The sequence below is a fragment of the Brevundimonas sp. GW822-FHT03E11 genome (assembly GCF_058801445.1).
In genome coordinates, this window is record NZ_JBXANG010000006.1 from 1 (window position 1) to 112474 (window position 112474).

106 protein-coding genes and 3 pseudogenes (1 of these 109 cut by a window edge) are annotated in these 112474 nt (G+C 68.3%); 53 read left to right on the forward strand and 56 right to left on the reverse strand.

Features of this window, described 5'->3' with window-relative positions; genetic code table 11:
* From AC1RKE_RS11045 to uvrC, 7 genes are all read left to right on the forward strand, one after another.
* The coding region (locus AC1RKE_RS11045) for a DUF262 domain-containing protein (RefSeq protein WP_492897041.1) at positions 1-991 on the forward strand (991 nt) is incomplete at its 5' end.
* A 2-nt stretch (positions 992-993) separates the two neighbouring features.
* Positions 994-1746: an MAE_28990/MAE_18760 family HEPN-like nuclease gene (locus AC1RKE_RS11050; RefSeq protein ID WP_228186000.1), complete on the forward strand. Its 753-nt coding sequence runs from the start codon at positions 994-996 to the stop codon at positions 1744-1746.
* Positions 1697-2179 carry a very short patch repair endonuclease gene (locus AC1RKE_RS11055; RefSeq protein ID WP_228186002.1) on the forward strand — a complete coding sequence of 161 codons (483 nt, stop codon included), beginning with the start codon at positions 1697-1699 and terminating at the stop codon, positions 2177-2179. The genes AC1RKE_RS11050 and AC1RKE_RS11055 overlap by 50 nt, the downstream gene beginning before the upstream one ends.
* 36 nt (positions 2180-2215) lie before the next feature.
* Positions 2216-2686 (forward strand): NUDIX domain-containing protein, encoded by a 471-nt coding sequence (locus AC1RKE_RS11060; RefSeq protein ID WP_152949675.1) that lies wholly within the window; start codon positions 2216-2218, stop codon positions 2684-2686.
* A 61-nt stretch (positions 2687-2747) separates the two neighbouring features.
* Complete coding sequence (locus AC1RKE_RS11065) at positions 2748-3611, forward strand: alpha/beta hydrolase (protein ID WP_201464153.1); 864 nt, start codon at positions 2748-2750, stop codon at positions 3609-3611.
* A gap of 31 nt (positions 3612-3642) precedes the next feature.
* Positions 3643-4089 carry a DMT family transporter gene (locus tag AC1RKE_RS11070; RefSeq protein WP_054764958.1) on the forward strand — a complete coding sequence of 149 codons (447 nt, stop codon included), beginning with the start codon at positions 3643-3645 and terminating at the stop codon, positions 4087-4089.
* A 197-nt stretch (positions 4090-4286) separates the two neighbouring features.
* A complete protein-coding gene (gene uvrC / locus AC1RKE_RS11075; RefSeq protein WP_395941889.1) occupies positions 4287-6158 on the forward strand; it encodes an excinuclease ABC subunit UvrC in 1872 nt (623 codons plus the stop codon).
* Between the two features lie 24 nt (positions 6159-6182).
* Here uvrC and AC1RKE_RS11080 read toward each other — a convergent pair whose 3' ends face one another.
* The gene (locus AC1RKE_RS11080) at positions 6183-7034 is read right to left on the reverse strand and encodes a LysR substrate-binding domain-containing protein (RefSeq protein ID WP_348684538.1); all 852 of its coding nucleotides are present in this window, start codon (positions 7032-7034) and stop codon (positions 6183-6185) included.
* A gap of 94 nt (positions 7035-7128) precedes the next feature.
* On the opposite strand from AC1RKE_RS11080, the gene AC1RKE_RS11085 reads away from it, so the two are divergent.
* The 5 genes from AC1RKE_RS11085 to pgsA all read left to right on the forward strand — a co-directional run bounded on the left by AC1RKE_RS11085 (position 7129) and on the right by pgsA (position 10203).
* Positions 7129-8103: a sodium-dependent bicarbonate transport family permease gene (locus tag AC1RKE_RS11085; RefSeq protein ID WP_287396482.1), complete on the forward strand. Its 975-nt coding sequence runs from the start codon at positions 7129-7131 to the stop codon at positions 8101-8103.
* A gap of 95 nt (positions 8104-8198) precedes the next feature.
* Positions 8199-8825: a carbonic anhydrase gene (locus tag AC1RKE_RS11090; protein ID WP_152949671.1), complete on the forward strand. Its 627-nt coding sequence runs from the start codon at positions 8199-8201 to the stop codon at positions 8823-8825.
* A 36-nt stretch (positions 8826-8861) separates the two neighbouring features.
* Entirely contained in the window at positions 8862-9107 is a 246-nt protein-coding gene (locus AC1RKE_RS11095; protein ID WP_287104467.1) for a type II toxin-antitoxin system Phd/YefM family antitoxin, read from the forward strand.
* Positions 9104-9559 carry a PIN domain-containing protein gene (locus tag AC1RKE_RS11100; RefSeq protein ID WP_287396481.1) on the forward strand — a complete coding sequence of 152 codons (456 nt, stop codon included), beginning with the start codon at positions 9104-9106 and terminating at the stop codon, positions 9557-9559. The genes AC1RKE_RS11095 and AC1RKE_RS11100 overlap by 4 nt, the downstream gene beginning before the upstream one ends.
* On the forward strand, positions 9556-10203 hold the full coding sequence (gene pgsA / locus AC1RKE_RS11105) for a CDP-diacylglycerol--glycerol-3-phosphate 3-phosphatidyltransferase (protein ID WP_054764951.1): 648 nt from the start codon (positions 9556-9558) through the stop codon (positions 10201-10203). The genes AC1RKE_RS11100 and pgsA overlap by 4 nt, the downstream gene beginning before the upstream one ends.
* Here pgsA and AC1RKE_RS11110 read toward each other — a convergent pair.
* Both AC1RKE_RS11110 and AC1RKE_RS11115 read right to left on the reverse strand, forming a co-directional pair.
* Entirely contained in the window at positions 10200-10724 is a 525-nt protein-coding gene (locus tag AC1RKE_RS11110) for a retropepsin-like aspartic protease family protein (protein ID WP_395941887.1), read from the reverse strand. The genes pgsA and AC1RKE_RS11110 overlap by 4 nt on opposite strands.
* Before the next feature lie 74 nt (positions 10725-10798).
* On the reverse strand, positions 10799-11017 hold the full coding sequence (locus AC1RKE_RS11115; RefSeq protein ID WP_321208006.1) for a DUF1289 domain-containing protein: 219 nt from the start codon (positions 11015-11017) through the stop codon (positions 10799-10801).
* A gap of 155 nt (positions 11018-11172) precedes the next feature.
* On the opposite strand from AC1RKE_RS11115, the gene AC1RKE_RS11120 reads away from it, so the two are divergent.
* Together AC1RKE_RS11120 and AC1RKE_RS11125 are read left to right on the forward strand one after the other, a co-directional pair.
* Entirely contained in the window at positions 11173-11325 is a 153-nt protein-coding gene (locus AC1RKE_RS11120) for a hypothetical protein (RefSeq protein ID WP_007390126.1), read from the forward strand.
* A 115-nt stretch (positions 11326-11440) separates the two neighbouring features.
* A complete protein-coding gene (locus tag AC1RKE_RS11125) occupies positions 11441-12238 on the forward strand; it encodes a crotonase/enoyl-CoA hydratase family protein (protein WP_348684431.1) in 798 nt (265 codons plus the stop codon).
* A gap of 9 nt (positions 12239-12247) precedes the next feature.
* Here AC1RKE_RS11125 and AC1RKE_RS11130 read toward each other — a convergent pair whose 3' ends face one another.
* The 3 genes from AC1RKE_RS11130 to AC1RKE_RS11140 are packed head-to-tail and all read right to left on the reverse strand — an operon-like array spanning position 12248 to position 15209.
* A complete protein-coding gene (locus AC1RKE_RS11130) occupies positions 12248-13261 on the reverse strand; it encodes an HlyD family secretion protein (protein ID WP_348684430.1) in 1014 nt (337 codons plus the stop codon).
* 26 nt (positions 13262-13287) lie between these two features.
* The gene (locus AC1RKE_RS11135) at positions 13288-14043 is read right to left on the reverse strand and encodes an ABC transporter ATP-binding protein (RefSeq protein ID WP_152949665.1); all 756 of its coding nucleotides are present in this window, start codon (positions 14041-14043) and stop codon (positions 13288-13290) included.
* Positions 14040-15209: an ABC transporter permease gene (locus AC1RKE_RS11140; RefSeq protein WP_348684429.1), complete on the reverse strand. Its 1170-nt coding sequence runs from the start codon at positions 15207-15209 to the stop codon at positions 14040-14042. Before AC1RKE_RS11140 ends, AC1RKE_RS11135 begins: the two co-directional genes overlap by 4 nt.
* 210 nt (positions 15210-15419) lie before the next feature.
* Between AC1RKE_RS11140 and AC1RKE_RS11145 the strand changes: the two genes are divergently transcribed.
* From AC1RKE_RS11145 to AC1RKE_RS11175, 7 genes are all read left to right on the forward strand, one after another.
* Positions 15420-17507 (forward strand): S46 family peptidase, encoded by a 2088-nt coding sequence (locus AC1RKE_RS11145; RefSeq protein WP_348684428.1) that lies wholly within the window; start codon positions 15420-15422, stop codon positions 17505-17507.
* A 184-nt stretch (positions 17508-17691) separates the two neighbouring features.
* Complete coding sequence (locus AC1RKE_RS11150; protein ID WP_395941888.1) at positions 17692-19773, forward strand: S46 family peptidase; 2082 nt, start codon at positions 17692-17694, stop codon at positions 19771-19773.
* Complete coding sequence (locus AC1RKE_RS11155) at positions 19770-20279, forward strand: GNAT family N-acetyltransferase (RefSeq protein ID WP_228186024.1); 510 nt, start codon at positions 19770-19772, stop codon at positions 20277-20279. Before AC1RKE_RS11150 ends, AC1RKE_RS11155 begins: the two co-directional genes overlap by 4 nt.
* A gap of 232 nt (positions 20280-20511) precedes the next feature.
* Complete coding sequence (locus tag AC1RKE_RS11160) at positions 20512-21087, forward strand: TetR family transcriptional regulator (RefSeq protein WP_228186025.1); 576 nt, start codon at positions 20512-20514, stop codon at positions 21085-21087.
* The gene (locus tag AC1RKE_RS11165) at positions 21087-22796 is read left to right on the forward strand and encodes an MFS transporter (RefSeq protein WP_492897055.1); all 1710 of its coding nucleotides are present in this window, start codon (positions 21087-21089) and stop codon (positions 22794-22796) included. The genes AC1RKE_RS11160 and AC1RKE_RS11165 overlap by 1 nt, the downstream gene beginning before the upstream one ends.
* Before the next feature lie 21 nt (positions 22797-22817).
* Positions 22818-23912, forward strand: a complete 1095-nt coding sequence (locus tag AC1RKE_RS11170) for an HlyD family secretion protein (protein ID WP_348684128.1) — start codon at positions 22818-22820, stop codon at positions 23910-23912.
* Between the two features lie 50 nt (positions 23913-23962).
* Positions 23963-24139: a hypothetical protein gene (locus tag AC1RKE_RS11175; RefSeq protein ID WP_182714330.1), complete on the forward strand. Its 177-nt coding sequence runs from the start codon at positions 23963-23965 to the stop codon at positions 24137-24139.
* A 34-nt stretch (positions 24140-24173) separates the two neighbouring features.
* Here AC1RKE_RS11175 and AC1RKE_RS11180 read toward each other — a convergent pair whose 3' ends face one another.
* From AC1RKE_RS11180 to AC1RKE_RS11195, 4 genes are all read right to left on the reverse strand, one after another.
* Positions 24174-24377, reverse strand: a complete 204-nt coding sequence (locus AC1RKE_RS11180; protein WP_054764938.1) for a hypothetical protein — start codon at positions 24375-24377, stop codon at positions 24174-24176.
* A 182-nt stretch (positions 24378-24559) separates the two neighbouring features.
* Positions 24560-25996: an efflux transporter outer membrane subunit gene (locus AC1RKE_RS11185; protein ID WP_152949657.1), complete on the reverse strand. Its 1437-nt coding sequence runs from the start codon at positions 25994-25996 to the stop codon at positions 24560-24562.
* Entirely contained in the window at positions 25996-29262 is a 3267-nt protein-coding gene (locus AC1RKE_RS11190; RefSeq protein WP_054764936.1) for an efflux RND transporter permease subunit, read from the reverse strand. Before AC1RKE_RS11190 ends, AC1RKE_RS11185 begins: the two co-directional genes overlap by 1 nt.
* Positions 29263-29265: 3 nt before the next feature.
* Positions 29266-30474 carry an efflux RND transporter periplasmic adaptor subunit gene (locus AC1RKE_RS11195; protein WP_348684131.1) on the reverse strand — a complete coding sequence of 403 codons (1209 nt, stop codon included), beginning with the start codon at positions 30472-30474 and terminating at the stop codon, positions 29266-29268.
* Positions 30475-30643: 169 nt separating this feature from the next.
* Between AC1RKE_RS11195 and AC1RKE_RS11200 the strand changes: the two genes are divergently transcribed.
* Entirely contained in the window at positions 30644-31213 is a 570-nt protein-coding gene (locus tag AC1RKE_RS11200) for a TetR/AcrR family transcriptional regulator (RefSeq protein ID WP_182714328.1), read from the forward strand.
* Positions 31214-31283: 70 nt separating this feature from the next.
* On the opposite strand, the gene AC1RKE_RS11205 is transcribed toward AC1RKE_RS11200, so the two are convergent.
* Entirely contained in the window at positions 31284-32558 is a 1275-nt protein-coding gene (locus AC1RKE_RS11205; protein ID WP_201464141.1) for a sugar MFS transporter, read from the reverse strand.
* 195 nt (positions 32559-32753) lie between these two features.
* Positions 32754-35555: a TonB-dependent receptor gene (locus AC1RKE_RS11210; protein WP_492897060.1), complete on the reverse strand. Its 2802-nt coding sequence runs from the start codon at positions 35553-35555 to the stop codon at positions 32754-32756.
* A gap of 285 nt (positions 35556-35840) precedes the next feature.
* Between AC1RKE_RS11210 and AC1RKE_RS11215 the strand changes: the two genes are divergently transcribed.
* Together AC1RKE_RS11215 and AC1RKE_RS11220 are read left to right on the forward strand one after the other, a co-directional pair.
* On the forward strand, positions 35841-37679 hold the full coding sequence (locus AC1RKE_RS11215) for an alpha-amylase family glycosyl hydrolase (RefSeq protein WP_492897062.1): 1839 nt from the start codon (positions 35841-35843) through the stop codon (positions 37677-37679).
* Positions 37676-39316 carry an alpha-amylase family glycosyl hydrolase gene (locus tag AC1RKE_RS11220; protein ID WP_395942164.1) on the forward strand — a complete coding sequence of 547 codons (1641 nt, stop codon included), beginning with the start codon at positions 37676-37678 and terminating at the stop codon, positions 39314-39316. The genes AC1RKE_RS11215 and AC1RKE_RS11220 overlap by 4 nt, the downstream gene beginning before the upstream one ends.
* 5 nt (positions 39317-39321) lie before the next feature.
* Here the strand turns inward: AC1RKE_RS11220 and AC1RKE_RS11225 are convergent, their stop codons facing one another.
* On the reverse strand, positions 39322-40335 hold the full coding sequence (locus tag AC1RKE_RS11225) for a LacI family DNA-binding transcriptional regulator (protein WP_182714324.1): 1014 nt from the start codon (positions 40333-40335) through the stop codon (positions 39322-39324).
* A gap of 105 nt (positions 40336-40440) precedes the next feature.
* Here AC1RKE_RS11225 and AC1RKE_RS11230 point away from each other — a divergent pair, with 105 nt between their 5' ends.
* The 4 genes from AC1RKE_RS11230 (at position 40441) to AC1RKE_RS11245 (ending at position 47501) form a co-directional block, all read left to right on the forward strand.
* Positions 40441-42501, forward strand: a complete 2061-nt coding sequence (locus AC1RKE_RS11230) for a glycoside hydrolase family 97 protein (RefSeq protein ID WP_348684673.1) — start codon at positions 40441-40443, stop codon at positions 42499-42501.
* Between the two features lie 169 nt (positions 42502-42670).
* Positions 42671-44191 carry an MFS transporter gene (locus tag AC1RKE_RS11235; RefSeq protein WP_395942278.1) on the forward strand — a complete coding sequence of 507 codons (1521 nt, stop codon included), beginning with the start codon at positions 42671-42673 and terminating at the stop codon, positions 44189-44191.
* Positions 44188-45120, forward strand: a complete 933-nt coding sequence (locus AC1RKE_RS11240; RefSeq protein ID WP_191558376.1) for an alpha/beta hydrolase — start codon at positions 44188-44190, stop codon at positions 45118-45120. The genes AC1RKE_RS11235 and AC1RKE_RS11240 overlap by 4 nt, the downstream gene beginning before the upstream one ends.
* Before the next feature lie 8 nt (positions 45121-45128).
* Positions 45129-47501 carry a glucan 1,4-alpha-glucosidase gene (locus AC1RKE_RS11245; RefSeq protein ID WP_348684356.1) on the forward strand — a complete coding sequence of 791 codons (2373 nt, stop codon included), beginning with the start codon at positions 45129-45131 and terminating at the stop codon, positions 47499-47501.
* A 57-nt stretch (positions 47502-47558) separates the two neighbouring features.
* Here the strand turns inward: AC1RKE_RS11245 and AC1RKE_RS11250 are convergent, their stop codons facing one another.
* From AC1RKE_RS11250 to AC1RKE_RS11300, 11 genes are all read right to left on the reverse strand, one after another.
* A complete protein-coding gene (locus tag AC1RKE_RS11250) occupies positions 47559-48248 on the reverse strand; it encodes a TorF family putative porin (RefSeq protein ID WP_348684355.1) in 690 nt (229 codons plus the stop codon).
* Between the two features lie 97 nt (positions 48249-48345).
* Complete coding sequence (locus AC1RKE_RS11255; protein ID WP_054764925.1) at positions 48346-49695, reverse strand: ammonium transporter; 1350 nt, start codon at positions 49693-49695, stop codon at positions 48346-48348.
* Positions 49696-49913: 218 nt separating this feature from the next.
* Positions 49914-51020, reverse strand: a complete 1107-nt coding sequence (gene leuB / locus AC1RKE_RS11260; protein WP_333896828.1) for a 3-isopropylmalate dehydrogenase — start codon at positions 51018-51020, stop codon at positions 49914-49916.
* A complete protein-coding gene (gene leuD, locus AC1RKE_RS11265; RefSeq protein ID WP_348684354.1) occupies positions 51020-51604 on the reverse strand; it encodes a 3-isopropylmalate dehydratase small subunit in 585 nt (194 codons plus the stop codon). The genes leuB and leuD overlap by 1 nt, the downstream gene beginning before the upstream one ends.
* A gap of 149 nt (positions 51605-51753) precedes the next feature.
* Positions 51754-53166: a 3-isopropylmalate dehydratase large subunit gene (leuC, locus tag AC1RKE_RS11270; RefSeq protein ID WP_348683525.1), complete on the reverse strand. Its 1413-nt coding sequence runs from the start codon at positions 53164-53166 to the stop codon at positions 51754-51756.
* On the reverse strand, positions 53159-54406 hold the full coding sequence (locus tag AC1RKE_RS11275) for a 2-isopropylmalate synthase (protein WP_348683524.1): 1248 nt from the start codon (positions 54404-54406) through the stop codon (positions 53159-53161). The genes leuC and AC1RKE_RS11275 overlap by 8 nt, the downstream gene beginning before the upstream one ends.
* Positions 54406-54657 (reverse strand): ACT domain-containing protein, encoded by a 252-nt coding sequence (locus AC1RKE_RS11280; protein WP_182714316.1) that lies wholly within the window; start codon positions 54655-54657, stop codon positions 54406-54408. Before AC1RKE_RS11280 ends, AC1RKE_RS11275 begins: the two co-directional genes overlap by 1 nt.
* Before the next feature lies 1 nt (position 54658).
* Complete coding sequence (gene ilvG, locus AC1RKE_RS11285; protein ID WP_054764919.1) at positions 54659-56371, reverse strand: acetolactate synthase 2 catalytic subunit; 1713 nt, start codon at positions 56369-56371, stop codon at positions 54659-54661.
* 18 nt (positions 56372-56389) lie between these two features.
* Positions 56390-57403, reverse strand: coding sequence for a ketol-acid reductoisomerase (gene ilvC / locus AC1RKE_RS11290; protein WP_182714315.1), 1014 nt, complete (start codon positions 57401-57403; stop codon positions 56390-56392).
* 6 nt (positions 57404-57409) lie between these two features.
* A complete protein-coding gene (gene ilvD, locus AC1RKE_RS11295; RefSeq protein ID WP_348683523.1) occupies positions 57410-59149 on the reverse strand; it encodes a dihydroxy-acid dehydratase in 1740 nt (579 codons plus the stop codon).
* Positions 59150-59239: 90 nt separating this feature from the next.
* Positions 59240-59392 carry a hypothetical protein gene (locus tag AC1RKE_RS11300; RefSeq protein ID WP_348683522.1) on the reverse strand — a complete coding sequence of 51 codons (153 nt, stop codon included), beginning with the start codon at positions 59390-59392 and terminating at the stop codon, positions 59240-59242.
* Positions 59393-59644: 252 nt separating this feature from the next.
* Here AC1RKE_RS11300 and gap point away from each other — a divergent pair, with 252 nt between their 5' ends.
* The 3 genes from gap (at position 59645) to fba (ending at position 63216) form a co-directional block, all read left to right on the forward strand.
* Positions 59645-60652 (forward strand): type I glyceraldehyde-3-phosphate dehydrogenase, encoded by a 1008-nt coding sequence (gene gap / locus AC1RKE_RS11305; protein ID WP_054764915.1) that lies wholly within the window; start codon positions 59645-59647, stop codon positions 60650-60652.
* Between the two features lie 177 nt (positions 60653-60829).
* A complete protein-coding gene (locus AC1RKE_RS11310; RefSeq protein ID WP_333896825.1) occupies positions 60830-62026 on the forward strand; it encodes a phosphoglycerate kinase in 1197 nt (398 codons plus the stop codon).
* A gap of 104 nt (positions 62027-62130) precedes the next feature.
* A complete protein-coding gene (gene fba, locus AC1RKE_RS11315; RefSeq protein ID WP_054764913.1) occupies positions 62131-63216 on the forward strand; it encodes a class II fructose-bisphosphate aldolase in 1086 nt (361 codons plus the stop codon).
* Positions 63217-63233: 17 nt separating this feature from the next.
* On the opposite strand, the gene AC1RKE_RS11320 is transcribed toward fba, so the two are convergent.
* The gene (locus AC1RKE_RS11320; protein WP_348683521.1) at positions 63234-63875 is read right to left on the reverse strand and encodes a DUF2799 domain-containing protein; all 642 of its coding nucleotides are present in this window, start codon (positions 63873-63875) and stop codon (positions 63234-63236) included.
* 101 nt (positions 63876-63976) lie between these two features.
* Between AC1RKE_RS11320 and AC1RKE_RS11325 the strand changes: the two genes are divergently transcribed.
* The 3 genes from AC1RKE_RS11325 to rpoH all read left to right on the forward strand — a co-directional run bounded on the left by AC1RKE_RS11325 (position 63977) and on the right by rpoH (position 66422).
* Positions 63977-64987 (forward strand): RluA family pseudouridine synthase, encoded by a 1011-nt coding sequence (locus AC1RKE_RS11325; protein WP_395942192.1) that lies wholly within the window; start codon positions 63977-63979, stop codon positions 64985-64987.
* A gap of 8 nt (positions 64988-64995) precedes the next feature.
* On the forward strand, positions 64996-65298 hold the full coding sequence (locus AC1RKE_RS11330) for a GNAT family N-acetyltransferase (protein WP_183216836.1): 303 nt from the start codon (positions 64996-64998) through the stop codon (positions 65296-65298).
* A 236-nt stretch (positions 65299-65534) separates the two neighbouring features.
* Positions 65535-66422 (forward strand): RNA polymerase sigma factor RpoH, encoded by an 888-nt coding sequence (gene rpoH, locus AC1RKE_RS11335; protein ID WP_082382620.1) that lies wholly within the window; start codon positions 65535-65537, stop codon positions 66420-66422.
* Between the two features lie 12 nt (positions 66423-66434).
* Here rpoH and AC1RKE_RS11340 read toward each other — a convergent pair whose 3' ends face one another.
* The 8 genes from AC1RKE_RS11340 to AC1RKE_RS11375 all read right to left on the reverse strand — a co-directional run bounded on the left by AC1RKE_RS11340 (position 66435) and on the right by AC1RKE_RS11375 (position 76634).
* Entirely contained in the window at positions 66435-67244 is an 810-nt protein-coding gene (locus AC1RKE_RS11340; RefSeq protein ID WP_054764910.1) for a response regulator, read from the reverse strand.
* A gap of 61 nt (positions 67245-67305) precedes the next feature.
* Positions 67306-68601, reverse strand: a complete 1296-nt coding sequence (locus AC1RKE_RS11345) for an adenylosuccinate synthase (RefSeq protein ID WP_348684440.1) — start codon at positions 68599-68601, stop codon at positions 67306-67308.
* Positions 68602-68734: 133 nt separating this feature from the next.
* Complete coding sequence (locus AC1RKE_RS11350) at positions 68735-69892, reverse strand: phosphoserine transaminase (RefSeq protein WP_348684439.1); 1158 nt, start codon at positions 69890-69892, stop codon at positions 68735-68737.
* A 47-nt stretch (positions 69893-69939) separates the two neighbouring features.
* Complete coding sequence (locus AC1RKE_RS11355) at positions 69940-70860, reverse strand: DnaJ C-terminal domain-containing protein (RefSeq protein WP_054764907.1); 921 nt, start codon at positions 70858-70860, stop codon at positions 69940-69942.
* Positions 70861-71039: 179 nt separating this feature from the next.
* Positions 71040-74828: a baseplate multidomain protein megatron gene (locus AC1RKE_RS11360; RefSeq protein ID WP_492897073.1), complete on the reverse strand. Its 3789-nt coding sequence runs from the start codon at positions 74826-74828 to the stop codon at positions 71040-71042.
* A complete protein-coding gene (locus AC1RKE_RS11365; RefSeq protein WP_348685437.1) occupies positions 74829-75269 on the reverse strand; it encodes an NlpC/P60 family protein in 441 nt (146 codons plus the stop codon).
* Positions 75266-75913: a phage/gene transfer agent baseplate hub protein gene (locus AC1RKE_RS11370; protein ID WP_395942328.1), complete on the reverse strand. Its 648-nt coding sequence runs from the start codon at positions 75911-75913 to the stop codon at positions 75266-75268. The genes AC1RKE_RS11365 and AC1RKE_RS11370 overlap by 4 nt, the downstream gene beginning before the upstream one ends.
* Before the next feature lie 109 nt (positions 75914-76022).
* A complete protein-coding gene (locus AC1RKE_RS11375) occupies positions 76023-76634 on the reverse strand; it encodes a phage distal tail protein, Rcc01695 family (protein WP_395942327.1) in 612 nt (203 codons plus the stop codon).
* 97 nt (positions 76635-76731) lie between these two features.
* On the opposite strand from AC1RKE_RS11375, the gene AC1RKE_RS11380 reads away from it, so the two are divergent.
* Complete coding sequence (locus AC1RKE_RS11380) at positions 76732-77436, forward strand: DUF805 domain-containing protein (protein WP_348685241.1); 705 nt, start codon at positions 76732-76734, stop codon at positions 77434-77436.
* Between the two features lie 104 nt (positions 77437-77540).
* Here the strand turns inward: AC1RKE_RS11380 and AC1RKE_RS11385 are convergent, their stop codons facing one another.
* The 8 genes from AC1RKE_RS11385 to AC1RKE_RS11420 all read right to left on the reverse strand — a co-directional run bounded on the left by AC1RKE_RS11385 (position 77541) and on the right by AC1RKE_RS11420 (position 81890).
* Positions 77541-78086, reverse strand: a complete 546-nt coding sequence (locus AC1RKE_RS11385; RefSeq protein WP_348685243.1) for a phage tail tape measure protein — start codon at positions 78084-78086, stop codon at positions 77541-77543.
* The gene (locus tag AC1RKE_RS11390; protein ID WP_224764448.1) at positions 78076-78261 is read right to left on the reverse strand and encodes a phage tail assembly chaperone; all 186 of its coding nucleotides are present in this window, start codon (positions 78259-78261) and stop codon (positions 78076-78078) included. Before AC1RKE_RS11390 ends, AC1RKE_RS11385 begins: the two co-directional genes overlap by 11 nt.
* Positions 78258-78548, reverse strand: coding sequence for a GTA-gp10 family protein (locus tag AC1RKE_RS11395; RefSeq protein WP_054764900.1), 291 nt, complete (start codon positions 78546-78548; stop codon positions 78258-78260). Before AC1RKE_RS11395 ends, AC1RKE_RS11390 begins: the two co-directional genes overlap by 4 nt.
* Before the next feature lie 471 nt (positions 78549-79019).
* On the reverse strand, positions 79020-79430 hold the full coding sequence (locus tag AC1RKE_RS11400) for a phage major tail protein, TP901-1 family (RefSeq protein WP_054764899.1): 411 nt from the start codon (positions 79428-79430) through the stop codon (positions 79020-79022).
* A gap of 114 nt (positions 79431-79544) precedes the next feature.
* The gene (locus AC1RKE_RS11405) at positions 79545-79955 is read right to left on the reverse strand and encodes a DUF3168 domain-containing protein (RefSeq protein ID WP_152949632.1); all 411 of its coding nucleotides are present in this window, start codon (positions 79953-79955) and stop codon (positions 79545-79547) included.
* Positions 79952-80248, reverse strand: coding sequence for a phage head-tail adapter protein (locus tag AC1RKE_RS11410; RefSeq protein ID WP_201464195.1), 297 nt, complete (start codon positions 80246-80248; stop codon positions 79952-79954). The genes AC1RKE_RS11405 and AC1RKE_RS11410 overlap by 4 nt, the downstream gene beginning before the upstream one ends.
* Positions 80245-80508: a head-tail connector protein gene (locus AC1RKE_RS11415; protein WP_152949631.1), complete on the reverse strand. Its 264-nt coding sequence runs from the start codon at positions 80506-80508 to the stop codon at positions 80245-80247. Before AC1RKE_RS11415 ends, AC1RKE_RS11410 begins: the two co-directional genes overlap by 4 nt.
* A gap of 143 nt (positions 80509-80651) precedes the next feature.
* The gene (locus AC1RKE_RS11420; RefSeq protein ID WP_182714580.1) at positions 80652-81890 is read right to left on the reverse strand and encodes a phage major capsid protein; all 1239 of its coding nucleotides are present in this window, start codon (positions 81888-81890) and stop codon (positions 80652-80654) included.
* 125 nt (positions 81891-82015) lie between these two features.
* Here AC1RKE_RS11420 and AC1RKE_RS11425 point away from each other — a divergent pair, with 125 nt between their 5' ends.
* Positions 82016-82393, forward strand: a complete 378-nt coding sequence (locus tag AC1RKE_RS11425) for a hypothetical protein (protein ID WP_182714581.1) — start codon at positions 82016-82018, stop codon at positions 82391-82393.
* Between the two features lie 306 nt (positions 82394-82699).
* A complete protein-coding gene (locus AC1RKE_RS11430) occupies positions 82700-83077 on the forward strand; it encodes a hypothetical protein (RefSeq protein WP_182714582.1) in 378 nt (125 codons plus the stop codon).
* 839 nt (positions 83078-83916) lie between these two features.
* Here the strand turns inward: AC1RKE_RS11430 and AC1RKE_RS11435 are convergent.
* The 3 genes from AC1RKE_RS11435 to AC1RKE_RS11445 form a co-directional block, all read right to left on the reverse strand.
* Positions 83917-84312, reverse strand: coding sequence for an HK97 family phage prohead protease (locus AC1RKE_RS11435; RefSeq protein WP_182714599.1), 396 nt, complete (start codon positions 84310-84312; stop codon positions 83917-83919).
* Positions 84313-84417: 105 nt separating this feature from the next.
* Positions 84418-84654, reverse strand: coding sequence for a hypothetical protein (locus AC1RKE_RS11440; protein WP_395942003.1), 237 nt, complete (start codon positions 84652-84654; stop codon positions 84418-84420).
* A gap of 49 nt (positions 84655-84703) precedes the next feature.
* Complete coding sequence (locus AC1RKE_RS11445) at positions 84704-85858, reverse strand: phage portal protein (RefSeq protein WP_395942007.1); 1155 nt, start codon at positions 85856-85858, stop codon at positions 84704-84706.
* A 104-nt stretch (positions 85859-85962) separates the two neighbouring features.
* Here AC1RKE_RS11445 and AC1RKE_RS11450 point away from each other — a divergent pair, with 104 nt between their 5' ends.
* The gene (locus AC1RKE_RS11450; protein ID WP_182714585.1) at positions 85963-86235 is read left to right on the forward strand and encodes a type II toxin-antitoxin system Phd/YefM family antitoxin; all 273 of its coding nucleotides are present in this window, start codon (positions 85963-85965) and stop codon (positions 86233-86235) included.
* A 106-nt stretch (positions 86236-86341) separates the two neighbouring features.
* Here the strand turns inward: AC1RKE_RS11450 and AC1RKE_RS11455 are convergent, their stop codons facing one another.
* Both AC1RKE_RS11455 and AC1RKE_RS11460 read right to left on the reverse strand, forming a co-directional pair.
* Positions 86342-87556 (reverse strand): DNA-packaging protein, encoded by a 1215-nt coding sequence (locus AC1RKE_RS11455; protein ID WP_395942004.1) that lies wholly within the window; start codon positions 87554-87556, stop codon positions 86342-86344.
* Positions 87483-87911, reverse strand: a complete 429-nt coding sequence (locus AC1RKE_RS11460) for a hypothetical protein (protein WP_348684585.1) — start codon at positions 87909-87911, stop codon at positions 87483-87485. Before AC1RKE_RS11460 ends, AC1RKE_RS11455 begins: the two co-directional genes overlap by 74 nt.
* 357 nt (positions 87912-88268) lie before the next feature.
* Here AC1RKE_RS11460 and AC1RKE_RS11465 point away from each other — a divergent pair, with 357 nt between their 5' ends.
* The 3 genes and pseudogenes from AC1RKE_RS11465 to AC1RKE_RS11475 form a co-directional block, all read left to right on the forward strand.
* A complete protein-coding gene (locus AC1RKE_RS11465; RefSeq protein ID WP_348684586.1) occupies positions 88269-88670 on the forward strand; it encodes an IS5 family transposase in 402 nt (133 codons plus the stop codon).
* Positions 88671-88787: 117 nt separating this feature from the next.
* Entirely contained in the window at positions 88788-91043 is a 2256-nt protein-coding gene (locus tag AC1RKE_RS11470; protein WP_348684587.1) for a TonB-dependent receptor, read from the forward strand.
* Positions 91044-91143: 100 nt separating this feature from the next.
* A pseudogene (locus AC1RKE_RS11475) lies at positions 91144-91326 on the forward strand (hypothetical protein); the annotation flags it as partial.
* A gap of 46 nt (positions 91327-91372) precedes the next feature.
* On the opposite strand, the gene AC1RKE_RS11480 reads toward AC1RKE_RS11475, so the two are convergent.
* From AC1RKE_RS11480 to AC1RKE_RS11495, 4 genes are all read right to left on the reverse strand, one after another.
* Positions 91373-91840, reverse strand: a complete 468-nt coding sequence (locus AC1RKE_RS11480) for a YcgN family cysteine cluster protein (RefSeq protein ID WP_182714588.1) — start codon at positions 91838-91840, stop codon at positions 91373-91375.
* 32 nt (positions 91841-91872) lie between these two features.
* Positions 91873-92919 carry a methyl-accepting chemotaxis protein gene (locus AC1RKE_RS11485; RefSeq protein ID WP_395942005.1) on the reverse strand — a complete coding sequence of 349 codons (1047 nt, stop codon included), beginning with the start codon at positions 92917-92919 and terminating at the stop codon, positions 91873-91875.
* Positions 92920-93021: 102 nt separating this feature from the next.
* On the reverse strand, positions 93022-93360 hold the full coding sequence (locus AC1RKE_RS11490) for a DMT family transporter (RefSeq protein ID WP_348685320.1): 339 nt from the start codon (positions 93358-93360) through the stop codon (positions 93022-93024).
* Positions 93357-93935, reverse strand: coding sequence for a TetR/AcrR family transcriptional regulator (locus AC1RKE_RS11495; protein ID WP_152949620.1), 579 nt, complete (start codon positions 93933-93935; stop codon positions 93357-93359). The genes AC1RKE_RS11490 and AC1RKE_RS11495 overlap by 4 nt, the downstream gene beginning before the upstream one ends.
* A gap of 150 nt (positions 93936-94085) precedes the next feature.
* On the opposite strand from AC1RKE_RS11495, the pseudogene AC1RKE_RS11500 reads away from it, so the two are divergent.
* From AC1RKE_RS11500 to AC1RKE_RS11515, 4 genes and pseudogenes are all read left to right on the forward strand, one after another.
* Positions 94086-94958, forward strand: a pseudogene (locus tag AC1RKE_RS11500) (ATP-binding cassette domain-containing protein); the annotation flags it as partial.
* A 111-nt stretch (positions 94959-95069) separates the two neighbouring features.
* Positions 95070-96005: pseudogene (locus AC1RKE_RS11505) on the forward strand (ATP-binding cassette domain-containing protein); the annotation flags it as partial.
* A 68-nt stretch (positions 96006-96073) separates the two neighbouring features.
* A complete protein-coding gene (locus AC1RKE_RS11510; RefSeq protein WP_054764883.1) occupies positions 96074-96295 on the forward strand; it encodes a hypothetical protein in 222 nt (73 codons plus the stop codon).
* On the forward strand, positions 96292-97101 hold the full coding sequence (locus tag AC1RKE_RS11515; protein WP_228186115.1) for a hypothetical protein: 810 nt from the start codon (positions 96292-96294) through the stop codon (positions 97099-97101). The genes AC1RKE_RS11510 and AC1RKE_RS11515 overlap by 4 nt, the downstream gene beginning before the upstream one ends.
* Here AC1RKE_RS11515 and AC1RKE_RS11520 read toward each other — a convergent pair.
* Entirely contained in the window at positions 97098-97280 is a 183-nt protein-coding gene (locus tag AC1RKE_RS11520; protein WP_054764881.1) for a hypothetical protein, read from the reverse strand. The two genes, AC1RKE_RS11515 and AC1RKE_RS11520, sit on opposite strands and share 4 nt — an antisense overlap.
* Positions 97281-97370: 90 nt before the next feature.
* Here AC1RKE_RS11520 and AC1RKE_RS11525 point away from each other — a divergent pair, with 90 nt between their 5' ends.
* The 7 genes from AC1RKE_RS11525 to AC1RKE_RS11555 all read left to right on the forward strand — a co-directional run bounded on the left by AC1RKE_RS11525 (position 97371) and on the right by AC1RKE_RS11555 (position 104685).
* Positions 97371-98345: an alpha/beta hydrolase gene (locus AC1RKE_RS11525; RefSeq protein ID WP_348684728.1), complete on the forward strand. Its 975-nt coding sequence runs from the start codon at positions 97371-97373 to the stop codon at positions 98343-98345.
* Between the two features lie 96 nt (positions 98346-98441).
* Positions 98442-99422, forward strand: coding sequence for a sensor histidine kinase (locus AC1RKE_RS11530; protein WP_348684727.1), 981 nt, complete (start codon positions 98442-98444; stop codon positions 99420-99422).
* Between the two features lie 630 nt (positions 99423-100052).
* Positions 100053-101096 (forward strand): ABC transporter substrate-binding protein, encoded by a 1044-nt coding sequence (locus AC1RKE_RS11535; RefSeq protein WP_287397985.1) that lies wholly within the window; start codon positions 100053-100055, stop codon positions 101094-101096.
* A complete protein-coding gene (locus AC1RKE_RS11540) occupies positions 101089-101859 on the forward strand; it encodes an ABC transporter ATP-binding protein (RefSeq protein ID WP_201464103.1) in 771 nt (256 codons plus the stop codon). Before AC1RKE_RS11535 ends, AC1RKE_RS11540 begins: the two co-directional genes overlap by 8 nt.
* Complete coding sequence (locus AC1RKE_RS11545; RefSeq protein WP_228186129.1) at positions 101856-102626, forward strand: ABC transporter permease; 771 nt, start codon at positions 101856-101858, stop codon at positions 102624-102626. Before AC1RKE_RS11540 ends, AC1RKE_RS11545 begins: the two co-directional genes overlap by 4 nt.
* 59 nt (positions 102627-102685) lie before the next feature.
* Positions 102686-103570, forward strand: coding sequence for a hypothetical protein (locus AC1RKE_RS11550; protein WP_348683539.1), 885 nt, complete (start codon positions 102686-102688; stop codon positions 103568-103570).
* Positions 103567-104685, forward strand: coding sequence for a DUF2336 domain-containing protein (locus AC1RKE_RS11555; protein WP_152949617.1), 1119 nt, complete (start codon positions 103567-103569; stop codon positions 104683-104685). The genes AC1RKE_RS11550 and AC1RKE_RS11555 overlap by 4 nt, the downstream gene beginning before the upstream one ends.
* 111 nt (positions 104686-104796) lie before the next feature.
* Here the strand turns inward: AC1RKE_RS11555 and AC1RKE_RS11560 are convergent, their stop codons facing one another.
* From AC1RKE_RS11560 to AC1RKE_RS11575, 4 genes are all read right to left on the reverse strand, one after another.
* On the reverse strand, positions 104797-105225 hold the full coding sequence (locus AC1RKE_RS11560) for a Ros/MucR family transcriptional regulator (protein ID WP_054764874.1): 429 nt from the start codon (positions 105223-105225) through the stop codon (positions 104797-104799).
* 149 nt (positions 105226-105374) lie between these two features.
* The gene (locus AC1RKE_RS11565) at positions 105375-106595 is read right to left on the reverse strand and encodes a DUF2336 domain-containing protein (RefSeq protein ID WP_152949616.1); all 1221 of its coding nucleotides are present in this window, start codon (positions 106593-106595) and stop codon (positions 105375-105377) included.
* A 47-nt stretch (positions 106596-106642) separates the two neighbouring features.
* Positions 106643-107629, reverse strand: a complete 987-nt coding sequence (gene cysK, locus AC1RKE_RS11570; protein ID WP_348683541.1) for a cysteine synthase A — start codon at positions 107627-107629, stop codon at positions 106643-106645.
* A 75-nt stretch (positions 107630-107704) separates the two neighbouring features.
* Complete coding sequence (locus AC1RKE_RS11575) at positions 107705-108517, reverse strand: LytTR family DNA-binding domain-containing protein (RefSeq protein WP_348683542.1); 813 nt, start codon at positions 108515-108517, stop codon at positions 107705-107707.
* A gap of 161 nt (positions 108518-108678) precedes the next feature.
* Here AC1RKE_RS11575 and AC1RKE_RS11580 point away from each other — a divergent pair, with 161 nt between their 5' ends.
* The gene (locus AC1RKE_RS11580; RefSeq protein ID WP_348683543.1) at positions 108679-109644 is read left to right on the forward strand and encodes an alpha/beta hydrolase family protein; all 966 of its coding nucleotides are present in this window, start codon (positions 108679-108681) and stop codon (positions 109642-109644) included.
* An 892-nt stretch (positions 109645-110536) separates the two neighbouring features.
* On the opposite strand, the gene AC1RKE_RS11585 is transcribed toward AC1RKE_RS11580, so the two are convergent.
* Positions 110537-112474, reverse strand: partial view of a HAMP domain-containing methyl-accepting chemotaxis protein gene (locus AC1RKE_RS11585; protein ID WP_348683545.1) — the 3' portion only. Its footprint extends 6 nt past the window's final position; 1938 of the gene's 1944 nt are visible here — the last part of the coding sequence; the start codon falls outside the window, past its right edge; the stop codon is at positions 110537-110539.

Below are 112474 nucleotides of genomic sequence, written 5' to 3' on the forward strand. Positions count from 1 at the left end.
TTGCAAACCCCGACAACCCCAGCTCAGATCAACCCAGGACTCTCGTTATGGCTGGATGAGAAACGGGGGTCACGTCACTGATTATCAGCGTAAATTTACTTGGCAAATTGACAGAAAGACGAAGTTTATTGAGTCAGTACACATGGGCCTTCCCATTCCATTTTTGTTTTTTTGGGAGATGGGGGACGGAAAACTTGAGATCGTTGATGGATCCCAACGCATTCGCACACTCGAAGAGTACGTCACAGGCGAGTTGAAGCTTGGAGAGCTCGAAGAGCTGCCGTCGCTCTCCGGAACACGATTCACCGATCTAAGCGAAGGCCGCCAACTCAAGATGTTGAACAGGTCAATCCGAGGGATCATTCTTAGCGAGCATGCCGACGAGCAAGCGCGTTACGATATGTTCGAGCGGATAAATACCGGCAGCAAGGTGGCTAATCCTGGCGAAGTGAGGAGAGGAGCCCTGCGTGGCCCGTTCCAAAAACTTATCGAAGATTTGGCTAGGGAAAACCTGTTCGCGGAGTTAGCTCCAGTTTCCGCAAAATCCCACAATGAGCGAGTACCTGAAGAGTTGGTTACCCGATTCTTCGGTTACGGGGATGGATTGGAAGAATATAAGGATAGCCCAGCTAGATTTATATTTGAATACACTAAGAAGATGAATCAGGCCTTTGCCATCAATCCCGGCCTGGAACAAGTCTACCGCAAGCGGTTCCATCGTATGTTGACCTTCGTCAAAGCCAACTTTCCTAACGGATTCAAGAAGGCACTCGAAGCTAAGACGACGCCGCGAGTGCGATTCGAGGCGATCGCAATTGGCACAGATTTGGCTCTTTCTGTTAAGCCTGATTTGATATCAGCGCCGGTTGACGTTTCTAGATGGATTGACGGTGAAGAATTCAAACTCAAGACCACGTCTGATGCTGCGAACGTTCGGTCTAAACTTGAGAACCGAATTGCATTCGTCCGCGATCACCTCTTGGAATCTTGATCGTGCACTCTATCGAAGAACGTTTCGCGGATCGACTCGCTGAGATCGAGGGTTACCTTGATTTTCTCGAGGGGCTGGATAATGCGATTAAATCGGGCACAATTGGAAGTTCAACGACTGATATCTTGGCGGTGTCCGTTACCCAGCAGCGGATGCTGTATTCGAGCGTTTATCTCCAGCTCTACAATCTGGTCGAAGCGACGATCACGAACTGCCTTGAGGCGGTATCGAAAGCTGCGCTTTCGTCAGCCAGTTGGATGCCCGGCGATCTAACCACGGAGCTTCGCAAAGAATGGGTCAAGTTCATGACCAAATCCAACGCCGAGACAGGTCCAGAGAAGAGATTACAACAAGCGATTGCGCTTTGCGATCATATGGTTGCCGCACTTCCCGTCCCAGGTTTTGACATTGAAAAAGGCGGCGGAGGCAATTGGGACGATCAGCAGATCAAAAAGATTGTTGATCGTCTCGGCCTTAAATTGAATTTGTCCAAAGACACGTTCGAGGGCGTCAGACGTGTTATCAAGGATGACCTGGGTGCCATGGAATTGATCGTGAGCCTGCGGAACAAGCTGGCGCATGGAAGTCTTTCTTTCGTCGAATGCGGGCAAGACGATACAGCGGCAGATTTGCGCAACCTTTCAAACCGTGTCGCAGCTTACATGCGGGAGGTGGTAGCGGCGTTCGTTGCCTATCTTTCAGCCCATGAGTATCTCCGCCCCGAAAGACGACCTGTCGTTCTTGGAAAGATCTGAACAGTTCCCTGCCGCGCGTTCTTCGTTGATGGCAAAGGTGCGCGGAAAGAACACCACGCCCGAAATAGCCGTTCGCAAAGCGGCCCATGGTTTAGGCTATAGATTTCGCCTCCATCAAAGGACCCTGCCTGGATCACCAGATCTCGTGTTTCCGGCTAGGCGAAAAGTGATTTTCGTTCATGGCTGCTTCTGGCACCGACATGATGGATGCCGCAAGACAACCACACCAAAGACACGTGCTGATTTTTGGAACTCCAAATTCCAGACCAACGTGGCGCGAGATGCTAGAGACCGAGTTGCTCTTGAAAGCGCTGGGTGGGAGGTGATGGTCGTCTGGGAGTGCGAAACCAAAGATCGAGCAAAGCTTGAAACCCTTATCAGACGCTTCTTGGGGCCGTCTGGTAGCGGACACATGAAGTGGCCTTCGCCTTAGACAATCTCGCCTTCTGCCCCCAACCATCACACCCCCATGACCTGGCGCATCCACGTCGAACCCTTCACCCGTCCCCTCTTCTTCGCCTGGTCGCGCCTCACGCGCGGCAAGACCTTGGGCGTGCGGGCCGTGGCGACGGACGCCGGGGGGCGGGTGCTGCTGGTGCGGCACACCTATCTGAAGGGCTGGTGGTTGCCGGGGGGCGGGGTGGATCGGGGCGAGACGACCCATCAGGCCGTGGCGCGCGAACTGCGTGAGGAGGCCGGGCTGATTGCGCGGTCGGCGCCGCGCCTGGTCTCGATCCATTCCAATGAACGGTTCTTTCCCGGCGATCACGTCGCCGTCTTCCTCATCGACGCCTTCGATCCGGGCGAACCGACCAGCCGCGGCGAGATCGCCGAGGTCGGCTGGTTCCACCCCGCCGCCCTGCCCGCCGACGTCAATCGGGGCTGTCGCGCGCGGCTGGCCGAAATCTTCGACGGCGCCCCGGTTTCCGACCTCTGGTGAGACGGAAACGATCCGCTGATCCGTTTCAGAACGGCCAAGCCTGTTCGGAAAGGATCCTTCTATGCCCGTCTCCCGTCGCCTGGCCCTGATGGGGCTGGCCCTCGGCGCCGTCTTGCCCAATGCTGCTCTGGCCCAAACGCGCGGAGATCGGCGGCGCCGTCGAACGGGGCCGTCCACGGCGACCCCGGCGCCGTCCCAGACCGTCGCCTTCGGCCCCGATCCGCTTCAGGCCTATGACCTCTACGCCGACCGGGGCGCAGGACCGGTCCTGATGTTCGTCCACGGCGGCGGTTGGTCGCGGGGCGAGCGGACGCGGGTCAATGAGCTGCCGGCCTATGCCCGCCGCCACGGCCTGACCCTGGCCTCGACCGGCTATCGACTGGCGCCCGCCGTCAGCGCCCGCGAGTCGGCCATGGACGTCGCCGCCGCCGTCGCCGACCTGAAACGCCGCCTGCCCGGCCGGCCGCTCTATCTGATGGGCCATTCGGCCGGGGCGCATCTGGCCGCCCTGGTCGGGATCGACCCCGACTATCTGGGCGCCGTCGGGCTGAGGCCGTCGGATCTGGCGGGGGTGATCCTGCTGGACGGCGCCGGCTATGACGCCACGGCGCCGCGCGGGGACGGCCGCATCGACCAGTGGCTGGGCCAGACCTATGACCAGGCTTTCGGCGATCAGGCCGCCGCCCTGTCGCCCACCCTGCGCGTCCGCCCCGGCGTCGCCTATCCGCCCTTTCTGATCTTCCACGTCGCCCGGCGTCAGGATTCGGCCGTCCAGAGCCGGGGCCTGGCCGAGGCCCTGACCCGCGCCGGCGGCCGGGCCGAGGTCGTTCCCGCCCCCGACGACAGCCATATGACCATCAATCGGGGCTTCGGCGCCGCCGGCGATCCGGAGGGCGAACGCGCCGCCCGCTTCATCTCGGGCTAACAAAAGGCCGGCGACGTGCTAGCCAAGGCCCATGAACCCGTCTCTGTTCGCCATCCTCGTCGTCGTTCTGGCCGGGGGCGCCACCGCCCTTCAGGCGCCGACCAACGCCAAGCTGGCGACCGCCGTCGCCTCGCCGGTCAATGCGGCCTTCATCTCCTTCGCCGTGGGCACGACGGTGCTGGGCATCCTCGCCGCCCTGATGCAGACCCGGCCCGACATGGCCGCCGCCCGCGCCCTGCCCTGGTACGCCTGGCTTGGCGGGGTCTACGGCGCCTGTTTCGTGGTGGCCGCCGCCTGGGGCGTGCCGCGCCTGGGGGTGGCCATGACCATCACCCTGATGGTCGGGGGCCAACTGCTGCTCAGCCTGATCCTGGATCATTTCGGCGCCCTGGGCGTGCCGCGCCAGCCGCTGAACCTGGGCCGGATCGCGGGGGTGGGCCTGGTTCTGGCCGGCGTCCTTCTGGTTCGCCGCTCGTAAATCCAGACCCTCTCCCGCTTGCGGGAGAGGCAGCGCGTCGATCGCGCAGCGATCCAGCGACGGAGAGGGAAGTCTTCTTCCCTGAAGTGAAACTCCCCCCATCGTCAGGCGTGTCGCTTCTCGCCACGGCCTGACACTTCCCCCGCAAGCGGGGGAAGGACATGCGCCGCCTCGCGCGAAGCCCTATATCCATCCCGATGACCGAGGAGACGCTCGATTCGACCCTGAAGGCCGCCGCCCTGATCGCCGACGAGGCGCGTCGGGCGCCCGACAAGCCGGGCGTCTATCGCATGTATGGCGAGGACGGCTCGTGCTTGTATGTCGGCAAGGCCAAGTCGCTGAAGAAGCGGATCGTCCAGTACGCCCAGGGAAGGTTCCACACCCAGCGGATCGGCCTGATGGTCTCGCTCACCCGGTCGATGGAGCTGGTGGTCACCGCCACCGAGACCGAAGCCCTGCTGCTGGAATCCAACTTCATCAAGAAGCTGAAGCCGCGCTTCAACGTCGTGTTGCGCGACGACAAGTCCTTCGCCGAACTGATGATCCGCAGCGACCACCGCGCCCCCCAGATCCGCAAGCATCGCGGCGCCCACACCACGCCGGGCCAGTATTTCGGGCCCTTCGCCTCGACCTGGGCGGTGAACCGGACCCTGAACACCCTGCAGAAGGCCTTCCTGCTGCGCTCCTGTTCGGACAGCGTCTATGAGACCCGCACCCGGCCTTGCATGCTGCACCAGATCAAGCGCTGTTCGGCGCCCTGCACCGGTCTGATTTCGCTGGAGGACTACGGCGAGCTGGTCGACGAGGCCGAGGCCTTCCTGCGCGGCAAGTCGCGGGCCGTCATCAGCCGCCTGTCGCAGGAGATGCAGGCCGCGTCCGACGCCATGGATTTCGAACAGGCCGCCCGGGTCCGCGACCGCATCCGCGCCCTGTCCGCCATCTCGATGGAGAACTCCGTCAGCGCCGACAGCGTGGCCGAGGGCGACGTCTTCGCCCTGCACACCGACGGCGGCCAGGCCTGCGTCCAGGTCTTCTTCTATCGCGCCGGCCAGAACTGGGGCGGGCGCGCCTATTTCCCGCGCGTGGACAAGACCGACACCGATCCCGAAATCCTGGCCGCCTTCCTGGGCCAGTTCTACGAGGACAAGCCGATCCCGCGCCTGATCCTGTCCAACGTCCGGCCGCACGAGCTGGAGCTGCTGGAAGAAGCCTTTTCGATGAAGGCGGACCGCAAGGTGGAGATCGCTCGGCCGATGCGGGGCGAGAAGCTGGCCCTGGTCGACCACGCCCTGACCAATGCGAAAGAGGCCCTGGGCCGTCGCCTCGCCGAAAGCTCCGCCCAGGGCAAGATCCTCGACGAGGTGTGCGAGGCCTTCGGCCTGGAGGCCCGGCCCGAGCGGATCGAGGTCTATGACAACGCCCATATCCAGGGAACCAATGCGGTGGGCGGCATGATCGTGGCCGGCCCCGAAGGCTTCCAGAAGTCCCAGTACCGCAAGTTCAACATCCGGGGCGAGGATCTGACGCCCGGCGACGACTACGGCATGATGCGCGAAGTCATGCGCCGCCGCTTCGCCCGTCTGGTCAAGGACGAAGAGGAGGGCGAGGAAGTTGTGCGCCCGGACCTGCTGCTGATTGACGGCGGCGCGGGCCAGCTGGCCGAGGTTCTGGCCGTCATGGCCGACCTGGGCCTGGACGACATCGCCGTGGTGGGGGTCGCCAAGGGACCGGATCGCGACGCGGGGATGGAGAAGTTCTTCATGCCCGGCAAAGCCCCCTTCATGCTGCCGCTGAAGTCCCCGGCCCTCTACTACCTGCAACGGCTGCGCGACGAAGCCCACCGTTTCGCAAACGGCGCCCACGCCAAGCGCCGCTCGATGGACATCAGGAAGAACCCGTTGGACGAGATCGAAGGGGTCGGCCCGGGCCGCAAGAAGGCCCTGCTCCACGCCTTCGGCTCCGCCAAGGGCGTCGGCCGCGCCTCCGTCGCCGACCTGGTCAAGGTGGACGGGGTCAGCCAGGCCCTCGCCGAACGCATCCACGCCTTTTTCCATCCGCAGGTTCGATAGCGGGGCGGTAGGCGGGCGGCAGCCTCAACGATCCGGCGTCCGCTCCAGGCTTCGAAACACCTCCTGCGCCAGCAGTTTGGCGGGACCGCCCGAACCGCGCGCGGACACAAGCGCGATCTCGCTGTCGTCAAGGGCGGGCAGGATCTTCACCACCGCCAGATCGCGCGGCGCCATGGCGGCCGGCAGAACCCCGACGCCCAGCCCCGCCCGCAGCGCCGCCATCTGACCGGCAAGACTGGGCGAGGTGAAGGACGCCCGAAATCCGATTCCCGCCGCCTCCAGCGCCTGTAGCGCGCGCTTGCGATAGATGTCCGGCGCAGGCGCGATAATGAGGGGCAGCGGCGAGGCCTCCGCGACCGAGGCATCCTGGGCCACCCAGACCAGCGGCTCGCTCCACACCTTCAGCCCCAGGTCGGCGCCCCCGGCCTCGCGCTTGACCAGGGCCAGGTCCAGCAGTCCGCGCGACAGCTGATCCAGCAGATTGGCGGTATAGTCGCATGTCACCGACAGCCGGATGCGCGGATGGCTGCGCGCGAAGGCCCCCAGTATGCCCGGCAGATGAACCGTGGCGATGTCTTCCGGCGCCCCGAACCGCACCTCGCCCTCGGGCTCGCCGTCGCTCAGCGTGGCGATGATTTCGTCGTTCAGCTTCAACAGCCGCCGCGCCTGGGGCAGCAGGGCCGCCCCCTCGGTGGTCAGCCCCACCCTGGCGCCGCCCCGGTCCAGCAGCGGCGCCCCGAGCTGCTGCTCCAGCCGCCGCATCTGCAAGCTGACGGCCGGCTGGGTCAGGCCGCGTTGCTGGGCCGCCCGGGTGAAGCTGTGGGTTTCGACCACCGTCACGAAGGTCCGCAGCAGATCGATGTCGAGACTGGTCATGCCATAACTGTTCGTTATGCCGCACATCAAGTCAATAAACTGGCGCGTCTGGGGCGGGGCGGGCAAAGGGCCCGCACTGAGTGTTGGAGCCCCCATGCCCGATATCACCGCCAGTCTCGGACTGCTGTCCTCGCCCGCCATCCTGTTCTTCTTCGTAGGCGCGGCTGCGGCCTTTGCTCGATCAGACCTGTCCATACCGGAGCAGGTCGCCAAGGCGATCTCCCTTTATCTGATGCTGTGCATCGGCTTTCGGGGAGGCGTGGAAGCGCGGGAGGCCGGGCTTCAGGGCGACTTTCTCACCGCCGGGGCTCTGGGCCTGACGCTCAGCGCCCTCATGCCGCTCCTGGCCTTCATCCTGCTGCGGTGGACGTCGCGACTGGATCGTCCGACCCTGTGCGCCCTCGCGGCGACCTATGGATCGGTGTCGGTTGTGACCTTCGCCGCCGGTCAGCAGCATCTGACCGACCTGGGTCTGGCGCCCGGCGGCTATATGGCGGCGGTGCTGGCCCTGATGGAGACGCCGGCGATCCTGACCGCCCTGGTCCTGATGCACGGCGCCGGCCGCGAGCCGTCGACCGGCCGGGGCGTCGTCCTGCGCGAAGTTCTGGTCGGAGCGGCGACGGTGATGCTGCTCGGCAGCTTCCTGGTCGGCCTCATTTCAGGCGAGGCGGGGCTGAAGAAGCTGGACCTGTTCGTCAATCCGCTGTTCCAGGGCGCCCTGTGCTTCTTCCTGCTGGACCTGGGTCTGACCGCCGCGCGTAGCCTGATGGCGGATCGGCGCAAGCTGACCTGGCCGGTGATCGGTTTCGCTCTCGGCTTCCCCGTCCTCTCGGCAGGCGTCGCCCTGGCCCTGGGACGACTGGCGGGTCTTGGACTCGGCGACGCAGCCATGCTGGCCGTCCTTGCGGGCTCGGCCTCCTACATCGCCGTGCCCGCCGCCATGCGGGTCGCGGCGCCCAAGGCCGATCCCGGCGTCTTCGTCACGGCCTCCCTGGCCGTGACCTTTCCCTTCAACCTCGTGATCGGCATCGCCCTCTATACGGCGGCCGCAGTCTGGCTGTGGGCCTAGACGCCTCACCGAAGGGGTGCGGAACCGGAGAGGCGACGGCGATTTTCCCGTTTTCACCTCTCCCCCGCCCCGAGATTGGGTCCTATACCCGCCCCATGTCCGATCCGTCCAAAGACCCTCTCCTGTCAGGCTACCGCCGCTTCCGCGCCGAACACTGGCCCGAGGCGCACGCCGAGTACGAAACCCTGGCCGAAAAGGGCCAGAAGCCGCACACCCTGATCGTCGCCTGTTCCGACAGCCGCGCCGACCCGGCCCTGATCTTCGACGCCAAGCCGGGCGAGCTGTTCGTCGTCCGCAACGTCGCCAATCTGGTTCCGCCCTATGAACCGGACGGCAAGCTGCACGGGGTTTCTGCGGCCCTGGAGTTCGGGGTCAAGGTTCTGGGCGTCAAACGCATAGTCGTCATGGGTCACGCCCACTGCGGCGGGGTCAACGCCATGATCAACGGCGCGCCGGACGTCGTCGCCGACTTCGTGGCCCCCTGGATCGCCCAAGGCACGCCGGTGGTTCAGCACGTCGCCGAAACCGTCGCGCCGAACGAACTGGAGCGCGCCGCCGAAGAGGCCGTGGTGCGTCTGTCGATCCGAAACCTGCGCACCTTTCCCTGGATCGCCGAGCGTGAAGCCAAGGGCGAACTGGAGCTCAGCGGGCTTCATTTCGGAATCGCCGACGGCGTCCTGACCGCCCTGACTGACAAGGCGAGGTTCGAGCCGTTGGGGTGAGTTGCATAAAATAGTGAAAAACACTACTTTATGCGCATGGAACGGACCATCACCGCCACCGAAGCCAACCGCGACTTCTCGCGCATCTTCCGCGAGGTGGCGTCCGGCGAATCCTATGTCGTCACCGCCCACGGCAAGCCTTTGGTGCGGATCACCCCGGCGGTCACGGACGAACAGAAGAACGATGAACGGGTCGCCCGACTTCACGCGCTCGTGGAGGATTTGACCGCACTGCCCGCTCGCGCGCCCGGACGCATCACACGCGAAGACGGCTACGCTTGAAGCTGGCGCTGGACACCAATGTCCTGGGATACGCCGCCGGCATTGGGGACGACGGCGCCAAGCGGCGACGGGCCGGCCGGCTGATCAAGACCCTCGCCGACCACAGCCTGGTCATCCCGACCCAGGTCGCGGGCGAATTTTACAATATCCTGACCCGCAAGGGCGGCCATCCGCCCAAAATCGCGCGAAAGATCGTTCTCGATTGGAGCGCAGGCGTCGGCCTGACTGCCGCCTCGGCCGCAACCATGGACGCGGCGCTCGAGGCCGCGGCCTTCTTCAATCTTCAGATCTGGGACGCCCTGATCCTGACCGTCGCCGCCGAAGCCGGCTGCGGCCTTCTGCTTTCCGAAGACATGCAGGACGGCTTCGTCTATCGAGGCGTCACCGTCGCCAATCCGTTCGCGGAGACGCTTCACCCCCTGCTCGCGTCCCTGCTGGAGATCCCGTCATGACCGCGCCCGCCCTCCGCGCCAATCCGATCCCCAACATCCTGACGGGCATCCGCCTGTTCGCCGGGGTGGTGATGTTCGCCATGCTGGCCGGCGCCGCGCCGGGGGCTCTGGACGCCTGGCTGTCGCCGGAAACCCAGCTGAAGTTCGGCCTGTGGGCCTTCTGGATCTTCGTCATCGCCGCCTCGACCGACTGGGTGGACGGCTTTTTGGCGCGGCGCTGGAACGCCACCACCCGCTGGGGCGCCATTCTGGACCCGATCGCGGACAAGGTTCTGATCACCGGGGCCATTCTGGGCGTCTTGGCGTCCGGCTCCCTGCCGGGCATCGCCCTGCCCTGCGGCCTGATCCTGTTCCGTGAGTTCGCGGTCTCGGCCCTGCGCGAGACCATGGCGGGGCGCATCGAACTGCCCGTCACCCTGGCCGCCAAATGGAAGACCACGGTCCAGATGGTGGCGCTGGCGGCCCTGCAACTGACCCTGCTGTGGGACGCCTTCGGCCTTCAGAACGAGGACGGCTCGCCCCTGTCCTGGCAGCCGGCCTTCGAATCCTTCGCCGTCTTCCTGATCTGGTTCGCCGCCGTCATCACCCTGTGGACCGGCTGGCAGTATTTCCGCGAAGCTCGGCGTCAGATGCAGGATCTTTAGGGCCTCAGCGTCAGTCCCGCAGGCGTCGCCTCGAAGGCCGACAGCCGCCCCAGATAGCTCATGCCCAACAGGGAATAGGCCAGCCCATCTTCGACCACCAGGGCCTGGACTCGCTCGACCCGCGCGCCTGCGACCGAGACCGCCGCCAGTTCGACGGGCGCGGTGCGGGCCAGGCCCGAGGCGGTCTGCACCCGCCCCGTATAGGCGTCCGGCGTCGGATCGACGCCCAGGCGCCGGGCGTCCGCTCGCGTCAGGGCCACCACGCTGGCGCCCGTGTCGATCAGAACCCGCACGGCCCGCCCCTCGATGGTCGCCTGCGCCCAGTAGTGGCCGTCCGGCCCCTTCACCACCTGGGTCGCGGTCCCGGAAGCGGACGTGTGCGCGACGGCGAGGCGTTCCGGCTGGGCCGCCGCCAGGGCGGGCTCGCCCCCGTCCAGATGACGGATCGCCAGGGCCGTCGCGAACGAGGCCGCCAGGGATGCGCCCAGCACGACGACGGACTGAAGATCGATGCGGATCATTCCTTCCCAATAGCGGTCGCCCGTTGGGATGCGGTGAAGCGACGTGGCTGACGAAGTCTTAAACGCCTGCGCCGTCAGCCCAGTTTGGCGGGGTCGATCCGGCCGCGCCGCGACGGCAGTTCCGCCATGATCCGCGTCCGCTCTTCCTCCCCCAGGGCGCGCCAGCCGGCGATCTCCTTCAGGGTTCGAAAACAGCCCAGACACAGGCCGCTTTCACCGTCGATGGCGCAGACCATGACGCACGGCGTGGCGATCGCCTTCGGCGGAAGCCGGGGCGGGCTGGGCGCGCTCAACGCGACATCTTCATAAAAATTGCTCCGGTTACTGACTTAAAAATTTGCATTTTGGACGGAGATGGCTATCTTGGTCATCGACGCGAAACGACTGATGGTGAGATCCCTAGGTACGACGCGTCTCTTTTCATCGTTCTGCGAAAGGAGACGCCAAGATGAACGATAAGGAGCGCAACCTCCAACACGCCATGATGTCCTTCGCCCTTTGGGGCGGGATGCTGGTCAACAGTCGGCACATGCCGTCTAACTCGGGACGGGCGGCCAGCCATCCGTCCAACTTCGTACCCTATACGCCCAAGAAACGCTGACGGCTTCGCGAGCCGGACGTGCAGGAGCCCCGGTCCCGACCGGGGCTTTTGCAATTCCGACCTTGCCTGACGCGACGGCGGCGGACGATGAGAGGGGGAACAAGGGAGACGACCCATGGGGCTGATTGCCGAAACCCGCCAGGGCGCGGTGCTGATCTGGACGCTGGACCGTGAGGCGCGGCTGAACGCCCTGCCCGACCTGGGCGACGGCGATGAATTCGCGGAGGCCTGCGCCCGCGCGAATGCGGACATGACGGTCAAATGCGTCGTCCTGACCGGGGCGGGGCGGGCCTTTTCGGCCGGGGGCGATCTGACCGCCATGCGCGACCGGCGGGACCTGTTCGAAGGGTCAGGCGCGGAGATCCGCACCCGCTATCGTCGCGTCGTCCACCGGATCGTCCGCAGCCTGTATGATCTGGAGATTCCGCTGGTCTCGGCGGTCAACGGCCCGGCCATGGGCCTGGGCTGCGGCATCGCCGCCACCGCCGACATCCGCATCGCCTCGGACCGGGCCAGCTTCGGTGTGCCGTTTCTGAAGCTGGGCATTATCCCCGGCGACGGGGGCGCCTGGCGGCTGCCGCGCGACGTCGGCTACGCCCGCGCCGCCGAAATGCTCTTCACCGGCCGCAGCATCGACGCCGAAACGGCCGAGCGTTGGGGCCTGGTCAACCGGGTCGTGCCGCACGAGACTCTTATGGACGAAGCCCTGACCACCGCCGGTGAAATCGCCGCCCAGCCGGCCCAGGCCCTGCGTATGGCCAAGACCCTGATGCGCCAGGGCCGCGACCAGACCTTCGAACAGATTCTGGAGCTGTCGGCCGCGATGCAGGCCCTGGCCCACCTGACCGACGACCACCAGGAAGGCGTCGCCGCCGTGCTGGAAAAACGGCCGGGCAACTTCACCGGCCGCTGATCCGACCTCTTACTTCTGACCCGCCGCGCGCATGGCTTGGTCGGGGCCGACGCCGGCGGCGACTGGACGGGCGACGCCGGCTTTTTGACCGGGCTTCATGAACTTCACCAGGACGCGCTGGCCGATCAGGAAGGGGGTGTCGTCGGCCGAGACCACGACCTCGACCACCCGTTCGTCGGTGCGGGCCGAAGGGTCTTCGGACTGCAGCTGGCGGGCGCCGAAGACGGCGGCGCGGCGCAGGACGCGGCCGACCGAAATCTTGGTGGGATCGCCTTCGGGCGTCAGCTCAACCTCCTGGCCGACGGTCACGTTGGGCAGGTCGGCCTCGACGATCTCGGCGCGAACGATGCGGTCGGTCTCGGGCTCCAGATCGAACATGGCCGTGACGTTCAGGGTCGAGGCGCCGGCGCCTGGCTGGGCGTAGCGGCGGGCGATGCGGCCGTTCATCGGGGCGCGGATCACCGTCAGCTCCTGATTATAGCGCGCCTCGTCCAGGCGGGACTGGGCGGTCTGGACGGCGGCGTTCTGGGACGACATCCGGGCCTCGGCCTGGGCGATCTGATCGCGGGCCTGGTCCAGACGCTGGGCGGCGACGAAGTTGGTCGCGGCTAGTTTCGACAGCCGCTCATATTCGCGGCGGGCCGTCGCCAGCTCCACCCGCGTCATGCCCAGCTGGGCGCGCGCCTCGGACACCGCAGCCGCCGCGCTCTGGGCCGCCAAACGGGTCTCGTCGTCTTCCTGGCGGGCCAGGATCTGGCCGGCGACCACCTTGTCGCCCTCATTGACGAAGACTTCGCGGACCACGCCGCCGCGACGGGCGGCGACCTTGATCACCCCGCCCTCGACGTCAGCCTTGCCGTTGGCGATGGCGGCGTAGGGGCTGTGGATCTTCTGGGCGGCGGCCTTTTCGACCTCGGCCTTCTTGGCCGCGCCGGCCTTGCTGAAGGCCATGAAGCCGACGACGAGGACGACGATCAGGATCAGGCCGATCCAGAGCCATTTGTTTTTGAGAAAGGCGGGCATGACGGTTCAGTCCGTTCGAAAAGAGCTTAGTGGGACGCCAGCTGGGCGTCGGGATCAGGGGTGCGGCGTTGATCGTCCAGGATCTTGCCGTCTTCGATGTGGATGACCCGGTCCGCCCAGGCTTCCAGGCGCGGGTCGTGGGTCACGCAGATCACGGCGGCGCCGTGTTCGGTCGCCGCGCGGCGCAGCAGGCGGATGACCACCTGGCCGTTCTCGCCGTCCAGGGCCGAGGTCGGCTCGTCGGCGAACAGGATCTGCGGATTCTTGGCCAGGGCGCGGGCGATGGCGACGCGCTGCTTCTCGCCGCCCGACAGGGCGCTGGGCCGCTGGTTCAAGCGATGGCCCAGGCCGACCTCTTCCAGGGCGGTGGTGGCGCGCTTCTTGGCTTCCGACGGCGACAGGCCCTGATATTTCAGCACCGTCATCACCTGTTGCAGCGCCGTCAGCGACGGAAACAGGTTGAAGCCCTGAAAGATGAAGCCGCAGTGATCCAGCCGGAACTTGTCGATCCGGCCCGAGCCGTATTTCCACAGGTCGTCGACGTCCAGAATGTCCACCCGCCCCTCTTCGGGTTTCAACAGGCCGGACAGATTGGCGATCAGGGTCGACTTGCCCGAGCCGGACGGCCCCATGACCATGGTCAGGTCGCCGTGGCGCGCGTCGAAATCGACGCCCTTCAGCACCTCGACCCAGCTGCGGCCCGTCTTGAACCGCTTGACCAGACCCTTGGCCTCGATGGCGAAGTCGCCGTGCTTGCCGTGGACTTTGGTATGAACGCTCATCGCAGCAGGTCCGCAGGCTGGCTCTTCTTCAGGACGCCCAGCGACAGGAAGCCGGACACGAGGGCGATCACCACCAGCATGGCCGAGACCATCATCACCATGGTGGGCGGGAAGGACATGGTCAGGCCCGAGCCGGCGGCCAGCAGGCTGACGGCCCAAGTCAGGACGAAGGCCGCCAGGACCCCGGCGATCCCGACCCAGAAGCTGAGTTCCAGGACGATCCGCCGCAACGACCCCATGGAGACGCCCAGGGCCCGCAACGAGGCGAACTCCTTGATGTTCGCCATGATGGCGCCGCGCAGCGTCTGCCAGGTGATGGCCACCCCGATCAAAATGCCCAGGAACAGCGAGAAGCCCAGCATGATGGCGATGAAGCTCTCCTTCATCATCGCGCCTTCATTGGCTTTCGCCAGATCCTGACGCGTCCAGGCCTTGAACTGGCCGTTGGAGATGGCGTTCAGCTGGGCCACCACGATCGGGGCGCGCGAGGGATCCTTGATCTGGACCATCAGCGGCCCGACCCGTTCGCCGGTATTGGCCTCGCCCAGCATCCGCAGGGTGTCGCGCGACATGACGACCGTGGCCTGCATCATATTGGGATAGCCCTGGGTCACGGCCGCGACCCGCACGGTCTTGCCGTTATAGGTGGCCTGGTCGCCCAGTTTGACGCCCAGCCGTCCCAGGGCGGTCTGGTCCACCGCCACCGCATAGGGCTGGCGCAGGGCCTCGACCAGATCGTCGGAATAGTCGACGGGCACCGTCACCGCGCCGGGCATGGCGTCGATGGTGGTGACGTTGACGAACTCCATCTTCTTGGCGCCGGGGGCCGCAGGCTCGGCGCCCGGCTCCTTGTCCTTGACGATGTTTTGCCAACGCCCGCCGGACCCGTCCAGGTCGGCGACGGCCAGGACTTCGGGGTGCTGATAGACCACCGGCATGATGCGCCGCGGCACGCCCGAGGGGCCGCCGTTGAACAGGGCCGTGGCCCCGGGGCTCAGGATCATGATGTCGGCGCGGGCGCGGTCGATCTGGGCCGTAAAGGCCTTGCCGATCCCCATGAACATGCCGACCTGGGCCAGCACCAGCAGGCCGGAAAAGGCGAGCGCCACAATGGCCGCCATGTAGCGGCGCCACTCGTAGAGCAAGGTTGATAATGCAAGCGACATGGTCGTCGATAAACCCCCGGTATGGGGTCTATCTGACCGGCGCGTGCCTCAGCGCCAAGTTAAATCGGGGTAAGGCTTCGCATCGGCGCGATTGCGAGGGACCGATCGCCGGGCTATCGGCGTCTGGCTCTTGGCGGCGTCGATGAAACGGCGCTAGTTACAAGATAACAGCGGATCAGCCCGGTCCCGCGCTCTGGAGGAAGTTTCCAAATGTCCCTGCCGTCCCTTCGTCTCACCGCCTCGCTGGCCGCCCTCGGCGCCGCGACCGTCGTCCTGTCCGCGCCTGCGACCCCCGCCAAGGCCGATGAGGGCATGTGGACCTTCGACAACTTCCCCATCGCCACGGTGAATGAGAAATACGGCACGAACCTCGACCAGGCCTGGCTGGATCGGGTGCGCAACGCCGCCGTGCGTCTGCAAGGCTGTTCGGCTTCGCTGGTTTCGGGCGAAGGCTTGATCCTGACCAACCACCACTGCGTCGTCAGCTGCGTTCAGGACCTGTCGGACGCCCAGAACGACTACGTCAAGAACGGCTGGATGCCCGCGACCCGCGAGGAAGAGAAGAAATGCCCCGGCCAGACGGCCGAGATCCTGACCGACATCACCGACGTCACCGACCGCGTCACCGCCGCCGGCGCCGGGCTTGAGGGCGCCGCCTTCGTGCGCGCCCGCGCGGCCGAGATCGACAAGATTCAAAAAGAAGTCTGCGGCGACGATCAGAAGCTGACCTGCCAGGTCATCAGCCTGTACCGCGGCGGTCAGTACAAGCTCTACAAGTTCCGCAAGTACGAGGATGTGCGTCTGGTCTTCGCGCCCGAGTTTCAGGCGGCCTTCTTCGGCGGCGATCCGGACAATTTCAACTTCCCGCGCTACGCCCTGGATGCGGCCTTCCTGCGCGCCTACGAGGACGGCAAGCCGGTCTCCACGCCGAACCACCTGACGTGGAACCCCAATGCGCCCAAGGAAGGCGACGTAACCTTCGTCGCCGGCAACCCCGGCTCGACCTCGCGCCTGTTGACCATGGCCCAGCTGGAGGTCCTGCGCGATCAGCAGCTGCCGATCACCCTGATCCAGACCTCGGAACTGCGCGGCCGCCTGCTGGAATATGCGACCACCAGCGAAGAGGCCAAGCGCGTCTCGGTCGATCCGATCTTCGGCCTGGAGAACAGCTTCAAGGTCTATTACGGCCAGCAGGGCGCCCTGACCGACCCGGCCTTCATGGCCAAGAAGCGCGCTGAGGAGCAGGAGCTGCGCCAGCGCGTCGCGGCCGACCCCGCCCTGGCCCAACGGATCGGCGACCCCTGGGCCGAGCTGGAGCGCGCCGCCGCCGCCCAGCGCGACCTTTACCTGCCTTATCGCCAGCTGGAATCGGGTCCGCGCTCGCAGCTGTACAGCTACGCCAAGGCCATCGTCCGCGCCGCCAAGGAGCGGGCCAAGCCTGCGGCCGAACGCCGCGCCGGCTATTCGGACGCGGACATCGCCGCCCTGGGTCGCCGCCTGGCCCAGGACGCCCCGATCTCCAGCGACATCGAGAAAATCTACATGTCGTTCTGGCTGTCCAAGACCCGCGAATATCTGACGGTGGACAATTCGAGCGTTAAGGCCCTGCTGGGCAAGGAAAGCCCCGAACAGATCGCCGAACGCACGGTCGCGGGCACCCGCCTGGCCGACCCCGCCTTCCGCGCCGAGGCCCTGGCCATGACGCCGGAACAGCTGGCCGCCTCGGGCGATCCGATGATCCAGTTCGTTCTGGCCAATGACGACGCCGCCCAGGCCGTCCGCACCCAGTGGGAAGCGGCCGTGTCCGGCCCGACCAGCCGCGCCGCCGAAAAGATCGCCCAGGCCCGGTTCGCGGTCTACGGAACCAACCTCTATCCCGACGCCACCTTCTCCCTGCGCCTCTCCTACGGCCAGGTTAAGGGCTGGACCTATCGTGGCGTGACGGTGGAGCCCTTCACCTATATCGGCGGTCTGTACGAGCGGAATACGGGCGCCGAGCCCTTCAACGCGGCCGAAGACTGGCTGGCGGCCGAGGGCAAGGTGAACAAGTCGACCGTCTATGACTTCGTCTCGACCAACGACATCATCGGCGGCAATTCGGGCTCGCCCGTGATCAACGCCAAGGGTGAAGTCATCGGCGCCGCCTTCGACGGCAACATCCACTCGCTGGGCGGCAGCTTCGGCTATGACGGCGAGTTGAACCGCACGGTCACGGTCTCGACCGCCGCCATCACCGAGGCCCTGCGCACCGTCTACAACCAGCCGCGCCTGCTGCGCGAACTGGGCGTGCGGCGGTAAAGGCCGGGTCATAAAGTCTCCTCCCCGCTTTGCGGGGAGGGGGACCGCGTAGCGGTGGAGGGGCTCTTCACCACCGCACCGGCGCCTGTCATGTATCTCAGAGCCCCTCCGTCACGGCGCGAAGTCGCGCCGCGCCACCTCCCCATCGCGGAGCGATGGGGAGGAGACTTCAAGGACCACCCCCATGCGCCTCGCCCTTCTCGCCTCCGCCGCCGTTCTCGCCGTCGCAGCCGCCTCCTCGGCCTCGGCTGAAGAAGGCATGTGGACCTTCGACAACTTCCCCGTCGCCCGCGCCAACCAGGCGCTGGGAACCGACATCGACCAGGCCTTCCTGGACCGGGTGCGGCTGTCTTCGGTCAAGTTCGGCGGCTGTTCGGCGGGCGTGGTCTCGGGCCAGGGCCTGGTGATGACCAACAATCACTGCGTCGCCACCTGCGTCGCCAATCTGTCCACGCCCCAGATCAACTACGCCGAGACCGGCTTCCTGCCAAAGTCGCGCGAGGAAGAGCTGAAATGCCCCGGCGCCACGGCCGAAATCCTGACCGACATCTCGGACGTCACCGAGCGGATGCACAAGGCCGGCGCTGGTCTTGAAGGCCAGGCCTTCACCCAGGCCCGCGACGCCGAGGCCGGACGGATCGAAAGCGAAGCCTGCGGAACCGACCCCAAGATCCGCTGCCAGGTCGTCAGCCTGTACCGGGGCGGCCAGTTCAAACTCTACACGTACCGCAAATATTCCGACGTCCGCCTGGCCTGGGCGCCTGAGGATCGGGCCGCCACATTCGGCGGCGATCTGGACAACTTCTCCTTCCCCCGTTTCGCCATCGATGCGGCCTTCATCCGCCTGTACGAGGACGGAAAGCCGGTCGAGACCCCGACCCATTTCGCCTGGAACCCCAACAAGCCGACCGAGGGCGAGGCCGTCTTCATCTCCGGCAACCCCGGCGCCACCCAGCGTCTTCTGACGATGGACCAGCTGACCACCATCCGCGACGTGGTGCTGCCGCTGGACCAGTTGATCGCGTCGGAGCTGCGCGGCCGGCTGATCCGCTATTCCGAAGAGGGCGAGGAGCAGGCCTTCATCGCCATGGACCCGATCGTGGGCCTGGAGAACACCTATAAGCGCGGGCGCGGCCGCATGGCCGCCCTGATCGATCCGGCCTTCATGGCTCGTAAAGCCGAGCAGGAAGCCGACTTCCGCGCCCGCGCCGCCGCCTCCGGCGTCGATCCCTGGTCGGCGCTCAGCGCGGTCCAGCCGGTCGCCCGCGAACTCCATCCCTCCATGGCCCTGCTGGAGGGCGGCACAGGCCTGGGCACGACCTCGGTCGCCGGGGGATCGCAACTGTTCAGCTATGCCCGCACCTTGGTGCGCGGCGCCCAGGAGCGGGCCAAGCCGTCCGACCAGCGCCTCCCCGAGTTCGCCGACAGCCGCCTGTCCGGCGTCGAATCCCGCCTGTTCGCCGAACGTCCCACCTATCCCGAGCTGGAGCAGATCCGGCTGGAATGGTGGCTGTCCAAGACCCGCGAATGGCTGACGGTCGATAACCCCTCGGTCCGCACCCTGCTGGGCAAGGAAAGCCCCGAGGGCCTGTCGGCGCGTCTGGTCGCCGGCACGACCCTGGCCGACCCGGCCGTGCGCCGCGCCCTGTGGACCGGGGGTCTGGCCGCGATCCAGGCCTCGACCGATCCGATGATCCAGTACGCCCTGGCCATCGACGCCGACGCCCGCGCCGTTCGCGACGCCTGGGAGACCCGCGTTCAGGCCCCGACCGACCGCGCCTCGGAACAGCTGGCCGCCGCCCGTTTCGCCGCCTATGGCGACGCCGTCTATCCCGACGCCACCGGCACCCTGCGCCTGACCTACGGCCAGGTCGAAGGCTCCGACGTTCCGGGCCAGAGGTTCGCCGCCTTCACCACCTTCGCCGGCCTGTGGGACCGCGCCACGGGGGCCGAGCCCTTCGCCGTCGCGCCCAAACTGCTGGCGGCCAAGGACCGGATCGACCCGAACGCGGCGATGGACATGGCCGTCTCGACCGACACCATCGGCGGCTCTTCCGGCTCGCCCGCCATCAATGCGAAGGGCGAGATCATCGGCGCCAACTTCGATTCCACCGTCCTGACCCAGCGCAACGCCTATGGCTACGACCGCGCCGTCAACCGCAGCGTCATCGTCACCACCCAGGCCGTCACCGTGGCCCTGCGCGACGTCTATGGCATGGACCATCTGGTGCGGGAGCTGGGCGTTTCCCCAGACCGGGAGCGGTGAGCGACATCGCCTTCCGCGCGGCGATCCTCGACGACGTCGCCGCGCTTCATCCCCTGATCGAGCGCGCCTATCGGGGCGAGACGGCCAAGGCCGGCTGGACGCATGAGGCGGACCTGCTGTTCGACACCCGCACCAGCGCCGAGGAACTGTCGGCCCTGATCGCCGATCCCGACCGGGTCATTCTGCTGGCCCACCGCAACGGCGCCCTGGTCGGCTGCGTCCAGGTGGCCCGCGTCGGCGACGGCCGGACCTACCTCGGCATGCTGACGGTCGAGCCCATCCTGCAAGCCTCCGGCCTGGGCCGCCGTCTCCTCGCCGCCGCCGAGAGCGAGGCCGTGACCCGCTTCGCCGCCCGCCGCATGGAGATGACCGTCATCCATCGCCGCGTCGAACTGATCGCCTGGTACGAACGGCGCGGCTACCATCCCACCGGCGAAACGCGCCCCTTTCCCATCGACCCGCCCCGGCCGGATCTGGACTTCGTGGTGCTGGAGAAGGGGCTCTAATTCCTTCCTTCTCCCATTGAGAGAAGGTGGCCCGAAGGGCCGGATGAGGGCCCGCCGGCGGGCCGGTTCGCACCCCGCGCCCTCACCCTTTGGCTGCTTCGCGGCGCCCTTCGGGTGGCGCAAGACTGATCGCTACGCTCTCAGGCGCTCAAGCCCTCTCCCGCTGGAAGAGGGATGTTCGAACATCTCCCCCTTGCAAAACGGACACCCGTGTCCATTTAAGCGCGTCACCATGTCGCGCCCCGCCCCCAAAACCCTCCGCAAGGACGTCATCCACAACCGCGCCGCCCTGCTGGACGCCGCGCGCGCGGTCTTCGCCGACCACGGCCTGGACGCCCCGCTGGACCTGATCGCGGAAAAAGCCGGGGTCGGCCGGGGCACCCTGTATCGTCATTTCGCCGACCGCACCGAACTGGCCCTGGCGGTGCTCGAGGCCGACGTCGCCGACCTGGGCCGCCGCACCGCCGAACAGGGCGAGGCGCCGGAGACCTTCTTCTGGTTCCTGGACCGGTTGGCCGAGGACATGATCCGCAACGCCGGCCTGGCGGGCCTGGTGCGGAACGTTCGGTCGCCCGACGCGCTTACGCCCCTGCGGCAAAGCTTGATGGAGGCGGGCGCCGCCCCTCTGCAACGCGCCCAGGCGGCCGGTCTGGTGCGAAAGGATCTGCGGCCGATGGACATTCGCCTGATCGCCACCCTGCTGGGCGCCGGCTTCCAGGGCGCCGATGAAGCCGAGCGTCAGGCTGTGTCCCAGCGCACCCGCGCCCTCCTCATGGACGGCCTGCGCCCCCGGGCCGAGGCCTCCTGATGGCTCGTCGCGCCGATCACAACTGGCATCTGCCGTGGGACCAGTATCTGGCGACTCTGAAACCCCACGAGCGCCCGACCCTGCCCGGCTCGCCCGCCACGCCCGACCACACGGCCTGGCTGAGGCTTCAATACGCCCTGACCGGCGTCCTGGTGGCCCTGGTCGGCAGTCTGGGCAATGCGGCCGTCACCGCCAACCTCTCCAATCTTCAGGGGTCGTTGGGGATCACCCCGAGCGAGGCGGCCTGGCTGCCGGTCGTCTTCGTCATGACCAACGCCTGTATGAACCTGATCCTGTTCAAGTTCCGCCAGCAGTATGGCCTGCGCCTCTTCACCCAGATCTGCCTGACCGCCTTCGTCGTCACCTGCGCCGCCCACCTGGCCGTCGACAACTATGAATCGACCCTGTTCGTCCGGGCCGTTGCCGGCATGGCGGCGGCGGGGCTCAGCAGCCTGGGCTTCCTCTATATGATCCAGGCCTTTCCGGCCCAGCACCGGTTGAAGGGCCTGGTGATCGGCATCGGCCTATCCAGCTTCGCCGTACCCATCGCCCGCCTGATCATGCCCAGCCTGCTGGAGCTGAACGACTGGCGCGCCTTCTACACCTTCGAACTGGGCATGGCGCTTCTGGCCTGGGCGGCGGTGCAGGTGCTGCGTCTTCCCCCGTCAGAACGACTGAAACTGTTTGAGCCGCTGGACTTCGTCACCTTCGCCCTGTTCGCGCCCGGCGTGGCCCTGCTGGCCGCCGTCCTGGGCCTAGGCAGAATCGTCTGGTGGACCGAGGCCGCCTGGATCGGCTGGGCTTTGGCGGGGGCGATCCTGCTGCTGACCGCCGCCCTGATGATCGAATACAACCGCAGAAATCCGCTGATCAATGTGCGCTGGCTGACCGGCCCCGACATCCTGCGCCTGTTCGGCGCCATCCTCTTGATCCGCATCACCCTGTCGGAACAGACCTCGGGCGCCGTGGGTTTTCTGACCGTGGTGGGTCTGGGGCCGGATCAGCTGCACGGCCTGTTCCTGGTGATCCTGTTGGCCATGATCGCCGGCACGGCGGTCGCCGCCCTGACCCTGGACATGACGCGGCTGAACCTGCCCATCGCCATCGCGCTCGGCCTGATCGCCGTCGGCGCCTTCATCGACAGCCACGCCACCGTCCTGACCCGGCCGGCCCAGCTCTATATCAGCCAGGCCCTGATCGCCTTCGCCTCGGCCCTTTTCGTCGGCCCCGCCCTGCTGATCGGCGTCGGCAAGGTGCTGCAACAGGGGACGCGCAACATCATCAGCTTCATCGTCATGTTCAGCGTGCTTCAGAACCTGGGCGGCCTGGCCGGCTCGGCCCTGATCGGCACGATCCAGGTGGTGCGCGAGAAGTTCCATTCGAACCAGCTGGCCGCCGACATCACCAGCCTGGACCCCCAGGTGGTTCTGCGCCTGCGCCAGCTGTCCGGCGCCTATGCGTCCACGATCACCGACCCCGCCCTGCTGAACGCCGAAGGCGCAGCCCTGCTGACCCGCCAGGTGACGCAGCAGGCCAATGTCCTGGCCTATAACGACGTCTTCCTGATCATTGCGGTGGTCGCCGGCCTGGGCTGCGCCTGGGTGACGGCGGTCCACCTGCGCCCCCGCCTCAAGGCGCGCCGTCAGGCGAAACGGGAGGCCCGAAACACGCCCACGCCCGACGCCGCAGCTGTCGCCGCCGCCGACTGATCTCCGAAAGCCCCCCATCCGATGACCGACACAGCCCCCGCTCCCTCCGCTCCGCCCGCCTCTGCCGCCCCTGCCGCGCCGGAACCCCGCAAGCGCGTCCTCTGGGCCGTGGTGGCGGCCATCGTCGCCGTCTTCACCGTCGGCCTGGTCCTCTACGCCTGGCGGCTGCCGCCCTTCACCGGCCATGTCCAGCGCACCGACAACGCCTATGTGCGCGGCCAGGTGACGATCATCAGCCCCCAGGTCAGCGGCTATGTGACGGCCGTGCCGGTCCAGGACTTCCAGAGGGTCCAGCAGGGCCAGCTTCTGGCCCAGGTCGACGACCGTATCTACCGCCAGAAGCTGGAACAGGCCGAGGCCGCCCTGCACTCCGCAGAGGCGGCCCTGTCCAACTCGACCCAAAGCCAGGCGTCCGCGCGCGGAACCGTGGCCCAGCAACGCGCCTCGATCGCCGCCGCCCAGGCCGCCCTGACCAAGGCCCAGGCCGATGCCGACCGCGCCCGCACCCTGAAGGCCGGCGGCTGGGTGTCGCAATCCAATGTGGACATCGCCGTCGCCGCCCTGCGCAGCGCTCAGGCCCAGCTGGCCCAGGCCCAGGCCGCCGAGGGCGTGGCCCAGACCGGCGTCACCTCGGCCGTGGTGAACCGCGACAGCCTGGCCGCCGCCGTCGAGAACGCCCGCGCCGCCGTCCGCCTGGCCCAGATCGACCTGGCCAACACCCGCATCATCGCCCCCCGCTCCGGCCGCCTGGGCGAGATCGGCGTGCGCCAGGGCCAATACGTCACCGCCGGAACCCAGCTGATGGGTCTGGTCCCCGACGTGGTCTGGGTCACGGCCAATATGAAGGAGACCCAGATGCGCGACATCCGCATCGGCCAGCCGGTCGAGATCACTGTCGACGCTCTGGGCGGTCAGAGCCTGCGCGGCCGCGTCGAACGCATCGCCCCCGCCGCCGGCAGCGAGTTCAGCGTCATCCGCCCCGACAACGCCACCGGCAACTTCACCAAGGTCGCCCAGCGCATCCCCATCCGCATCCGGCTGGATTCCGGTCAACCGGCCCTGGAGCGCCTGTCGCCCGGCATGTCGGTGGTGGCCAGGGTGGATACCGGTCGCTGACGGAACCCGCCTGCGCGCCCCGCGCTCCCTCATCAGCAAGGGAGACCATCATGGATGACATTCAGACCGAGGGCCGCAAGAAGAACGGCGCTGAGCCGTTGGGCAAGCCGGACGCCCTGACGCCAGAGGCAGACGTGAAGAAGGTGGGCGACCAAGAGCGGCGCAGCGCCGGGCCCGACGGGCCTGATGCGGCCGAAGTGGGCGACACCTTCAAGCGACAGCCCTGATCGTCCCGGCCTGATCACTCCGGTTTGATTTCTCTCATGACCGGCCGGACGACAGGCGCGCCGCCAGCAGATGCACGTCGTGCGCCCGCATCCGTTCGAAATTGCCCAGACCCAGGGCCAGGGCGCGCATCACCTCGGTCTGGCGGGTGTGTTCGGGATGCTGCGGCAAGGACGCCTCGGCCCGCGCCAGCTCCGCATCCAGCTCGGCCATCATATCGGCCAGGATTCCGTCGTTCATCTCATCCTCCGTCACGCCGCCGACCGCCGCAGTCGGTTTAAGCACGAGGAGAACAAATTAGGAACACGACACGCCGACGTCCTTGTGGACGATTGTGACTCTCGACGCACGAACGCCGGCGGCCCGAAGGACCGCCGGCGGCCTGCCTTCACTCCCCCCAAGGGACGGAGGATTTTCTCTCGTCAGCTCTCGGCCTGCCAGCCGCCGGCGAGGGCGCGGAACAGGGCGATCTGGTAGGTGGTGACCAGGGCGTCGGACTGGGCCAGGGCGGCGTCGGCGGCGGCCTGGGTGCGTTCGGCGTCCAGCACCACCAGGAAGCTGTCGGCGCCGGCGTTGAAACGCTGACGCGACAGGGTGGCGGCGCGGGCGGCCTGGTCCCGCGCCTCGGTCAGGGCAGCGCGGCGGTCCAGTTCGTTGGCGTAGTTGCTGAGCGCCGTCTCGGTCTCCTGCAGGGCCGTCAGAACCGTCTGGTCGAAGGTCGCCAGGGCGGCGTCCGAGCGGGCGCCGGCGGCCTGGATCTGGGCGCGGGCGGCGAAGACGTTGGGGAAGGACCAGCTGATCAGCGGACCGAAGCTGAAGCGATAGTTCTGGTCGTCGCCCAGTTCGCTCGACTCCAGCGCCGTCGAGCCGAAGGAGCCGCCCAGGCTGATCTGCGGATAGAGGTTGGCGGTCGCCACGTTCACGCGGGCGGCGGCGGCGGCCAGATTGGCCTCGGCCTGACGCACGTCGGGACGACGCGCCAAGAGAGCCGCGCCGTCGCCGACCGGGATCGGCCGGCTGAGTTGCGGCGGCCGGACGCAAGCCGCGGCGGCCTGGTCGGCCTCGGCCGGGGTGCGGCCGGTCAGGGTAGCCAGGCGGAACAGGGCCTCGTTCCGCGACGCCCGCAGGGTCGGCAGGGTCGCCGCCGTCTGGGCCAGGGCCGCGCGGGCGCTGGCCACGTCCAGACCGGTGCCCGCCCCGCCGTCGAGCAGGGTTTGGGTCAGGTTGGCGGTGTTGCGCTGAAGCTCCAGCGTCCGTTCGGCCACCGCGATCTGGGCGTTGGCCGAGCAGACGTCGGCATAGGCGCGGGCCGTCTCGGCCGCGACCGAGACCTGGACCGTGGCAAGAGCCGCCTCGGCCGCGCGGGCGTCGGCGCGGGCGGCGCGGATGGTGGATTCCACCCGTCCGAACAGATCGACCTCGTAGCTGGCCGCCAGACCGACGTCATAGGTGTCGATCTCGGGGGCGTCCTCGCCGGCGGGCAGGCCGGTGACGGTGGCGGCCGAGGCGCGGCTGCGCTGGGCCTGAGCGCTGGTCGTTGTGCTGGGGAAGCGGCCGACGCGGGCTTCGGACAGGGACGCTCGAACCGCGCGCAGATTGGCGAAGGCCGCCTCCAGCTCGTTGTTCTCGGCGAAGGCCTGACGGATCAGGCCGTCCAGGGTCGGATCGTCGTACAGCCGCCACCAGTCGTCGCGGGCCGGGGCCGCGGCGGTCACGGCCGGATTGGCCGCGCCGACGAAGCCGCCGGTCCCCGAGGTCGGCAGAGCCGCCTCGGGCGCCTTGGGCCCGACCGCGCAGGCGGCGAGCAGGGCGCCGGCGGCTGCGGCGGTCAGGAAGCTGAGGGTCTTGGTGCGGGTCATCAGATGTCCCCTCCCCGACCCGTGGCCGGAGCCGGCGCATTAGGATCGGTCAGGCTGGAAGTTTGATCGTAACGGACGGTCTCGGCGCCGGTGGGCGTCGGCGTCTTGCCCTGCGGCAGTTTGGACGACAGCCAGCGGGTGACGACATAGAAGACCGGGGTGAAGATCAGGCCGAAGAAGGTCACCCCCAGCATGCCGGAGAAGACCGCCGTGCCGAGCGACTGGCGCATTTCGGCGCCGGGCCCGCTCGCCAGCATCAGCGGCACGACGCCGAGGATGAAGGCGAAGGAGGTCATCAGGATCGGGCGCAGACGGGTCCGGGCCGCGGCCACGGCCGCGTCGAACCGGTTCATGCCCTGCTCTTCTTCGGCCTGTTTGGCGAACTCCACGATCAGGATGGCGTTCTTGGCCGCCAGCGCGATCAGAACCACCAGGCCGATCTGGACCAGGATGTTGTTGTCCAGCCCCCGCAGGTTCACACCGATGATGGCGGCCAGCAGACACATGGGCACGATCAGGATGACCGCCAGCGGAAGCGTGAAGGCTTCATACTGGGCCGCCAGCACCAGGAAGACGAAGACCACGGCCATCAGGAAGATCATGGTCGCGCCCGAACCGGCCGCCTTCTGCTGGTAGGCCAGCTCGGTCCACTCGTAGGTGAAGCCTTGCGGCAGGGTGCTGGTCGCCATCTGCTCCATGACCTGCAGGGCCTGGCCGGAGGAGACCCCCATGGCCGGGTTGCCCTGCAGCTCGGACGCCGGGAACAGGTTGTAGCGGACCACGCGCGACGGGCCGGAGTCATTGACCAGATTGGCCACCGACCCGATCGGCACCATGGCCCCACTGGAGGAGCGGGTCTTCAGGTTGGCGATGTCGGCGATGTCGTCGCGGTACTGGGGCTCGGCCTGGGCGGTCACCCGATAGGTGCGGCCCAGAAGGTTGAAGTCGTTGACGTAGGACGAGCCCAGATAGACGCCGAGGGTATCGAAGACGGCGCTGGGCTGGACGCCCATCATCAGGGCCTTGTCGCGATCGACGTCGGCCGAGATGCGGGGCGAGCCGGTGTTGTAGGTCGAGAAGACCTGGCTGACCTGATCCGGGGCCTGGGCGGCGGCGCCCATCATGGCGAAGGTCGCCCCCTCCAGCGCGCGATAGCCGGCGCCCGAGGTGTCCTGGATCATCATCTTGAAGCCGTTGCCGTTGCCCAGACCCTGGACCGCCGGCGGGGCGATGACGAAGATCTGCGCGTCCTCGATCTGACCCGTGGCCTGGGTGATGGCCCCGGCCAGGGCGGCGGCGGCCTCTTCCTTGGAGCGTTCTTCGAAGGGATCGAGGCGCACGAAGATGGTGGCGGCGTTCGATCCGAACGAGAAGCTGGCGCCGTCCAGGCCCGCGAAGGCCACGGTGCCGTTGACCCCGTCGGTGCCCTCGATGATCTGACGGGCGCGGGTCATCACCGCCTCCGTCCGGTCCAGGGAGGCGCCGGCCGGCAGCTGAATCACGCCGATCAGGAAGCCCTGATCCTGTTCGGGAATGAAGCCCGAGGGGGTGTCGACCAGACGCCAGGCGGTCAGGCCCAACAGACCGGCGTACAGGATCAGCACGATGCCGACCGTGCGCACCAGACGCGCCGTCAGACGACCATAGCGGTCCGACAGCCAGTCGAAGCCCTCGTTGAACTTCCGTCCGCCCCAGCCGACGTAATAGACGGCGGTCCCCAGGACGCCGGGCTTGCGCACCGGGCCGTGGTCCTTGTCGTGCGGCTTCAGCAACAGGGCGGCCATGGCCGGCGACAGGGTCAGGGAGACGAACAGGGAGATGACCGAGGCCGAGGCGATGACCACGGCGAACTGGCGGTAGAAGATGCCCGGAATGCCCGGCACGAACATGGTCGGCACGAACACCGACACCAGCACCAGGCCGATGGCGATCAGGGCGCCCGAGACCTCCTGCATCGATCGATAGGCGGCTTCCTTGGGCGACAGACCCTCGCTGATCGCCCGCTCCACATTCTCGACCACGACGATGGCGTCATCGACGACGATGCCGACCGCCAGAACCAGAGCGAACAGGGACAGGGAGTTGATCGAATAGCCGAGCGCCAGCTGCACTGCGAAGGTGCCGACCAGGGCGACCGGGATGGCCACGATCGGAATGATGGCCGCGCGCCAGGTCTGAAGGAAGACCATGACGACGATCACGACCAGGACCACGGCCTCGATCAGGGTGTGCTGAACCGACTCAACCGAGGCGGCGACAAATTCGGTGGGGTTGTAGGGCACCGAGACCTGCATCCCGGCCGGCAGTTCGGCCTTGACGGCCTCGACCTCGGCCAGGACCCGATCGGCGGTGCCGAGCGCATTAGCGCCCGGCTGCTGCACGATGGCCAGGCCGACGCCGCGCTGGCCGTCAAAGAAGCCGCGAATGCCGTAGTCCTGGGCCCCCAGTTCGATCCGCGCCACGTCGCGCAGATAGGTGACACGGCCCTCGCTGTCGGTCTTCAGAACGACGTTGGAGAACTGGTCGGGATCGGTCAGACGGCCTTGGACCTGGACCGGCAGTTGGAAGGCCGAGGCGCTGTTCGGGAAGGGCGGCTGGCCGATGGAGCCGGCGGCGGCCTGGACGTTCTGGGCCCGCAGGGCGGCGACGATGTCCGGCCCGGTCAGGCCGCGCTCGGCCGCCTTGGCCGGGTCGATCCAGACCCGCATCGAATAGTTGCCGCCGCCGAAGACCTGGACCGCGCCCACGCCTTCGATCCGCAGCAGGCGGTCCCGCAGGGTCGAGTTGGCGTAGTTGCCGACATAGTCGTTGTTCAGCGAGCCGTCGGGCGAGGTCAGCCCCAGGATCATCAGGAAGCCGCTCTCGGCCTTGTTGACGACCACGCCGGTTTGGCGGACCGCCTCGGGCAGACGCGGTTCGGCCAGGGCCACGCGGTTCTGGACGAGCACCTGGGCGGCGTCCAGATCGGTGCCCGGCTGGAAGGTGACGGTGATCGCCACCGCCCCGTCCGAGGTGGACGAGGAGGTGATGTAGAGCATGTCCTCGACGCCGTTCACCTCCTGCTCGATGGGGGCGGCGACGGTCTCGGCCAAGGTTTCGGCCGAGGCGCCGGGATAGGCGGCGTTGATGGTGATCGTCGGCGGCGCGATCTCCGGATACTGCGACAGGGGCAGCAGCGGATAGGCGAAGACGCCGACAATGGTGATCACCACCGCGATCACGGCCGCGAAGATCGGCCGGTCGATGAAGAAGCGGGATATGTTCATGGCTTAGTCGCCGGTCGAAAGGCTGGTGGCGAACGAGGCGGTGGAGGCCGGGGCCGCCTGGGTGACCGGGGCGTCCGGCGCCTGTTGGGCGACGGGTTGGATCTTGCCGGTCTTGGGCGTGACCTTGGAGCCCGGCTGGGCGGCGCGTTGCAGGCCGGCGATGATGACGCGGTCGGTCGGGGCCAGACCCGACTTGATCACGCGCAAACCTTGGACGATCGGACCCAGTTCGACGGGCTTGGTCGTGACCGACCCGTCGGCGTTGACGACCGAGACGACGCGGCGCGCCTGATCGGTGCCGACGGCGGTGTCGGGCACCAGCAGGGCGTCATAGGAGCCGGCGCCGGCGACCTGGGCGCGGCCGAACAGGCCGGGCCGCAGGAAGCCGTCGGCGTTCGGCACAATGGCGCGCATGCGGATCACGCCGGACGAGGTGTCCAGGGCGTTGTCCGAAAAGTCCAGCCGGCCGGTGCGGGTGAAGCCGCTCTCGTCCTGCAGGCGGATGCGAACCGGGGAGCCCTGGCTGGCGCCGCCGTCTCGCATATATTTCAACAGCACCGCTTCCGAACCGTCGAAGACGAAGTGGATCGGACCGCCCGAGACGATGGTGGTCAGGACGTCGCCCGCCGAGGAGCCGCCGGCGACCAGATTGCCCGGATCGACGCGACGATCCGAGACCCGGCCCGCGGTCGGCGCCGTGACGCGGGTGTATTCCAGGTTCAGCTGGGCGGTGCGAACGGCGGCGTTGGCCGCCGCGAGATTGGCCTGGGCCGCATCGACCGCCGCCTTGTTGGCGTCATATTCGGCCCGGGAAACGGCCTGGGAGGCCAGCAGGGTCTCGCTGCGCGCCAGATTGGCGCGGGCCAGGGTCAGCTGCGACTGCATCTGGGCGACCTGGGCCTGGGCCTGGGCCAGGGCGGCCTGGGCGGGGCGCGGGTCCAGGGTGAAGAGCAGCTGGCCCTTCTGGACCATCTGGCCGTCGCGGAAATGGACCGCCTGGATATAGCCGCCGACGCGGGCGCGGACATCCACGCTCTCGATCGCTTCGAAGCGTCCCGTGAACTCGTCCCAGTCCACCACCTTCTGCTGCAGAGGCGTGGCCACCGTCACCGGCGGGGCGCCGCCGGGCGCCTGGCCCTCGGCCTTGGGGGAACATCCATAAAGCGCGCCCGTCACCATGACGGACACGGCCGCAATCTTCAGCCCGCGCATCTGCGCAATCTCCCTGTCGGAGGTAAATCCCTGTCGTGCGGATGAGGACCGGTGGGGAGCCGGCCTTGTCAACGCATGGTGACTTAATGGGTGGCGTCGTGACGCTTGTCAACAGGCGTTGACAAAGCCATATGGAGGCTACGGTTATTCATTCTGGAGTGTCGCCCCCTTGTTATGTCCCGGCCCCCGCCCGAGGAACGCCGCCGCCACCCGCACGGCCATCCTCGAAGCAGCACGCGACCGTTTCGCGGCCGAGAGCTATGACGATGTGGGCATGCGCGACATCGCCCGCGACGTCGGCGTCGATGCGGCCCTGATCAGCCGCTATTTCGGCTCCAAGGACGATCTGTTCCTGGCGGCCCTGGACAGCTGCAGCGACGGCAGCACCCTGATGTCGGGCGACAAATCCGAGTTCGGCCGGCGCGTCGCCCACGAGATCGTCTTCGAGCCCAAGAAGGCTGAAAAGCTGAAGGGCATGGCGATCATGCTGCGCTCCATCGGCTCGAACAAGGCCGCTGAAATGGTTCAGAACACCTGCACGGCCCGCTTCTTCGGCCCGCTTGAGGAATGGATCAGCGGACCAGACGCCCGGGTCCGCGCCCGCCTCTTGGCCGGTTTCATCATGGGGATGTCGGTCAGCCGCGAACTGGGCGGCGGCAGTTTCAACATCGACCAGGCCGACTGCGAAAAGATGCGCGACCGCCTGGCCCCGATCCTTCAGGGCCTGATCGACGGCTGACCGTCCGCGCGGAATTGAAAAGGGCGCGGAGATGGCTCTCCGCGCCCTTTGTCGTGTCTGAAGACCGGCCTCAGTGCGAGACGGTGGTCGTCACCTCGGTCTTGGCCTTGGTGCGGATGCAGGCCACGGCGAAGATCGTCAGGCCGACATAGCCCAGCATCGGCACGACGAAGGCCGGCTGAAGCGCGCCGGCGGCGTCGGCGATGCGCGCCGCCACCTGGGGCAGCAGGGCGCCGCCGATGATGCCGAAGACCAACAGGCCCGAGGTGGCCGAGGTGGGGGCGGTGGACCGCTCCAGGGTCAGGGTGAAGATGGTCGGGAACATGATCGAGTTGAACAGGCCGATCGACAGGGCCGCATAGGCCGCCGTCGGTCCGCCGATCCGGCTGACGACGAAGCAGAGGACCGCCGCCGTCACGGTGCAGACCGCCAGGACGATTCCCGGCCGGACCTGGGTCAGGACGGCCGAGCCGATGAAGCGGCCGACCATGGCGCCGCCCCAGTAGAGGGCGACCATCTTGCCCGCCGTCTCGATGGGGGCGTTCAGGATTTCGGGGCTTTCCAGGAAGTTGGTCAGCATGCCGCCGATGGCCACTTCAGAACCGACGTAGAGGAAGATGGCCAGGGCGCCGAAGATGGCCCAGGGCGAAGACAGAGCCTTCAGCGGGGAGACCGCCTCGGTCGAGGCCGGCGCCGCCGCATTGATCTTCTTGCGGGCGGTGAAGATGAAGAAGGCCACCACGGCGAAGAAGGCGCCCATGCCCAGGAAGGCCATGTCGATGCTGCGCAGCGACTGGGTGCGGGTGGCGGCCGTGACCACGGCGCCGGCGGCGAAGACCCCGCCCGTCAGCAGGACGTGCGAGCCCAGCCACGGACCGACCGTGGTGCCCAGGGAGTTGAAGGCCTGGGACAGATTCAGACGGCTGGAGGCGCCCTTGGGCGCGCCCAGTTCAGCCACCAGCGGATTGGCCGCGACCTGAAGCAGGGTGACGCCCGAGGCGATGACGAACAGGGCGATCAGCACGCCCGGATACCAGTCGGCGGCCGTCGCGGCCGGCACGATCAGACAGCCCGCCACCATGACGACCAGGGCGCCGATGATCGAACGGCTGTAGCCCAGCCGGCCCAGCACCGCCGCCGCCGGCAGGGACATCAGCCCATAGGCGATGAACCAGGCGAAGGTCGTCAGAAAGGCCTCGGCGTTGTTCAGATCGAACACCCGCTTCACCGCCGCGATCAGCGGATCGATCAGCGAGGTGGCGAAGCCCCAGGCGAAGAAGAGCGTGGTGACATAGGCGAAGGCCAGGCCTGTGCCCTGACGTCTTGCGGCCTCTGGTGCGGACATGAATATTCCCCCTTACGGATGATACGAAGACGCCGCGCTGTGCCCGCGCGGTTCTGGTCGCCTTGGTTCGGCCATAGCGGACGCGCCGTCCAGCGGAAAAAGGGCGCCTGTAACCAAACTTTGGCGCGCAGTGGGCCCACAGAAGAAAAAGGCCGCCTCGTTTCCGAGGCGGCCACAGTTTGCTCAGGGGAGAAATCAGAAGCGGTAGTTCATGCCCACCGCGAAGGTCCGGCCGTAGCTCTGATAGTCGATGGTCCGGCGCTCATCGCCGTTTTCGAAGGTCTTGAACGGCTCGTCGGTCAGGTTGTTGACCTGGGCCAGGATCGACAGGCCTTCCAGCGGACCGGATTGGAACTCATAGCCGATCTGGGCGTCGACCACGGTTTCCGCCGCGACCGACCGCAGGGTGCGGCCGTTGCCGAAGCCGGCGACCTCGCCCAGGAAGTCCGACCGGTAGCGACCCGAGACCCGCGCCTGGAAGCCGTAACGCTCATAATAGAGGGTGCCGTTGACCACCGTCTCCGACAGGCCCGGCAGGGTGGTCGGGGCCTGGGTCGGGTCGGGCTGGACCTCGCTGTCGGTCGCCGAGGCGCTGAAGACGCCCCCGAAGCCCTCGAGCGCGGGGTGGAACAGGTCGAACGGAGCCGACACCGAGAACTCCAGACCCTTGATCCAGCCGCCGTCGCCGTTGTCCGGCGCACCGACCAGACCTTGGCGCAGAGCCGGTTCGGGGTTGGTCGGCGAGATCACGCCGATCGGATAGCCGCTGAAGTCGAAGATCTGGTTGCGGTTATAGACGTAGCTTTCGAGGTGTTTGTAGAAGCCGGCCAGCGAGACATAGCCTCGGCGGTTGGCGAAATACTTCTCGAACGACAGGTCCGCGACGTCGGCGATATAGGGCCGCAGTTCCGGATTGCCGCCGCCGCCGCCCCACGGCGAACGGTTGATGTCCGTCGATTGGGCCAGGCTGGTGTTGTAGCTGTAGTTCCGCGAGGCGCGCATGTCGTCCATCCGCGGACGCGCCAGGGTGCGCGAGATCGCAAAGCGGGCGAACAGGTCGTCGCCGACCTCCAGGATGAAGTTGGAGCTTGGCAGGATCTCCAGATATTCCGCACCGCCGTTGACGGCGACCGTTTCAGCCACGCCGGGGCCGACCTGACGGGCCGAGAAGCCGCTGGAGCTCTGATCCGTATAGACGAACTGCATGCCGACATTGCCGGTCAGGGGCATGCCGAACAGTTCGTGGTCGATGTTGGCGCGGATGTAGGCGGTCGAGACCTTTTCGGTCACTTCCCAGTTGCCGGCGGCGACGTCGGCGTTGGGATTGCGAACCCGATCCAGCAGGCCGCTGTTGACCACGCCCAGGGCGTCATAGCTCAGCACCTGCGAAATGCCGAGATAGCCCAGGTCGGTCGGGGCCAGCAGATATTCCGACGGCACGAACAGATCGCCGCCGCCGGGGACGCCGATATAGTACTGGTCGTTGACGAAGCTCTTGTTGCGCTCGGTATAGTTCAGGCCGAAGTCGATGGAGCTGAACGGGCTCTGGTGCAGAGTCCGCTTGGCGGTGATGCGGGCCGCCTTCAGCTCGTCCTCGATCGAGGGCGTGTTCATATAGCCGACCTGTCCGCCCGGAATGACGTCCGAGCCCCAGCCCTGGGCCGAGGTGATGCGGATCAGGCTGGCGTCGGCGTAGTCGAGCCGGCTGTTGAACCGGGTCACCCCGTCGTCGGTCAGTTCGAAGCCCAGGGTGTCCAGGGCGCCGTTGATGTTGCGGCCCGTCCCGGCGTTGGTCTCCAGGATGATGTCGTCACGCTCGACCTTCGAATAGCTGAGGTCCAGACCCAGGGTCCAATCGTCATTGGCGACGAATTCGGTATTCCAGCCCAGGGCGGTGATGTTGCTGTCGCGCTTGTTCAGGTCGTTACGGACCACGCCCTTGATGTTGTCCCAGGTGCCGGCGACGATCAGGCCGTCTTCCACGGTGTAGCCGGGGCGCAGCGACGGCGCCGGACGGCAGACGGGCGAGGCGACGTTGACGGTGCAGTCGCCCGAAGAGCCGCCCCAGGCCAGCGGAAATTCGATGCCGCGCAGGACCTGGGTGTTCTTGAACTCGGAATAGAAGGCGTCGATCGTCGAATGGATGCGGTCGTTCGGGCGCCATTCCAGCACGCCCATATAGCCGTCGCGCTCCAGCTCCGAGGACATGACGTAGGGCTTGACGCCGCCGGTCAGCAGATTGCCGTCGGAATAGGTGGGATAGCCCCAGGCGTTGAACCGCTCGGACTGATAGGGCGAGCTCATATGGGCGTAGCCCAGGGCGACGCCCAGGGTGCCGTCCATGAACTGGTCGATGTAGGAGACGGTGTAGCGGTCGCCGCTGTCGGTCGTGCCCGAGTTCAGGGCGCCGATGTCGTTCCACTCATGCCGATAGTTCAGGGCGATTGCCTGACGGCCGTAGGCCAGGGGCTGCACGGTGCGCAGATCGACCGAGCCCGCCAGACCCTGACCCAGCAGGGCCGCATCCGGGGTCTTGTAGACGACGACGCTGCCCAGCAGTTCCGACGGGAACTGGTCGAATTCGACGCCGCGGTTGTCGCCGGTGGTGACCAGTTCGCGGCCGTTCAGCAGGGCGGTGGTGAAATCCGGGCCCAGGCCGCGGATGGAGATCTGCTGGCTGCGGCCGTCAAGGCGCTGCATCGTCACGCCGGGCAGACGCGCCAGGGATTCGGCGATCGAGACGTCCGGCAGCTTGCCGATGTCCTCGGCCGAAATGACTTCGACGATCGAGGTGTTGTTGGCCTTGGCCGAGATCGAGGCCTCGATCGAGCGGCGGATGCCGGTGACGACGATTTCGCCGACTTCGGTCGGCGCTTGGTCAGCCTGAGCGGCGGTGGTCGCGGTTTGAGCCTGCGCCGCCCCGACGGCGACGAAGGCGGCGGCGCCGACAGCAGCGCCCGACAGCAGGCGCACGCGCCGGTTAAGACGTTGAGACATGGTCATCCTCCCTGGGGCCGCCGCGATTCTGAATGTCGCAGCCGAAGCCTTCGCAAAAATATGCAAATCTTCGACAAGGTTGCAAGCCGTTAATGTGGACGACGCATTTTCGTCGCACACGCCGAGGCCGCGAAAGCCCCATATACGCGGATTTACGGATCGATACGGCCAAGCTGTCGCTGCATCGCAGCATTCTAATCCGCGTTGACAGGCAGGGCTTGGGCTGCAAAATCTTGCAAATCGATCTGGAAGGCTTTGCACTTTCCAGACAGGAGGACCGACAGGATGAGCCTTGCCCCCCGCAAGACGAACCGCGCCCGCGCCTTGGCCGCAGCGACGGCTCTGATGGCGAGCCTTTCGGCCCTGCCCTTTCAGGCCCGCGCCGAGGCCCCGGCCGCGTCGCCCGCAGCCGACGCCCTGACGGCGCTGCGTCAGCGTCCGCCGCAGGACGAGGTCATTTACTTCCTGCTGCCCGACCGGTTCGCCAACGGCGATCCCGCGAACGACCACGGCGGCTACGCCCCCGAGCGGCTGAAAAGCGGCTTCGATCCGTCGGACACCGACTTCTACCACGGCGGCGATCTCGCCGGGGTGACGCAGCGGCTGGACTATATTCAGGGCCTGGGCGCCACCGCCGTCTGGCTGGCCCCCGTGTTCAAGAACAAGCCGGTGCAGACGCACAACGGCTACACCGGCGCGGCGCACCACGGTTACTGGATCACCGACTTCACGGTCGTCGATCCCCATTTCGGCGACGAGGCGGCGATGCGGGCCCTGGTCGATGCGGCCCATGCGCGGGGCATGAAGGTCTATCTGGACATCGTCGCCAACCACACGGCCGACGTCATCCGTTATCGCGAATGCCCCGACGGGCCCTGCGAATACCGCAGCCGGGCCGACTATCCCTACACCCGCCGCGGCGGCGTCGATGGCGCGCCTATCAACGCGGGCTTCGACGGACGGGACTTCTCGCGCCTGACCCGGCCCGCCTACGCCTACACCCCCTATGTCCCGGCGGGCGAAGAGAACGCCAAGGTCCCGGCCTGGCTGAACGACCCCATCCGCTATCATAACCGTGGCGACAGCACCTTTGCGGGCGAAAGCTCGCTGGACGGGGATTTCGCCGGTCTGGACGACCTGCTGACCGAGGACCCCGTCGTGGTCCAGGGCATGATCGACGTCTTCGGCGGCTGGATCGACAAATACGGGATCGACGGCTTCCGCATCGACACCGCCCGCCACGTGAACCCCGAGTTCTGGCAGGCCTTTATCCCCGCCATGCTGGAGCGGGCGCGGGCCAGGGGCATTCCGAACTTCCACATCTTCGGCGAGGTCTACGACCCCGACCCGGCGGTGACGGCGCGGTTCACGCGGGAGGACGCCTATCCGGCCGTGCTGGACTTCCCCTTCCAGAAGACCGCGGTGGAGGTCGCATCCGGCAAGACGGGGACCGACGCCCTGGCCCGGCTGTTCGCCGCCGACGCCGTCTACGCGAAGGGCGCCGAGACGGCCGCCGTCCTGCCGACCTTCCTGGGCAATCACGACATGGGCCGGGTCGGCTTCTTCGTGAAACAGGCCAATCCGCAGGCGGACGAGGCCGAGATCCTGGCCCGGGTCAAACTGGCCCACGCCCTGATGATGTTCAGCCGGGGCGTGCCGACCCTCTATTACGGGGACGAACAGGGCTTCGCCGGCGCCGGCGGCTATGGAAACTCGCGCCAGGACATGTGGCCCAGCCGGACGGCCGTCTATGCGGCCGAACAGCCGATCGGCGGACGGCAGACGCCCTATGCCACGACAGCGCCCCTCTATAAGGCCATCGCCGAAATGGCCCGAATCCGCGCCGCTGATCCCGCCCTGCGCCGGGGCCGACAGATCGTCCGCGCGGCGGGCGACGCGCCCGGCCTGTTCGCCCTGTCCCGTCTGGACGAATCCGGCGGCGAGACCCTGGTCCTGTTCAACAGCTCGACCGCCGCAGTCACGGCCCAGGTCGAGGTGGAGCCCGGTTCGCTGCGGTGGCAAGCTGTGCGCGGCGACTGCGAATCCCAGGCCTCGGCGCCGGCCAGCTACGCCGTCCGCATTCCCCCTCTCGACTATCTGATCTGCAAGAGCACGCCCCAGTGAACGCCCACAGCCTCGACCTCGCGACCGCCGCCCAGCCGGCGACCGCCCACACTGAATGGTGGCGGGGCGCCGTTCTGTACCAGATCTATCCCCGCAGTTTCGCCGATGCGAACAACGACGGGGTCGGCGACCTGAAGGGGATCACCGACCATCTGGACCACGTCGCCTCGCTGGGGGTGGACGGCATCTGGCTGTCGCCCTTCTTCACCTCGCCGATGAAGGACTTCGGCTATGACGTCGCCGACTATTGCGACGTCGATCCGATCTTCGGAACCCTGGCCGATTTCGACGCCTTGGTGGCGCGCGCCCACGACCTGGGCCTGAAGGTGGTGATCGACCAGGTATTTTCGCACACCTCGGACGAGCACCAGTGGTTCCTGGACAGCCGCGCCTCGCGCACCGGCCCGCACGCCGATTGGTACGTCTGGGCTGACGCCAAGCCGGACGGATCGCCGCCGTCGAACTGGCAGTCGGTGTTCGGCGGCCCGGCCTGGACTTGGGACGCGCGGCGCGGCCAGTACTATATGCACAACTTCCTGGCCTCGCAGCCGCAGCTGAACGTCAGGAACCCCGAGGTCCAGGACGCCCTGATCGCAGCGGCGCGCTTCTGGCTGGACCGGGGCGTGGACGGCTTCCGGCTGGACGCCATCAACTTCTCCATCCACGACCTGAAGCTGACCGACAATCCGCCGATCAAGGACGGCAAGAAGCGCACCCGGCCCTTCGACTTCCAGGACAAGATCTATAACCAGAGCCAGCCGGAGATCCTGGGCTTCCTGAACCGGATCCGCGCCCTGACCGACAGCTATGAGGGGCGGTTCACCGTCGCCGAGGTGGGCGGCGACCACGCCGATCGCGAGATGAAGGAATACACCGCCGGGACCGATCGGCTGCACTCGGCCTATGGCTTCCTGTATCTGTACGCCGACACGCTGAAGAGCGAACTGGTCGCGCGGGGCGAAACCATGTGGCCGGATCAGCAGGGCGAGGGCTGGCCGTCCTGGACCTTCTCCAACCATGACGCGCCGCGCGCCGTGTCGCGCTGGGCGCAAGGGCGGGACCGCAAGGCCTTCGCCGAGATGGCCCTGATGCTGCTGGTCTGCCTGCGCGGCAATGTCTTCGTCTATCAGGGCGAGGAGCTGGGCCTGCCCCAGGCCGAGGTGCCGTTCGAGCGGCTGGTCGATCCCGAGGCCATCGCCAACTGGCCCGAGACCCTGGGCCGCGACGGCGCCCGCACACCCATGCCCTGGCATGCGGATCAGGCCAACGCCGGCTTCTCCACCGTCGAGCCCTGGCTGCCGGTCGACGCCCGCCATCTGCCGCTGGCGGTGGACGCTCAAGAGGCCGATCCGGGCTCCACCTTGCACGTCGCCCGCCGCATGATCCGGCTGCGTCATCAGCACCCGGCCCTGCGCTTCGGAGCCATGGCGCCGATCCAGACCTCGGACCTTCTGGTTTTCGAACGCCGGGAACGGGGCGGCGGCGAAGAGCGGCTGCTGTGCGTCTTCAACCTGGGTCACGAGCGGATCGACTGGAGCCCGCCCGCAAATGCGACGCGGATCGAGGCGATCAACTGGACCGAGGCCGACGGCGCCGCCCTGCCTCCGCTCGCCGGCCTGGTCTTCAGACTGGCATGAGCCGTTCAGCCGCCACAGGTCTCGCGCACGATCAGGTCGGTGGGCACCCGTTCCGACCGACCGGCCGTCGCGCCCCCGTGGTCCAAAAGCTTGGACACCATCAGCCGACCGGCCTTCATCGTGTCCTGGGCGATGGTGGACAGGGCCGGGCGCGAATAGCGGCTGAAGGGCACATTGTCGAAACCGATGACGGAGACGTCGCCGGGCACGGACAGGCCGGCATGCTGCAGGGCCCGCACGGCGCCCAGGGCGATCTGGTCCGACGCCGCCACCACCCCGTCGAACCTGACGCCTCGGCGCACCAGGGCGTCCACGGCGGCCTCGGCGGACTCGACCTCGAAATGGGCGGGGACGATCAGTTCGGCGTCGACAGACAGGCCCGCCGTCTCCAGCGCCTCCAGATAGCCGCGGTGCCTCTGCATGGCCTCGGGCGGATCGAGGTCGCCCAGAAAGACGATGCGCGTGCGGCCCAGCCGCGCCAGGTGGGAGGTCGCGCGGCGACCGCCCGAGAAGTTGTCCGATCCGATCGAGCAATAGTCCTGCTCCGGCAGGTCGGCGCCCCAGACTACGAAGCGATGGTCGCCCGCCGCCAGCCGGTTGAAGGCGCCGTGCAGGCTGGACTGACCCAGGAAGATCACCCCGTCCGCGCGACTGGTGTTCATCGCCGCCGCCAGTTCGTCATAGGTGGCGGGCGAGATATGGCTCATCAGCAGGTCGCAACCGCGTTCGCGCGCCGCCTCGCCCACCCCGGCCAGCAGCTCCAGGAAGAAGGGGTCCGAGATCCGGCCTTCCCGCCCTTGGGGTCGCGGCGTCACCAGGGCGATGGTGCCCTGAGCCCCGATCGGTCCGGCGGGCATGTAGCGGCGGAACGGATAGTCGTGCTCCTTCGCCAGCTTCCAGATCAGCTGTTTGGTGCGGTCGTTGACGGCGGGGCTGTCGTTCAGCGCCCGCGAGGTGGTGGCGACGGAGACGCCGGCCAGGCGCGCGATGTCTTCAAGTCGGGTTGTCTTGCGGCTCAAGGTCGCGGGTCCTCAGCACAGGCTTTCGGGCCTGCAAATTTTTCTGCAAACGTTTCAGCCACCGTTCGCAGCGGTTGGCAAGAGGCGGCGTAACGGAGTTCACAGATGAAGCGCAGATCCTTCCTGGCCCTCGGCGGCGCCTCGATCCTGGCCTTCGGCGCCACGGGCGTTCGCGCCCAGACCGCGCCGACCCACGCCCGCGCCTCTTCGCCCGGCGGGGTGCTGACGGTTGAGGCCTTCACCGACAACGACGGGCGGCCGATGTATGCGGTGCTGCGTCAGGGGCGGATGGTCGTGGCCCCCTCCAAGCTCGGCTTCCTGCTGACCGACGCCCCCGCCCTCGAGCGCGGCCTGGCGATCACGGCCGGTCAGCCCGTGACCTTCGACGAGACCTGGGAGCAGCCCTGGGGCGAGCGCCGCTTCATCCGCAACCACTATAACGAATGGCGGGTCTCATATGCCGAGACCGGCGGCCTGCAACGGCGCGTCGATGTCGTCTTCCGCCTGTATGACGACGGCCTGGGCTTCCGTTACGAATTCCCGGACCAGCCCGCCCTGAAGACGGTCCGCATCGGTTCGGAGATCACCGAGTTCAATCTGGCCGAGGACGGCGAGGCCCTGTGGTGCCCGGCCTGGGAATGGAACCGCGAGGAATATCTGTACAGCCGCACCCCGATCAGCGCGGTCGGCAGCGCCCAGACGCCGATGACGGTCAAGGGCCGGTCGGGTCTGCACGTCTCGATCCATGAGGCCGCCTGCATCGACTACGCCGGCATGAATCTGCGCCGGTCTGAGGAAACCAGGTTCCGCGCCCAGCTGACGCCCGGCCTGACCAACGCCGCCGTGGTGCGACAGGCGCCGTTCAACACCCCCTGGCGGACCCTGCAGGTCAGCGACAGCGCCGCCGGTCTGATCGAATCCAGCCTGATCCTGAACCTGAACGAACCCAACAGGCTGGGCGACGTCAGCTGGTTCAAGCCGATGAAGTACGTCGGCGTCTGGTGGGAGATGCACCTGGATCTGAAGACCTGGAACTCCGGCCCCAAACACGGCGCCACGACCGAAAACGCCATCAAACACATCGACTTCGCCGCCGAACACGGCCTGGGCGGGGTGCTGGTCGAGGGCTGGAACAAGGGCTGGGACGGCCAGTGGTTCGCCAACGGTTCGGACTTCAGCTTCACCGAAGCCTATCCCGACTTCGACATCGAGGCGGTCTGCGCCCACGCCCGGTCAAAGGGCGTCCAGCTGATCGGCCACCACGAAACCGGCGGCAACGCCTTCCACTATGAGCAGCAGTTGGAACCGGCCATGGCCCTGTACGAGCGGCTGGGGGTCCATTCGGTCAAGACCGGCTATGTCGCCGACGCCCAGGGCGCCCGCGTCGCCGGGCCGGACGGCCGGATGGTGATGGCCTGGCACGAGAGCCAGGCCATGGCCCAGCACCATATGAAGGTCGTCGAGGCGGGCGCGCGCCACAAGGTGGCGATCAACGCCCACGAACCGTTCAAGGATACGGGCCTGCGCCGCACCTATCCGAACATCATCAGCCGCGAGGGTCAGCGCGGCATGGAGTATTCGGCCTGGGGCAATCCGGGCAATCCGCCCGAGCACGAGCCGAACCTGGTCTTCACCCGCCTGCTGGCCGGGCCGATGGACTATACGCCCGGCATCTTCGGCATGGAGACGCGCAGCCCCGGCGGGGTCCAGACCACCTGGGCCAAACAGCTGGCCCTCTATGTCGTCATCTACAGCCCGATCCAGATGGCCGCCGACCTGCTGGTCAACTACGAGGCCAATCCCGGCCCCTTCCAGTTCATCAAGGACGTGCCGGTCGACTGGGCCGAGACCCGCGTGCTCGCGGCCGAGATGGGCGACTATGTCGCCATAGCGCGCAAGGATCGAGCGTCGGACGTCTGGGCTCTGGGCGCCATCACCGACGAGCATCCGCGCGTCCTTACGGCGCCTCTGGACTTCCTGGACCCCGGCCGGCGCTACCGGGCCGAAATCTATCGCGACGGGCCGGACGCCGACTATCGCGGCAAGCGCGAGGACATCGTCATCGAGCAGCGCGAGGTGACGTCGGCGGACACGCTGACGCTGGCGCTCGCGCCCGGCGGCGGCCAGGCGATCCGGTTCGTGCCGTTCGGGCGGGGGCGTCGGTGATGGGCGACTTTCAGATCCTCTCCCGCTTGCGGGAGAGGTGGCCCGTCGATCGCGCAGCGATCCAGGGTCGGAGAGGGAAGTCTTCTGACAGAAGGCTGAACTCCCCCCATCGTCACGCGTGTCGCTGCGCGCCACGACGCGACACTTCCCCCGCAAGCGGGGGAAGATCATGACCCTCCTCTCCCACCGCCCGCGCCTGTCCGGCCTGGCGATCTGGAACATGTGCGTCGGCTTCTTCGGCATCCAGATCGGCTTCGGCCTGCAGAACGCCAACACCAGCCGGATCTTCCAGACCCTAGGCGCCGAGGTCGACAGCCTGGCCATCCTCTGGATCGCCGCCCCTCTGACGGGTCTGTTGGTCCAGCCCCTGGTCGGCCATTTCAGCGACAAGACCTGGACCCGGTTCGGGCGTCGCCGCCCCTATTTCCTGGTCGGGGCGATCCTGACCACCCTGGCCCTGATCGCCATGCCCAACAGCCCCGGCCTGTGGTTCGCCGCCGCCATGCTGTGGATCATGGACGCCTCGATCAACATCACCATGGAGCCGTTCCGCGCCTTCGTCGGCGACAATCTGCCGGAGGAGCAGCGCACCGCCGGCTATGCGATGCAGAGCTTCTTCATCGGCGCAGGGGCGGTCTTCGCCTCGGTCCTGCCCTGGCTGCTGTCGAACGTCTTCGGCGTGGTCTCGACGGCTGAGGCGGGCGTCGTGCCCCTGTCGGTCAAGATCGCCTTCTACGTCGGCGCCGCCGGCCTGTTCACGGCCGTGCTGTGGACGGTGCTGAGCACCCGCGAATACAGCCCCGAACAGCTCGCCGCCTTCGAACGCGCGCGCCTTGAAGCCCTGGGCGCCGCCCCGGCAGACGATGCGCCGGAGCCGCCGGCCCGCAGCGTGCGGGGCTGGATGGGTTCGGGCCTGGTCTGCGCCGTTCTGGGGGGGCTCGGCCTGGTGCTGATCGCCGCCTTCGATCTGGAGAAGGAGCTGCTGGTCCTGGCCGGCTTCTTCGTCGGCTTCGGCCTGTTGCAGATCGCAGTGGGCCTGATGCAGCGCCGCCGCATCGCCAACGCCGTGACCGAGATCCTGAACGACGTCTATCGCATGCCCCAGACCATGCGCGACCTGGCGGTGGTCCAGTTCTTCAGCTGGTTCGCCCTGTTCGCCCTGTGGATCTACACCACCGCCGCCGTGACCAGCGTCCATTTCGGCACGACCGACACCACCTCGGCCGCCTACGCAGCCGGGGCCGACTGGGTCGGGGTTCTGTTCGGGCTCTATAACGGGGTCGCCGCCCTGGCCGCCTTCACCCTGCCGGTCCTGGCCAGGCGGATCGGCCGCAGGGCGACCCACGCCCTGATGCTGATGCTCGGCGCGGCGGGTCTGTTCGGCGTCTTCCTGATCCGCGAGCCGGGCCTGCTGTGGCTGCCGATGGTCGGGGTCGGCTTCGCCTGGGCCTCGATCGTCTCCATGCCCTACGCCATCCTGTCGGCGGCTGTGCCGGCGCGGAAGATGGGCGTCTATATGGGCGTGTTCAACATCTTCATCGTCGTGCCCCAGCTGCTGGCGGCCACGGTGCTGGGCCTGATTCTGAAGCACTTTTTCAGCGGCCAGGCGATCTGGGCCCTGGTGCTGGGCGCCGCCTCCTTCCTGCTGGCGGCCTTCAGCGCCCTCAGGGTGCGGGAGCAAAGGGCGTGAACCGCCGCGCGCTCCTGGCCCTGGCGGCCGCCCTGCCCTTCGCCGGCGCCGCACGGGCGCAGACGGCGGCCGGTCGTCTGATCCTCCACGAGGCCGTGAGCTCGGCCCATGTGAAGGCGAGGAACGTCTCCGTCTGGCTGCCGCCCGGCTATGAGACGTCGGATGCGGCCTATCCCGTCCTCTACATGCACGACGGACAGAACCTGTTCGATCCCTCGACGGCCAACTTCGGCGAATGGGGGGTGGACGAGCATCTGACGCGGCTGATCGCCGGCGGTCAGGTGCGCGCCCCCATCGTGGTCGGCGTCTGGAACACGGATCTTCGCCTGCGGGAATATGTCCCGGCCGATCTGATCGCGGCCCTGCCCGAGGACATGCGCGGCGATGTTCAGGCCGTCTATGGCGGCCCGCCCCTGTCGGACGGCTACATCCGCTTCCTGACCGAAGAGCTGAAACCCTTCGTGGACCGGACCTACCGCACCCTGCCCGGCCGCGAGGACACCCTGATCAGCGGCTCCAGCATGGGCGGGCTGATCTCACTGTACGCGGTGATGAAACGGCCGGACGTCTTCTCCGCCGCCGCCTGTCTGTCGACCCATTGGCCGCTGCGGGTCACAGGCCTGGACGGTCAAAGCCTGGAGGCCTGGCGCGAACGGCTGGTCTCCGCCTGGACCGGGGTGATCGACCGCGGCCTGCCGGCGCCCGGCGCGAACCGCTTCTACTTCGACCGGGGCGACGAGACCCTGGATCAGTTCTACGCCGCCTTCCAGACCCAGGTGGACGCCGTCTTCCGCCGTCGCGGCTACGGCCCCGGCGATTTCCAGAGCCTGGTCTTCCCCGGCGCCCAGCACAATGAGGCCTCGTGGAACCAGCGGCTGGACGTTCCCCTGACCTTCCTTCTTTCCCCCGCCCCCACGCGCAACCCGTGAGGACCACAATGCGTCATTTCCGTTCCTTCTGCCTCGCCGGCGCCGCCGGCCTGGCGCTCGCCTCGACCGCCTCGGCCCAGTCCGGAGTCGCTCCGGGCGCGCCGGGTGATCTGCCTACCTGGTCCAGCGCCGCCAAGACCGGGGCTGGGGCCTCCTATGAAGCCTATGTCGACGGCCAGTACCGCGACGGCGGACCGACCGGCGCGGTGTCGAAGGTCTGGTTCTCCATCGCCGACGGCGTCCTGACCGAGACCATGTACGGCCTGATCCACGAGGCCCAGATCAAGGCGCTTCGCTTCGCCGTCGTCACCCCGGAGGGCCTGGCCGTCGAGGGCGCCGACACCACCGAGCGGACCGAGTATCTGCACACGGACGCCCAGGGCCGCCCCCTGTCGCCCGCCTATAAGGTCACGACGCGCGACAGGGCGGGTCGGTTCGAGATCGAAAAGCGCCTCTTCACCGATCCGGATCGCAACGCCCTGGTGCTGCGGGTCAAGATCACGGCCCTGAGTGGAGAGGCCACGCCCTATCTGCTGCTGGAGCCGCACATCGCCAACACCGGCGTCGACGACCGGGGACAGGTCACGCGCCAGGCCTTCCATGCCTGGGAAGGCGACACCCATCTGGTGCTCAAGCCGAGCCGTCCGTTCGACAAGGCCGGCGTCGGCTTCGTCGGCGCATCGGACGGTCTGACCGACCTGAAGGACGGCCGGATGGACTGGACCTACGCCTCCACCGGAGAGACGGCGGGCAATACGATGATGACGGGCGCCCTGCCGCGCCTGCGTCAGGGGCAGAGCCTGAGCCGAGATTTCGTGATCGGCTTCGGCTCCAGCGAGGCCGAGGCCCAGGCGGCGGCGGACGGCGCCTTCGCTGTCGGCCTGGACGAGGTTCTGGCCCGGTTCAACGGCGAGGGTGATCGCATCGGCTGGGAGGACTATGTCGCCGCCCTGACCGAACTGCCGCGCATCGCCGAACAGGCGACGGACGGAGGCAAGCTGGCCTACGCCTCGGCCCTGATGCTGAAGGTGCAGGAGGACCGCACCCATGCCGGCGCCCTGATCGCCTCCCTGTCCAACCCCTGGGGCGACACGGTGGACGCCTCCAAGTCCTCCACCGGCTACAAGGCCGTCTGGCCGCGCGACTTCTATCAGGTGGCCATGGCCCTGGCGGCGCTGGGCGACAAGGAGACGCCGCTGGCGGCCTTCAACTATCTGCCCCAGGTCCAGGTCGGGCCGAACACGCCCGGCAATACCGGCGTCGGCGGCTGGTTCCTGCAGAAAACCCATGTGGACGGCGAACTGGAATGGGTGGCGGTCCAGCTGGACCAGACGGCCATGCCGATCATGCTGGGCTATCGTCTGTGGAAGCTGGGCTGGCTGTCCGACGCCCAGATGGCCGACCACTATCGTTCGATGCTGAAGCCTGCGGCCGACTTCCTGGTGGACGGCGGCAAGATCGGCCTTCTGTGGAACGACGCCGAGATCAAACCGCCCTTTACCCAGCAGGAGCGCTGGGAGGAGCAGCAGGGCTATTCCCCCTCCACCACCGCCGCCGTGGTGGCCGGGCTGACGGTCGCGGCCGAAATGGCGCGCGCCTCGGGCGATGCGGCGGGAGCGACCCGCTATCAGCTGGCCGCCGACAGCTACGCCTCCAAGATCGAAGAGCGGATGTTCACGACCAACGGCGACTTCGGCGACGGCCGCTATTTCATCCGCATCACTCGGAACGAGAACCCGAACGACAAGGCCCCGATCGGCGCCGCCAACGGCCAGATCGCGCCCCAGGAGGACCGGGTCGTGGACGGCGGCTTCCTGGAACTGGTCCGCTACGGGGTGCGCAAGGCCGACGATCCGCACATCGTTTCGACCCTGCCCGTCTATGACGATCAGAGCCTGGAGGACCTGTACCGGGTCCGCTACGACTTCGGGCCGGAGGGCGACCAGACGCCGGGCTGGCGCCGCTACGGCGTCGACGGCTATGGCGAGGATCATGTCACGGGCGCCAACTATGGCGTCGGCGGGCAGATGAGCCCTGGTCAGCGGGGTCGGGTCTGGCCCTTCTTCACCGGCGAGCGCGGCCACTATGAGCTGGCCCGCGTCAGCCTGAACGGCGCTCCGTCCGCCGCCGACATCGCCGCCATCCGCCAGACCTATGTGCGCGGCATGGAGCGGTTCGCCAATGACGGGCTGATGCTGGCCGAACAGGTCTGGGACGGGGTCGGCGAGCCGACCGCGCGCGACTACGCCCTGGGCCAGAACACCGACTCGGCCACGCCCCTGGCCTGGACCCATGCCGAATATCTGAAGCTGCTGCGGTCCTTGGCCGACGGCAAGGTGTGGGATCGGTACGAGCCGGTCGAAAGCCGCTACGCCCGCTGATACGAAAAAGGCCCCGGAGCCAGTGCTCCGGGGCCTCGTTTTTGACCGAAGACGGGCTCAGTAGGTCAGCTTCAGACCGACCACGAAACGGTCCTCGGCCACGGGCACGCCGTCCACGTCCGTGTCGTAGTAGCGCGCATCCGCCGACAGATTCTCCGTCAGAGCATAGCCGATCCCGGCGTTCCAGGTCAGATAGTCGTCGGACACGTCCAGCCATTGCTGACCCACGGCGCCGGAAATCGTCCACTTGTCGGCGGGCGAGAAGGCGGCGTTGACCTCGGCGTAGGTCGCTTCCTTATCCGCCGCGCCGAAGAAGTCGGGCGAATAGTAGACGGCGGCGCCGAAGGTGGCCGGGCCCACGGCGCGCGAGGCCGCAGCCTTGAACTCCGCATAGTTGTAGTCGGCGCCGTCCGGTTCGCCCGCATAGAGGTAGCCGATCACGCCGAAGTCCAGGGCGAAGCCGGCCGCCTCGGTGCGGTAGCCGCCATAGACGTCGACTTCCGCGTCGGTGTCGTCGCCGAAATCAACGTTTGAGGCCCAGGCGCCGGCATAGAAGCTGCCGGCCGTCAGATCGACGCCGCCCTGGATGGCGGGATCTTCGTTGGTCTGGCTGTAGCCCCGGAAGACATAGTCGCTGGTCACGCCGACATTGAAGGCCACCTTGGCGTCCTGAGCCGAGGCGGGCGCGGCCAGGCCGGTCAGCCCCAGAGCCAGGGCCGCAGCGGCGGCCGTACCGAACAGTTTCATTCTCATTATCTATCCCCTTGGTTTCGTTATTTTTGTTCCAGCGCCCGATGGGATCGCCGGGAGGGAGGGCGCGGCCGGCGGGCCGCACCCTCTGGTTTCAGTGTTCCAGAGCCTCGCCGTGCAGCGAGGTGTCCAGACCGGCGGCTTCTTCCGCCTCGCTGACCCGCAGACCCGTGGTGAACTTGCAGATCACCAGGATGATGAAGGTCCCGACCGCGCTATAGGCGATCGTCCAGGCCAGGCCGATGGCCTGGGCCCCGACATTGGCGCCTTCCGACAGGCTGTTGATCGCCGTGGTGGCGAAGACGCCGGTCAGCAGGGCGCCGATCAGGCCGCCCGCGCCGTGGATGCCGAAGGCGTCCAGCGAGTCGTCGTAGCGCAGCAGCTTCTTGATCCAGACCGACGAGATGTAGCAGACCGGACCGGCGATCAGGCCGATGATGACCGCGCCCTTGGGATCGACGAAGCCCGCCGCAGGGGTGATGGCGACCAGGCCGGCGACCACGCCCGACAGCATGCCGATCAGGGAGACCTTCTTCTTCTCAATCAGTTCGATGATCTTCCAGGTCAGGGCGGCGGCGGCGGCGGCCAGAACCGTGTTCAGCAGGGCCACGCCCATCAGCTCATTGGCGGCGCCCGCCGAACCGGCGTTGAAGCCGATCCAGCCGACCAGCAGCAGAGAGGCGCCGATCATGGTCAGGACAGGGTTGTGCGGATTGATCGGCTCGACCCCATAGCCTTTGCGGCGGCCCAGGAAGATGGCGCAGACCAGACCGGCCACGCCCGAGTTGACGTGAACCACCGCGCCGCCGGCGAAGTCCAGCACGCCGGCGGAACCGAGGAAGCCGCCGCCCCACACCCAGTGACAGATGGGGGAATAGATCAGCAGCGACCACAGGGCCGTGAACAGCAGCAGGCCCGAATATTTCATCCGCTCGGCGAAGGCGCCGGTGACCAGGGCCGGGGTGATGATGGCGAAGGTCATCTGGAAGGCGATGAACAGATATTCCGGAATGCCCGTCAGCAGGCTGTTGGCCGTGCCAAGGGTCACGCCGTTCAGGAACAGCATGTCCAGGCTGCCGACGTAGGGCTGAAGCGCGGCGTCGGCGTTGGCGCCGAAGGCGATGCTGTAGCCCGCGATGAACCAGACCAGGGAGACGACGGCGAAGACGCCGACCGACTGGGTGATGGTGGCGATGACGTTCTTGCGCCGCACCATGCCGCCGTAGAACAGGGCCAGTCCCGGCAGGGTCATCAGCAGGACCAGGGCCGTGGACGTGCCCAGCCAGGCCGTGCCCGCGCCGTCCAGCTCCAGCGCCGACTGGTGCGCCAGCAGGGCGGGCGCCGCCTCCGGCGTCTGGGCGAAGGCCCCGCCGGCGTAAAAGAGCCCGATGGTCAGAAGCAGGAGCGCAGCGACCCCCGGAAGTCGATTCCAAACGTGCGACATAAGCAAATACCCCCTTGGCAATCTCGCAAGTGCGAAGGTTTTACTGCAATCGCGTTCGACGCAAGGGGGTCAGGCTGAAACGGTGCAACTTTCTTGCAACGGTCCTGTCAAAAAAGTTTAGCCCCGCACGATCCGTTCTCGGCGCGGGGCTTGAGGCTCAGATTCATGTTTCGAGGAACGATGTTCCCGGCATGAAATTCGGGAGGCGGCGATGCGCCCTACGCCCAGTGCATCTGCACCCGGTGCGCCGCCGCCCAGTGGATGGCGCGAATGGCGTCGATCACCGCCTCGGTTGCGGCCCGCGTGCCCAGAGCCCCGCCCAGATCGGCGGTGACGGCGCCGGCCGCCAGGACGGCCGCCACCGCAGCCTCGATGGAATCCGCCTCGTCCTCCAGCTTCAGGCTGTGACGCAGCAAGAGGGCCGCCGACAGAATCGTGCCGACCGGATTGGCCAGGTCCTGACCCGCGATGTCCGGCGCCGACCCGTGGATCGGTTCGAACAGACCCGGCCCTTCCGTGCCCAGCGAGGCCGACGGCAGCAGGCCGATCGAACCGCCCAGCACCGAGATCTCGTCCGACAGGATGTCGCCGAACATGTTCTCGGTCAGGATGACGTCGTACTCGCGCGGCTTCCTGATCAGGTGCATGGCCATGGAATCGACCAGGGCGTGCTCCAGGGTGATCTCCGGGAACTCCTCGGCATGGATACGGGTCACGACCTCGCGCCACAGGCGGCTGGTCTCCATGACATTGGCCTTGTCGACCGAGGTCACCTTGCCGCGGCGCTGGCGCGCGGTCTGGAAGGCGGCGCGCGTCACGCGCTCGATCTCGGGAACCGTATATTCGCACAGGTCGGTGGCGCGGTCGGCGGTGCGGGTCTTCTCCCCGAAATAGACGCCGCCGGTCAGTTCGCGGAAGACGATCAGATCGACGCCCTCGACGATCTCGCGCTTCAGCGGCGAACGGTGCGCCAGGACCGGCGAGACCTGCAGCGGCCGCAGATTGGCGAACAGGCCCATGGCCTTGCGGATGGCCAGCAGGCCTTCCTCGGGCCGGCGCTTGCCGCCGTCCCATTTGGGACCGCCCACCGCGCCCAGCAGGACGGCGTCCGCGGCGACGCAGGCGGCCCGCGTCGCCTCCGGCAGGGGCTCGCCCGTCTCGTCGATGGCGGCTCCGCCGATCAGATGTTCGGTGAAGTTGAAGCTGTGGCCGTAGAAGTCGCCGATGACCGCCAGCACGTCGCGCGCGGCCCGCGTCACCTCCGGCCCGACGCCGTCGCCGGGCAACAGGACGATCTCATAGGTCTTGGGGGCGGCTTGGGTCATCAGACGGTCTCTCTCGAACGCTCGAAGGCTTCGATCTCTGGCAGGTTTGATTGCAGCCAGCCCAGGGTGTCCACCCCGTTCAACAGACACTGGCGCGCGAAGGGTTCGACCTCGAACGGCACGGGCTGGGCATTGCCGCGCCGGATCTCCCGGGCTTCGAGGTCGATTGTGACCGGCTGGTCCGGCTGCGACGCCAGATCGTCCCAGACATCCTGGCTGACGACGATCGGCAGCAGGCCGTTTTTCAAGGCGTTAGATGTAAAAATGTCAGCGATTTCGGTCGAGATCACCGCCCGGAACCCATAGTCGTACAGGGCCCAGGGGGCATGTTCGCGCGACGAGCCGCAGGCGAAATTCTTGCCCGCCAGCAGGATGCGATGCTCGGCCGGATCGATCCGGTTCAGAATGGCTTCGGGCTTTTCCGAACCGTCGGCCTCATAGCGCCAGTCATAGAAGGCCGCCTTGCCCAGCCCCTCGCGCGTGGTGGTGGTCAGGAACCGCGCCGGAATGATCTGGTCGGTGTCGATATTGGCCTGGCTGAGCGTGACCGTCTTCGAGGTCAGGGTGGTGAAGGGCTCAGACATCAAAAACTCCGCTCATCCCGGCGAAAGCCGGGACCCAGTTCTGTGGGCGACAGGCGTCACCCGTCGCGCCCTGTCGGCGATCCCGCGCATTGTGCTTCGCGAAAGCACTGGGTCCCGGCTTTCGCCGGGATGAGCGGAAGGGGGTGTCGCTACGCATCCACGACCTCGTTCAGAAAGACGCGCGGATCGGTCAGCACACCGGCCACAGCCGTCGCCGCAGCCGTCGCGGGGCTTGCCAGGATGGTCCGGGCGTCCTTGCCCTGGCGGCCTTCGAAATTACGGTTGGAGGTCGAAACGGCCAACTGACCCGGCGCGACGAAATCCCCGTTCATGGCGATACACATGGAGCAGCCGGGAATGCGCCATTCGGCCCCGGCGGCGATGAAGACCTCGTGCAGGCCCTCCGCCTCGGCGTCGCGCCGCACGGCCTCGGAGCCCGGCACGACCAGCATGCGCAGGCCCGGCTTGACCTTGCGGCCGCGCAGCACCTCGGCGGCGGCGCGCAGGTCAGGCAGTCGGCCGTTGGTGCAGGAGCCGATGAAGACCACGTCCACCGGCTGGCTGGTCGTCGCCTCGCCGGGGGTGAAGCCCATATAGGCGATGGCCTTGCGGTCGCTGTCTGACTGGGGCTGGGGCACGGGCGCGCCTATGGGGGCGCCCGCATCCGGCGTCGTGCCCCAGGTCGCCATCGGACGGATGGCGGCGCCGTCGATCACGACTTCCTTGTCGAAGGTCGCGCCCGGATCCGTGGCCAGCTTCAGCCATTCGGCCGTCGCCGCCTCATAGTCGGCGGGGACGTGCTTGCGGCCGCGCAGCCAGTCGATCGTGGTCTGGTCCGGGGCGATCATGCCCGCGCGGGCGCCGGCCTCGATGGACATGTTGCACAGGGTCATCCGCCCTTCCATGTCCAGCGACCGCACCGCCTCGCCCGCATATTCGATGACGTAGCCGGTGCCGCCGCCGAAGCCGATGTCGGCGATCACGGCCAGGGCGACGTCCTTGCCCGACACGCCCGGCTGTAGTTCGCCGGTCACCGTCACCCGCATCGCCTTGGGCTTGCGCTGCAACAGGCATTGGGTCGCCAGCACATGGCCGACCTCGGAGGTGCCGATGCCGAAGGCCAGGGCTCCGAACGCCCCATGGGTGGCGGTATGGCTGTCGCCGCAGACGACCGTCATGCCCGGCTGGGTCAGGCCCAGCTCCGGCCCCATGACATGGACCACGCCCCGGTCTTCAGATCCCCAGCCGGCCAAGGGAACCCCGTGGGCGGCGCAGTTTCGCTCCAGCGTATGGACCTGGGCCTCGGCCTGGGGGGTGACATAGGGTTTCAGCCCGTTCAGCCCCGCCGGCAGGGTCGGGGTCGAATGGTCCAGGGTGGCGTAGGTCCGGTCGGGCCGGCGCACCTTCAGGCCGCGCGCCTCGATCTCGCTGAAGGCCTGGGGACTGGTGACCTCATGCACCAGGTGCAGGTCGATATACAGGACGCCCGGCGTATCGGCCGTTTCCGGCCGCACCACATGAGCGTCCCAGACCTTGTCGAACAGGGTCTTTGGATCAGGCATACTGGGCCACCGTCTCCTCAACGCCGTCGACGCGATCAATGATGGCGATCAGTTCGGCGTCGCTGATCTCGCCGATCTGGTCGGCGCGCTGTTTGAAGCCGGCGACGACGGCCGCCAGACGGTCGCCCTCGATGGGCCGGCCGATGGTCTCGGCCCGCTTGGCGATGGCGTGGCGGCCCGAGTGCTTGCCCAGAACGAACCAGCTGCCTTCGAAGCCCACGTCCTGGGGCCGCATGATCTCATAGGTGCGGCTGTCGGCCAGCATGCCGTGCTGGTGGATGCCGGCCTCGTGGGCGAAGGCGTTGATGCCGACCACCGACTTGTTGCGGGCGATGACCGTCTCGGTGATTTCGCACAGGATCTTGGAGGCGCGGACCAGATGGCGGCTGTCGGCGCCGATGGCGACGCCATAGCGGTCTTCGCGCACCTTCAGGGCCATGATGACCTCTTCGATCGAGGCGTTGCCGGCCCGTTCGCCGATGCCGTTGATCGCCCCCTCGACCTGACGCGCCCCGCCCTCGACGGCGCCCAGGGAGTTGGCGACCGCCATGCCCAGGTCATCGTGGCAGTGGGCCGAAAAGATCACATGGGGGTGGCGCTTGTGGATCCGCGCCGCCAGGGCGCGGAAGGTCTCGCGCACCTCTTCCGGGGTCGCATAGCCGACGGTGTCGGGCACGTTCAGGGTCCGGGCGCCGGCGTCGGCGGCGGCCTCCAGCACATCGGCCAGGAACTCGGGCTCCGTGCGGAAGGCGTCCTCGGCCGAGAACTCGACGTCGTCGAACAGGCTGGCGGCGTATTCGACCGCCCGGACGGCCGTGGCCAGAACCTCGTTGGTCGACATCTTCAGCTTGGCCGAGCGATGGATCGGGCTGGTGCCGATGAAGGTGTGGCAGCGACGGTGCGACTTGGGCGCCGGCTGCAGGGCGCGGAAGCTGGCGTCGATGTCCTTTTCGTTGGCGCGCGACAGGGAGCAGAAGACCGGCCCCTCGACCTCGCCGGTCACGCGGCGGATGCAGTCCTCGTCGCCCGGAGAGGCGGCGGCGAAGCCGGCCTCGATAACGTCGACGCCCAGGTCCTTCAGGACCTGGGCCATCTTCACCTTGGCTTGGGCGGTCATGGAGAAGCCGGGCGCCTGCTCCCCGTCCCGCATCGTCGTGTCGAAGACGATGACCCGGTTGGGGTCGGCGGCGATCTCCGCAGTTCGGGATACGCCGGATACTCGTACTTGTTCGGCGGTCATTACGCAGCCTCGGATTGAATAATGTCGTTGCCGATCCGGCGGACGCCGAACAGGCGGTCGATCTGGCGACCCAGGTTTTCGATGCAACGGCCGGCGTCGCGGCCGCGGATGGTCAGGGCGATCCGACGGAAGGCGCCCTCGTCGGCCATGTTGATGCCGTCGATGTGGAAGCCCCGGCGCTCCACAAGACCGATGAGACGCTGAAGCGAACCGTCCGCACGGTCGATCTGGACGTGGATCGTGTTGCTCATCTCAGGAGCCCTCCATCATTTCAGCATTGCTCTTGCCCGGCGGAACCAGCGGCCAGACATTGTCTCGGGGATCGATGACCACATGGGCCAGGCAGGGGCCGTCGGCGGCCAGCAGGCGCTGGATGCCTTCGGACACCTGATCGCGGCGATCGATACGGAAGGCCTCGATGCCGAAGGCCTCGGCCACCTTCACGAAGTCCGGATTGTCGGACAGGTCGATCTCGGAATAGTTCTCGGCGAAGAACAGCTCCTGCCACTGGCGCACCAGGCCCAGCGAGGAGTTGTCGATCAGCACGATCTTCAGCGGGATGCCGTAACGCCTCAGCGTCGCCAGCTCCTGGATGTTCATCATGAAGCCGCCGTCGCCGGCGATGGTGACGACCGTCGCGGACGGATCGGCCAGCTTGGCGCCGATGCCGGCGGGCAGGCCGAAGCCCATGGCGCCCAGACCGCCCGAGGTGATGTGGGCCTCGGGCTTGGAGAAGCGGCAGTGCATGGCCGCCCACATCTGGTGCTGGCCCACGTCGCAGGCGGCGACGAAGGCGTCGCCGGCCGCTTCGGACACTTCTTTCAGCAGAGCCGGGGCGTAGACCCCCTCGCCCGGCGCGTCATAGCGATAGGCGCTGGTCCGGGCGGCGTCGACGCACGCATCGACCCAGGGCTGGATGTCCAGGGCCGGTCCGCCGGCCATGCGCGCCGTCAGGGCCTCGATCCCGTCCTTCAGCTCGCCGACCACGGCCACATTGGCCGCCCGCAGCTTGCCGACTTCGGAGGCGTCGATGTCGAAATGGACGATCCGGGCGTTGGGCGCGAACTCGGCCAGCTTGCCCGTGGCGCGGTCGTCGAACCGGGCGCCGACGACGATCAGCAGGTCGCTGTCCTGAACCGCATGATTGGCCGCGCGGGCGCCGTGCATGCCCAGCATGCCCAGCATGCGCGGCGCGTCGGTCGGGACGGTGCCCAGGGCGTTCAGGGTCGAGACCTGGGGGATGCCGGTCGCGGCGACGAAGGCGCGCAAAGCCTCGGTCGCGCGGCCGATCTTCACTCCGCCGCCGACATAGACCAGCGGCCTCTTGGCGGCGCGGATCGCGGCCTCGGCGGCGGCGACGGCGTCGTGATCGATGCGCGGCGTCTCGTTGGGGATGTGGAAGCCGTAGTCGTCGCTGGTCGTGGCGAACTGCACGTCCTTGGGCAGGTCGACCAGGACCGGACCGGGACGGCCCGAGGCGGCGATGTGGAAGGCCTCCTCGACGGCGGCCGGAACATCGGCCGCGTCGCGGACCAGGATCGAGTGTTTCACGATCGGCAGGGTGACGCCCAGGATGTCGATCTCCTGGAAGGCGTCGGTCCCCATCAGCCCCTGGGCCACATTGCCGGTGATGCAGACGATCGGCGCCGAGTCCATCATCGCATTGGCGATGCCGGTGATCAGATTGGTCGCCCCCGGTCCCGAGGTGGCCAGACAGACCCCGACCCTGCCGCTCTTGCGCGCATAGGCGTCGGCGGCGAAGGCGGCGGCCTGTTCGTGCCGGACCAGAATATGTTTCAGCTTAGACCCGGCCAGGGCGTCATAGACCGGCATGATGGCGCCGCCCGGATAACCGAACACCACCTCCACGCCCAGCCGCTCCAGGGTGGAGACCAGCAGGCGCGCCCCCGATTGGGGGGCGGCCTCGGCTGAGGATTTGAAGGCGGCGGCGGTCATCAGGGTCATCCGGTCTTTCGCTCGGGCTCAGGCCGCTTCAGATTTGGGCGTGTTCAGCCAGGCCATCCGCTCGCGCAGACGGGCGCCGACCTGTTCGATCTGGCTCTCGCGGTCCGCCTTCAGCCAGGCCTCGTACTGGGGCTTGCCGGCCTCGTTCTCGGCGATCCAGTTGCGCGCGAAGGTTCCGTCCTGGATCTCGTCCAGAATGGTCTTCATCCGGGCCTTGGTCTCTTCGTTGACGACGCGCGGGCCGCTGGCGACGGCGCCGTATTTGGCGGTTTCCGAGATGAAGTGGTGCATCTTGGAGATGCCGCCTTCGTAGAACAGGTCCACGATCAGCTTCAGCTCGTGCAGGCATTCGAAATAGGCGATCTCGGGCTGGTAGCCGGCCTCGACCAGGGTGTTGAAGCCCTGCATCACCAGTTCCTTGGCGCCGCCGCACAGGACGGCCTGTTCGCCGAACAGGTCGGTTTCGGTCTCTTCGCGGAAGGTGGTTTCCAGCAGGCCGCCGGTCGCGCCGCCGTTGCCCTTGGCGTAGCCCATGGCCCGGTCGCGGGCCTTGCCGGTCGCGTCCTTCTCGACCGCGAACAGGCTGGGCACGCCGCGCCCGCGCTGGAACTCGCGACGGACCAGATCGCCCGGCCCCTTGGGCGCGACCAGGATGACGTCCATGTCTTCGCGCGGGGTGATGCGGCCGTAGATGATCGAGAAGCCGTGGGCGAACAGCAGGGCGGAGCCCTGTTTGGCGTTCGGCTCGATGATGTCGCGATAGACCTGATCCTGAACCATGTCGGGGGTCAGGATGGCGATGATGTCGGCGCCCTTGACCGCTTCGGCCGGCTCGGCGGTCGGGACGCCGTCGGCGGTGGCGTGTTTCCAGCCCGTGCCGCCGTGACGGACGCCGGCGACCACGTCATGGCCGCTGTCCTTCAGGTTCTGGGCGTGCGCCCGACCCTGCGAGCCATAGCCGATGATGGCGATGCGCTGCCCGGCGATCGCGCCCGGCTTGATGTCTTCGTTGGTGTAGATGGTGATGGCCATGAGAATTCAGGCGTCCTGAGCAGCAGCGGATTTGTGAGAGGCCGGGATTTGCGCCGGCGGCGGGTTGGGGATGGTGACCGCGCCCTGGGCGGCCGAGGCCACGGAGGCGCGGTATTTGGCGAAGACGCCTCGCGCCGGGCGGACCACGTGGGGCGTGAAGCCCGCCCGGCGCGTCGCCAGATCGACGTCCACGTCGATCCGGCGGTTGGTGACGTCGATGGTGATGCGGTCACCATCGCGAATGAGGGCGATCGGGCCGCCGACGGCGGCTTCCGGCGAGATATGCCCGGCGACGAAGCCGTAGCTGGCGCCCGAGAAGCGGCCGTCGGTCAGCAGGGCGACATTGTCGATCTTTCGGCCCTTCAGGGCGGCGGTGACCTGCAGCATTTCGCGCATGCCGGGGCCGCCCTTGGGGCCTTCGTAGCGGATGATGATGACGTCGCCCTCGCCGACCGAGCCGTCTTGCACAGCGTGGAAGGCGTCTTCCTCGCTGTCGAAGACGCAGGCCGGGCCTTCGAACTTGTCGACCTTGTGACCCGTCAGCTTGATGACCGCGCCTTCCGGAGCGACGTCACCATAGATGACGGCGAAGCTGCCGCGGTCCATAACGGGGGCGTCGAAGGTGGTCACGACGACCTGGCCCGGCGTCTCCTCGGCCTCGGCCGCCTCGGCGAACAGGCTGCGGCCGCTGACGGTGGGCGTATTCACGATCTTGCCGGCTTCGGCCATGCGCTGCGTGACTAGGCGGGTGCCGCCGGCGGCGAACAGGTGAGAGGCCAGGAAACGACCGCCCGGCTTCAGGTCGCAGATCACCGGCGCCTCGACACAGGCCTGGTGGCAGTCCTCGACCCCGAACGCGACCCCCGCCTCCGCCGCGATGGCCGTCAGGTGCATGACGGCGTTGGTCGATCCGCCCGAGGCCGAGACGGCGACGGCGGCGTTCTTCAGGCTGGCGCGGGTGATGTATTTGCGGGCCGTGTCGCCGGCGAAGACCCGTTCGACGATCAGCCGGCCGCAACGCTCGCCCTCGGCCGCCTTGCCGGGATCGACCGCCGGCACGTCATTGGCGCCCATGGGGCTGATGCCCATGACCGACAGGGCCATGGCCATGGTGTTGGCCGTGAACTGGCCGCCGCAGGCGCCGGCGCCGGGGCAGACGGCCTGTTCGACCGCCTTCAGCCCTTCGTCGTCCAGGGCGCCGGCCGAATGGGCGCCGATGGCCTCGAACACCTCCTGGACCGAGACCTCCTTCGAGCCGATCACGCCCGGCATGATGGTGCCGCCGTAATAGACCAGGCCGGGGATATCCATCCGAGCCAGGGCCATGGCCGCCGCCGGGATCGTCTTGTCGCAGCCGACGATGCAGACCACGCCGTCCAGCTGGTGCCCCTCGATCGCCAGTTCGATCGAGTCGGCGACGACCTCGCGGCTGATCAGCGAGGCCTTCATGCCCGCCGTGCCCATCGAAATGCCGTCGGTGACGACGATGGTGTTGAAATCAACCGGATAGCCGCCGGCCGCGATGATCCCGGCCCGCACGTCCTTGGCCAGACGGTCCAGGTGCATGTTGCAAGGGGTGACGGTCGACCAGGTGTTGACGATGCCGATCATCGGCTTGTCGAAATCGGCGTCCTGCATGCCGGCGGCGCGCAGATACGATCGGGCCGCCGCCCGGTTCGGGCCGGCCGTCACCGCCGCGCTGCGCGCGTTGGGCTTCCTGGGCTCTGAGGTAGAATCTTGCGTCATCGGTCCGGTTCGTTTCGAACCGCCAAGCACGAAAGACCCCGCTTCCTTTCGGGAGCGGGGTGGTGCGAGGCGATCCTGAGTGTGTTTAGGTCAGGTCGCGTGCATCCACGCCGCTTGCGTAAGCAGGCCGAGGAGTACGAGAAGAATGAGGAATACGGGGCTTTCCAGGCCGATCGGCGCGCGAGCGGCCACGACCGCGTCAGCGGTGCGTCCCTTCGTCATGTCGCGCGTCATCACAGCCACGGGCGGCTCCCTGTTCTGACGCCAAGAAACCATATGGGCCGGAGCCGCACAACCCCTGTCGCAAAAATTTTGCGCAAAAGGCCGGCGACGACCGCCACGGAGGTGTTTCTTACCTTGCATCCGCAAGTCTCTCCGCCGGCCGTAACGGTTCCTAACCGCTTGTTAGGGCCGCAGGCCCCGCGCGGGGTTGAAACCGGGCCGCGACAGTTCCATTGAGACCGCCAACAACATAATCGTTCAGAGGAGCCCCCCATGACCGTTCGCGTCGCCATCAATGGTTTCGGCCGCATCGGCCGTCTCGTCCTTCGCTCGATCATCGAGCATGGCCGCACGGACATCGAGGTGGTGGCGATCAATGATCTGGGTCCGGTCGAGACCAACGCCCACCTGTTCCGCTATGATTCGGTGCACGGCCGCTTCCCCGGCACGGTGACCTCGGGCGAGGACTGGATCGACGTCGGCACGGGCAAGATCAAGGTCACGGCCGAGCGCGACCCCGCCAACCTGCCCCACGCCGAGCTTAAGGTGGACATCGCGCTGGAGTGCACCGGCATCTTCACGTCGAAGGACAAGGCCAGCGCCCACCTGAAGGCCGGCGCCAAGCGCGTCCTGGTCTCCGCCCCCGCCGACGGCGCCGACAAGACCATCGTCTTCAAGGTCAACCACGAGACCCTGACCGCCGACGACATCGTGGTGTCCAACGGCTCGTGCACCACCAACGCCCTGGCTCCGGTCGCCAAGGTGCTGAACGACCTGTTCGGCATCGAGCGCGGCTATATGACCACCATCCACTCCTACACCGGCGACCAGCCGACGCTGGATACGATGCACAAGGATCTGTACCGCGCCCGCGCCGCCGCCCTGTCGATGATCCCGACCTCGACCGGCGCCGCCAAGGCGCTCGGCCTTGTTCTGCCGGAACTGAAGGGCAAGCTGGACGGCTCGTCGATCCGTGTCCCGACCCCGAACGTCTCGGTCGTGGACCTGAAGGTCGTCGCCGGCCGCGAAGTCACGGTGGAAGAGATCAACGCCGCGCTTCAGGCCGCCGCCGACGGCCCGATGAAGGGCGTGCTGTTCACCACGACCGATCCGCTGGTCTCCAGCGACCTGAACCACATCGCCGCCTCCTCCACCGCCGCCCTGCCCCAGACCCAGGTGGTCGACGGCAAGCTGGCCCGCGTGCTGAGCTGGTACGACAACGAATGGGGCTTCGCGACCCGCATGAGCGACACCGCCCTGGTGATGGCGAAGTTCCTTTAAACCCCCGCCTCCCTCTCCCAGCGGGAGAGGGCTTGAGCGCACGGCGGCGCAGCCGCCGTTCTGGCGCGAAAGGGTGAGGGGCAAGGTGTGCGAATTGGCCCACCGGCTGTCCCTCATCCGTCTCGCTCCGCGAGCCACCTTCTCCCCGTGGGAGAAGGATCATGAGAGATCGAAGCCATGACCTTCCGCACCCTCGACGACGCCAAGGATCTCGCCGGCAAGACGGCCCTGGTCCGCGTGGACTTCAACGTCCCTATGGAGGGCGGCAAGGTCACGGACGACACCCGTCTGCGGGTCGCCCTGCCGACGATCCAGCGTCTGCGCGACGCCGGCGCCAAGGTCGCGCTTCTGGCTCACTTCGACCGTCCCAAGGGCCAGCGCGTCCCGTCGATGAGCCTGAAGCCGGTCGTAGATGATCTGGAGACCCTGCTCGGCGCCCCCGTCCGCTTCGCCGACGACTGCATCGGCCCGGACGCCGTGGACGCCATCCGCGACCTGGACGCCGGCGGCGTGGTCCTGTTGGAGAACGTCCGCTTCCATGCGGCGGAAGAGGCCAATGATCCGGTCTTCGCCCGGAAGCTGGCGGATCTGGGCGATCTCTATGTCAACGACGCCTTCTCGGCGGCGCACCGCGCCCACGCCTCGACCGAAGGGATCGCCCACCACCTGCCCGCCTACGCCGGCGAATCCATGCGCCGCGAACTGGACGCCCTGGACGCGGCGCTCGGCAATCCGCAAAAGCCCGTCATCGGCATCGTCGGCGGCGCCAAGGTCTCGACCAAGCTGGACCTCTTGAAAAACCTGGTCGGCAAGCTGGACCGCCTGGCCATCGGCGGCGGCATGGCCAACACCTTCCTGTACGCCCAGGGCATCGACATCGGCGGCTCCCTGGCCGAGCGCGACATGGCCGACACGGCCCGCGAAATCATGGCCGAGGCCGAGGCGCGGGGCTGCAAACTGCTGCTGCCGGTCGATTTCGTGGTGGCGACCGAGGTCAAGCCGGGCGCCGCCGCTCGCCCGGTCGCCGCCGGCGCCGCCCTGTCGGCCGACGACAAGATCCTGGACGCCGGCCCGGCCACGGTCGCGCGTCTGCTGGAGGCCCTGACGGCCTCCAAGACCCTGATCTGGAACGGCCCTCTGGGCGTGTTCGAGGTGCCGCCCTTCGACGCCGCCACCGTGACGGTCGCCCGTCATGCGGCGGCCCTGGCCAAGGCCAGCGTCCTGACCGCCGTCGGCGGCGGCGGCGACACGGTCTCGGCCCTGAATCACGCGGGGGTGTCGGACGACATGACCTTCGTCTCCACCGCCGGCGGCGCCTTCCTGGAATGGATGGAGGGCAAGCCCCTGCCGGGGGTCGAGGCCCTGCGCGCCTGAGCCCTGACGCAGCGGAAACAACTGTAACACGGCGTGACTTTGAGCGCGCCGCCCGCTAGTCTCGCGCCCAATCAAAAAAGACTTTCGGCTCAGGAGACTTCATCATGGCGCGCATCACGCTGCGACAGCTGCTCGACCACGCGGCGGAGAACGGCTACGGCCTTCCCGCCTATAATATCAACAACATGGAGCAGGGCCTCGCGATCATGGAGGCGGCCCATGAGGTCAATGCGCCCGTGATCATCCAGGCCTCGCGCGGCGCCCGGAACTACGCCAACGACATCGTCCTGGCCAAGCTGATCGACGCCCTGGCGGAACTCTATCCCGACATCCCGGTCTGCATGCACCAGGACCACGGCAACGGCCCGGCGACCTGCGCCACCGCCATCCAGTACGGCTTCACCTCGGTGATGATGGACGGCTCGCTGGAAGAGGACGCCAAGACCCCCGCCTCCTATGAATACAATGTCGAGGTCACGCGCCGCGTCACCGAAATGGCCCACGCCTGCGGCGTCTCGGTCGAGGGCGAACTGGGCGTGCTGGGCTCGCTGGAGACCGGCATGGGCGAGGCCGAGGACGGCCATGGCTTCGAGGGCAAGCTGGACCATTCCCAGCTCCTGACCGACCCGGATCAGGCCGTCGAATTCGTCGCCGCCACCAAGGTCGATGCCCTGGCCATCGCCATGGGCACCAGCCACGGCGCCTATAAGTTCACCAAGAAGCCGGACGGCGACATCCTGGCGATGAACGTCATCGAAGAGATCCACCGCCGCCTGCCCAACACCCACCTGGTCATGCACGGCTCGTCCTCCGTGCCGCAGGAGCTTCAGGACATCATCAACCAGTACGGCGGCGAAATGCCCCAGACCTGGGGCGTGCCGATCGAAGAGATTCAGCGCGGCATCCGCCACGGGGTGCGCAAGGTGAACATCGACACCGACAACCGGATGGCCATCACCGGCGCCATCCGCAAGGTCCTGGCCGAAAAGCCGGGCGAGTTCGACCCGCGCGCCTATCTGAAGCCCGCCAAGGAGGCGATGAAGAAGCTCTGCAAGGAGCGCTATCAGCAGTTCGGCTGCGAGGGCCAGGCCTCGCGCATCCGCCCCTTGTCCACCGCCCACATGGCCAAACGCTACGCCTCGGGCGAGCTTGACCCGTCCTTCCGCAATGCGGCGGTCAAGGCGGCCTGACGACCGCCCCTCCCTGATCAGACCGGGTAGCGGCCGCTCAGTTCGAACCGCACCCGGTCCTCTTGCCAGCGCGCCCGGTCCAGCTCGTCCCTGGCGTCGCGGGCGTTGCGGCGAGCGTCGCGGATTTCGCCCCGCACCTCTTCGATTCGGTTGCGGATCCGCTCCTTCTCCTCGTCGGTCAAGCCGTCCTGACGCAGTTCGCGCTGTTTGGCGTCCAGCTTGTCCTCGCGGTCGTCGATCCGCGCCTCGGCGCTTCTCAGCGCGCTCTCGGCCGCCTCCACCGCCGCTGCCGCCTCATGCAGCCGACGCCCGTCGTTATAGGCCGGCAGAAAGGCCGCCTCCTCCTCGGGCCGACAGACGCCGTAATAGGTGTTGCCCGCCCGCCCCTCGATCCAGCCGCGCTGGAAGGTGCAATAGCCGCGCAGCCCGTCTTCGCGTGCTCGGCTGTAGGTCGCCGGATCGGGCGCGACCTGATATTTGGCGCAGGCCTGGGCATGGGCGCCCAGCCGGCTCATCGGATAGCCCGCCGCCCCATCGGCGTAACCCTTGTCGCCCCAGGCGCCGGCCAGACACTCTTCCTGGCTCATGGTCGAGCAACTGCCCAGCAGAACGGCGGCGGCGGCGGCGGCGGCGCCGCTCGCGATCATCAAGGTCTTCATCACAGTTCCCCACGCCCCCAAGCGCCACTATTCACTTCAGATCAGGCCCGACGCAAGCGCCCTCGCTGGCAGCCGATCTTCCGATGCTTTACGGATAGAGGGTGTCCGACCCCGAACTGATCGACGACGAAGACCCGGCGCCGGCCGCCGAGACCCTGGAGGCCCGTATCGACCTGTCCGGCGTCCGGCTGGACAAGGCCCTGGCCGAGGTCTTTCCCGACCTGTCGCGCGCGCGTCTCCAGGCCCTGCTGGCCGAGGGGGCGGTGCGCCGTGACGGGGTCGTCCTGACCGGCGGCTCGGCCAAGGCCCAGCCGGGCCTCTACCGGGTCGATCTGCCGCCCGTCGCCCCCGCCGCGCCCCAGCCCCAGGCCCTGCCGCTTGCGGTCCTCTATGAGGATGCGGACCTGATCGTCATCGACAAACCCGCCGGAATGGCCGCCCATCCGGCGCCGGGCACGCCCGACGGCACCCTGGTCAATGCGCTGCTGGCCCGTTGCGGCGACAGCCTGTCCGGCATCGGGGGCGTCGCCCGACCGGGCATCGTCCACCGGCTGGACAAGGACACCTCGGGCGTCATGGTCGCGGCCAAGAGCGACCGCGCCCACCAGGGCCTGTCGGCCCTGTTCGCGACCCACGACATCGAACGCACCTATATCGCCCTGACCCGCGGCGCGCCGACCCCGCTCCAGGGCCGGATCGAGACGCGCATCGGCCGCTCGACCGCCGACCGCAAGAAGATGGCCGTGCTGAAGACGGGCGGGCGCGAGGCGATCACCGACTATCGGGTCCAGCGGACCTTCGGCGAACCGGCCCGCGCCGGCGGCGCGCCCCTGGCGGCGCGTGTCGCCTGCACCCTGCAAACCGGCCGCACACACCAGATCCGGGTTCATCTGTCGTCCAAGGGCGCGCCCATCCTGGGCGATCCGGTCTATGGCTCCGGCAGCCCCGCCCCCCCGGTCCGCGCCGCCCTCGCCGAGGTCGGGCTGACGCGCCAGGCCCTGCATGCCGCCGTCCTGGGCTTCGTCCATCCGATCACCGGCGCGCCCCTGCGTTTCGAAACCGACCCGCCCGCCGACATGGCGGCCCTGGAAATCCTGCTCTCCACCCTGTGAGGCCGCTGATGGACCCCGATATCCACGACAATACCGCGCTCAACCGCTACGAATTGCCGGTCGACGGAGAGACGGCCGTCGTCACCTACAATCTGTCGCCGCCCAATCTGATGATCACCGAGACCCTGGTGCCCGAACGGCTGGAAGGCCAGGGGATCGCCAGCCGCCTGGCCCGTCACGTCCTGGCCGACGCCCAGGCGCGGGGCCTCTTGATCCTGCCGGTCTGCCCCTTCTTCTCCGCCTATCTTCAGAAACACCCCGAACACGCTGAGGCGGTGCATCCGACCTATCGCGGCATACTGGGGATCTGACCGCCCCCTAGGCGCCTCGTCCCCGATGCGCGTCTTGAATAGCAACTGACTAAGTTCTATATTGAGCCGGTCGGCGTGAGTGGCGCCGGGGTCACGGTCACGCTTTCGTGTGACGATCCGCCCCTAACAATGGCGGCAACCCATCGCTACTTCACCGGTTGAGGGGTGAGGCGTCGGCGCACATGCCGTGGCCGACGGCGAAGCGCCCGCTCGTTCTAGACGGTCGGAGGGACCATATGGCTGCCAATAGCACGCTCGCGGTGATGTCGCCTGAACAGGGCCTGTCGCGTTATCTGACGGAAATCCGCAAGTTTCCGATGCTGACCAAGGACGAGGAGTTCATGCTCGCCAAGCGTTGGTCCGAGCATCAGGATCCGGAAGCCGCCCACCGTCTCGTCACCTCCCACCTGCGCCTGGTCGCCAAGATCGCCATGGGCTATCGCGGCTACGGCCTGCCGATCGGCGAGGTGATCTCCGAGGGCAACGTCGGCCTGATGCAGGCCGTCAAGAAGTTCGATCCGGACAAGGGCTTCCGCCTGGCGACCTACGCCATGTGGTGGATCAGGGCCTCGATCCAGGAATACATCCTGCGCAGCTGGTCCCTGGTGAAGATGGGGACCACAGCGGCGCAGAAGAAGCTGTTCTTCAACCTGCGCAAGGCCAAGAGCCAGATCTCGGCCTTCGAGGAAGGCGATCTGCGCCCCGAACACCTGTCGGCCATCGCCACCAAACTGGGCGTGTCGGAACAGGAAGTCACCGACATGAACCGTCGCCTCGGCGGCGACGCCTCGCTGAACGCCCCGCTGCGCGCCGACGGCGAGAGCGAATGGCAAGACTGGCTGGCCGACGACACCGCCGTCTCCCAGGAGACCCAGCTGGCCGACGACGAGGAAAAGGGCATCCGCATGAGCCTGCTTCAGGAGGCCATGGAGGAGCTGACGGATCGGGAAAAACACATCCTCACAGAGCGCCGCCTCAAGGACGACCCCGTCACCCTGGAGGAACTCGCCGGCCATTACGGCGTCTCGCGCGAGCGGGTGCGTCAGATCGAGGTCCGCGCCTTCGAAAAGCTGCAGAAGGCCATGCGCGCCGCCGCCGAAGAGCGCAATCTGGTCGACGCCTGATTTCCTCGGGTATCAGGACGCCCGGGCGACCGGCGCGTTCGACGCCGGCGTCTGGGTCAGGGCCAGTATGGCCCCGACCGGCTGGGCCAGACCGGCCTTGGTCACGCCGCCGCCGTCCATGAATGCCTCCAGCCCGCCCGCCGCGATCGCCAACCGGGCGTCGCCGCTCTTGATCGCCACCGCCTTCAGCGTCTGCGCCTGCTGGCGGATGGCGCGGGTGGCCTGGGCCGGGTCCTGGTCGAACTGGGCCATGGCCGCAACGAGGATCCGCATCGCCTGATCCTTTATGTCCAGCCCGCCCTTGGCCGACGCATCGGTGCGGCGCTTGGGCGCTCCGGCGTATTCGCCCGAGTTGAAGCGCCGACGATCCGGCCCGACATAGCCGACCGCCTCGATCCAGGGGCGGGGCTTCAGGGCGACGTTCTCCACCCGTTTGAACAGATCGCCGGTCGTATAGGGTTTTCTCAGAAACTCGTGCACGCCCGCGTCGCGCGCCCCCTTGATGGCCGCCGCCGTCGCCTCGTTCGTGACCATGATGATCGGCGCCATGCGACAGACCATGGAGGAGCGCCGCACCCGCCGCGCCAGCCGCTCCCCGCTCAGGGTCGGGCCGGCGTATTCGGTGAAGATCACGCCGGGCTCGACGTCGCGCAGCAGCTCCACCGCCCGCTCCTCGTCGCTCTCCACATAGATTTCCCGCGCGCCCAACCCCTTGATCAGGTCCGACATCAGACGCGCAGAGGCGGCGTTGGGTTCGATGATGGCGACGCGCCGCACCGTGGGCTCGATGCGGCTCAGGGTCTTTGCGTCCGCAGTGAACAAGGGGTCGGCTCCGTTTGACTCCTCGACCCTATCTGACCGCCGTTAAGACTCGCTGAATTGCTCAGCCCTGGAAGGGATCGCGCATCAATATGGTGTCGTCCCGCTCGGGGCTGGTCGACAGCAGGGCCACCGGCGCCCCGATCAGCTCCTCGATCCGACGCACATATTTGATGGCGTTGGCGTTGATGTCCTTGAAGCTGCGCACGCCTCCGGTGCTCTCGCTCCAGCCTTCCAGCTCCTCGAACACCGGCTCTGCGGCCGCCTGATCCTTCAGGCTGGACGGCAGATAGTCCAGCACCTCGCCGTTGACGCGATAGCCGACGCAGATCTTCAGCGTCTTCAATCCGTCCAGCACGTCCAGCTTGGTCAGGGCGATGCCGTCGATGCCGTTGATCGCCACCGACTGGCGCACCAGCACGGCGTCGAACCAGCCGCAACGCCGCGCCCGTCCGGTGTTGACCCCGACCTCGCGGCCGACCGTCGCCAAATGCCGGCCGACCGCGTCGTCCAGTTCGCAGGCGAAGGGCCCTTCGCCGACCCGGGTCGTATAGGCCTTGACGATGCCCAGCACATAGCCGACGCCCCGAGGCCCGATGCCCGACCCCGCCGCCGCCTGCCCCGCCACCGTGTTGGAGCTGGTCACATAGGGATAGGTGCCGTGATCCACGTCCAGAAACGCGCCCTGGGCCCCTTCGAACAGCACCCGCTTGCCCGCCTTCTGCGCCTGGTCCAGCACCCGCCAGGCCGGCTTCACATAGGGCAGGATCTTGGGCGCGATCTCCAGCAGTTGGGCCAACAGCGCCTCCGGATCGATCGGCTCCAGGCCCAGACCGGCGCGCAGCGGATCGTGGTGCGAGCGCAGCCGGTCGATCTTGACCTTCAGGTCGTCGGCGTTGGCTAGGTCGCAGACCCGAATGGCCCGTCGCCCCACCTTGTCCTCGTAGGCAGGGCCGATGCCCCGCCCGGTCGTGCCGATCTTGGCCCCGGGCGCGCTGGCCGCCGCCTCGCGCGCCACGTCCAAGGCCGGATGGATGGGCAGGATCAGACAGGCGTTGTCGGCGATGGTCAGGATGTCGGGGCTGATTGCAACGCCCTGGGCTGCGATCTTCTCGATCTCGCCGACCAGGTGCCAGGGATCGACCACCACCCCGTTGCCGATGATCGACGGCTTGCCCTGCACCACGCCCGAGGGCAGCAACGCCAGCTTATAGACCTTGCCGTCCACGACCAGCGTATGGCCCGCATTGTGCCCGCCCTGGAACCGCACCACCATGTCGGCGCGGTTGGACAGCCAGTCCACGATCTTGCCCTTGCCCTCGTCGCCCCACTGGGCGCCGACCACCGCCACGTTCGCCAAAGTCCGTACTCCGCCTCGCGTCCTCGTCGGAGAACGCATCAAAACCAGCAGGCGCCGCAGCATTGCGACGGTCTGAATGCGGGCGCAGCCTATAGCGGGGGAATCGTCCGGTGTCGTCCCGATCCGTCGTATTTTACGACAGTTCCCCCACCGCCGTCTCGAACGCCCATTCGAGCCACGGCGTCGCCGCCACTACATCGGCCGTCTCGACGGTGCAGCCGCACCACAGCCGAAGGCCCGGCGGCGCGTTCCTGTGGGGCTCCATATCGAACACGGCGCCCTCGCCTTCCAGCAGGGCCTTGAAGCGTTTGACGAAGCCCTTCTGCCCCGCCTCGTCCAGGCCGGTCACGCGGGGATCGACGAACTTCAGACAGACTGAGGTGGTCGAGCGGATCTCGGGCCTCTCGGGCAGGAAGGCGATCCAGTCGGTCCGCTCCACCCAGTCGGCCAGGGCGGCGAAGTTGGCGTCGGTGCGCCGGATCAGTTCGCTCAAACCCCCGATCCCTTGCGCCCATTCCAAGGCGTCGATCCAGTCCTCGATGGTCAAAACAGAGAAGGTGTTGATCGCCACCCCGTCGGCCAGGGCGCGATCGAACCCCTTGCCGTCGGTCAGGCGCAGCAGTTTCGGGACGGGTCGTTCAGGTCGATAGGAATCCAGCCGCGCCACCGCTCGCGGCGACAAAACCATCACCCCGATCCCCGCCTCGCCGCCCAGCGCCTTCTGGAAGCTGAAGGTCACCACATCCAGCTTGTCGAACGGCAGGGGCATGGCGAAGGCGGCCGAGGTGGCGTCGCAGATCGCCAGCCCCTCGCGATCGTCGGCGATCCAGTCGGCGTCCGGCACGCGCACGCCCGAGGTCGTGCCGTTCCAAGGGAAGACCACGTCCTTGGACCAGTCGGCCCGGCTCAGGTCCGGCAGCTCGCCCCAGGGCGCCGTCAGGGCCTCGGGCTCCAACCCCAGATGATCGCGCACGTCCGCCAACCAGGTCAGGCCGAAATTCTCGAAGGCGACCACCTGCACCGGCCGCTGCCCCAGCATGCCCCACAGGACCGCCTCGACCGCCCCGGTGTCCGATCCCGGCGTATAGAGCAGCACATGGCTGTCCGGCACTTCCAGCACCGCCCGCGTCAGTCTCAGCCCGTGAGCGAACCGCTCCACCACCTCGGGCGCGCGGATGCCCCGGCCCAACAGATCCTGCGGCAGGCCGCCCAGGCTGTAGCCCGGCCGTTTCGCCGTCGGTCCGGCCGAGAACCACGGCCGCGCCGGTTTGACATCAGGCTTTGCGATCATGGTCTCATCTCCTTGCGCGACCGCGCGTCACTCGGCTCCAGCGCCGCTCAACGCCCCGGCGTATAGGGCCGCTTGGCCCGCCAATCTTCGGCGAACTTGATCAGGGCCGCATCCGGCGTCTCGGGCAGGGTCACGACGATGCGGGCCAACAGATCGCCGCGCCGTCCCTGGGCGAAGGCGCCCCGTCCCTTCAGCCGCAACAGCTTGCCCGAGTTGGAGCCCGGCGCGATCGTCACCTGCACCTCCCCTTCCGGCGTCGGCGCCCGCACCTTGGCCCCCAGAACCGCATCGGGCACCGAGACCGGCAGATCCATCGTCAGGTCCGCCCCGTCGCGCTTATAGATCGGGTGCGGCTCGATCTTCAGCTCGATCAGGGCGTCGCCGTTCTCGGCGCCCCGCCCCGGCGCGCCCTGGCCGCGCAGGCGGATGGTCTGGCCGTCCGACGCCCCCTTGGGAATGGTCACGTCCAGGGTTCGGCCGTCGGAGAACTGGATTCGCCGGGTCGCCCCCGAAATGGCGTCCTCCAGGCTGATGTTCAGGCTGGCGCGCACGTCCTGACCGCGCGCGGTGAAGTCGCGCGGACCCCGCTGGCGGCCCGCGCCTCCGAACATGCCGAACAGATCGTCCAGGTCGATGCCTTCGAAGTCGGCCCGACCGCCCGGTCCGCCGCCGCCGGAAAAGCCGCCCTGGCCGAAGGGATTGCCGCCCGGCCGTCCGCCCCCGCCGAAGCCGCGATACTGTTCATTGCCGTCGGCGTCCAACTGGCCCGCGTCATACTTGGCCCGCTTTTCCGGATCGCCCAACAGGTCGAAGGCCGCCGTCACCCGTTTGAACCGTTCCTCGGTCTTGACGTCGCCGGGGTTCTTGTCGGGGTGCAGTTCCTTGGCCAGCTTGCGGAACGCCTTCTTGATCTCGTCCGCGCTCGCGCCCTTTGAAACGCCCAGTTCCTTATAGGGGTCGCCTGCCACGTCCGTTGCCGCTCCAACTGAAAACACCTGAGAGGCCGTCAGTTAAGCCATGCCCCCGCCCCCGCAAAGGGCCGGACCCGGATATTTGCTCAGGCCAGAGCCTGATCCGTTGAGGAGGAACCGCTTCGCGGTTCCGCTGAAACGGTGAATCAGGCTCCAGATTAGAGCGAGAGCCTGATTCACGCTTCTGTCGGAACCGCCGCGCGGTTCCGTCCGAAACCATCAGGCTCTAAGCCGATTTCCGCCTCGGCGCCCCAGCCGAACCCCTCCCCCCACTGGGCCACGGCGATCCGCGCCGTCGGCGGCGGGCCGCCGGGAAAGTCCGCCGCCGCGTCCGCTGTGGCGTAAAGGGCCGTCGCCCCATCGACCTCCATCGTCCGCACCACTGCGCCCCCGTTCGTCACCCGGACGCGAAAACGCATCGGATCGACCGGCGTCGGCTCGCCGTCCCAGCGGTCGCCGTACAGCCGCACGCGCGGCGTCCAACTGATCCGCCGGCCCTCGGCCGAGGCCCGGACCGTCAGCCCCGCCGGCGACCACGGCCGGTCGTAAAGCCCCCGCAGGGTGAATCCCGCCTCGCGGAACCCCGCCCCGCCCGGCGCCGCCCCCGCCGGCCCGACGCGACAGACCAGGGGCAGGCCCCGTTCGGCGCGCCCGATCTCCGCCCGCGCCGCGCGCGGCTCCAGGAACACCACCACCGCCCCGGCTGCGGCGCCCGCCCGCATCTCTGCCTCCGTCCCCTGCTGACCGCGCAACAGGCCGCTCAGCCGCCAGACGTCCGGGGCGATCAAGGTCGCGGAACGGTATTGCGCCACCTCCCAGCCCCCCGTCGTCTGGATCGCCAGGGTGTTCGCGCCGCCCAGCACCGTCGTCTCCGCCGCGCTCTGCGGCGCCGCCCCCTCGACCCGCACCACCAGGGTGTTGACCATATCCCAGCGCCCGGTCGCCCCTGGCCGCAAGGGCTCGACCAGCACTCCCACCGGCGTCGGCGCGTCCAGATCGGCGCGCGCGGTCAAGGCGCCGGCCGACGGCCCGGCGTGCAGCCGCATCGGCCGCCACGGCTCCACCGCCGCCGCCGCCACCGGCCGTGCGTCGTCCTCGCTCCCTATCAACGGCGGCAGATCCAGCAGGGCCAGAAAGGGCGCCCCGGTCGTCGCCGGACCCTCGCCGCCCCTTCCTCCCCCCTGATCCTCATAGAGTCTTCGCGCGCCGACCGGCTCCAGAGTGATCGCCGGCGTCTCCTCCGCCGCGACGCGCGCCACCCGCCAGTCGCCGTCGCGGCCCTCCAGCCGCACCACGTCCCCAGGCTCGGCCGCCAGGGCCTCCAGCGGCCCCAGGGTCAGGACGACCGTCTCGGCCTGCTCCGCCTCCAGCGCTCGCTCCGCCATTGCTCGCGCCAGGCCGTCGCCGCAGACCAGGGGCAGGTCCAGATCGACGCCGCCGCCGGTCGCGGCCCGCCCGTCCTCGGCCCGCCCGTCCTCGGCTCGCGCAGTCACCGCCCCCGTCTGATAGTCCGCCGTCTCATCGACGAAACGCACCCGCGCCGCGCCGAGTCGGGCCTCCAGCCGTCGCGTCGCCGTCTCGGCCCCGCCTGCCCTGGGCAGGGCCAGGCCGTCGCGGCTCAACACCGTCCTGCTCGCCGTCCGTCCCAGGACGGCGACCCGCCCGTCCCGCTCGGCCGCCACGGCGTCGAAGGCGGCCAGCAGCGGCTCCAGGGCGTCGCGCGTCCGCATCGGTCGGTCGATCACATAGCCGCCGGCCGCCCCCTCCACCCCCTCGATGATCCGTTCATCCGCCGCCAGGCCGCCGCGCGCCAGGACGGCGGCGACCAGATCGGCGCCGTCGCCCGCCAGCCGCCCGTTCAGCCAGTGACCCGCCCGCCACGCCCCGGCGTCGGCCCAGACCTCCGCCCGCGCCGGAAAGGCCGGATAGGGCCGGGCGTCCCAGCACCAGGCGTCCGCCCCGGCCAGCATCGGCCCGCCGTAGACGGGGGAGACCGGATTGTTCTCAGGCGCCGCGAAATGGCCCAGCACCGCCTCCAGCGCCGCCCGCTGCACCGCGTCGTCGCGCGCCCCGGTGGAAAAGGGCGGCAGGGCGCTCTCGCCGCTCTTGGGGTCTTGAAACAGATTGGGCGCATTGCCGCCCCGGTCCACCGCCGCACAGCCGAACTCGGTCAGCCGCACCGGCTTCATCCCCGGCCGCCAGGCCGTCGGCGTCGCCGCCCGCACCCCGCCCGGCCGGTCGTAGTGCAGGTTCGACCACCAGCCCTTCAGATCCTTGGGCCTGAACAGCCAGTCCTCTCCGTGCGCCCCGTCCGAGATGGGCGTCCGCACCTGGGCCGCCCGGTCGGACGCGCTGGCGTAATACCATTCGAACCCCTCGCCGCCCGCCACGCCCGCCGCCAGATAGGCCGGGTCCGCCGCCCCGTCGAACCGGGCCGCATCCAGCCCCCCGTCCCCGTCACGCCAGTCGGTCAGGGGCGGGTACCAGTCGATCGACACATGGTCGATGTTCGGATCGGCCCACAGGGGGTCGAGGTGAAACCGCACGTCCCCGCCCGCCTGCCGTCCGAAATATTCGCTCCAGTCGGCGGCGTAGGACAGCTTCACCCCCGGCCCGACCACCGCCCGGCACTCGGCCGCCAGGGTGCGGAACTGCTCCACCGCCGGAAAGCCGCCCGCCGCATCGCGCGTCCAGGTCACGCCCCGCATCTCCGATCCGATCAAGAGGCCGTCCGCCCCTTCCTCGGCCGCGATTCCAGCGTAGTGCAGCGCCATCCGCCGCAGGCCCCAATCCTCCGGCCCGCCGAACAGGGCCGCGATCTCGGCGGCCGCCCCCGCCCCGTCCGTCCCGGCCACCCGCCCTCGCCACGGATAGCCGGGACAGTCCATGAAGACGAAGGGATACAGCGTCACCTCCAGCCCCCGGCTCTTCAACTCTCGGATCGCCTGGCGCACGCTCTCATCCGACGGCGTCCCGCCATAGGCCGGCGCAGATCCTCCCCCGCTGGGGGAGGTGTCGGCGGAGCCGACGGAGGGGGCCCGACTGACCTCATAGGCCTCATGCCTCGCCACCCCCGCCACCGACCAGATCATCGGCTCGGTCGGCTTGTCGCGCCGCTCCACCCCCGGCCGCACCCGACAGTGACCGGCCCTCAGATCATCCCCGAACCAGCCGACCACCAGGCTGACCCGTTTCAGATTCGGCAGCTGGGCCTGAAGCTGATCCAGCGACACGATCAGGTCGGCCCGCCCCTCGCCGTTATGGACGTTCTCCGCCGTCGTCCGCGTCAGCCCCTCGCGCCGCACCACCGCCTCGGTCGCCAGGGCGAACTCCCCCGCGCCGGGGATCAGACACACCCCCTCCAGCCGGTCCTCTAGCCGCGGCCCCGCCCCGCGCGGCCGCCGGAACACCTCGAAACTCAGCTGCGGAACCCGGTCCCCGAACGGCCCCAACGGCAGGTCCTCGAACACCACATAGGCCACGCCGCGATAGGCCGGCGCATCCTGCTCCACCGCCTCGATCAGCGGGTCCGGCCTCTGGTCCTCCCCGCCGCGATGCACCCGCATCGCCACGCCGTTCAGCTCCATCAGCCGTCCGTCGGCCCAGACCCGGCCGATCCCGTCGATCTCGCCTTCGCACAGGGCCACGGCGAAACTCAGCGAATAGGCGTAGTCGACCGTCCTGGGCCCGCCCTTGCCCGCCCGTCCCTTGACCTTGCCTTCCAGGAACCGCGCGGCCCAGATCACCTGTCCCGCCACCCGCGCCCGACCGAAGACGCAGGCCATCGGCGCCCCTTCGGCCGTCCCCTGGATCTTCAGCCCGTCCAGCCTCGGCCCCAGCTGTCGCGCCGGCGACAGGGAGCCGATCACCCGATCGTCGATCACCCGCCCGATCGTCGCCCCGATCACCCGACCGACCGGCCCGCCGACCGACTGCCCCACCGCGCTCAGTACGACTTGCGCCATCTACGCCTCCTCGGGAAATCGAAACGCCGCGACCAGCCGCCGCCGCCACCAGACCCCCATCCAGCTCTCCACCACCGCCCGTCCCCAATAGGCGTGGATCATCTTCGGCTCCGGCCCCTCGACCGCGCTCAGCACGGCGCAGTGTTTGGCCGCCACGCCCGGCGACATGCAAAACAGCAGCACATCCCCTGCCCGCATGGCCTCGACCGAAACCGGCATCAGCCACCGCTCCAGCGCCTCCCGCAACAGCTCGCGCCCGCCCGCCTCGGCCCAGTCCGGCGAATAGGGCGGAACGCCTTCCGGCTCCGCCCCCGCCACCTCGCGCCACAGCCCGCGCACCAGACCCAGACAGTCCGCCCCCACGCCCTTCACACTGGCCTGATGCCGATACGGCGTCCCCAGCCAGGCCCGGGCGGCGGCGGCGATCGCCTTGCCCCTCACCGCCGGCTCCCGCCGTCATGGCGGCCGCCCTGCGCCGGCCAGGCCGTCAGGAAGTCATCCCCCGGCACGTCCGGAAAGCCCCGAAAATTCACCCCATTCCCAAACGTCCCGACGCAGGTCCCCCACCGCTTGTCGCAGGTCCGGCCGGCGACCGCCGCCACGCCGCACCGCTCGTCCCCCAGCCGCGCGTCGCACAGCCGGCCATAGGTCCGCCCGACCACCCGCTCCAGCTTCGCCAACGGCCCTTCCAGATCGGCGACGAAGGCCCCGTCCTGCCGCCTCAGCCGCGTGATCGTCCCCGACCACAGCCGCACCCTCAAGTCCAGCTCGGACCAGTCCAGGCGCCACAGCTCGACCGCCGCTCCGTCCAGCCGGCCCGCCGCCACATCGGCCTCGCGGATCGCCGCATCGTCCAGCACGCCCGAGGCCGAGGCCGTCCCCGCCGCCAGTCCGACCGCACTCTCCGCCGCCCCCGCCGTCCAGCCGCTCGCCGCCCGACAGACCACCCCGTCCAGCGTCAGATCCCGGTCATGGTCGGTGAAGCCCGCCCGCGTCCCGTCGACGCGCCGCACCAGCCAGACATGGCAAAGCCGCGCCGCCCCGCTTTCGATGCGGGCGGCCAGATCGTCCGGTATGTGTCTCATCTTCGCCTTCGCTCAGTGGTCGGTGGAGAGTGGCGAGTGGCGAGTAAGTCTCGGCGCTCCCGCATTCCGAACCGCCTCGCCACTCGCCACTGACCACTCGCCACTCTCTTCAGACCCGCACCTCGATCAGCGGGACCGCCGCCATCCGCCCGGCCTCAAAACTCTCCAGGGTCGTCTCGATCCGGTCGGTGTCGAACCGCACCGGCGTGTCGAATTGAAAGCCCGCCGTCACCGTCACCCCCGCCGCCGGCGCGGACGCCAGGGTCACGACCCCCGTCGTCCAATCGACGGAAAGGCCCTGGGTCTCCACGCCCCCGACCGCCACCCTGACCGACCCTTCGACCGGCTTCCGGATCGGCCGTTCGACGTCGCCGTAGGTCTTGATCAGCGGAAACACCGTCCGCGCCCCGTCGCCCAGGCCCAGAACCTGATCCCCGGCCGAAACCGTCCCGCTGGGCGCGCACGATTTGAAATCGGCGAAGTCCTTGAACCGGAACCCGTACAGCCGCCCCCGCCGCGCCTCGAAGAAGGCGATCAGGGCGGCCATGTCGTCCAGCGATCTCAGGTTCGCCCCGATCAGATAGCGCCTGCGCCCCAGCGCCCAGGGCGTGGACCGCCGCTCGAACCCGGACGCCAGGGTCGCGATCTCCGTCCGCCGCTCCACCCCGCCGGTCGAGCCGAACGCCAGCCGCGCGGGCAGGCGCACCTCATGAAAGCTCATTCGAACCTGTCCCCTGTTTCACTTGTCCGAACGGCGCCGCTCGTCCATGCTCGGCTAACGACGGCCGAGGGGGCCGTCTCGAGACGGGAGCGAAGACTTGCGCGGCGAAATCCTCAGCTATGACACCACGGCCGGCGCCGGCCTGATCAGCGGCGACGACGGCGTCCGCTACGGCTTCAGCGCCGCCGGCCTGCAGTCCCCCGCCGTCCCCGCCCCCGGCGTCCGCGTCGATTTCGTGCCCGAGGATGGCGAGGCGACCCAGATCCTGATCCTGGCGGGCGGCCCCTCCACCGTCGGCGTCGCCGGCGGCTACGCCAGTTCGACCGACACCACCGTCGCCGGTTTCGACTGGCAGAAACTGTTCCTGTCCTTCGAGGGCCGCATCCGCCGCAGCCATTTCTGGATCGGCTGGCTGATCCTGCTGGGCGTCGGCGTCGTCGCCGGCTGGCTGCCGATCATCGGCGGCCTGATCTCTCTCGCCCTGATCTGGCCGAACCTGGCCATCACGGTGAAACGCCTGCACGACATGGGCAAGACCGGCTGGCTGGCCGCCATTCCCTGGGGCGCCGCGATCGTCTTCATGACCATCGGCTTCGTCATGGTCATGGGCGCCGCCATCGCCGGCGGCATGGGCCCCGACTATTACGAGGACAATCCCGCCGCCTTCTTCGCCATGATGGGCCCGGGCGTCGGCGCCTTCGTGCTGGCGGCCCTGGTCCCCTTGGCCTTCCTGCTGTGGATCGGCCTGGTCGAGGGCGACAAGGGCGACAACCGCTTCGGCCCCAACCCCAAGGGGGAATAGCAAGACAGTGACGAGTGGCGAGCGGTCAGTGGCGAGACAGGCCGCATCCGCATCGCCGCTCGTCACTCGCCACTCGCCCCTCGCCGCTCGCCACTCAAAAAAGCCTACCTCCCCCGCGCCCCCAGGCTGACCGCCCGCGCCAGCATCTGGGCGATCTGGGCCTCGGATCGCAGCAGGGCCTCGGCCCCGCCGTCCACCGCCAGATGGACGGTCACAGCCCCGCCCGTCGTCGGCCCGATGTCGCCGCCGACGCTCGGGCGAAACACCTCCGGCCCCCGTTCTCCGACCAGATAGGCGCCGCCCCCCAGCACCGGCCCGCCGTCGGCCCTGGCACCGCCGAAATTGGCCCCGCCGAAACTGGACGCCGCCGCCTGGATGGCCGCGCTCAGACCGCTTCCCGATCCGCCGGACCCGGCCGCCGCATTCACCGCCTTCAGCACGGCCTGGGCCAGTTCCGACAGAGACACCTCTCCGTCCGCCGCCGCCCGCGCCAGCGACCGGCTCAGGCTCTCGCCCGCCCGGCCGAAGGCCGCCTCTATCGCGTTGGCCGCCTCCTCGGCCGGTCCCTTCAGCGCCTCCAGCGCCGCCCCCGCCTCGGCCGCCTTCAGCGGTAGGTCGTCGATCCCGTCCCGTCCGAACTCATCCGCCATCGGGCCAGTCCTCCATCAGTTTCGCCAGGCCCGCCCGGCCCATCGGCGCCGTCCCGCGCGGCGCCTCGGTCAGCATCCGCCATTCCTTCAGCGACAGCCGCCAGAAGGCCTCGGGCGCAATCCCCATCCGCATCGCCGCCCGCATCATCTCGCCCCAGGGCGTCGCGCCCGTCATCTTCCGGCTTGACCGGAGGACGCCTCAAAGGCCGCCGCCACGGCCCGCGCCGCCTCGCGCGGATCGACCGCCTCGACCTCCGGCCGGGCCTCGCCCCCGCCGCGCAGCACCGCCGCCAGGACCACCATCAGATCCCGCGCCGACAGGGTCTTCATCCGCTCGGCCGCCGCCGCCAGACCCTCGACGCCCAACCCGGTCTCGATCTCGGCCAGGGCCCCCAGGGTCAGACAGACCCTGCGCCGCACCCCGCCCAGCATCACCGCCGCCTCGCCCCGCGCCTGGTTCATCGTCCATCCCGATCTGAAGTGAAAAGGGCCAGGGCCAGGGCCAGTGCTAGGGCCAATCGACATTGGCCTGCCGCCGTCCTGCCGGGCGGCGCGCAGCCGCCGACCCAGGAGAAGCGCCTCGGGCGTTGAGGACCCTATTCCATTGAGTGTCCGTCTTCCTTCCGGCGTCAGCGGAAGGGAAAACGTCCGGCGGCGGAACGCCGATTGAGGATGGGTTCATCACAACGTGCACGACGAGGTCACGGCGGACACGGCGCGTTCCGACGGCGTCGTGACCGCTGTGAATCCGCCGTGATCGCTGTGATGAACCCGGTCGCCGCATCAAGGCCCTCTGACGCGGGAAGAGCGGCCTGACCGCAGTAAGCTGAATGTCGATTGAACCTAGCGAGCGCCTACTCAGCCGCCCCGCCGTTCTCCGCTCACCGGCGAAGCCCGCTCACTAGCACTAGCACTAGCACTAACGCGCGCGCCTCACGCCGCCGAAAACCCGACCGCCCCCGCGCTGGCCAGGCTGAGCGCAAAGGTCGCCTCCCCCTCATGCGTCCCGGCGTATTCCAGGGCCGCCACCAGGAACGGCCCCTCCAGCACGCCGAAGTCCGGCACCACCAGCCGCCACCGCTTCGCCGCCTGATCGAAGAAGGCTTCCCGCACCAGGGCGTCCGAGGCCGCATCGCGGAAGATCCCCTGCCCGGACACCGCCGCCGACTTGACCCCGGCCCCGGCCAGCAGCTCGCGCCACCGTCCGGCGCTGTCGCCGTCGGTGGCGTCCACCGTGCGCGCGTTCAGCGAAATCGTCCGCGCCCTCAACCCCGCCACCGTCGTGAAGACGCCCGGCGCCCCCTCGATCTTCAGCAGCATGTCCTTGCCCGCCTGTGCGGTCATCTTGTCCTCGCTTTGCTCCTGAGCGGCGTGTGGCGAGTGACGAGTGGCGAGGAAGGTCGTCGCAACGGCTCCCCCCGCTGCTTCCGCCCGCCCGATCCAGCTCGCCACTCGCCACTAACCACTCGCCACTTCCTCGGTCACCGCCCTCAGCCGCACCACCGCATAGGTCCGCCGCCCGTCGCTCGCCCCGAACACGTCGGCGAAGGTCGCCCTCAGGGTCGCGGTCCGCACCCCGTCCGCCTCCAGCACCGCTTCGTGCAGACAGGCCCGCACCGCCGCCGCCATCGCCTTGGCCTCTTCCGCGCCGAGGAAGCGCGACACCCCGGTCAGGGTCAGCCTCTGCTCCACCCCGCCCCCGTCCGCCGTCAGCGGCCGGCTCTCGCATCGGCCCAGCGCCAGATAGGGGCAGGCCGCCCCCTCCGGCGGCCGGTCGAACACCCGCCCGCCGATCAGGGCCGACACCGCCGCATCCGCCTTCAGGGCCGCGACCACCGCCTTTTGCAGGGCGCTCTCATGATCCTTCATCGCACCCGCTCCAGCTCCAGCCGCAGCCGCCCCGGCCGCAGAGGATCAAGGCCGACGACGTCCCAGTCGGCCCCGCCGAACCGCAGCACCCGCCCGACCGCCAGCCGCGCGTCGGCCCGCGCCTCGGCGCTCAGCCGCTCGACCGTGCGCCTCTGATCGCCCTCGCCCCGTTCGATCCGCCGCCGCGTCCCGCAGGTCAGCCAGGCCGAGCCGACGGGTTCGAAACCCACGCTGCGCCCGCCATAGGGGGTCTCGGCCTCCACCGGCCGGAACAGGCTCGCCAGAACCCTCACAGCCGCACCGTGCGATAGGGGGCGGTCCATTCGTCGATCGACAGATCCGCCGCCGCCTCGCCCCGCTCATAGGCCCGCAGCACCAGCATCAGGATCGCCAGCCTCAGCCCCGCCGGCGCGGTCGAGGTCAGGCTCAGCCCCACCTCCGCCTCCACCCGCGCCTGGGCCGCCCCAATCAGGGTCTGGATCAGGCCGTCCTCGGCCTCATGCTCGACCCTCAAAAACAGCTTCGCCTCCGCCACCGTCACCGGCTGCGCCATGTCTCACCTCGCCTTGCTCGGAAGTGGCGAGTGACGAGTGGCGAGCGGCGAGACGGCCACCCCTACTCAGCCCAAACGCCGTTTCATACGTCAGCGGCGAGCGACCACTCGCCACTCGCCACTGACCGCTCGTCACGCCGCAACTACGTCGCCGCGAACCGCATCACCTTGATCGCGTCGAAGTTCTGCACCCCGCCGCCGACCCGCTTGGTCGTGTAGAACAGGACATAAGGCTTGGCCGAATAAGGGTCGCGCAACACCCGCACCCCCGCCCGATCCACGATCAGATAGCCCCGCTGGAAGTCCCCGAAGGCGATCGACAGACTGTTGGCCGCCACATCCGGCATGGTCTCGATCTCGGTGACCGGATAGCCCAGCAGGCTGGCCGTCTCGCCCAGCCGCGTCGCCGGCTGCCAAATATAGTTGCCGTCCGCGTCCTTGAACTTGCGCACCGCCGAGACCGTCTTCCGGTTCATCACGAACCGGCCGTTCGGCCTATACTGGGCCTTGGGCGCATAGATCAGGTCGATCAGCCGGTCGGTCGGACTGTCGGCCGCGAACCCGCCTGCGGCGCCCGAGGCCACATAACCGATCTGGCCCCAGACCTGACCCGCGTCCGCCGCCGTCGGATAGGCCAGAAAGCCCTTGGGCTTGTTCACCCCGTCGCCGGCCACAAAGGCCTGGGTCTCCTGGGCCGCAAAGGCGTCCTCGACCTCGGCCGCCAGCCATTCGTCCAGATCGACCATGGCGTCGTCCAGCAGGGCCTGGGTCGCCGCCGGATTGGCGTACAGATCCGCCGAGGGGAATTCCAGCAGGGCCAGGGTCGCCGGATCGGTCTCGGGCCGCGCCGCCGTCTCCGCCACCCAGCCGCAGGCCACGCCCGCCGTCGAGACCGGCTTTCGGAACACGCCCGCCGCCACCGTCCTGACCGTCGCGATCTCGCGCATCGGCGAGGCCGCCATCAGCCGCCGCTCGATGGCCCGTTCGGTCTCATAGGGCGCGACATAGCCGCCCGAGGTCGGCACCGCAGACAGCCCCGCCTTGACCTCCAGGGCGCCGGCCAGTTGAGGCGAGTGGCCCGTCTTCAGATAGCCGTCCCACGCCGCCTTCGCCTCGGGCGCCGACGCAGGCTCCACCGGCTCGCCGCCGATGGCCGGACGCCGGTTCTGGCTCATCACCCGGTCCAACCGCGCCTGGGCCGCCGCCACCGCCTGGTCGATCCGCGCGACCTTCTCCTCCAGCAGCACATCGGCCGCCGCCTTCTTCTCGATCTCGCCCAGCCGGGCGTCGTTCGCCCCTTTGAACGCCTCGAACGCCGCCATCATCTCGCGCACGGCGCCGTGCGCCTCGGGATGGCCCGAAGCCTGTTTGGTCTCTTTCATGATGTCTCCGGTGTGAAGGCGCCCGTCTTCGGCGCCGCGTGATCCGGGCGTGGCCCGAAACCTGTGATGGACGACTGCCGTCCCTCGAAAAGCGTGCTACTCCGCGTGACGGAGGAGCTTCACCCATGTTCAGTCTCGTTCTCGCCTTCGCCGGCGCCCTGGCGCTTCAGACGCCGCCCGACACCTCCGGCCTGCCGCCCGAACAGGCGAAACAGGTCAATCAGGTCTTCGCCGGCATGACGCGCATGTTCGAAACCCTGGGCACGTGCGAACGCCAGTTCCCGCCGGGCGTCGCCGAGCAGGTCCGCGCCGCCCTGGCCAATGAGACCGATCCGGAAAAGAAGGCGGCCTCCGAGTTCCTCCTGGCGGCCTATGACAAGGGCAAGGCGTCCCCGCGCGCCGCCACCATCTCCTCCGACGAATGCACGGCGGAAATGGAAGCGATCACCGCCGAAATGCAGGCCCTCCAGGCCAATATCGAAGCCTCCGCAGCGGAAGACTGAAGGGTCTGAGACGCAGAAGCCCATCTTTAGGTTTAAGCTTGGAAAGTGACCGATACGACCTTGAAATTGATGGGCGGCTTGCAGCGCTCCTGGCTGCTGAAGCTCGTCTGGACATGGGCGCCGTTTGCACCCCTCATCTTGTGGGCCCTGAGCAGACACTACGCGGGTCCGTGGACCCAGTTGGCGTCTGCGGTCATGCTCTTGCTTACATTCGGGGGTCTCGCCGCCTCTTACGGGCTAGGGCTTATCGAGCGGCGCCAGAGGCGCGCCCGCCGTCGCCGACTCCCTGCCCTACAGCGCATGCAGGTGTCCGAAGACACCAATCTTGTACCGCTCAGCGAAACCCTTTGCGTCACCGACAATCCGCCGATTGACGCCCTGCCCCGGTCCGTTCAATCGGCGATCGCAGTCGGGGGCGCGCCCCTGCCCGGCCCCTTGTCCCACGCCCTCTTGGCGCTGGACCTGTTCCTGTTCGTCCTCCTCATGATCATGATCATGCACGACGATCCGATGGGCGAAATCTCACGCCGCCTGGGCATGCCGCTCCTGCCCTACTGGCCGGTTTTCTCGGCGCTCGTGCTGGCTCTGATCCTCCTGCGTACATACGGGCGACTGGCCCAGATGCACCGACACTACGTGGCCGAGGCCGCCGCTTCAGGCCGTCGCCCTTTCCCCGCCGTCTGACGGCTCGGCGCACACCGAAAGCTCAACCCGCCCGCTTCAACGCGGCGTGATCCGGGGTGGCCCGGAAATGTGTGATCCAGGCCCTAGCCTTGATTGCGCCTCATGCTACCAATGCAGCATGGATAGAGGGGCTCTACGGCGGGCGGCGACTTGGGGCACACTCGCCCTGATGCTTCTGGCTAGCGTTTTTTACGGTCGGCTTGCCCCCTCGCCGCCGCCCGGCATGGGAGGGCTCGGACTTTTGATCCTATCAACAGTCTTGGCGGCCGCCGGTGTGGCCGTCGGACTGCGAAGCAGGTTTCCAGCGCTTCTGACCTGGGCCCGCGCCCAACGCGCGCAAGCGTCGCCGCAGCAGAGAAAGGCCCTTTCCGCACTCACGGGATGGATGGTCCCGGTCGTGCTTGCTCAAGCCTTAGGGATAGTGGTGGGCGGTCTTGGTCTCTTGCTGGAGGGGGCGAACGCTTGGTGGGTTTACCTGGCTGGCTATGCCATGTTGATCGCAGCCACGACTGGCGGCCTGATCGGCAGGCTGCGTGAAATAGATATCCTTCTGACCGCCGATCCGAAGGCTCCGGGTGGCTAGGTTCAATCGACATTCAGCTTACTGCGGTCAGGCCGCTCTTCCCGCGTCAGAGGGCCTTGATGCGGCGTCCGGGTTCATCACGGCGATCACGGCGGATTCACAGCGGTCACGACGCCATCGGAACGCGCCGTGTTCGCCGTGACCGCGTCGTGCCCGTTGTGATGAACCCATCCTCAATCAGCGTTCCGCTGCGCACCGCCCCGGCAGGACGGCGGCAGGCTGAATGTCGATTGGCCCCAGGCCGTCCCAGGGCGCGTCAGGCGACGCTAAACCGCGCCCCCGGCAGCATGGGAAACGTCACCAGCGACACCTCCCACAGCTCGACCCCGCTCAGCACCCTCAAACGTCCCTGACGCCGCGCCCGCGCCGTGCGGTATCCGATCGACAGGCCGTCCATCGCCCCCGCCCGGCTCAGGGCGGCGGCGAAGCGGGCCTCGGGCGACCAGTCTTCGATCCGGCCGCGCACGAACAGGCCGCGCTCGTCCTCGCGCACCTCGTCCCAGACCCCGACCGGCGCCCGGCCGTCGTGCTGGTTCAGCATCCGCACCCCTTCGGCGCCCGTCTTGGCCAGACTGTCGGCGAACGCCCCCGCCTGGACCACGTCCCCGTTCAGATCCGCCACGCCCCACAGGGAGGCGTAGCCCTGGATCAGGAGTGGCGAGGGGCGAGGGGCGAGGGGCGAGCGAAGTCGCGCCTGCCTTCGTCCAATCGCCTGGTTCGCCTCACCACTCGCCACTCGCCACTCGCCACTAACCACTCACCCGCCCCCCTCCAGCCGCCGTTCGATCCGCTCCACCGCCGCCGCCGTCGCCTCGCCTTGGGTCTCCAGCCGGGCCAACCGTTCGGCCACCAGCCTCTGCTCGCTCACCCTCTGCTCCAGCGTCGCAATCCGCGCCGCCGCCCCGCCCGCCCAGACCAAGCCGCCGATGGTCTGCACCACGACCGCGATCACCAGGGCGGTCGGCACGCGCCGGACCTGAGAGTCGTCGCTCATGCGTCACGTCTCCCTCGCCACTCGCCACTCGACACTCGCCACGCCTTCCTCATCCCTCCACCCCCGCCATCCGTCGCCGCTCCGCGTCGGTCAGGAAGCTTGCCGCCTCCAGCCGCGCCCACAGGGCGTCGCGTTCGGGCTGCAGCGCCGGCACGGCCTCCAGGTCGGCCCGCACCTCGCAGCCGGGGAACCGTCCGCCCAGCCAGCCGGTCATCGCGCCCGCCGCCTTGCGCGCCAGGGGTATGACCGTCTGTCGCCAGAAGGCGGTGTTGGCCTCGCGATAGTTGGAATAGGTGGCGTCCCCCGGTATCCCCAGCAGCTGCGGCGGAACCCCGAAGGCCAGGGCGATCTCGCGCGCCGCCGCATGTCGCCCGGCGGTGAAGTCCATCTCGGCGGGGGTCAGGCTCAGGGGCTTCCAGTCCATTCCCCCCTCCAGCAGGATCGGCCGCCCGGCGTTCTCCACCCCGGCGTAGGCGCTGGACAGTTGGGCCTTCAGCGCTTCGAACTGGCCGTCGGTCAGCCGCTCGCCGCCCTTGGCCCCATAGATCAGGGCGCCGGACGGCCGCGCCCCATTGTCCAGCAGGGCCTTGTTCCAGGCCCCGGCCGCATTGTGCGCATCCACCCCCTGCGCCGCCGCCTCCAGCGGCGACAGGCCGTACCAGTCGTCCAGCGGATGCCACAGCTTCAGCTGCATCACCGGCGCCCAGCCGTCAGCCGCCCGCCCGATCCGGATCGACCGTCCGTCCACGGAGTAATCCCACGCCTCGGGCCAGCCCGACCGGCCGGGAACCACCTTGACCCGGTCCGACCTGAGCGCCCACAGCTCCTCGGGAACCGCGTCCCCCACCGCTTCCACCCAGGCGTTGCCCGAGACCTGAAGCGATCCGTAAACCGCCTCCATCAGCTCCGCCCCCGACTGTTCGGGATTGGGCCGGCGGATCAGCCGCGCCAGCGGATGGGTCTCGTCGCGCACCCCGTCCACAAAGACCGCAAAGGGCGCCGAGGCCGCCGCCTCCGCGATCATGCGGATGCAGCGATAGGCCACGGCGTTCTTCTGATAGCCCTCGCGCGCCAGGCCGGCGTAGTCATTGCCCGTCCACCGCGCCCGCCCGACGCCCGACAGCAGCACCGCCGTCCGACTGGCCTTCGCCTCCGGCGCGCCCGGACCGGGCGCACGCCCGCCCCGGCCGAACGGCCACCGCATCCCACCCATCGCACTCTCCTGAAAATGTCTCGCCGCAGCGGAGGCGGCGACCGGCGCTCGGCCCCGCCGTTTCGCCTCCGCCCCGCCCGTGCTAGTCTCGGCCCATGACGATCCACGTCGACATCGCCCGGTCTCAGGCCACCCTGGCCGAACTCGCCGCCCAGGCCGAACAGGGCGAGGAAATCGTCCTGTCCCGCGACGGCCACGCCGTCGCCGTCATCCGCGCCGCAGGGGTCGTCGAACAGCCTCGGTTCCGATTTGGCGCCCTGGCCCACCTCGGTCCGCTGACGGATGAAGAAGCGACTCTCTTCCTTCAGCCGGACCCCGAGATGGAGCGTCTCGCCCGTTCGGAAGACGAAGATCATTTCTACCGCTGAATGGCGGTCCTGCTCGACACTCAGGCCCTGCTCCTGGGCGTTCCCTTGATCAGCGCCGACACCGCCCTGGCGCGGGCCGCAGCCCAATATCCCCAAACCTCCGGCGTCATAGTCTTCTGATCCACGGCCCCTCGCCCTGCGGCTCCAGCATCAGCCGCGACACGCCCCAGACCAGGGCGTCGGCCCGGTCGGGGCTGGGTCCGCCCTCGCAGCCCAGGGCCAGCATCTCCTCCTCCAGGGCGGGAAAGTCGCCACAGTGGACGACCCGCCCCTGTTCGTACAACAGGGCCACCGGCTCGGCCCGGGCGGCCTTGGAGCGGCGGGCGTGGACCAGGGCGACCGGGGCCGGACAGTCCGCCTGGCCCAGGACGCTTCGCACCATCTCCCCGCCCTGATTGGCCTCGGCCGCCACCTCCTGGGCCTCGAAATCCCGCGCGGCGCGACAGACGGCGGCGGCCCAGCCGCCGGGCGACAGGCCCCGCACCGTCCGGTCGGCCAGGACGAAGGCCCGCCGTTCGCGCCGTCCCACCACCACTATGCCGCAGGCGTCGCCGTGGGCGCTGGCGGGCGGATCGACCGCCACGACCACCCGGTCCAGCTCGGCCGGCCGGCTTCCGCGCGCCTGTTTCAGATCGGCGATGCGGAACAGGGCGCCTTCGCCCTCCACCACCTGTCCCTCCAGCTCCTGGGCCGCCAGCCGCGTCCCGCCGTAAAGGTCGGTCAGATGGTCGACATAGCCCGGCGACAGGTTCTCTGCGTTGTCCGCCGTCGCCGCCCGGTCCGTCACCGTCCCCGCCTCGGCCATCAGCCGCCGCAGGGCCGGAATGGGCCGGGGCGTGGTCGTCACCGCCAGCCGGGGGTCGGGCCCCAGCCTGAGGCCGAACCTCAGGTTCGACAGCACCGCCTCGGGCTTGCGCCAGGCGCAGAATTCGTCGGCCCAGGCGGCGTGGAACTGGGGTCCGCGCAGACTGTCCGGGTCCTCGGCGGAAAAGGCGTAGGCGGTCGAGCCGTTGGCCCACACCAGCCGCCGCCGCCCGGCCTCCCAGCGGGGCCGGTCGCCCGGCTCGGCCAGGGCCTTGATCCCCGCCTCCCCCTCGACCATCACCTCGCGCACGTCGTGCAGCGCCGGTCCGACCAGGGCGATGACCGCGCCGGGCCTGAACCGCGCCGCCACATCCATCCAAACCGCCCCGGCGAAGGTCTTGCCCGATCCGCGCCCGCCCAGCAGCAGCCAGGTGCGCCAGGGCTCATTCAGGGGCGGGCATTGGTGAGGATGCAGCCCCGTCGCCCGCACCATCCGCCTCAGTTCGCGCGCGTCCATCTGGTCGGGCGCCTTTCGTCTCCAGAATGCGGTCCAAACGCTCGGAATGGAGGGTGAGCCGGCGTCGCAGCCGCTCGTCCTCCTCGGGTCTGTCGGTTCGCCCACCCATTTCGTCCTCTTCGCTGTCTTTTTCGGCCCTGCGCTCAGCCTCCATGCGGCGGCGGATCGCATCGACCGCCAGGGCGGCGCGCGCCACCACGCCGGCGCGCCGCGCCAGCGTCTCCGCATCCGCCTTTTCCTCGGGATCGTCCTTGGCCAGCACGGCGGCGGCGCGCTGAACCGCCCCCTTCAACTGCTCGAACAGCGGCGCCAGCCAGTCGCCGCCCGCCTCGCTCTCTTCGCTTTCTCCCGTCATGCCCAAACCCTAGCGCACCAGCGTCCCCAGGCCGGAAGTTCGCGCTTGGAAAGGTGTAATGGTTTGGAAGAACGGGATTTCAAGCAGCGTCGCCCTATGGCTTGAAGCCATGCATCCGACAACGGCTCCAAGCGCGGTAGGCCCAAAAATGACAAAGGGCGCACCCATAAGGATGCGCCCCGGAATTCGACGGCTTCAGCAGCTTGTCATCGCCTCCTGAAGCCCGCCACGCCGTCAAGCGGAGTGGTCTCAAAGCCCGATGCCTGAACAGAGCGGGGACGCGCCCAATCTGGGGGCTATAGGTGCCGTTTCAACTGCTGGAGGCAAGCCGCAGAGTACGGAACCCCTGATGCTTTGATGCTCTGGAGACGACCTGTCTCGACTGAGATCCATCTCCGCTGCAACGCTCAGGGCCTCCCCGTCGCGGTTTTTCTGAGCGGCGGTCAAGCCTCGGATGTGAAGGGCTATGCGCCGGTGATTGACCAACCCGGTCCCGACCCTGGCGTCCTGCTCGCCGACAAGGGCTACGACGCCGACTTCATCCTGGCCGACCTGGAAGCCAGAGACGTCGCCACCGTCATCCCCGCCAGGCGGAACCGCAAGGTCCAGCCCGTCATCGACGGCCATATCTATGGCCTGAGGAACCACGTCGAGCGATGCTTCTCGAAGCTGAAACACAACCGCAGACTGGCCACTCGATACGACAAGACCGCAGACAGCTTCCTCGGCTTCGTCCTCGTCGCTTCAATCCGCCTATGAATCAGACACTTTTCCACACCGTCTAGAATAGAATTTAGAATTAACAAACGCTAATTCGTTCGCAAGGCGTGTTGCGTCTAGGTTGTTTGACGAGAGATTATCGTCAGGGGGGCAGGCTTGACGTTCCATCGCACGCGCCGTCATTTTCAAAGAATCCGCAACCGCGCGACGGGGTTCGAGACGCCCTGCCGCCATCCAAGGTGGATCGATCTTTCAGCGGCGGCGCGGATAGGCGCATCGGTCGTTGCGCTGTCTGCGCCGGCCTCCTCTGTCTTGGCTGCCACTCAGGCGGCCCCTGGCGCCCCGCCGGCGGGACCGCAGAGCCAAGGCCCGACCGAGGTCGAGACCGTGACAGTGGTGGGCAATGCGCGGGTCAGGGGCTCGGTCGATCGTCGCAGCTACGACATAAAGAACGATCTTCAGTATCAATCCGGTTCGCTCGCCGACGTCCTGAGCGGCGTGCCTTCCGTCAGCGTCGATCCCGACGGCTCCGTCAAATTGCGGGGGGCGTCGGGGGTCACGATTCTGATTGACGGGGAGCCTGCGCCTCAGGTCAACGGAGCCAATCAGGCGGCGGGGGTTCAACAGCTACGTGCCGCGCAGTTCAGCCGGGTCGAGGTCATGACCAATCCTTCGGCGGCGTTCAGCCCGGAGGGTCAGGCGGGAATCATCAATCTGATTTCCCGGAAGGACGGACAGTCGCAGCCGACGACCAATATCACTGTCGGCGGCGGCAGTCGCAGCGCAGGGAACTTCAGCGTCAGCCACTCGGCCAATCATGGACCGCTGTCGTTCAATGGGTCCGCCGGCGCCAGACGAATTCCCCTTGTGATCGACGACACTACGACCCGGCGCTTCATCCAGCCCGCCGACGCGATCGATCAAGACCGTCTTGAGAGCCGGACGCAGCTTCGCAAGACGGAAAGCAATGCGTCATCGACCGTGGGATGGCAGCTTGACCCCAAGAGCAAGCTCACGCTCGATCTGGACTACTTCGGCCTGGACCAGCGCCAGGACCGCCGCGCGGTCTTCGACTCGTCCGCCCGGACGAGCGGCGCCGAACCGGCCTTTGAGAGCACCAGCCATGGGCGCAGCGACGCCGACCTGGTCTCCGGCGGCTTGATGCTGAAGCGTACGCTTTCGGGGACGGACAGCTATGCTTTGGCTCGCCTGCGCGTGTCGCGTCAGACCGAGGACGAAACCCAGGACGACGTCATCGACTATTGGGACGAGCCTGCCAGGAACCGGCGACAGGCCGCCCTTCGTTCGCTCGAGCTGCAAACGGTGACGTTTAAGGCGGAATACAAGATCGAGGCCAGGCCGGGCGGGGAACTGATCGTCGGGTCCGATCTGGAGCGGCAGGAGGCCGACGTAGGCTACGCCGAGGGGCAGACGCCTGGAGCCGCCGGCCGCGCGAGAGACAATCCGTTTGGCTACGATCGCAGCGTCGCCTCCCTCTATACAACCTACAAAACTCGATTTGGCGAACTGGAGGTTCTACCGGGCGTTCGGCTGGAAGTCGCCGACTGGGTGACGCGACAAGGCGGGAACGCTCAGCGCACACGTGATTTCGAGATTTATCCGACGGGCCATGTTCGCTACACGGTCGCTCAGGATTGGATCATCGGCGGCAGCTTTACGAGACGAGTCGATCGTCTAAGAGCGAATGATCTCGACGAGACCGTTAAATATTCTGGCCCCTTGTCCTATTTCAGCGGCCGACGTGATCTGAAGCCCGAAAAGACCAGCGCCTATGAACTGGAGCTTGAACATGAAGCTTCAGGACGCAACTATTTAGCCACCGGCTACTATCGTTCCACGTCGAACCGGATCGGCACGCTCAGCACTTTGCGGCCCGACGGCGCGATCCTGGACCGGCGCGCCAACATCGGCGAGTTTCGAACGGCCGGCCTAGAGCTTGTGGCGAGCGGCTCGGTCGGATCGACAATCACCTACAAGTTGACGGGCCGGTTCGCTCGGACCGAGGTCAGTGGCGCAGACGAGTCGGGCTCTTACCGCCGCAGCGCTTGGACGCCCTCGTCTCAAGCCAACGTCAACTGGAAGATCACCGACCACGATTTCGTTCAGATAAACGCCGTTCAGCTCGGTGAAGATCTGAGCCAGCAAAGACGACGCGAGGCGTTCAGTGTCGTCAACCTCGGCTACCGACGAAAACTTGCCGACAGCCTATTTCTCACGGCCACGGTGTCAGACCTCTTCGACAGCGCCCCAAGACGAGAGAGGGTGCGCGGCGAAACCTTCGATCAGGACATCGACCGCCGCTACGACGCCAGACGCTTCACGCTCTCCCTGTCCTACGCCTTCGGGAGGCGCACCGGCAGCCTGGAGGATCGCTTCGACTACGGAAACTAGGCGGTGCGGACAAAGTGGATTCCCAGATTCTCTGATTGCTGATTCAAGGCTGTTCTTTGCGGAGAGCGGCGTTGGTTCGGGGTTTGATGACGGACGAGGAATGGGCCTTCTTCGAGCCGTTCGTGATCGAGACGGGACCGAGGCGGGATCGGCGGCCACTCAGTGCCTCCCTGTCGCGGTTTGTCTGAGCGGCGGTCAGGTCTCGGATGTGAAGGGCTATGCGCCGGTGATGGACCAACCCGGTCCCGACCCTTGCGTCCTGCTCGCCGACAAGGGCTACGACGCCGACTTCATCCTGGCCGACCTGGAAGCCAGAGGCGTCGCCACCGTCACCCCCGCTCGACCATCCATTCGGGCGCCTCGAAGTCCAGGGCGTCTTCCGGCTCGGCCAGGGCCAGTTCCGAGATCGTCTGCCCCCGGACCGAGACCCCGGCCGTATGCACCGTCTCGGGATCGCCCGAGACCAGCGGATGCCAGGCCGCCAGCGGCCGCCCCTCGTGCAGCCGGCGATAGGCGCAGGACAGGGGCATCCACTCCAGCGCCTCGATATTGTGCGGCGTCAGCTTGATGCAGTCCGGCACATGGGCCTTGCGGTTCGCATAGTCCGAACAGGCGCAGGCGTTCGGATCGAACAGCTTGCAGTGGACCCGCGTCGGGATCACCTCGCCCGAGTCCTCGTCCTCGAACCGGATGACGCAGCACAGGCCGCAGCCGTCGCACAGCCCCTCCCACTCGGCCGGGGTCATCTCGGCCAGGGTCTTGGTTTCCCAATAGGGTCGGGGGGAAGCGGGCATCATCGGACGGGGCGCCTAATCGACGGATGCGGCCATCAGATGGCGGCCGCGTCCTGGACCAGGCATCCATACCACCCCAGACCCTGATAGGTCTCATAGCCCGGCGTGCGGGCGTAGCCGACGGTCCGGTCCCCCTTGGCGTAGCTGCCCATGACGCCGCCCGCGACGTCCAGCTTGACCGTCTCGCTCAGCACCCCGACCCCGTCCGAGGCCGCCAGCACCCGGTGGGTCTGGTCCAGCAGCAGCACCCGCGTCCGGGCCTTTTCGTCGGGCGTCAGCCGCACCCCGTCCACCACCGTCTGGGCCTGGGCCTGCCAGTCGAAATGGACCCCCAGAACCCCGATCACCGCCCCGTTCGCCAGGCCGCCCTGTCGGATGGCGGTGGCGTAGGTCGCCGTCGGCGCCCCGTTCAACGCCTCCAGCCGGGCGATGTCCGCCACGGCGAAATCGTCGCCCGACTTGGTCGCCAGGGCGTCGCGAAACCAGGCCATCTCCCGCGCCGACTGACCCCTGACCGGATAGCGGTCCGGCCGACCGTTGGCGACGATCGTCCCGGCCCTGTCGCAGATCCACAGGTCCAGATAGACGGTGTAGGCGTCCAGAATGACCTTCAGCCGGCGGCCGGCGTGGTCCGCCTTGGCCGCGTCCGGCTGGGCGACGCAATCCACCACGGCGCTGTCGGTCGCCCACCAGCGCACGTCGCAGGTCCGCTCGTACAGGTTCCGGTCGATGATCTCGATGGCGTTCAGCGCCAGGTCCGCCAGCCTCTGGCCGCGCAGCTGGCCCAGGATCGCCCCGCCGATGGCCGACAGCTCGGTCAGGTCGCCCCGCACCTGCTGCTCCAGGGCGCCGGCGATGTCGTCGATCTGGCCCGAGATGCGCTTGAACTCCTCGGCCACCACCATGAAGCTGCGCCCGGCCTCGCCGCTGCGCGCAGCCACCACCTGGGCGTTGACCACCAGCATCTTGGAGGCCCGATTGACCGAGGCGATCTCGCCGATCTTCTCGCCCGCCACGGCGTTCAGCCGCTCAGACAGCTCGAGAATACGCTCTGGCCTGACGCCCGCGTCCGCTTCACTCATGGAGACCCCCGTCCCGCGCCCGGCGCGCCACAAGGGGAGGCGGGCGAACCGAAGCGAGCGCGAAGGCTAGAACGATAAAACTTAACGCCAGATAACCATGGTTCAGTGAGCCATGCTCTTGGAAAACAACTGGATCACCACCACCCCGCCGACGATCAGGGCCAGGCCGAGCATCGCGGGCGGGTCCAGCCTCTGGCGAAAGGCCACGGCGCCGATCACGGAGATCGCCACCACCCCCAGGCCGCTCCAGATCGCATAGGCGATCCCCACCGGCATCTGTCGTAGGGCGACCGACAGCAGATAGAAGGCCAGGCCGTAGCAGACCGCCGTCCCCGCCGTCGGCCAGGGCCGGGTGAACTGCTGCGAGGCCTGAAGCAGGCTGGTGCCCGCCACTTCGCAGGCGATGGCGGCCAAGAGGGCGGCCCAGGTGACGGGGCTCACGGCTCGTTGGCCGTGATCGTATGGCCCGGCGTCAGCAGGGACAGCAGGGCCTTGCGCTGCTCGTCCGAGACCTGATGCAGGCCGAACAGGTCCGACATCCACAGGCCGTCGGCGATCAGCCGCAGCATCAGGGCGTCGTCGGCGCCGACGGGATCATCGGGATCGTCTGTCTTGATCCGCTCCATCCAGGCCTTCCAGCGCAGCACCAGGCTGGGATCGAGGGCGAAGGCGGCCAGGACCACCCGCCCGATGCTGACGTCCTGCAAGGTCACCGGCTCATTGACCGTCACCCTCAGATAGGCGCGGGCGTTGCGGCCGTAGGGCTCCGGATCGCGCGCCGCCTCGGCCAGGACGCTCTCCACATGCATGGCCCCCAGATGATCGATCATCCCCTCCAACAGGGCGGTCTTGCTGGGAAAGTGGTGCAGCAGGGCGCCCTTGCTGACGCGGGTGCGCGCCGCCACCGCATCCAGAGTAAAGCCCGTCGCCCCCAGTTCGGCGGCGACCTCCAGGGCCTTGTCGATGATTTCGGCGCGGGTCTGATCGGGCGCGCGGCGGCGGGAGGGGGTGTCCATAAACGCTACATACCGGCCGGACGGTAACTGTCAAGCTGGGCGCCGATGGACGATCTTTCCGGTGGCGTCTCGGCCCTCCAGCCCTTAGATCAACGCCCTTCCCGCCCCTTCCCCGCCCGTACAGCCTCCCCAGGGAGGATCGAAAGTCAGATGGCCGCCAGACCCCCTCTCGTCGCGCTCAAGGACGTCCGCCTTCAGGACGGCCCCCGCCCCCTGTTCGACGGCGTCGATCTGGCGGTCGAACCCCGCAGCCGCGCCGCCCTGGTGGGCCGCAACGGGGCGGGCAAGTCCACCCTGATGAAGGTGGTCATGGGCCTGATCGAGCCCGACAGCGGCGACCGCTCGGTCCAGTCCGCCACCCGTTTCGCCTATGTGCCGCAGGAGCCGGTCATCACCGGCGCCACCCTCCTGGACTACGCCTCCTCCGGCGAGGCCGAGCTCTGGACCGCCGAGGCCTGGCTGACCACCTTCGGCCTGGACCCGGCCAAGTCCACCCAAGGGCTGTCGGGCGGCGAAACCCGCCGGGCGGCGCTCGCCAAGGCCTTCGCCGAGGAGCCCGATCTGCTCCTGCTGGACGAGCCGACCAACCACCTCGACATCCTCGCCATCGAGCTTCTGGAGACCGAGCTGATCTCGGCCCGGTTCGCCCTTCTGGTCGTCAGCCACGACCGCGCCTTCCTGAACCGCGTCACCGACACCGTTCACTGGCTGGAGGGCCGCCGCGTCCGCACCCTGAACAAGGGCTTCGTCGAGTTCGACGACTGGGCCGCCAAGACCCTGGAGGAGGAGGCGGAATCCCTGCGTCGCCTGACCAAGACCATCGAGCGCGAGACCGAGACCTTCTACCGCTCCATCACCGCCCGCCGCAGCCGCAACGAGGGCCGCGCCCGCGCCCTCCAGGCCATGCGCGCCGAACGGGCCGAGAAGATGAAGGACGTCCCGCGCGAACTGTCCCTGGGCGTCGATTCCGGCGCGACCTCGGGCAAGCTGGTCGCCGAGATCAAGGGGGTGTCGAAGGGGTTCGACACAGTGGCGAGTGGCGAGTCGCGCGTGGCGAGCGACGGCTCCGCCGCCCCGACCGCCGAGCAGGACCCGTCGCTCTCGCCACTCGCCACTCGCCACTCGCCACTTCCTGCCCGCCGCACCCTGTTCAAAAACCTGACCACCCGCATCATGCGCGGGGACCGCCTGGGCATCGTCGGCCCCAACGGCGCGGGCAAGACCACCCTGGTCAAGACCCTGCTGGGCGAACTGGCGCCCGACGAAGGCACGGTCCGCCTGGGCGCCAATCTGGAGCCCGTCTATCTGGATCAGTCGCGCGAGGGGCTGAAGTCCGACATGACCCTGTGGGACGCCCTGACGCCCGGCGGGGGAGACAGCATCATCGTGCGCGGCGTGTCCAAACACGTCGCCGCCTACGCCAAGGAGTTCCTCTTCTCCGAGGCCCAGCTGCGTCAGCCGATTTCGACCCTGTCGGGCGGCGAGCGCAATCGCCTGCTCCTGGCCCGCGCCCTGGCCAAACCCGCCAATCTGCTGGTCCTCGACGAACCGACCAACGATCTGGATATGGACACGCTCGACAAGCTCGAAGAGCTGCTGGAGGGCTATGACGGCACCCTGATCCTCGTTTCCCACGACCGCGATTTCATCGACCGGCTGGCGACCTCGACCCTGGCCCTGAACGGCCGCGGCGACATCGTCGAGACCCCCGGCGGCTGGACCGACTTCCTGCGCCAGAATCCGGGATTTCTTAATCCTCCCCCCGTTGGGGGAGGGGGACCGCCGAAGGCGGTGGAGGGGGCTCGGGCCGTCCCCGCCCCTCAAAAGAAGACCGCCAAACTCTCCTACAAGGACGCCCGCCGTCTGGAAGAGCTGGAAAAGCTGATCGAAACCCTGCCCGCGACCATCGCCCGCCACGACGCCGCCCTGTCGGACCCTGACCTCTACGCCCGCGACCCCAAGGCCTTCGACGCCGCCATGAAGGCCGCCGAAAAGGCCCGCGCCGAGCTGGAAGCTGCCGAGATGGAATGGCTGGAGCTGGAAGAGAAGAAGGCGGCCCTGGCTGGCTGAGGGGCGCCGCTTGAATCGGATGCGCCAAACCCAATCTCATGCTAGGGTGAAGCCCTGAAGGAGACTCCATGTCGACGATGCAGATCGCTTCTGAAGAGACCCTGCGCGCCGGTCGCAGGATCGTCGAACAGTACGGCAGCTGGTCGGCCGCCATCGCCAAGGGCGAGCGTCGCGACGACGGCGTCGTCATCCTGCCCGCGCCGCCCTCTGTCGCGACCACCGCTCAGGCCGAGGCGCCCGCCCAGGCTCAGGCCAAGATGCAGGCCAAGACCCCGGCGCGCGCCGTTTGACCGTCACGCTCGGGGTCGCCTGGGCGCTGTTCATCCTGGCTCCAGGTCTGGCGGTGTTCGCCGCCCTCTACACCTCGGGCGGCGGCAAGGTGGTGGCGCCGGCCCCACCTGCCCCCAACTCCTTCACCGCCCTGTCCATCGTCATCTTCGGCGCCCTGACGGCCCATGCGGCGGCGGCCTTCGTCTTCGTCCTGGGGGACGGCGTCGCCTACTCCCTTCCGGCCTTGCGTCCGCCGTGGAACCCCAATCCTTACGCCTATTTCCTGGCCGCCCCGCCCAAGACCGACCCCTTCCTCGGACTTGAGGTCTGGTCGCTGCTGTTCGTCCTCCTGGTCCTTTCGATCGGCGCCTATCTGGTCATGCGGTGGGCGATCGGCCGTGCGGAGCGGACCAGCATCGCTCGGGCTCGGCTTGAGCCGCCCCAGCCTGCGGTCCCCCTGTTCCGATTTCTGTACGGCGGCTGGGCTTCGACCCTGGTTCAGCTCAGTCCAGAAGCCGCCTACGACAAGCATCTGGCCGCCTATGTCGTGACCGACATGGAGACCGAGAACGGCTGGGTCGGCTATGAGGGCGAGGTCGCCAGCCTGTCTCTCGACACCGACAAGCAGATCGTCGCCCTGACCCTGAAGAACTGCCAAGCCTTCCGGCTGGAGCCCACAAAGACCAGCCTCAGTCACAGGGTGATGGCCCGCGCGGCGCCCATTCCCCTGCTGCTGATCGAACGGTCGCAGATCAAGAATGTGGCGCTTCAGGTCGTCTTTCAGCGCAAGCCCAGTCCTCGTCCGGCGGACGGAACGGTCGTCTAGCCCTGCGCAGGTCCGCCGTCCTGATCCTGGGGCGGCGTCTTGCCCTGGCCCCGGTTCTGCATCACCCCGACCACGATGAAGGCGACCAGGCCGAAGGCGAACCACAGGCCGAACTTGTCGGTGAGCAGGCCGATCAGGCCGAAGATCAGCAGGACGCCGAAGGGGGTGAGCTTCTTCATGGGCGGACGTTAGCCGGGTTTCTTTCAGCTGACGAGACCTTCCGAACCTCCGCCCTTGAAACCAAAGCCGCCCTTACCCACTCCAGCCTCATGACCCTTTCCACCCATGTCGTCGACTTTCCCCCGGCCCAGCAGGCGGCGGTGCGGCGGATCAACGCCGTCCTGGCCCGCGCCCCGCGTCTGCGGACCGACCCCTGGCGGATCGAGGCGGGCCAGCGCCTGTCCCAGTGGCTGGACGCGGCGTCCGGCGCCGTCACCGTCCCCCGTCTGCGCAAGCACGGCGTCACCGTCGAAATCCGCCAGACGGACGGCGAGACGCCGGTGCCCTTGCGCATCCTTAGACCCGAGGGGCCGCCCCGCGCCGTCGTCCTGGACATTCACGGGGGCGGATGGTTTCTCGGCAGCGCCGGTCTGAATGATCGGATGAACGCCCATCTGGCGCGCCACGGCTTCTGCGTCGTCTCGGTCGATTACCGCCTGCTTTCGGAACGTCGCGGCGTCTATATCGACGCCGCCATCGCCGACTGTCTCGCCGCCGCCCACTGGACCGTCACGAATGTCGACGACCTGGGCGCGGCGACCGTCTTTCTGACCGGGGAATCCGCCGGCGGCCATCTGGCGGCCCTGACCGCCCTCGCCCTGCGCGACCAGGGGCTGATCGACATGGTGAAAGGCTGCGTCTTCGCCTATGGCGTCTTCGATCTGTCGGGAACCGAGGGCGTCCGCTCGGCGGGACCCGAGACCCTGCTGTTCGACGGCCCGACCATGCAGGCGGATCTGGCGCGGCTGGCGCCCGACCGCGACGAGGAGGCCTTGCGCCGGCCCGACGTCTCGCCCCTCTACGCCGACCTCGAGGGCCTGCCGCCCGCCCTTTTCCTGGTTGGGGAATACGATCCCCTGTTCGAAGACAGTCTGCTGATGGCGACCCGCTGGGGCGAGGCGTCGGACGCCGATCTGATCCGCGTCCCCGAGGCGCCCCACGGCTTCCTGCATTTCGGCGGCCCGGCCGCGCGCGGGGCGCGGGCGGCCGTCCGCCACTGGCTCAACAGACACCTGAAGTCATAAGGAAAATTCCCGATTGTGGGACTTAGGGATTTCCCTTACCTCACGAAGCGTCACCACCGCGCGATCCGGACGCGGGAATCGGGGAGAAGTGAGGCTTTGAACCCGGTCCTGTTTCGCCGTCCCCTCTATGGCTACGGCCTGGCGGTCTGCGCCTGGCTGACCGCGCTGGGTGTGCGCATGGCCCTGGCCGACTGGTTCCCGCCGGGCTTCCCCTATCTGACCTTCTTCCCGGCCGTGGTGGTGATCGCCTATTTCTGCGGACTGGGGCCGGCGGTTCTGACCGCCGTCCTGTCGGGCCTCAGCGCCTGGTGGTTCTGGATCGGGGCGCCGGGGTTCGACTGGAGCGCAGCGACCGGCCTGGCCCTGGCCTTCTACGTCTTCGTGGTGGCGGTCGACATCTTCTTCATCGTCGGCATGAATGCGGCGACCGACGGTCTGAAGCGCGAGGTGGCGCGCAACGCCGCCCTGGCCGAGAGCCGCGACCTGTTGCTGAAGGAGGTCCAGCACCGGGTGTCCAACAACATCCAGGTGGTTTCCAGCCTGCTGCGGCTGGAGGCCGGCATGACCCGGGACGAGACGGCCCGGCGCGTCCTGTCGGAGGCTGCGGCCCGCACGGCCCTGATCGCCAAGGTGCAGCGCAGCCTGTTGGACGCCGACGGCGCCGCCGCCCCCTTCGACGACCTGGCCCGCCGCCTGGTCGCCGACGCCCTGGAGGCCACGGGCCGCACGGATGTGACGATCGAGGTCGAGCGCGCCTGCCACGCCCTGACGGCGGAAGAGGCGACGCCGGTCGCCCTGATCCTGCTGGAATGCGTCAACAACGCCCTGGAGCACGCCTTCCCCGGCCGCCCCGGCCGGATTGACGTCCGTCTCTATGAGGTGGACGGCGAACGCCGGCTGGAGGTGCGCGACGACGGCGCCGGTCCGCCGCCGGCCTTCGACCCCGGCCAGAGCCGCAGCCTGGGCCTGCGGATCGTCCTGGGCCTGACCGAACAGCTGCGCGGTCGGTTCAGTCTGGTCGACGGCGCGCCCGGCGCCCTGTGCCGCCTGACCTATCCGCGTCCCGCCGATCACTGATCGCCCGGCCGCCGTTTCTGTGGACAGCGCAAAGCCCTGATCCGCAAAAGCGAATTTGATCCGTCCACCGATATTCACAGGCTTGTCCACCGCCGCCGGGCCGGTCATGCACATCGGGGCGAGTTCGGGCGCTTGCCTCATACCGGCTTTCGCGAGAACGTCAACAGGCCGAGGGACACGGCGGCGCGGAAATCGGGGGAGACCCCGGCTTCAAGCGGACCGGCCCGGCTCTCCGACCCGGCGTAACGGGCGATCTTCAGGATCGTAACGGGCGTCAGGCGGGATCCAGGCTTCCGGCCTTCGACGGTCTTCCAAGACCGGCGGACGCAGGGAGAACCGGATCGGGATCGACGGACGACGCGGACGCAATCCGCGGAACGCCTGAGACCAGGAGCGCGACAGGATACAGCCGACCGTCTTCGCGGGCTCCCGCCCCGACGACGCCCAGGCCGAGGTCCGAACCCGCCCGGCCAAGTCCAACCCGGACTTGGCGAGGGGACGAAGCACACGGGCTCCCCCGCACGCTTCGTCCCCTCGCTCAATTGGGACGCTGCGCGGTCGCCGCCGTCGGATACGGCTTCATCGCTCCCCCGCCTTCCCAAGGCCGCCTTCCCCTCGTAAAGCAGGGCCATGATCCACCGTGGGAATCGCCTGCTGAGCCGTCGCCGCGCCCTGCTCGCGGGCGGGGCGGCCGTGGTCGCGGGGGCGGCCCTGGGCTTGAGGGGCTGCGGCCGGTCCGAGGCGCCGGTGGACGAACAGGGGCGGGTGCGGCTGCGCTTCGCCACCGACTGGCGCGCCCAGGCCGAACAGGGCGGCTTCTATCAGGCCCTGGCGACCGGCGCCTATGAGAAGCGCGGGCTGAACGTCCAGATCGTCCAGGGCGGGCCGGGCGTGAACGTGCCACAGCTGCTGGCCTCCGGCGCGGTCGAACTGGGCATGGGGTCCAACAGCTTCATCCCGATGAATCTGGTCGCGGCCGGCGCGCCCGTTAAGGCCGTCGCCGCCTTCTTCCAGAAGGATCCCCAGGTCCTGATCGCCCACCCGGACCCGGCGCTGGAGACGATCGCCGACCTGAAGGGCCGCCCCTTCCTGCTGGCCGACGCCTCTATCAACGCCTTCTGGGTCTGGCTGAAGGCCAAATACGGCTTCACCGACGATCAGGTCCGCAAATACACCTTCAACCTGGCGCCGTTCCTGGCCGACGAGCGGGCGGTGCAGCAGGGCTATCTGACCAGCGAACCCTACACCATCGAACAGGAGGCGGGCTTCGAGCCCAAGGTCTTCCTTCTGGCCGACGAGGGCTATCCCTCCTACGCCGCCATGGTCCTGGCCCCCAATGCCTTTGCGCGAGACAATGCAACGGCCCTGCGCAGCTTCATCGCCGCCTCGGCGGAAGGGTGGCGCGACTATCTGCGGGGCGACCCGGCGCCGGGCGACGCCCTGATCCGCCGGGACAATCCGGAGATGACCCAGGCCATTCTGGACCAGGCCCGGCAGAAGCTGCGCGACAACGCCATCGTCGACGGCGGCGACGCGGCCCTCTACGGCCTCGGCGCCATGACGGCGGAGCGCTGGCAGGCCTTCTTCGAGGTCACCAGCCAAGCCGGCGTCTTCGATCCCGGCCTGAACTGGCGCGAGGCCTTCACCGACAACTATCTGCCGGGCCGTGGCTGAGCCCATCGCCGCCCTGCACGGGGCGACGGTCGATCTGGCCGGGCGCGCGCCGCTGGGGCCGCTGGACCTGACCGTGGCGCGGGGCGAGATCGTCGCCCTGGTCGGCGCCTCGGGCGCGGGCAAGTCCACGACCTTGCGCCTGCTGGCCGGGCTCCAGTCGCCCAGCGCCGGAACCGTCACGCGCGCCGTCGGACCGGGCCGCACCGGCTTCGTCTTCCAGAGTCCGACCCTGACGCCCTGGGCCGACGCCCAGGCCAATGTCGCCCTGCCGCTGGAGCTGGCGGGACGACCCCGCGCTGAGGCGCGCGGACGGGCGGCCGCCGCCCTGGGCGCCGTCGGTCTGGGCGACCGGCTGGACGCCCGGCCGTCGGAACTGTCGGGCGGCATGGCCATGCGCGTCGCCCTGGCCCGCGCCCTGGTGACGGGGCCCGAGCTTCTGCTGCTGGACGAGCCCTTCGCCGCCCTGGACAGCGTCACCCGCCGCCGTCTGATCGAGGATCTGCACGCCCTGTGGGCTGCGGCCGACCCCCGCCCCGCCGTCGTCTTCGTCACCCATGACGTCGAGGAGGCCGTCTATCTGGCGCAGCGGATCGTGGTGCTGGAGGCGGCGACCGGCCGGCCCGTCGCCGATCTGCCCACGCCGGGCGCCCCGCCGCGCCCGGCCCGCTGGCGCGCCGATCCCGCCTATCGTCAGGCCGTGGAGACGACGGCCGAGGCCCTGGAGGCGGCGATGACGTCTCAGACGGCGGAGACTGCGGCGTGAGGCGGTCGGCCGAGCTGATCCCGCCCCTGCTGCTGGGCGTCGTCCTGCTGGCGGCCTGGGAGGGGGCCTGCCGTCTTCTGGACCTGCCGCCCTATTTCCTGCCGCCGCCCAGCGCCGTGGCCGCCGCCCTGATCGAGGCGGGGCCGCGTCTGGCCGCCTCCGCCTGGATCACCTTCGTCATGGCGGTCCAGGCCCTGATCGTCGCGGGCCTGGTCGGGGGCGGCCTGGCGCTTATGGTGTCGCTGCACGCCTCGGCCGAGCGGGCGGTGCGGCCCCTGGCGGTGGCGCTTCAGGTCACGCCGGTGGTGGCCGTCGCCCCCCTGGTCCTGATCTGGGCCGGGCTGGACCACGCCGACCGGGCGGTGGTCGCCCTGGCCGCCCTGGTCGCCTTCTTTCCCCTGTTCTCGGGCGTCCTGACGGGGCTGAAGTCGGCCGATCCGGATCTGGAGCGGCTGTTCGACCTCTATGGCGCCACGCCCCTGCAGCGGCTGTGGCGGCTGCGCCTGCCCTCGGCCCTGCCCTTTGCGCTGGAAGGTTTGCGGGTCGCGGCGGGCCTCGCTGTCATCGGCGCCGTGGTGGCCGAGTTCGTCTCGGGCTCGGGCGCGACGCAAGGCTTGGCTTGGCGGCTGCTGGAGGCGGGAAATCGGCTGAGAACCGCCGAAATGCTGGCCGGGGTTCTGTGCCTGACCCTGCTGGGCCTGGCGCTGAACGCGGCCGTGGGATTGGTCGAGCGAATCGTGACGGCGCGAATCCGGGTCCGCCGTTAGCGGCGGATTAAGCGATGACCGCCTAGGCTTGCGCGATGTCATTCGCCCGAGGCCGTCTCTTGCGCCCTGTCCTGCTCCTGTCCAGCGTCCTGTTCGCGGCCCTTATGGGCGCGGGCGCGGCTGCGGCCCAGGTCGCCACGACCTCCGAGGGGCTGCGCTATCTGTCCTGGCCCGGGAAGCCGCCGGTCGCCCGCGGCCCCGACGCCCGCGCCTCTTCCGCTCAGACGACCGCCCCGCGCGCGACTCTTGCCGCGCTTCCCCTGGCCCGGCTGGACGCCCCAGCCTCCACGGCCGTCGCTGCCCGGCGGGGCCTGACCCCCGCCAGCGACTGGCTCTCGCCCGCCGTCGCGTCCCAGCCGGTGTCGCAGCCCCGCCCCTATGAGGCGACGACGCCCCAGCCCGCTCCCGTTCAAGTCGCTTCTGCGCAGCCGGAACCTGTTCAAGCCCCAGTCGTCCAGGCCCCAGTCGTCCAGGCCCCAGTCGTCCAGGCCGCTGCGGACCGGAGCGCGCCAGCCCCCCAGAACGCGCTCCAACCAACGCCCCAGGCCGACGCCCTGGGCGATCCCATGGCGCCTCGCCGCGACGCCCCGATCTTCCGCCTGACGCAGGCGAGCATGGCCGCCGCCGCCCCGGCCGCGACGCCGCCGGTTCAGACGGCCGCCGTTCAGGCCGAGGCGTCGCCGCTCGCCTCTGTCCCCTCGGCCGCTCCTCAGGGGGCTCGCTTCTATTCCGTCCATCGCCAGGCGGGTCATCGTCCCGACCCCATCCCCCAAGCGCAACCGGTCTATCTGGACGCCCTGCCGGTCGAGATGAGCCAGACGCCGTCCTCGGCGGACCTGGCTCAGCCCGACGGCCCGCCGGCCCTGATCCGCAATCGCGACGGCTCGGTGCGAGCCGCCCCGCCGTCGGTAGGCGGGTCCGACGCCGTGGACGAACGCTCATGAGCGAAGCCCTGCCCCCCGAAGACGCCGAGGCGATCAAGGCCTCGCGCCTGCCCCAGCTGATCGCCCTTGCGGAAGAGGCGTCCAGCGAGAAGCGCCGCCTGCTGCTGCGCGAACTGACCGACCAGTTCTTCGGCGACGTCGAGCACAGCGCGGCCGAGACCGACCTCTACGGCGCCGTGCTGGAAACCCTGTGCGAAGACATGGAGGTCGCGGTTCGGGCCGAGCTGGCCGCGCGGTTCGCCGTCGCGCCCGATGCGCCCCACAGCCTGATCAAACGGCTGGCCCATGATGCGATCGAGGTGGCCGAGCCGGTGCTGCGCGGCTCCACCGTTCTGACCGACGCCGATCTGATCGGCGTGGTCTCCAAACACGGCCAGGACCATCTGCGGGCCGTATCCGGCCGGGTCGAGGTGCCCGAGGCGGTGTCCGAAATCATCGTGGCGCGCGGCGACGACCACACCCTGGGCGCCCTGTTGCGCAACGACGGCGCCCGGCTGTCGCGCGCCGCCTCCGAGACGGCGGTCGAGCGGGCCAAGGTCAATCCGGCGCTTCACGCCCCCGCAGTCGAGCGCAAGGGCCTGCCGATCGACCTGCTGAACGAAATGTATTTCGTCGTGGAGGCCCGGCTGCGCCACCAGATCCTGGAGCAGAACGCCAGCCTGGACCCGGCCCTGCTGGAGGCGGCCCTGGCGGCCGGGCGCACCCGCGTCGCCACCAGCGACGGCGCCCTGCCGCCCGACTACGCCGAGAGCCAGGCCTATGTCGAAGAACTGCATGCAGCCGGCCAGCTGACGCCCCAGGTGCTGATCCGTTTCCTGCGGTCCAAGGGCCGGACCCCTTTCCTGGTCGCCCTGTCGCGCCTGGCCGACATCGACTTCCACACCGCGCGCGGCATCGTCGATCGCCGCGACCTGGACGCCCTGGCCGTGGTCTGCAAGGCCGCCGACATCGACCGGGCCATCTTCCTGACCTATGCGGTGTCGCTGCTGGGCGCGGATTCCAACCCGATGGGCAAGGCCGCCGCCTATGGCCGGATGTACGGCGAACTGACCACGGAGGCCGCCGGGCGCACCCTGCGCTTCTGGCGCATGCGCCGCGTCGCCCAGGCGGCCTGATTCCGACAGGTCGCTCTCCCTTTCCCTGCCGGGAGGGAGAGATGCGCCTCGTCCAAACAAAAACGCCCGCCTCTGGAAGGAGGCGGGCGTTCTATACCGATCAGTCCGGGCTTACTTCTTGGCGCGCGGCGCGCGGGCCGGCTTACGGCCGCCCTGGCCCAGGCCCATCTGCTTGGCCAGTTCGGAACGCGCCTTGGCGTAGTTCGGCGCGACCATGGGATAGTCCTTCGGCAGGTTCCACTTGGCGCGGTATTCTTCCGGGCTCATGTCGTATTTGGTGCGCAGATGGCGCTTCAGCGACTTGAACTTGCGGCCGTCTTCCAGGCAGATCAGGAAATCGGGGTTGATGGACTTGCGAATCGGCACCGCCGGTTCCTTGGGTTCCGGCTCGGCCTCGACCGGACCGCTCGAAACACCCGACAAGGCGGCGTGAATATTAGCGATCAACGCCGGAAGGGCCTCAGCCGTGACGGTGTTGTTGCCGACATAGGCCGATACGATGTCGGCGGTCATCTCGAGCAGTTCGGGCTTTTCTTCCATGCCTTGCGTCGCTTTCTGATTCTATTCAACTCGACTGAAACGCCAGCCGCGTTTTCACACCAGTCTCATAGAGTTATTGGTCGGCAAAAGCAATCGCAGAAGGAAACGCCGATTTTCGGCGGAAAAGCTTCGCGGAAAGCTGACAGGGATCAGCGGCCGAAGTCTTCGGCCAAGGCCAGCATCGCCGCTCGTTCCGGGGCTGAATATTCATCCACCTGTTCATCATCCCCGGCGCGAATAGCCTGCAACAGCGCCGGCGTCAGGGCCGATGACAGCGACCAGTTCCAGTAACGCAATACCGTCTGGGCCCGATCAACCGCCAGCAGGTCATAGGTGATCTGAACCCTCTCCCAGTCGGGATGAACCGAGCCGTCAGGCTGAACCTCGGGGCGACGCATGGATCTCCACAAGTTGTGGACGTCGGTCTTGGACAGACCGGTCGCCTTACACAATATGGCCAGGGGTTCGCCCCCCGCGTCGCCCAGGATCTTGGCCCCCGTCAGGGGTTTGATCCCGGACAGATAGGCGATTTCACTGGCGATCTCGCGCGACAGGCCGTCGCGGGCGGCCGTGGCGACCGCCTGTTCCAGACTGTCGAAGGGGCTCTTTTCGATAGCGGCGCGGTTGCGCTGGCGCCGTTCGATGAATTGCAGGGCCTTGCGCGCGACCGGATCGGCCCAGCCCTCGCTCGCCGCCATGGGAAAGACGTCCTCAGCGACCTCCTGCATGACGTCGCGCGAGACGCCGAACCGCTGGAGGATGGTGCGCCGATCATCGGCGCCGCACCACCAGAACATCACATAGGCCCCGGACGGCCGCAGCTCCGGCCGTTTCAGCAGGCCGCCGCACAGGCCCGGGTGGGTCCGGCTGAGGGCCACCACCGTCTCGATCCCGGCCTGGGACAGGCGGGCGGTCGAGTTGCGCAGCAAGGTCTCGATCACCTCCGGCTCGCCGAAACCGACCAGGGTCTCGCAGACGATCTCCGACAGGCCGCGCCGCGCGGCCATGACGCGCCGGTGCTCGGAACCCGCGTCGCGGGCGCAGGCGACGAGGTCGGCGTCGCTGAGGGCGGCGCACTGTTCGATCAGCACCTGGGCGATCTCGATCTCGTCGCGCAGCAGCAGCCGGGCCAGGGCGTCGGGCAGTTCGGCCAGGGCGGCCAGCCGCCCCGCCACCCGGCGACGCTCCTCCGGCGAGGCGAGGCGCAGCATGTCGACCAGCAGGTCCCCGACCACCGACCGTTCGAAGGCGTTGATCCGGCTGGCGGGCAGGGAGACCACGTCGGCCAGCCGTTTCAGCAGGGCCCGGCGCGCCCTCAACGGCGGCGGCCCGGCCTCCTCTTCCTCGATCAAGGTTGGCGGCTGGCTCATGGCGCCACCCTAAAACCTGGCGGGTTAAGCCGAAGTATCGCCGATCCTCACAGGCCTTCGAACAGGGCGGTCGACAGATAGCGTTCGGCGAAGGAGGGGATGACCACCACGATGGTCTGGCCCGCGCTCTCGGGCCGGGCCGCCAGACGGAAGGCGGCGACCAGGGCCGCGCCCGAGCTGATGCCGACCGGAATTCCCTCCAGCCGGGCCGCCTTGCGGGCCATGTCGAAGGCCTCGTCGTTCGACACCTGCTCCACCCCGTCCACCACCGACGGATCATAGATGGCCGGGACGAAGCCGGCGCCGATGCCCTGGATCTTGTGCGGGCCCGGCGCGCCGCCGGACAGGACGGGCGAGGCCTCGGGCTCGACCGCGATCATGCGGATCGAGGGCTTCTTGGCCTTCAGGGCCTGGCCCACGCCCGAAATGGTGCCGCCGGTGCCGACGCCGGCGACCACCACATCCACCGCCCCGTCGGTGTCGTTCCAGATCTCCTCGGCCGTTGTGGCGCGGTGGATGGCCGGATTGGCCAGGTTTTCGAACTGGGCCGGGCTGACGGCGCCGGGCGTGGAGGCCAGCAGCTCCTCGGCCCGGGCGATGGCGCCCTTCATCCCTTTTTCAGCCGGGGTCAGCTCCAGCTGGGCGCCCAGCAGGGCCAGCATCTTGCGCCGTTCGATCGACATGCTCTCGGGCATGCACAGGATCAGCTTCAGCCCCTTGGCGGCGGCGACGAAGGCCAGGGCGATGCCGGTGTTGCCGCTGGTCGGTTCGATCAGGACGGTCTCGGGCGTGATCTTGCCCGCCGCCTCCAGCGCCTCGACCATGGCCACGCCGATCCGGTCCTTCACAGACGCGATCGGGTTGAAGAACTCCAGCTTGGCCAGGACCGTCGCCCCTTCGACCGGCGCCAGCTCGGCCGACAGGCGCGGCAGCCGCACCAGGGGGGTGTCGCCGATGGTGTCGACGATGGTGTCATAGACCTTGCCCCGGCCCTTCTTCACGTGACGGGACGCATCATAGTGGAAGTCGGACATGGGGCGGGCTCCGGGGTAGGGGACGGGTCGTTCAGGATGCGTAACAGATAGACGGCGCGTCCGATCCGCAAGGGGTCAGAGGCGATGATTTCTCTTGCCCGCGCTCAGTTCCGGCGCCGCCAGCCAGCCCTCGGCCCGCAAGGGGGCGACGCGGGCGCGTGAGACCGGGGCGGTCAGGCCGCCCTTCAGCTTCAGGACCAGATTGCGGCCGTCCTCCACCACCCCGACCACGGCGGCCGTCGCCACCCACCAGGACCGGTGGGTCTGACGCCCGTCCAGATCCGCCAGGCCTGCCATGGCCTGGGACAGGGACATCAGCACCAGTTCCGAACCCAGCGGGGTGTGGAGGCGGACATAATGGTCCTCCATCTGCAGGCACAGAACCTCGCGCCCCAGGCGGGCGGGCAGGCGGTCGCGGGGATCGGTCGAGGCGGGCGCCGGGCCGGACTCCCGCCGGACCTCCTGGTCTCGGATCGGCCGCCGGGCCAGCAGCCACAGGATCGCGCCCGTCGCCACGGCCCCGACGATCAGGCTTTGCCCATACCATTCCAACAGCCCGACCTCGAAGGTGCGGCCCCAGACGAGGCGCGCCAGTCCCCGGCTGATCAGGGTCATCGGCGCCGCCAGGCCGGCGACCGCCAGCGGCGCCCACAGCCAGGGCGACAGACCTCGCCTGAACGCCCAGCGCGCGGTCAGGGGCAGGGCCAGGGACAGAAGCCAGCCCGCCCACAGGCTGGCCGTCCAATAGACGATCCGCACCGTCGCCGGTCCGTTCATATAGGAGCCGAACGGGCCGATCAGGCCCAGCAGCACGCCCAGGGCCGTGGCGACGCCCAGCCCCAGCCGCGCCGCCCGCCAGACGTCCGTTCGCGAATCCCCGATATTCATCCGTCTGTTCTAACCCCGGAACGGCCTTGGCGGAATCGGCCGACCGCCTGCGCCCGTTCGCCCGGCGGCGAACCCGTTCGCCCATTGGCGCAAAGCCGGATGCGGACCACCCCCGCCCCGGCCAGAAGGCGGACCGCAACCGCCGCAAACGAGGCTCCGACATGCTCCTGACCGCCGCCCTCCTGACCGCCGCCCTGACCCTTCAGGTCCAGCCGACGCCCCCGGTCCCACAGCCCCCGACGCCCGCCGCACCCCCGTCCGAGGCCGCCGTCGCCTTCGCCCGTTTGGAGATCCCGGACGGCGCCGGTCCGGCGATCGAGGCGGGGGTCTGGACGCCCGGCGCAGACGGCGGCGCCCGACGCCCCCTGATCGTCATTTCCCACGGCAACGGCGGCGATTTCCGCAGCCATGAGGCGACGGCGCGCGCCCTGGCCCAGGCGGGCTTCGTCGTCGCCGCCCTGACCCATACGGGCGACAACTGGCGCGACCAGAGCCGGGCGACCGACGTGGCCCAGCGCCCGCGCCAGCTTCGCGTCCTGGTCGACTATCTGCTGACGGACTGGACCGGCCGGACGGCGATCGACGCCGACCGCATCGGCGCCTTCGGCTTTTCCGCAGGCGGCTTCACCGTCCTGACCGCGGCGGGCGGCGAGCCCGACCTGGGCCGGATCGGCGACCACTGCATCGCCCACCCCGGCTTCTACGACTGCGGCCTGATCGCCGCCCGTGGCGCGCCGAAGACGGATCAGACCTGGGTGCACGACCGGCGGATCAAGGCCGTGGCCGCCGCCGCCCCCGCCCTGGGCTTCGCCTTCACCCGCCAGGGCCTGTCGGGGGTCGCCCAGCCGGTCCAGCTGTGGCGGGGCGAAAACGACCGGGTCCTGCCCAGCCCCTTCTACGCCGAACCGGTGCGCGACGCCCTGCCCCGTCCGCCGGAATACCGGTCGATCCCCGGCGCCGGCCATTTCGACTTCATGCCGCCCTGTTCGGCGCGCCTGGCCGAACTGGCGCCGGCCATCTGCGCCCCCACTCCCGGCTTCGACCGCGCCGCCTTCCAGCAGACCTTCAACCGCGACCTGATCGCCTTCTTCCGCCGCACCCTGACGGCGCCGGGCGGCGGGCGTTGAGATAAAAAAATGGCTGCGGACCGTGAAGTCCGCAGCCATAGAAGTCCTATAGACAATCTTTAAGACAACTTAGATTATGCTCAAAAAGGTGAAACGCATCGCGAGTTCCGTTCTTCTACACATTCAACCCACGCATCGGAACCACGAGGACCAGCGGCAATTTCGCAAAACCTAGCATTTCTTCGTAAACAAGTATAGTAATCGTCCCATTCGGGCGGGTAGCTACCGTCCCACGGGCTTTGCTGAACACTCACGAACGATTCGCCAACAATATTGAACCCGTCATCACTGCCGATAAAGGCGAAAACTGAGCAAAGAGCTGTCACAAATAGCAAACTTTTCTTCATATCGACCTCGTTGAATGCCAGTTGTACAAATTTTTACTATAAACTTACATTATTAATGTATATACATACTCTGCACGGCCGGCAACTGGAACTTCATATCGAAACCGTACTTGGCGCGACGACTGTTAGCTGCTGATCACGCCGTAGTTCTGGTTGGCCGAAACACCGCCTGTGGAGCCCATATTTGCGTCCCCATCTCTCAAGACGCTCACCCGCTCAGGAATGAATGCTCGGACCTCCACATGCAGGCTCAGGTGCTGCTCGAACGCTATGACAAGGTCGGCTTCAATGCATCAAAAATTACGCCGGCGTAATGTTAAAGACGTCGAGGTATCGCATGATTGCCACTTTTCAGCCTCAGTCGTTAGCGCAGCAAGCGAAATCGCTCCCATGCGGTGATGGGGGAGCCGCCCCGGCGATCTCGCGACGGCTTGGCGACTGAGAGACGATTGTGGTCGGCTCGGATCTCTGACGGACGGATAAGCAGACGGTCGTCGATAGGGTGGAGCGGGAGCGACCCGCGTCGATGGAAGGACCGAGTCGCCTCAGAACGCCTCCCAGCCGTCCTCGTCCGGGGCGGCGGAGGGGGCGGGGGCGGCGCCGCCGCGGCCGACGCTCTTCAAGGCCGTGACGGCGGCCGAGGGGGACGGCGGGGGCGTGACCGCGACGGGCGTCGAGGTGGAACTGCGGGCGGCGGCGGGGGCGGCGGCGCCGACCTTGAAGCGGGCGACGGCGGCGTGCAGGCCGTCGGCCTCCTGGGACAGGGCGTGGCTGGCGGCGGTGGACTGTTCGACCATGGCGGCGTTCTGCTGGGTCATCTGGTCCATCTGATTGACGGCCGTATTGACCTCGGCCAGGCCGGTGGCCTGTTCGGCGGCCGAGGCGGAGATGTCGGTCACCAGGCTTTCGATCTGGGCGACATGGGCCACGATCCGGTCCAGGGCTGCGCCGGTCTCGGTCACCAGTTTGACGCCCGATCCGACCTGGGCGGTCGATTGGGTGATCAGCCCCTTGATCTCCTTGGCGGCGTCGGCCGAGCGTTCGGCCAGGGCGCGCACCTCGGAGGCCACCACGGCGAAGCCGCGGCCGCTTTCGCCGGCCCGCGCCGCCTCGACCCCGGCGTTCAGGGCCAGGAGATTGGTCTGGAAGGCGATCTCGTCGATGACGCCGATGATCTGGCTGATCTGGCTGGACGAGCGTTCGATCTCGCCCATGGCGGCGACGGCGTCGCGCACCACCGAACCGCTCTTGTCGGCGTCGTCGCGGGCGGCCTGAACGGCGCCGGCGGCCTGGACCGCGCCTGAGGCGGTGGCGCGCACCGTGGCCGTGACCTGATCCAGGGCGGCGGCGGTCTCCTCCAGGCTGGCGGCCTGCTGTTCGGTGCGGCGCGACAGGTCGTCGGCGGCCTTGGCGATTTCGGCGGCGCCCGCATTGATGGCGCCCGTATTGGCGGCGATGGTGGCGATGGCCTGTTGCAGCCCGTCCACCGCCCCGTTGAAGTCGGTGCGCAGCCGTTCATAGGCGGCCGGGAAGGGATCGACGATGCGATAGGTCAGGTCGGCGCGCGCCAGGGCCTCCAGCCCGTGCCCCAGGCCGGCGACGATGGCGGCCTGTTCGCGGGCGGTCGCCTCGCGCATCGCCTCGTCCGCGCGGCGGCCCTCTTCGTCCTTCAGCCGCAGTTGTTCGGCCTGATCGGCCTCGGCCCGGACGCGGGCGGCGATCAGGGCCTGGATGTCGACCACGGCGCGGGCGATGTCGCCGATCTCGTCCTTGCGGGCGGCCTCGCCCAGCTTGACCTCGGTCCGGCCCTGGGCCAGGGCGCGCAGATCGTCGGTCAGGCGGCGGATCGGCGCCACCATGCCGCGCACCCCCGCCAGGATCAGGCCCGCGCTGATCAGGAGGGCGGCGATGACGGCCGCGATCATGACGATGCGGCTGACGGCGGCCGTCGCCTTGGCGGCGGCGGCGTCGGACTGGGCCTCGGCCTCGATCTTCTCGGCGGCGGCGCCCATGGCGGTTTCCAGCACGCCGAACTGATCCTGGAACTCGGCCATGCGCCGCTGGGCTGCGGCGGGATCGGCTTCAGCCAGATCGACCATCTGGCCCGCAGCCTGGACATAGGTGCGAAGCGGCGCCTCCACCTCCAGAAGCGCGGCCTTCAGCTCGGGATCGGTGGCCAACCGCGTGTTTTCGGCGACGGCGGCCTCGAACGTCTCGCGGTGCTCCTTCATCCCGGCCTTCATCTCGGCGGGATCGACGCCGTTGGCCGGGTCCGACGACAGCAGGGCGCCGAAGACGTCGGAGCGCAGGGCGTCGTGCATCATGTCGGCCTGCATATGGTTGCGCAGGATCGAGGCCGAGACCGTCGCCCGGTCCAGGGCGTCGCCCAGGTCGGCGTTCATCTTCAGTCCCAGACCGGCCGTGCCGACCGAGAGAAGGAGGACCGCGCCCCCCGCCGCCGTGACCTTCTTGCCGATCGTCCA

Bases quoted from the DNA above. Each gene is read 5' to 3' on its own strand.
- AC1RKE_RS11055 (WP_228186002.1), top strand. From the start codon at position 1,697: ATGAGTATCTCCGCCCCGAAAGACGACCTGTCGTTCTTGGAAAGATCT.
- AC1RKE_RS11060 (WP_152949675.1), top strand. From the start codon at position 2,216: ATGACCTGGCGCATCCACGTCGAACCCTTCACCCGTCCCCTCTTCTTC.
- AC1RKE_RS11065 (WP_201464153.1), top strand. From the start codon at position 2,748: ATGCCCGTCTCCCGTCGCCTGGCCCTGATGGGGCTGGCCCTCGGCGCC.
- AC1RKE_RS11070 (WP_054764958.1), top strand. From the start codon at position 3,643: ATGAACCCGTCTCTGTTCGCCATCCTCGTCGTCGTTCTGGCCGGGGGC.
- uvrC (WP_395941889.1), top strand. From the start codon at position 4,287: ATGACCGAGGAGACGCTCGATTCGACCCTGAAGGCCGCCGCCCTGATC.
- AC1RKE_RS11080 (WP_348684538.1), bottom strand. From the start codon at position 7,034: ATGACCAGTCTCGACATCGATCTGCTGCGGACCTTCGTGACGGTGGTC.
- AC1RKE_RS11085 (WP_287396482.1), top strand. From the start codon at position 7,129: ATGCCCGATATCACCGCCAGTCTCGGACTGCTGTCCTCGCCCGCCATC.
- AC1RKE_RS11090 (WP_152949671.1), top strand. From the start codon at position 8,199: ATGTCCGATCCGTCCAAAGACCCTCTCCTGTCAGGCTACCGCCGCTTC.
- AC1RKE_RS11095 (WP_287104467.1), top strand. From the start codon at position 8,862: ATGGAACGGACCATCACCGCCACCGAAGCCAACCGCGACTTCTCGCGC.
- pgsA (WP_054764951.1), top strand. From the start codon at position 9,556: ATGACCGCGCCCGCCCTCCGCGCCAATCCGATCCCCAACATCCTGACG.
- AC1RKE_RS11110 (WP_395941887.1), bottom strand. From the start codon at position 10,724: ATGATCCGCATCGATCTTCAGTCCGTCGTCGTGCTGGGCGCATCCCTG.
- AC1RKE_RS11120 (WP_007390126.1), top strand. From the start codon at position 11,173: ATGAACGATAAGGAGCGCAACCTCCAACACGCCATGATGTCCTTCGCC.
- AC1RKE_RS11125 (WP_348684431.1), top strand. From the start codon at position 11,441: ATGGGGCTGATTGCCGAAACCCGCCAGGGCGCGGTGCTGATCTGGACG.
- AC1RKE_RS11130 (WP_348684430.1), bottom strand. From the start codon at position 13,261: ATGCCCGCCTTTCTCAAAAACAAATGGCTCTGGATCGGCCTGATCCTG.
- AC1RKE_RS11135 (WP_152949665.1), bottom strand. From the start codon at position 14,043: ATGAGCGTTCATACCAAAGTCCACGGCAAGCACGGCGACTTCGCCATC.
- AC1RKE_RS11140 (WP_348684429.1), bottom strand. From the start codon at position 15,209: ATGTCGCTTGCATTATCAACCTTGCTCTACGAGTGGCGCCGCTACATG.
- AC1RKE_RS11145 (WP_348684428.1), top strand. From the start codon at position 15,420: ATGTCCCTGCCGTCCCTTCGTCTCACCGCCTCGCTGGCCGCCCTCGGC.
- AC1RKE_RS11150 (WP_395941888.1), top strand. From the start codon at position 17,692: ATGCGCCTCGCCCTTCTCGCCTCCGCCGCCGTTCTCGCCGTCGCAGCC.
- AC1RKE_RS11160 (WP_228186025.1), top strand. From the start codon at position 20,512: ATGTCGCGCCCCGCCCCCAAAACCCTCCGCAAGGACGTCATCCACAAC.
- AC1RKE_RS11165 (WP_492897055.1), top strand. From the start codon at position 21,087: ATGGCTCGTCGCGCCGATCACAACTGGCATCTGCCGTGGGACCAGTAT.
- AC1RKE_RS11170 (WP_348684128.1), top strand. From the start codon at position 22,818: ATGACCGACACAGCCCCCGCTCCCTCCGCTCCGCCCGCCTCTGCCGCC.
- AC1RKE_RS11175 (WP_182714330.1), top strand. From the start codon at position 23,963: ATGGATGACATTCAGACCGAGGGCCGCAAGAAGAACGGCGCTGAGCCG.
- AC1RKE_RS11180 (WP_054764938.1), bottom strand. From the start codon at position 24,377: ATGAACGACGGAATCCTGGCCGATATGATGGCCGAGCTGGATGCGGAG.
- AC1RKE_RS11185 (WP_152949657.1), bottom strand. From the start codon at position 25,996: ATGACCCGCACCAAGACCCTCAGCTTCCTGACCGCCGCAGCCGCCGGC.
- AC1RKE_RS11190 (WP_054764936.1), bottom strand. From the start codon at position 29,262: ATGAACATATCCCGCTTCTTCATCGACCGGCCGATCTTCGCGGCCGTG.
- AC1RKE_RS11195 (WP_348684131.1), bottom strand. From the start codon at position 30,474: ATGCGCGGGCTGAAGATTGCGGCCGTGTCCGTCATGGTGACGGGCGCG.
- AC1RKE_RS11205 (WP_201464141.1), bottom strand. From the start codon at position 32,558: ATGTCCGCACCAGAGGCCGCAAGACGTCAGGGCACAGGCCTGGCCTTC.
- AC1RKE_RS11210 (WP_492897060.1), bottom strand. From the start codon at position 35,555: ATGTCTCAACGTCTTAACCGGCGCGTGCGCCTGCTGTCGGGCGCTGCT.
- AC1RKE_RS11215 (WP_492897062.1), top strand. From the start codon at position 35,841: ATGAGCCTTGCCCCCCGCAAGACGAACCGCGCCCGCGCCTTGGCCGCA.
- AC1RKE_RS11230 (WP_348684673.1), top strand. From the start codon at position 40,441: ATGAAGCGCAGATCCTTCCTGGCCCTCGGCGGCGCCTCGATCCTGGCC.
- AC1RKE_RS11235 (WP_395942278.1), top strand. From the start codon at position 42,671: ATGACCCTCCTCTCCCACCGCCCGCGCCTGTCCGGCCTGGCGATCTGG.
- AC1RKE_RS11245 (WP_348684356.1), top strand. From the start codon at position 45,129: ATGCGTCATTTCCGTTCCTTCTGCCTCGCCGGCGCCGCCGGCCTGGCG.
- AC1RKE_RS11250 (WP_348684355.1), bottom strand. From the start codon at position 48,248: ATGAAACTGTTCGGTACGGCCGCCGCTGCGGCCCTGGCTCTGGGGCTG.
- AC1RKE_RS11255 (WP_054764925.1), bottom strand. From the start codon at position 49,695: ATGTCGCACGTTTGGAATCGACTTCCGGGGGTCGCTGCGCTCCTGCTT.
- leuB (WP_333896828.1), bottom strand. From the start codon at position 51,020: ATGACCCAAGCCGCCCCCAAGACCTATGAGATCGTCCTGTTGCCCGGC.
- leuD (WP_348684354.1), bottom strand. From the start codon at position 51,604: ATGTCTGAGCCCTTCACCACCCTGACCTCGAAGACGGTCACGCTCAGC.
- leuC (WP_348683525.1), bottom strand. From the start codon at position 53,166: ATGCCTGATCCAAAGACCCTGTTCGACAAGGTCTGGGACGCTCATGTG.
- AC1RKE_RS11275 (WP_348683524.1), bottom strand. From the start codon at position 54,406: ATGACCGCCGAACAAGTACGAGTATCCGGCGTATCCCGAACTGCGGAG.
- AC1RKE_RS11280 (WP_182714316.1), bottom strand. From the start codon at position 54,657: ATGAGCAACACGATCCACGTCCAGATCGACCGTGCGGACGGTTCGCTT.
- ilvG (WP_054764919.1), bottom strand. From the start codon at position 56,371: ATGACCCTGATGACCGCCGCCGCCTTCAAATCCTCAGCCGAGGCCGCC.
- ilvC (WP_182714315.1), bottom strand. From the start codon at position 57,403: ATGGCCATCACCATCTACACCAACGAAGACATCAAGCCGGGCGCGATC.
- ilvD (WP_348683523.1), bottom strand. From the start codon at position 59,149: ATGACGCAAGATTCTACCTCAGAGCCCAGGAAGCCCAACGCGCGCAGC.
- gap (WP_054764915.1), top strand. From the start codon at position 59,645: ATGACCGTTCGCGTCGCCATCAATGGTTTCGGCCGCATCGGCCGTCTC.
- AC1RKE_RS11310 (WP_333896825.1), top strand. From the start codon at position 60,830: ATGACCTTCCGCACCCTCGACGACGCCAAGGATCTCGCCGGCAAGACG.
- fba (WP_054764913.1), top strand. From the start codon at position 62,131: ATGGCGCGCATCACGCTGCGACAGCTGCTCGACCACGCGGCGGAGAAC.
- AC1RKE_RS11320 (WP_348683521.1), bottom strand. From the start codon at position 63,875: ATGAAGACCTTGATGATCGCGAGCGGCGCCGCCGCCGCCGCCGCCGCC.
- AC1RKE_RS11330 (WP_183216836.1), top strand. From the start codon at position 64,996: ATGGACCCCGATATCCACGACAATACCGCGCTCAACCGCTACGAATTG.
- rpoH (WP_082382620.1), top strand. From the start codon at position 65,535: ATGGCTGCCAATAGCACGCTCGCGGTGATGTCGCCTGAACAGGGCCTG.
- AC1RKE_RS11350 (WP_348684439.1), bottom strand. From the start codon at position 69,892: ATGATCGCAAAGCCTGATGTCAAACCGGCGCGGCCGTGGTTCTCGGCC.
- AC1RKE_RS11360 (WP_492897073.1), bottom strand. From the start codon at position 74,828: ATGGCGCAAGTCGTACTGAGCGCGGTGGGGCAGTCGGTCGGCGGGCCG.
- AC1RKE_RS11370 (WP_395942328.1), bottom strand. From the start codon at position 75,913: ATGAGACACATACCGGACGATCTGGCCGCCCGCATCGAAAGCGGGGCG.
- AC1RKE_RS11375 (WP_395942327.1), bottom strand. From the start codon at position 76,634: ATGAGCTTTCATGAGGTGCGCCTGCCCGCGCGGCTGGCGTTCGGCTCG.
- AC1RKE_RS11385 (WP_348685243.1), bottom strand. From the start codon at position 78,086: ATGGCGGATGAGTTCGGACGGGACGGGATCGACGACCTACCGCTGAAG.
- AC1RKE_RS11390 (WP_224764448.1), bottom strand. From the start codon at position 78,261: ATGACGGGCGCGACGCCCTGGGGCGAGATGATGCGGGCGGCGATGCGG.
- AC1RKE_RS11395 (WP_054764900.1), bottom strand. From the start codon at position 78,548: ATGAACCAGGCGCGGGGCGAGGCGGCGGTGATGCTGGGCGGGGTGCGG.
- AC1RKE_RS11400 (WP_054764899.1), bottom strand. From the start codon at position 79,430: ATGACCGCACAGGCGGGCAAGGACATGCTGCTGAAGATCGAGGGGGCG.
- AC1RKE_RS11405 (WP_152949632.1), bottom strand. From the start codon at position 79,955: ATGAAGGATCATGAGAGCGCCCTGCAAAAGGCGGTGGTCGCGGCCCTG.
- AC1RKE_RS11415 (WP_152949631.1), bottom strand. From the start codon at position 80,508: ATGGCGCAGCCGGTGACGGTGGCGGAGGCGAAGCTGTTTTTGAGGGTC.
- AC1RKE_RS11420 (WP_182714580.1), bottom strand. From the start codon at position 81,890: ATGAAAGAGACCAAACAGGCTTCGGGCCATCCCGAGGCGCACGGCGCC.
- AC1RKE_RS11425 (WP_182714581.1), top strand. From the start codon at position 82,016: ATGTTCAGTCTCGTTCTCGCCTTCGCCGGCGCCCTGGCGCTTCAGACG.
- AC1RKE_RS11440 (WP_395942003.1), bottom strand. From the start codon at position 84,654: ATGAGCGACGACTCTCAGGTCCGGCGCGTGCCGACCGCCCTGGTGATC.
- AC1RKE_RS11445 (WP_395942007.1), bottom strand. From the start codon at position 85,858: ATGCGGTGGCCGTTCGGCCGGGGCGGGCGTGCGCCCGGTCCGGGCGCG.
- AC1RKE_RS11450 (WP_182714585.1), top strand. From the start codon at position 85,963: ATGACGATCCACGTCGACATCGCCCGGTCTCAGGCCACCCTGGCCGAA.
- AC1RKE_RS11455 (WP_395942004.1), bottom strand. From the start codon at position 87,556: ATGGACGCGCGCGAACTGAGGCGGATGGTGCGGGCGACGGGGCTGCAT.
- AC1RKE_RS11460 (WP_348684585.1), bottom strand. From the start codon at position 87,911: ATGACGGGAGAAAGCGAAGAGAGCGAGGCGGGCGGCGACTGGCTGGCG.
- AC1RKE_RS11465 (WP_348684586.1), top strand. From the start codon at position 88,269: ATGCTCTGGAGACGACCTGTCTCGACTGAGATCCATCTCCGCTGCAAC.
- AC1RKE_RS11480 (WP_182714588.1), bottom strand. From the start codon at position 91,840: ATGATGCCCGCTTCCCCCCGACCCTATTGGGAAACCAAGACCCTGGCC.
- AC1RKE_RS11485 (WP_395942005.1), bottom strand. From the start codon at position 92,919: ATGAGTGAAGCGGACGCGGGCGTCAGGCCAGAGCGTATTCTCGAGCTG.
- AC1RKE_RS11495 (WP_152949620.1), bottom strand. From the start codon at position 93,935: ATGGACACCCCCTCCCGCCGCCGCGCGCCCGATCAGACCCGCGCCGAA.
- AC1RKE_RS11510 (WP_054764883.1), top strand. From the start codon at position 96,074: ATGTCGACGATGCAGATCGCTTCTGAAGAGACCCTGCGCGCCGGTCGC.
- AC1RKE_RS11520 (WP_054764881.1), bottom strand. From the start codon at position 97,280: ATGAAGAAGCTCACCCCCTTCGGCGTCCTGCTGATCTTCGGCCTGATC.
- AC1RKE_RS11525 (WP_348684728.1), top strand. From the start codon at position 97,371: ATGACCCTTTCCACCCATGTCGTCGACTTTCCCCCGGCCCAGCAGGCG.
- AC1RKE_RS11535 (WP_287397985.1), top strand. From the start codon at position 100,053: ATGATCCACCGTGGGAATCGCCTGCTGAGCCGTCGCCGCGCCCTGCTC.
- AC1RKE_RS11555 (WP_152949617.1), top strand. From the start codon at position 103,567: ATGAGCGAAGCCCTGCCCCCCGAAGACGCCGAGGCGATCAAGGCCTCG.
- AC1RKE_RS11560 (WP_054764874.1), bottom strand. From the start codon at position 105,225: ATGGAAGAAAAGCCCGAACTGCTCGAGATGACCGCCGACATCGTATCG.
- AC1RKE_RS11565 (WP_152949616.1), bottom strand. From the start codon at position 106,595: ATGAGCCAGCCGCCAACCTTGATCGAGGAAGAGGAGGCCGGGCCGCCG.
- cysK (WP_348683541.1), bottom strand. From the start codon at position 107,629: ATGTCCGACTTCCACTATGATGCGTCCCGTCACGTGAAGAAGGGCCGG.
- AC1RKE_RS11575 (WP_348683542.1), bottom strand. From the start codon at position 108,517: ATGAATATCGGGGATTCGCGAACGGACGTCTGGCGGGCGGCGCGGCTG.
- AC1RKE_RS11580 (WP_348683543.1), top strand. From the start codon at position 108,679: ATGCTCCTGACCGCCGCCCTCCTGACCGCCGCCCTGACCCTTCAGGTC.